Origin of the sequence: Rhizobium sp. BK661 (assembly GCF_024808825.1) — a bacterium.
Classification (GTDB): domain Bacteria; phylum Pseudomonadota; class Alphaproteobacteria; order Rhizobiales; family Rhizobiaceae; genus Rhizobium.
On sequence record NZ_JANTYT010000001.1, the window covers coordinates 899,639 to 1,012,753 of the forward strand.

The following is a 113,115-nucleotide window of genomic DNA, read 5'->3' on the forward strand; positions in this document are numbered from 1 at the left end:
TCCTCGACCGTTTTGTCGGCACGGCGCCTTGGGGATTGATTGTTCTTCTTCTTCTCGGATTTTGTGCCGGTGTATTGAACGTTCTGCGGGCTGCGGGGAAGGTTGCAAAGCCAGATCCGACCGGCCGCGAGAATGGTGGAAAATAGGGCAGGGCGCTCCGGCGTTCGATCCAGTGCAATAATCCCGTCTTGCGCGGGCTAAAGATAGAGAGAACAAGCGGTGTCTAACGATCCGACCCATCAGTTCCTGATCCAGAAGATTGTGCCGATCGAAGTCGGTGGAATTGATTTCTCGTTTACGAATGCATCGCTCTTCATGGTGGCCTCTGCTGCCGTCGCTGCTGGCTTTCTGTACTTCTCGACGTCGAATCGGGCGATCGTGCCGGGCCGTTCCCAGTCGGTGGCCGAGATGTCCTACGAGTTCATCGCCAACATGCTGAAGGAAGGCGCCGGGTCCAAGGGGATGAAGTTCTTCCCATTGGTTTTCTCGCTCTTCATGTTCGTGCTGACTGCAAACCTGCTCGGCATGTTCCCGTACTTCTTCACGATCACCAGCCAGATCATCGTGACCTTCGCGCTGGCGCTGCTCGTCATCGGTACGGTTCTGGTCTACGGTTTCTATAAGCACGGCTTCCACTTCCTGAATATCTTCGTGCCGCAGGGCGTTCCGGGCATTCTTCTGCCGCTGGTCGTGTCGATCGAAATCATCTCCTTCCTCTCCCGCCCGATTTCGCTCTCCGTTCGTCTTTTCGCCAACATGCTGGCTGGCCACATCACCCTGAAGGTGTTCGCAGGCTTCGTCGCCTCGCTTGGAGCGCTGGGTGCGCTCGGCGTTGGCGGTGCCATCCTTCCCCTCATCATGACGGTCGCCCTGACCGGTCTCGAGTTCCTCGTTGCCTTCCTCCAGGCTTACGTCTTTGCGGTGCTGACTTGCATGTACCTCAATGACGCGATCCATCCGGGCGGCCACTAAGGATACCGATGTTGACGTCCATGGGCGTCAGTCAATTCGCCGTAACAACCATTTCAAAGGAGTGAAAATATGGATCCCATCGCAGCAAAGTACATCGGCGCAGGTCTGGCTTGCCTCGGTATGGCCGGTACGGCTCTCGGCCTCGGCAACATCTTCGGCAGCTACCTGTCCGGCGCGCTGCGCAACCCGTCTGCCGCTGACAGCCAGTTCGGCCGTCTGGTTTTCGGCTTCGCCGTTACGGAAGCTCTGGGCATCTTCTCGCTGCTCGTCGCTCTCCTCCTGCTCTTCGCCGTTTAATACAGGCGCATTGAAGGATCACGGCCTGCAGCCCGCATGCCGTGATCCTTTGCATTTGCAGTACACCTGGAGGTGAGCATGTTTTTTGTGACCCCGGCTTACGCCGAAGAGGCCCCGGCGGGAACCGCAGAAACTGGTGCAGACGCGCATGCCGCCCCGGCTGCAGGCGATGTCCACACCGAGACCGGCGTACCAGCCGAGCATCATGGTGGCGGCGTATTCCCGCCTTTCGATGCGAAGACCTACCCCTCGCAGCTGCTGTGGCTGGCGATTACGTTTGTCGCCTTCTTCGTGCTCATGCAAAAGGTCATCGCACCGCGCATCGGCAATATTCTCGAGCAGCGCCACAGCCGCATCTCGCAGGATCTCGGTGAGGCAAGCCGCCTGAAGGCGGAGGCCGACGCCGACGTTGCCGCTTACGAAGCCGAGCTGGCCGCAGCCCGCGCCAAGTCAAATTCGATCGGTACCGCAGCCCGCGACGCTGCCAAGCTGAAGGCCGAAGCCGACCGCAAGGCCGTTGAAGCAAGCCTGGCTGAAAAGCTGAAGGCTGCCGAAGGCCGCATCGCCGACATCAAGGCGAAGGCGTTCGCGGACGTCGGTGCGATCGCTGAAGAAACCGCAACCGCCGTCGTAGAACAGCTGATCGGCACCTCCGCGAAGGCAGATGTTGCCGCTGCGGTTGCAGACATCAAGAAGGGGGCTTGATCGATGGAATTTGCACTCGACGCAACATTCTTCGCATTTGTCGGCCTCGTCCTGTTCCTGGCGCTGGTTGTCTACCTGAAGGTTCCGGGTATGATGGCAAAGTCGCTGGACGACCGTGCTGATCAGATCCGCAACGAACTGTCGGAAGCCAAGCGTCTGCGTGAAGAGGCCCAGCATCTGCTGGCCGAGTATCAGCGCAAGCGCAAGGAAGCTGAAGCCGAAGCCGCACACATCGTTGCTGCGGCCGAGCGCGAAGCCGAAATGCTGACGGCTGAAGCCAAGAAGAAAACGGAAGAATTCGTTGCCAACCGCACGGCCGTTTCCGAACAGAAGATCAAGCAGGCTGAAGCCGACGCGATGAAGGCTGTTCGTTCCGCTGCCGTCGATCTGGCTATTGCCGCTGCCGAGAACGTTCTGGCGAAGAAGGCAGACACGAAGGTTCAGTCCGAGCTCTTCAGCGACGCCATCGGTAACGTCAAGAGCCGCCTCAACTAAGGTGAGCATTACGCTTTCGAAAAGCCCCGCTTTGCGGGGCTTTTTTAGTTTGGGACCTTAGTTGTCGTCGGTAAGCGAGATCAGTCGATTCCGATATCGACATCGATATCGACGCCCTGCACCTTCTTCAGCGGGCTGAAGGTCATGCGATGCAGCGAGCACGGACCGTGCTTCTCGATGCCGGCGCGGTGTTGCGCGGTGCCATAGCCGACATGCGCAGCAAAGCCATAAGCGGGAAACGTACTGTCGGCACGCGCCATCATGCGGTCGCGCGTCACCTTGGCGACGATGGAGGCTGCGGCGATCGAGACGGAGCGCGCGTCTCCCTTGACGACAGCCTGGCCGGGGCAGAGAAGGCCAGGCGGCACATCGAGGCCGTCTGTCAGCACATAGCTAGCAGGGATCGACAAGCCACAGATGGCACGCCGCATGGCATCCAGGCTCGCCTTGCGGATATCCGTTTCATCGATGCGTGTAGAACTTGACGAGGCGATCGACACCGTTGCGGTCGCGAGGATCTGCGCAAAGAGCTCCTCGCGCTTCTGTGCCGAAAGCTGCTTCGAATCGTTCAAGCCATCGGGAATACGCTTGGGGTCGAGGATGACGGCGGCTGCGACCACTGGGCCAGCGAGAGGACCGCGTCCAGCTTCATCCGCGCCGGCGACCGGCCAGTGGCCAGCCTTGCGCGCCTTCAGCTCGAGCCGAAAATCCGGCACGAGGGGGACGTATTCGAAAAGCATAGGAGAATCGGGTGGCGTGCGACGTTTCATGCGGCTGACCCTCGCACGCCAACCCGATTTCCTGCAAGTCCCCGGATCAGGGCGGCGGGCCGGGGACTTGAGCGCGGAAGGGCAGGGCGACCATCCGCGAAGCTGGAAAAATCAAAGCAGCGAAAGCTGCACGCCGCTGCCATCGGGCGGAACGAAGAGATCATCCCGCAACGGCATGCTGCGGCGGGTCATGCCGAGCCGTTTCGTCGCCATTTCGAAACGGCGCGCAATCTGCCAAGCGTAAGGCCCAGCGCCCTTCATTCGCTTGCCGAACTCCGCGTCGTAATCCTTGCCGCCGCGCATCGAGCGGACGAGCGACATGACATGCCGGTAGCGGTCGGGATAATTCTGCAGCAGCCAGTCCCGAAATAGCGGCGAGACTTCGAGCGGCAGACGCAGGATGACATAGCCCGCCTCTGTAGCACCCGCCGCATGGGCTGACTCCAAGATACGCTCGAGTTCATGGTCGTTGAGCGCCGGAATCATCGGGGCAGCCATCACCGATGTCTGGATGCCTGCCTCTGAGAGGGCGCGGATGGCTTCCAGCCGACGCGTGGGGGTCGAGGCGCGGGGCTCCATCGTCCGCGCGAGCTTTCGGTCGAGCGTGGTGACCGACAGTGACACGCGGACGAGATTCCTCTCCGCCATCGCCGAGAGAATATCGAGGTCGCGCATGATCATCGCCGATTTGGTGACGATCGAAACCGGATGGTTCGCCTTCTCAAGCACCTCGAGAATCTGCCGCATGATGCGCCATTCCTTCTCGATCGGCTGGTAGGGATCGGTGTTGGTGCCGATCGCGATCACGCGCGGCTTATAGCCGGGCTTTGCCAGTTCACGTTCCAGCAGCTTGGCTGCATCCGGCTTCGCAAAGAGCTTGGCTTCAAAGTCGAGACCGGCGGAAAGCCCCATATAGGCGTGCGTTGGCCGCGCGAAGCAGTAGATGCAGCCGTGCTCGCAGCCGCGATAGGGATTGATCGAGCGGTCGAAGGGAATGTCCGGTGACTCGTTGCGGGTGATTGCCGTCCGAGGCTTCTCGATCTGAACCTCGGTCTTGAACGGCGGCAGGTCTTCAAGATTCTGCCAGCCATCATCGATGGCCTCCCGGCGCATAGGTTCGAAACGTCCGCTTGGATTCAATCCCGCCGCACGTCCGCGGCGACGGTCGACATCGATCCGCAAGCCGGCAGATACGATCATCGCATCGGCAATATCTGCCGTATTGGCAGGCGCGAATGCGGCCTGCCCTGCAAGGGACTGCTCGTTCATCGGATTCTCCGCTGGCGAAAGCTTTGCTTTCGTCCGTTTTGATGATTAAATTCCTATCGATAAAATGAGAACAATGCAAGAACAAAATGAGGAAAGTGCCGCTGGCAAAATTTTGTGCGGCGCTCTATGAATAGGCAATGTTGACAGTAGTACTGGAATGCCAGGATCAGGAACCTGAGCTGGCGCAGACGTTATCGGTGTTGGTTGCAGGCGCGGTGGAGGGGCTCGTCAGCGACGTGGTGGTGCTGGACCATGACTCGCGGGACGGGACGTCGCGGGTGGCCGACGCCGCCGGCTGCCGCTTTCATTCGCAATGGGATATCAAGGATATAGTGCACTCTGCGCGAGGCGAATGGTTGCTTTTCGTGGAGCCGGGGGCACGACCGCAGACCGGCTGGATCGATGAGATTGCTGAGTATATGGCCCTCAACAAGCTGCCGGCGCGGTTCACCGCGTCGCGTGGATACCGGCGGCCTTTCCTGCAGCGTATTAGCCGGGCCTCTTCGCCACTGGAACTTGGACTTCTCCTTCCCAAGAAGCAGGCGGTGGCAACCGCAAGAAGCGGCATGCGCCTTTCCGAATTCGCAAAGGGGCAGAAGCTGCGGAAGCTTTCCAGCGAGCTGATTCCATCCTGGGTCGCGCGCGCCGCCCGATAGCGGTTATCTCCATCTCCGCAATAATGGCGCCCGATACGATTTCGCGCTATAATTCGGTCATGGCGCCGCCCGAGCGCCGCGCTTCGTGACGGTCGACCATGGAATGCCGGCAGACGGCAGAACAGGTCAGCGGAAGTCTCCTCTTCTGCCGGTTATCCGGCAAAGGGAGGTGCGTCATGAAACGCAATATGATCCACGGCCTTGTATCGGCGGTCATATTGGCGACATTGATGATCGCGCATCCGCATTCGGCAGCATCGCAGATGATGCGCAGTTGCGCAGCCCGATCCGAGGTCGTCAATTTTCTCGACAAGAACTTTGCCGAAAGGCTGACGGCAGTCGGACTGGTCAATCAGAACGCCATGCTTGAGGTCTACGCTGCGCAGAGCGGCACGTGGACGCTGCTCATTACCGATACCAGAGGCATAAGCTGCCTTCTGCTGTCGGGCGATAGTTGGGAAACGATGCCCAACCTGCCGGGCATTGGGACATAGCACGACGGACTGTGTGGCCGGAGAAGATCCTTACTTGCCGGCGCCGCGCTTCAGATGCTCGTCGAGGCGCGGCATGATCTCCACGAAGTTGCAGGGCATGTGGCGATAGTCGAGCTGGGATTTCAGGATGCCGTCCCAGGCATCCTTGCAGGCGCCGGGGGAGCCCGGCAGGACGAAGATGAAGGTTGCGTTGGCAACGCCTGCCGTGGCTCTGGACTGAATGGTCGAGGTGCCGATCTTGTCGTAGGAGATGCGGTGGAAGACCGCCGAAAAGCCGTCCATCTTCTTCTCGAAAAGCGGCTCCAGAGCCTCCGGCGTAACGTCGCGGCCGGTAAAACCCGTTCCTCCCGTCGTGATCACGACGTCGATATCGTCTCGTTCCGTCCAGGCCTTGACGCGCGAGGCGATTGCCAGCCGATCATCGGGAACGATCGCACGATCGATCAGCCGGTGGCCCGCCTCCTTGATTCTGGCAGCCAGCGTATCGCCGGAGCGATCATCGGAAAGCGTCCGCGTATCCGAGACCGTCAGCACGGCAATGCCAACCGGAATGAAGGTTCGCGTCTCATCCAGCCCTGGCATCACGACCTCCAGCAATCGTTTCCGTTGCTTCGAAATACCAGTCCGGCCGGTCGTTGTGAAGCATCGCAGCCGCGCCTTGAGCCGCTGCAAGCGACGCAAAAATGCCGTAGCACGTGGCGCCGGAGCCTGACATACGAACGAGCGAGGCTCCCTGCGTCCTGAGCATCGCCGAGATTTCGGCGATCTCAGGCAGTATCTCACGCGCGACCGGCTCAAGGTCGTTGCGCATCGCGCCTATCGTCTCTACCCAGCTAGGGCGAGGTGCCATGTCGAGCGGCGGATTGGTCTTTGTTGTCAGCTTACGGAAGACTTCCGGCGTCGATACACCCTTCAGAGGGTTTGCCAGTACGATGGCAAAGATCGGCATGTCGTTGAGGAGGGTGATTTTCTCGCCGATGCCCCGGGCGACAAGCGGCTGACTGGCCAGGCACATCGGCACGTCGGCGCCAAGGCGAACGGCGATTGCCGCAACTGTCTCAGGCGGAAGCGACGCGTCCCACAGCTTCATCAGACCGCGAAGCGTCGCCGCGGCATCCGCCGAGCCGCCGCCGATCCCCGACGCGATCGGAAGGTTCTTCTGGAGCTGGATCCGGACGGAGGGAGTGCTGCCACCCTCGCGAGCGATCGCGTCGCGCAAAAAATCTCGGGCCTTAAGGACAAGATTGTCGTCACGGCTGTCGCCAAGCGCTTCGGCGAAGCGCCCGGAGATCTCGAATTCGTCCTGCTGGGCCGGCGTAAACTGCAACCGATCTCCATGCCGGGTGAAGGTCACCAACATATCGAGGAGATGGTATCCATCAGATCTCTGGCCCGTCACATGCAGGGCCAGATTGATCTTTGCCGGAGCGTCCTCGATGACGGTCACGTCATCGCGCAAACTCGCCGTTGGCATCGCCTATCAGGACTTCTTATCCGTGGGCTTCGGCTCGACGGGCGCCGGGTCCGGCTGCTTTTTGTCGGCGGCCCTTGAGCTGTCGGTATCCTGCGGCAAGCCGTTGGCGATCTTTTCCTTGATCTTCGGGATCTCGGCGGCCTCAGGCTCCGAGCTCAGCGCACGGTTCCATTGGTAGACGGCTTCGAGTTTGCGCCCGACACGCCAGTAGGCATCGCCCAGATGGTCGTTGATCGTGGCGTCGCCAGCCTTGATCTGAGCGGCCTTCTCCAACTCGTTAACCGCGTCATCGAAGCGGTTCAGTCGGAAGTAGGCCCAACCGAGCGAGTCGATGATGTAACCGTCGTCGGGCCTCAGATCGACGGCCTTCTTGATCATCGCCAGTCCCTCATCGAGGTTCCGGTTCATGTCGATCCAGGAGTAGCCGAGGTAGTTCAGCACTTGCGGCTGGTCCGGATTGAGCGCCAGCGCCTTGCGGAAATTCGGCTCGGCCTGGTCCCACTTCTTGAGGCGTTCATAGGCGATGCCGCGCTGGAAGAAGACTGTCCATGCGCTCCTGCCGGGTAGTGGACCAAGGACTTCGACCGCCTTGTCGTAATTGTCGGCCATCGCGGCATAATCCTTCGCATCCGACAGTACGCTGCCATAAGCGAGGTAGCTGCGAACGTCCTTCGGATCCGAGGCGATCAGGCTCTGCAGGTGCTTGCGTGCTTCTTCCACCTTGCCGCCTTGAGCCAGGGCAAGGCCGAGCTGAAGTTCGGAGATGCGGCGCATCGGCGAGGTCTCTGGCACCTGCTTGTAGAGAGCAATCGCGCGGTCCATCTGCTCCTGCTTCTCGGCAATGCCGCCAAGCATGACAAGCGTATCAGCACTGTCCGGATCAAGCGTCTTCGCGGTCTGCAGATAAAGCGAAACGATGTCTTCAGCCCCGTCGCGGTTCAGCGCGCCGCCGATGGAGAATAGGACGCCGGCCGCTCCCTGCTTGGCAGTCTGAACCTGCTGTTCCTGCTTTTCGCCCTTTTCGATGCTTTGGCGCAACGCGTTCAGCGGAGCGTAGTTGGGCAGCAGGTTGTCTCCGACGGAAATCGCGTCCAGCGCCTTCTGCTTGTTGCCCTGCGAGGCTTCCAGGCGGGCAAGCGCCATGACAGCGCGCATGAAGGTATCAGGCGCCGTCGCGCCGCCGTCCTTGTCGAGCACGGCATCGTTGAGGTTCTGACGGGCGGCCTTGACGTCGCCGTTCACGATCGCGATTGCCCCGGCATTATAAGACTTGAAGATACCGACCCAATCCGGTCCCTTCATCCTCTGCACCATCGACAGGGCATCCTTGCCACGGCCGGAGCCGACGCGAGCCCAGGCGGCAAGCAGATCGTTCATCATGCGGTCGAGATCGTTCGGCCCGGTATATTTCAGGAGCGATTCAGCCGTCTTGTATTCGCCGCGACGAATGGCATCCATGCTGCGCACGATCGTCGTGATGCGCTCGACCGTCGGGTCGCCCTTGAGATCGTTGGCGTATTTCACGCCGTCCTTGATGTCGCCGTTCAGAAGCAGCGAGATCATCAGGCGCTGGCGAATTTCCGGATTGCCAGGCTCGATCTGCAGCGCCTTCTTGTACAACTCGATCGCCGTCTCGTAATCGTGATCGACGTCGGCAGTCCGGGCAGCCAAAAATGCGCCGGAGAAGCTCGTGACGCTATCCGGATCGAAGATTACTGTGGCGGCATCGTCCTTCTTGGCCGTCTCTTCGGCATTCACGCCGCCGAGCGCTGCCAGCGAGATGACCGCTGCCATGGCTGCGCTCGAAAGAAGACGGATGGCAAGTTTTTGCCGCATTAGAAAACCTCTCTTGTCGGGCAGCCGGCCTCGTCCGGCTGCAAATCAGTTGAATTGACTGACTCACAACAGGATGGCTTTTTTGAAGCGGTCCTGCAATAAAATCAGTCCGCGATCAGTGACCGTCGATTAGTTGACGCGCTCGATGCAGAAGTCGATGACTTCCATCAGAGCCGATTTCCATGCCGTGTCCGGAAGCGGCGCGAGCGCATCGCGTGCGATCGTCCCGTAATGAACCGCGCGGGCAATGGTATCGTTCAGCGTGCCATACTTGGTAATCAGGCCAAGCGCCTTTTCGAGATGCTGATCGCTGCTCTCGCCGCCTTCAATGGCTTGTCGCCAGAAGGCCCGTTCTTCCTCGGTCCCGCGGCGATAGGCCAAGATAACCGGTAGCGTGATCTTGCCTTCGCGGAAGTCGTCGCCGACATTCTTGCCGAGATCGGCTGCCTTGCCGCCGTAGTCAAGCGCGTCGTCGACGAGCTGGAAGGCAAGGCCGAGGTTCATGCCGTAGGATTTCAGCGCGTTGCGCCCGGATTTGCCGGCATCGGCGACGATTGGGCCGACTTCGGCAGCCGCGGCGAACAATGCCGCCGTCTTGGCCCGGATAACGGCAAGGTAATCGTCTTCCGTCGTTTCCATGTTCTTGGCGACGGAGAGCTGCAGCACTTCGCCTTCGGCGATCACGCAAGCGGCCGCGGAGAGGACGTCCAGCGCATCGAGCGAGCCGACATCCACCATCATACGGAACGCCTGGCCGAGCAGGAAGTCGCCGACGAGCACGCTTGCCTGGTTGCCCCAGATCATGCGGGCCGTGGACTTGCCCCGACGAAGGTCGCTTTCATCGACGACATCATCATGCAGCAACGTCGCCGTGTGCATGAACTCGACGGATGTCGCGAGCTTGATGTGGTTCTCGCCCTTGTAGCCGAACAATGCGGCCGACGCCAAAGTCAGCATCGGACGCAGACGCTTGCCGCCGGACGAGATGAGATGGTTGGCCACCTCGGGAATCATCTGGACGTCGGAGCCGGCCTTGGAAAGGATAAGCTGGTTCACCCGCTCCATGTCCGCCTTGGTCAAATCGACCAGCGGCTTGACGGATGCCAGTTTGTTTTTGCTTTCTTCAAGCGGTATGACCACGCCCAACGACCCGGACTCCTGTTAAATTATTGAGTTCGACAATAGAAAGGGGCGATTGGCGCGGCAAGGGGTGAATTGTCGCGTCGCGCAAATTTGAAAGGGATTTTCCCGCAAATGCATGAACTTATTCGCGCCAACGATCCCGTGCTGCTCTCCTTCGCGGAAAGTCTGCTGAAGGATGCCGGTATTCACTGCTTCATCGCCGATCAGGGCATGAGCATTCTGGAAGGGTCGCTCGGCATGCTGCCGCGCCGACTCCTTGTCGATGACGAACAAGCCGATCGAGCGCGACGCATTCTGGTGGATGCCGGACTAGGCGGCGAACTGCGCGCTCCGAAGTGAGTCTATGATGACGGGGAATATTGCCGAAACCATAGACGCCTTCCATCGGGGGCTCTTCCATGTGCTGCAGCCGAAGGGCAGGGGGCACCGTTCCGGCATGGACGCGATGTTGCTTGCTGCGCTCGTCGCCGATGACCGTCCGGTCAAGGTTGCCGATCTTGGCGCCGGCGCCGGTGCTGCCGGCTTGGCCGTGGCGTCGCGTCTGCCGAGGGCCGAAGTCGTGCTTTTCGAACGCTCCGGCGAGATGGCTGACTATGCGCGCCGCAGCATCCTGCTGCCGGAAAATGCACATGTCGCGGACCGTGTCGCCGTAGTTGAAGCGGATGTGACCCTGAAGGCGAAGGCGCGCAATGAGGCCGGCCTTGTCGACGAGAGCTTCCATCACGTCATCATGAACCCGCCGTTCAACGATGCAGGTGATCGCCGCACCCCCGATGCCTTGAAGGCGGAGGCACACGCGATGACGGACGGACTGTTCGAAAGCTGGGTGCGGACGGCCGGGGCGATCATGATCCCCGGCGGGCAGCTATCACTCATCGCGCGACCGGAATCGATTGCCGAGATCATTGACGCCTGCGGGCGCCGCTTCGGCGGCATCGAAGTCACCGCGATCCATCCGCGCGAGGGCGAGAACGCCGTGCGCATCCTGGTCACGGCGATAAAAGGGTCGCGCGCGCGGCTTTCGCTGCGCGCGCCACTCATCATGCACGAGGAGGGGACGCATAAATTCTCCCCCTTCGTCGACGATCTCAACAATGGCCGGGCGGCCTATGCCAGGCGCTAACCGACGACGAAGTCGAATAGCAGCTTGACGTTCAGGCCGGCAATCAGGACCGCAATCACATAAGCGATTCCGCTCAGCCAGCGTGGAGCGACCAGCGCGCCCATCTTCGCCTTGCTGGCCGTAAACATTACCAGCGGGAAGACAGCGAAGGAAAGCTGCAGGCTGAGCACCACCTGTGTCAGGATCAGCAGTTCCGCCGTGCCCTTGTCTCCGTACCAAATGGTGACGAAGGCGGCCGGAATGATGGCGATCGCACGCGTGATCAGGCGGCGGACCCATGGCTGGAGTCTGATCTTCAGGAAGCCTTCCATGACGATCTGGCCCGCAAGCGTTGCGGTTACGGTCGAATTCAGGCCGCAGCAGAGCAGCGCGATGCCGAACAGTGTCGGCGCGATTGCAAGGCCGAGCAACGGCGCAAGCAGCGACGAGGCTTCGCCCAATTCCACGACATCCGTCTTGCCATTGGTATGGAAGGCAGCCGCCGCGAGGATCAGGATCGAAGCGTTGATCAGCAGCGCAAAGCACAACGCGATGGTCGAGTCGATCGTCGCATAGGTCAGCGCCTCGCGCTTCTCCGGTATCGTATGGCCGTATGCGCGCGTCTGGACGATACCGGAATGCAGATAAAGATTGTGCGGCATCACGGTGGCGCCGAGAATGCCGAGCGCGAGATAAAGCATCTCGGGATTGGAAACGATCTCGGTCGTTGGGAAGAAGCCCCGGATTACAGCGCCCCATTCCGGATCCGCCAGGAAGATCTGCACGCCGAAGCATACAGCGATGATGCCGAGCAGGGCAATCACGAAGGCTTCCACCCAGCGGAAGCCGATCTTCTGCAGATAGAGAATAAGGAAGACGTCGAGCGAGGTGATAAGCACGCCGAGTTCTAGTGGGATGCCGAAGAGCAGGTTGAGGCCGATGGCTGTGCCGATCACTTCGGCAATATCGGTTGCGATAATGGCGATTTCCGCAAAAGCCCACAGTGGCACCGAGACGTATTTCGGATAGGCGTCACGGCAGGCCTGGGCAAGGTCCCGGCCGGAGGCGATAGCAAGCCGAGCACAGAGCGATTGCAGAACGATCGCCATCAGGTTGGACAGCAACGCGACGGTCAACAGCGCATAGCCGAACTTCGAACCACCGGCGAGCGAAGTCGCCCAGTTGCCGGGATCCATATAGCCGACGGCGACCATGTAGCCGGGACCGAGGAACGCAGCGACGCGGCGCCAGCGCGAGCCCTGTTTGTGCGTCTGGACCGAACGGTAAACATCGGAAAGCGATGCCTCTTCGCGCTCGTGTCGCCAGCCGGTCTTCGCGTTCGGATTTACGATGTCCATGAGTGTCCGCCTATTTTCGATGCAACCAGTATGTCTGATTGGAATGATAATGCAAGTCATTCGCAACAAGAATTGTGGTTCGCAGATGTTTTCTGCGGCAGCCATTGCGTTTGTCGCTCCGTTGCATACATGGAAGACGTTCGCTGATCTTGTCGCAAAGGATGGAAAATGGCCGGATTTTTGAAGAGGTTGCTGCCGAAGCGTTTCCGTAGGGACGGCGTGGTAATCCCCGTCGTCCGGCTTCACGGCCCGATCATGAGCGGTGGAAGCCAATTCCGGCCGACGCTCAATCTGGCCTCCGCCGCGCAGGTCCTCGAAAAGGCCTTCAGCTTCAAGGATGCGCCGGCGGTTGCCATCTCGCTCAATTCTCCAGGCGGCTCTCCGGTTCAGTCGCGCCTCGTCTTCAGCCGCATCCGCGACCTTGCGCGTGAAAAGCAGAAGAAGGTTCTTGTCTTCGTCGAGGATGTTGCCGCATCCGGCGGCTACATGATCGCTCTTGCCGGCGACGAGATCATTGCGGACCCCACCTCCATCGTCGGCTCGATCGGCGTCGTCTCCGGCGGCTTCGGCTTTCCGGAGCTGCTAAAGAAGATCGGAGTAGAGCGCCGCGTCTATACGGCGGGTGAGAACAAGGTGATCCTCGATCCGTTCCAACCGGAGAAGGAAAAGGACATTGAATACCTGAAGACCCTTCAGCTGGAGATTCATCAGGTCTTCATCTCCATGGTTCGCGAACGGCGCGCTGGTAAGTTGAAGAACGACGATGTGGTCTTTTCTGGCCTTTTCTGGACCGGCACTCGCGGCCTCGAACTCGGCCTTATCGACGGACTGGGCGACATGCGTCAGGAATTGAAGCGTCGCTATGGGGCGAAAACCAAGCTCGAACTGGTGATGCCAGCGCGCGGTCTTTTCGGAAGGCGCATTCCGGGTATATCGTCAGCCAACCTGGAAGGCGCAGGCGCCGGTCTCGCAACCGGGCTCGTCGACGCCGCCGAGGAGAAAGCATTGTGGAGCCGCTACGGGCTCTGAGGGATTAAAGGCTGGCATCATGCCGCAACTGATAATCATCGTCGTTCTGCTGGTCGGCGCCTGGCTTCTCTATCGCCGCTTCGTCGCCGACGCGCAACGACTGGCCGCACGATCCCGTCGGGAAGAGAAGGAGCGCCAGACCGGCGCCATCGGCACGCTGGTCAAGGATCCGGTTACCGGCGAATACCACCTGAAAAAGGACGAGGACGAGTAGGGCCGTAAAAGCCTTGACCCGTCTGGCCGGGCGTGGCACCTGTCCGCGCACTTTTGTACGAATTCGGAAGCCGTTCCATGTCTGCAGCAATCCCCGACCATATGAACCCGAAGCGCTCGTTCCAGGCGCTGATCCTTACGCTCCATAACTATTGGGCGGACAAGGGTTGTGCGGTGCTGCAGCCTTACGACATGGAGGTTGGCGCCGGCACGTTCCATCCGGCAACGACGCTTCGTGCGCTCGGCCCGAAGCCATGGAAGGCTGCTTATGTGCAGCCGTCGCGCCGTCCCTCGGACGGCCGTTATGGCGAGAACCCGAACCGCCTGCAGCACTATTACCAGTATCAGGTCCTGCTGAAGCCAAACCCGCCGAACCTGCAGGAACTCTATCTCGGCTCGCTCGCCGCCATCGGCCTCGATCCGCTGCTGCATGACATCCGTTTCGTCGAAGACGACTGGGAAAGCCCGACGCTCGGCGCCTGGGGTCTCGGCTGGGAGTGCTGGTGCGACGGCATGGAAGTGTCGCAGTTTACTTATTTCCAGCAGGTCTGCGGTATCGAATGCTCGCCCGTCGCGGGCGAGTTGACCTATGGTCTCGAGCGTCTGGCGATGTATGTGCAGGGCGTCGACAACGTCTACGACCTGAACTTCAACGGCCGCGAAGGCGACGAGAAGATCAGCTACGGCGATGTCTTCCTACAGGCCGAACAGGAATATTCACGGCACAATTTCGAATACGCCAATACGGAAATGCTGCATCGCCACTTCATCGATGCCGAAAAGGAATGCCAGGCGCTTCTCGCCGCCGGCGCTCCTGGCGACAGCGATAATCAGAAGCTGCACAAGTGCGTCTTCCCGGCTTACGATCAGTGCATCAAGGCGTCACACGTTTTCAATCTGCTGGATGCGCGCGGCGTCATCTCGGTTACCGAACGTCAGAGCTATATCCTGCGTGTGCGGACGCTGGCGAAGGCCTGCGGTGAGGCCTTCCTGCAGACGGATGCGGGTGGGGTGAACTTGGCGAAAACCGCCGCTTGAAGAGCGGCAGTCAGCGGCGCTCGTCGCTTCTGATCTCGACGCGGCGTTCCACCGGACGAGCCTTGCTCTGGACGAAAAAGTACGTTGCGATGGCCAGTATGTTGAGCAGGAAAATAAACGCGCTCATGGTCTGAATGATCCTTGTCGCAGTTTGCGTATGCACGCCAGTTCAACGTGCAGAGTGAAAATAGGGCTTCGGCCGGTGCGACGGTATCGTGATTTTTCACTACCCCCGTCCGGTGATTGCCCCGAAAGAGGGCCGGAATGCGGGATGACAATCTGCGGTAACCCGCATAGTCTCCGGGCATACTTTCGGTCGTTGCGGGGGATTCGCGAATGTATGTAATTCTTGGCCTTATTGTTCTGGTCGCGCTCTATGCCGTCTTTGTCTACAACGGCCTTGTTCGCGCGCGGCAGATGGCCGAGGAAGCCTGGTCCGGCATCGATGTGCAGCTGAAGCGCCGCGCCGACCTGATCCCGAACCTGATCGAGACGGTCAAGGGCTATGCCGCCCACGAGAAGACGACACTCGAAGAGGTCGTTGCCCTGCGCAATAAGGCGCAATCGGTTCCGACGGGCGACGTCGCCGGCCGCGCCCAGGCGGAAGGTCTACTCGGCCAGGCGCTCGGCCGTGTGCTGGCCCTGGCCGAAGCCTATCCCGACCTGAAGGCGAACGAAAATTTCCGCGAGTTGCAGACCTCGCTGGAGACGATGGAAAGCGAAATCCAGATGGCCCGCCGTTACTACAATGGCGCCGCCCGTGATCTGAACGTCAAGGTCGAAAGCTTCCCCTCCAACCTTGTCGCTGGCCAGTTCGGCTTCCAGAAGCGGGACTATTTCGAGATCACCAACGAAGCGGATCGCGCCGTTCCGACGGTAAAGTTCTGATATCCGCCATTTGCCTTTGCGTAAAAACTGCTATGAGCAGGGCATGATCGTGGCCTGATATGGCCCTCGCGCAAAGACGGAAAAGACAGGCAATGAGTAAAGACAAGCTCACCATCATCCCGCCGGACAAGCCGCTGACAGGTCGCGCCGTCCCGCCCGGCTCGAAATCGATCACCAACCGCGCGCTGCTCCTGGCAGGTCTCGCCAAGGGCAGGAGCCGCCTGACCGGCGCTTTGAAGAGCGACGACACGCGCTATATGGCCGACGCTCTCCGCGCCATGGGTGTCATCATCGAAGAGCCGGATGACACGAGCTTTGTCGTCACGGGCAGCGGCAAGCTGCTGCCGCCGCAGGTGCCGCTTTTCCTCGGCAACGCCGGAACGGCGACGCGCTTCCTCACGGCCGCTGCCGCCCTGGTGGATGGCACCGTCGTCGTCGACGGCGACCAGCACATGCGCAAGCGCCCGATCGGTCCGCTGGTCGATGCACTGCGTTCGCTCGGCATCGACGCGTCGACCGAAACCGGCTGCCCGCCGGTCACCGTCAAGGGCACTGGCCGTTTTGAGGCGAGCCGCATCCAGATCGATGGCGGCCTGTCGAGCCAATATGTCTCGGCGCTGCTGATGATGGCTGCTGGCGGCGACAAGGCGGTGACGATCGAACTGCTAGGCGAGGACATCGGCGCGCTCGGCTACATCGATCTGACCACAGCGGCGATGCGCGCCTTCGGCGCCAAGGTCGAGAAGACGAGCGCGGTGACCTGGCGCGTCGAGCCGACCGGCTACACGGCAGCAGATTTCGTGATCGAGCCCGACGCCTCTGCCGCGACCTATCTCTGGGCGGCCGAAGTGCTGACATCGGGCAAGATCGACCTCGGTGTCGCGAATGGCGCGTTCACGCAGCCGGACGCGAAGGCCTATGATCTGATCGCCCAATTCCCGCATCTTCCAGCCGTTATCGACGGTTCGCAGATGCAGGATGCTGTTCCGACCTTGGCCGTTCTTGCGGCTTTCAACGAGACGCCGGTCCGCTTCGTCGGCATCGCCAATCTGCGCGTCAAGGAATGCGATCGTATCCGCGCCGTCTCGACCGGGCTCAACAACATCCGCCAGGGGCTCGCGGCCGAGGAAGGCGACGATCTGGTTGTCCAGTCCGATCCATCGCTGGTTGGACAACGCCTGCCTGCCAACATCGACACCTTCGCCGACCATCGCATTGCCATGAGCTTTGCGCTCGCCGGCCTGAAGATCGCGGGCATCACGATCCTCGATCCGGACTGCGTCGGCAAAACCTTCCCGGCCTATTGGCGCATGCTCGCAGGGCTTGGCGTGACCTATACCGACGAGGGCTGAGATTATCTGAAGCGGCCGCGCGCCGCAGGCGAGGGGTATGATGATCCGACGGCTTTCCGGCCTTTGCTTCGTTCTGTTTCTGATGCTTGCGGGGCGTGGCGCCATCGCTGCGGAGGTGATCGACGCCTTCACCTCTGACATCGCGCTTGAGAAGAGCGGTGCGATGACGGTGACGGAGACGATCTCCGTCAATGCCGAAGGCAATCGTATCCGGCGCGGTATCTTCCGCGATTTTCCGTTGACCTATCAGGATGCGGAAGGCCGTCTCCGCCGCGTCGATTTCGACGTCATATCGGTGAAGCGCGATGGCCGCGACGAGCCATGGCATACCGAGTCCATCAGCGGCGGTATCCGCATCTATGCCGGCTCGGAAGACGTCACCGTGAGCTACGGCCGCCACGACTACGTCTTCACCTACCGCACCAACCGCCAGATCCGCTACTTCGACGATCATGATGAACTCTATTGGAATGTCACCGGCAACGGCTGGATCTTCCCAATCCTGACGGCGACGGCCGCGGTAAATCTGCCTGGCGGTGTCAATGCGACCGACACGGCTTTCTTCACAGGGCCCCAAGGCGCGACCGACAGGAACGCGAAGGTGTCCGGCGGCGGGGCGCGACTGCTGTTTTCGACGACCCAGCCGCTCAATGCCGGGGAAGGACTGACGATCGCCGTCAAGATGCCGAAGGGCTCGATCAATCCGCCGAGTGCCGACGATGAACGTCGCTGGTGGCTGAGCGACAACCGCGACTACTTCCTCGGATTCGGCGGGCTCATTCTTGTCTTCCTCTACTACACGCGCTCCTGGCTGAAGGTCGGCCGTGACCCGGCGCGCGGCGTGCTGGTGCCGCGCTGGGATCCGCCCGACGGCATATCGCCGGCACTGGTGAACTATATCGACAATCGTGGCTTCTCCGGCCAGGGCTGGACGGCGCTGTCGGCCACTGCCCTCAATCTGGCGGTGCGCGGCTATGTCGTGCTGGACGACCTCAAGAATTCGATCATCATTCGTCGCACCGACAAGCCGGTTGGCAAAGAAAGGCTGGAAGCCGGAGAAGCCAGCCTGCTCAACGCAGTGGGAACCAAGGGCTCGCTGGCGATCGACGAGGCTAACGGAACGAAGGTGAAATCGGTGGGCGACAGCTTCCGCGCCGCCATCGAGCGCGAGCACCGCGGCAAGTACTACAACGCGAATACCGGCTACACGACGGGCGGCATCGCGCTCAGCGCCGCGTCACTGGTGGCCCTTTTCGTCTTCGGAACGCTGGAGCCCGATACCATCGCCTTGATGATCATTCCGATCGTCGTTGTCGTCTTCCTCTCGGTTTTCGTTGCCGGTTTCGCCAAGTCACTCCGTCCGGGCAGATCGCTTGGCGCCAAGATCATGTCCGTGATCGCGATCGCCTTTGCCGTCTTCATCGGCTTCAGCATCGTGTCGTCACTGGCACTGGCGCTGTTCTCCTCGCTGGTCGAACTCCACGAAACGCCGATGCTCTTTGCCATCGGCGGCATCATTCTCCTGAACCTGCTCTACGTCTTCATCATGGGAGCGCCGACCCCGCTCGGTGCCAAGCTGATGGACGGCATCGACGGTCTGCGCCAGTACATGACGCTGGCCGAGAAGGACCGCATGAACATGGCGGGCGCGCCTCAGATGTCGCCTCAGCATTTCGAGAAACTGCTGCCCTATGCCGTGGCGCTCGGCGTTGAAAAGCCCTGGTCGCGCGCCTTCGAGACATGGCTTGCCGCAGCAGCGGCAGGCGCCGCGGCCGCTTACGCCCCATCGTGGTATTCCGGCAATTTCGGCAGCGGCAACTTTTCCGATCGTATCGGCGGCTTCTCCTCGTCGATGGCCTCAACCATCGCGTCCACCATTCCGGCGCCGCCGTCCAGTTCATCCTCCGGCTTTTCCGGTGGCGGTTCCTCGGGCGGCTTCTCTGGTGGCGGCGGTGGCGGTGGCGGCGGTGGCGGCTGGTAGGACCCCGCGAAGCAATCCGGCTTGCCCAGCGGTAAGCATTCCTGCTTGACCCGGGCAAGCATTCTCGCTTGACCTTTCGGCGCTCTCCCCTTAACCGCCAGACGGAAACGTGAAAGGGACGGGCATGAAGGTTCTGTTGATCGGATCGGGCGGACGCGAACACGCATTGGCCTGGAAGCTGGCGCAATCGCCTCTCATGACGGAATTCTACGCCGCGCCCGGCAATCCCGGCATCGCCGAGCATGCGACCCTGATTGCCCTCAATGTCGACGACCATGATGCCGTCATCGCCTTCTGCAAGGACAAGGCGATCGACTTCGTCGTCGTCGGCCCGGAAGCGCCGCTCGTCGCCGGCATTGCCGACAAGCTGCGCGCCGAAGGCTACGCCGTCTTCGGCCCGTCGGCGGCGGCGGCCCAGCTCGAGGGCTCGAAGGGCTTCACCAAGGATATCTGCGCCCGCTACGACATTCCGACCGGCGCCTACCAGCGCTTCAACAACGCTCCGAAGGCCAAGGCCTATATCCGTGAGCAGGGCGCCCCGATCGTCGTCAAGGCCGATGGTCTTGCTGCCGGAAAGGGCGTGACCGTCGCCATGACCGTCGATGAGGCGCTCGCCGCCGTCGACGACTGCTTCGAGGGTGCCTTCGGTGCGGCTGGTGCCGAGGTTGTCATCGAAGCCTATCTCGACGGCGAGGAGGCGAGCTTCTTCTGCCTCTGCGACGGCAAGCATGTCCTGCCGCTCGCAACGGCCCAGGATCACAAGCGGGTGGGCGAGGGCGACACCGGCCCGAACACGGGCGGCATGGGCGCCTACTCCCCTGCGCCTGTGATGACATCAGAGATGGTCGAGCGCACGATGAAGGAAATCATCGAGCCGACCATGCGCGGCATGGCCGAGAGCGGCTATCCCTTTTCCGGCGTCTTCTTCGCCGGCCTGATGATAACAGCCAAGGGCCCCGAGCTTATCGAATACAATGTCCGCTTTGGCGATCCCGAGTGCCAGGTGCTGATGATGCGCCTGAAGAGCGATCTTCTACCGCTCCTCCATGCTACCGCCACCGGCACGCTCGATCAGGTGTCCGCCGAATGGACGGATGATCCGGCCCTCACGGTCGTCATGGCATCGAAGGGCTATCCGGGCCCCTACGACAAAAACACCTCCATCCGCCATATCCCGGAAGCAGGCGAGGGCGCCAAGGTGTTTCACGCCGGCACAGCCCTGAAGGATGGAGCACTGGTCGCAACCGGCGGCCGTGTCCTGAACGTTACCGCGACAGGCAAGACCGTTGGCGAGGCGCAGGTTCGTGCCTACACGCTGCTCGACAAGGTCGATTGGGACAACGGTTTCTGCCGCCGTGACATCGGCTGGCGCGCGATCGAACGCGAAAAGGCGTGAGCAAACCCGAAATCGGGTCAGTTCTCTAAATTTTTACCCTTTCCCCTGACGGGATGGAAACAAAGCCGCGCTAATCTCCTCTCAACGTGAGACGGAGTGTTCCATGCGTCAGGTTCTCTTGGGTGCGATAGCTGTGTTTGCGGCAGGTTCTGCCTGTGCCTCCTCGATCGAGGTGGTCGGCAAGGACGCGCATACCGATGGCGGGAGCATCAGCCAGGAAAGCTGCCAAACCTGCCCACCGCTTGAAACCGTCGAACGCAAGAAGGACTACACGGTCCCGACGCTCGCGCCCGGCTCGCTGCAATCCTCGGAAATTCGCGATGTCGATGGCCAGAAGAAGCTTTATCGCACCGAAGGCTGGATGGGTGGCTCGCCGGTCGTTTTCGTAACCAAGGCCCCAACCGAGTCCATGACAGCCGCCAAGCAGCCGGCCGACAACATTGACCGTGCCTCGACGACGGCGGCGGTTATCGGTGGCGACGTCAAGCCGATCGCGGCGGGCCTGGGAGCTGCGCCGAAGGAACAAATGACGCCGCTCGACGTTTCTAAGTTCGAGCTTCGGCCCTGATTTCCAGTTCCCTGCCCCAGCCTGACCAAGGTTTCGGTCGACCGGGGTCCACCCCCGCGGTGGATAAAATGCGTCCCTGAGAGAAGCAGGGGCGCATTTTTCGTTTCTAGTGCGCCTTGCCGAACGGGGGTGCTTCCGAAGGTCGGGACAAGCAGACGTGTAAGTGCCTGCCATCCGGTCGAAGCATTCAACCAGCGCAGATGCTGTTTGGTACCGTGCCTGACGGCCGCCACTCCTGCTTCGCTTTCGTCAGGGGCCAAGTCGGCACTGGGTTCCGGCTGAGGGGAATAAATGCGTCCCTGATCGAGGGAAAGGATGGTCAGTGTCGTAATCATTGCCGTCTCCCACTTGCGGTTTTGCAGTGGAAGCAGTCTCTGCTGGTTGCGGTGTTCCGGTCCTGAACCGCACGCGGAAAAGTTCCGAAACAATCCGAATCTATCGCTCCGAAACGCCCGCCAATCGCAACCCGTCGAGGACGCCGGCGATGCGATCCGGATATTTGCTGGCCTGGCCGGCGCGGATGCGCTCGATCGTGATGTCGGGCGTCAGTCGTCTCAACGCTGCAAGATGACGATGGGCTTCCTCCATGCGCCCGAGATGCGCGCTCGCAGCAATGAGGACCCATAAAGTAGCTTCGAAATTCGGATTGCTGGCAAGCGCCCTCGACGCCCACGCGACGGCCTGATCGTACTCTCCAAGGACGACATAGGCATGCGCGATACCGCAAAGCGAGAAATGTGCGCCCCGATCGCCGGGCGTTAGCCGATTGGCCCTGTGGAAGTGGCTGAGCGCATCGCTGATGTCGCCGCAATGAAGATGCCCGACGCCCGCCCTGACAACCGCCATCGGATTGTTGGGATTGGATTCGGCGGCCGCCTGCAAAACCGCGAGCCCCCAATCATAGTCCTTCACCGTCTGCATCAAGGCGACGCCGCAATGGGCCATGACCATGGCGTCACCCGCGCCATGCTCCAGCGCCTTCCGGGCCAGCGCGGCACATGCACGCACATCGTCGTCGGTGAGCGCCGGCCAGCCCATCGTGTAGCGATGCTCGAGTGCCCATGCAGCATGGGAAAGCAGCTGCGCGTTGTCCGGCTCGACCGCGAGCCCCTGCATGAGAAGGGCATAGGCGGCCGCGTTGTCGCTTTCAATTTCCGTCGAGATCTTCGCCAGTGCCTGCAGGTAGATGTCGTAGGTGGCGACGCTTCCCGGCCGCTCGCGCCGTGATCGCTCGATCTCGGCTGTCTGTATCAGCGGTTCGATCAGCGTCGCGACGCGTTCGGTGATGCGATCCTGAAAATCGAATATCTCGTCCAGGGTGCCATCGAAGGTCTGCGCCCACATATGTGTTCTGCCTTGACCTTCGACGAGTTCTGCCACGATACGGAGCCGATTGCTCGACTGGCGGATGCTCCCTTCAAGCACGTAGCGGACGCCGAGTTCGGCGGCAATCTTTCGCACATCCATTCCCCTATAGGCAAAGGAACAGTCCCGGGCGATCACGGCAAAGCTTCGGAACCGGCTCAAGGCCGCTATGATTTCGTCGACGATCCCGTCGGCAAAATAATCCTGCCTCGGATCGCCACTGAGATTGCTGAAGGGCAGGACTGCGAGTGCCGGCCGCAGCTCCTGGGTCGCAGCCGCTTTCGCCTCCACGGTTGTCGGCATGAAGCGGTAGCCGGTGCGCGGCACCGTCGCGATCCATTCCTGCCCATCGGGCGCCGGCCCAAGCGCCTTGCGCAGCGCGGCGACCTGGACGGTCAGGTTGCTCTCCTCGACGGCAATTCCGGGCCAGACGCGCTCCATCAACGCATCCTTGGAAACAACGCCGCCGCGGCCTTTAAGTAACGCTTCAAGAAGGGCAATGCCGCGTTGGCCAAGCGGGACCACCCGCCCGTTCCGCAGCAGGCCGCGGCCGGGATCGAGAACGAATTCACCGAAGGCATACGAAGGCTCAGCCATGTCAGAAATATAGCTCAACCATCGGCCTCGGAAAACCGTGCGGCGAGCCTTGCGAAAGCACTTCAACTTTCGGGCGCACGGATGAATCAAGCTCTCCGCGGACTGCAAGAATGCACTGATTACATTTGATAATCCTGCAGGCGTTCATCACTTGGCAATTGTTAATTCCTTCACTCTAATTCTAACGACCAGGCCGGAAGACGCATGTTGTCGTCGCCAAGCGCGGGTCAGCGCAGAGGTCGGGAGTTCACCGATCCGGAATTGCCGAACCCACCGTTTTCGCGAGACATTCATGAAAAAGCTTAAGATTGCTCATCAACTGTTCGCCCTTGTGGGCGTGCTCATGGCAGCCTTCGCCATCGCCACTTATTTCCAGATCAAAACGACCTCGCAGGCGATCTACGACGACCGCTTCGACCTTCTGCGTGCGCAGGTTCAGTCCGGGATCTCCATTCTCGACTCCTACTACCAGCGTGAAAAGTCAGGCGAGATGACGCATGAGGCCGCGCAGGCCGAAGCATTCAAGGTTCTCTCCAAGGTCAAGTTCGAACCGGCTGGCTACTTGTTCGGCTACGATTACGACGTCGTCCAACGCTTCCACCCGAAGCCGGACAATATCGGCAAGAACATGGGCGGGCAGGTGGACCAGAACGGCACTTATTTCAGCAAGGACATGGTCGCCAAGGGTCGGGCCGGCGGCGGTCGCACCATCTACTACTGGAGCAAACCCGGCCAGCCTGACGACAAGCTGTTCGAGAAGGGTTCCTACTCGGCCGCCTTCGAGCCTTGGCAGCTGGTCGTGTCCAGCGGCGTCTACCTCGACGACCTGCAGGCGCAGATCAATGAGGCGATCTGGAAGGCGCTCATTGCCTGCGCGATCATCGCGGTCGCCGGTATCGCTGCCGCCTTCTATTTCATCCGCGGCATCTCCAAGCCGCTGCAGGATGTGCATCAGGCGCTGGAAGCGGTTGCCGACGAGAACGTCGCGCTTGCAATCCCGCATGCCGACATGAACAACGAAGTCGGCATGATGGCAAAGGCGACGCAGTCGCTGCAGCAGAAGGTCAAGGAACGTCACGCTATGTCCGAGCGCGAGGCTGCCCAGCAGATGGCCCTCGACGGCGAACGCGAAAACAGTCAGCGCCTGCAGCGCGAGGAAACGGTCGCCCAGAACCACGTCGTCTCGACCATCGGCCAGGCATTGGAGCAGATCGCACGCGGCGACCTCACGGTGCGTTGCGCCGATCTCGGTCAGAAGTACGCAGCCCTCCGCGACAACTTCAACGACGCGCTATCGCACCTCGAAGCGGCGATGGCCAAGGTCAGCGCCAAGGGCGGCGACATCGCCGTCAGCAAGGAAGAGATCCGTCGCGCCTCCAACGATCTGTCGCAGCGCACCGAGCGTCAGGCCGCGAGCCTCGAGGAAACCTCGGCAGCGCTCGACGAGCTGACCGTTGCCGTTCGTCAGACCGCCGAAGGCGCCCATGAAGCGAGCAAGCGCGTCGAGGCCGTCAGCGGCGAGGCGAGCCGCAGCGATGCGGTTGTCTCCGAAGCGATCGAAGCAATGAGCGGTATCGAGAAGTCGTCGGCCGAGATCGGCAAGATTATCGGCGTCATCGACGACATCGCCTTCCAGACCAACCTGCTGGCGCTGAACGCCGGCGTCGAAGCCGCCCGCGCTGGCGAATCCGGCAAGGGCTTCGCGGTCGTTGCTCAGGAAGTCCGCGAACTGGCGCAGCGTTCGGCCGCCGCCGCCAAGGAGATCAAGGATCAGATCGCCCGCTCGTCAGGTCAGGTCGATCAGGGCGTTCGCCTGGTCGGCGAAGCCGGTGAGGCGCTCAAGCGCATCTCCGACCAGATCAAGGCCGCCAACGAGATCGTTGCCAAGATCGCCCACAGCGCCTCCGAGCAGGATACGACGCTGCGCTCTATCTCCTCGTCGATGAACCAGCTCGACGCCGCGACCCAGCAGAACGCCGCAATGGCGGAGGAAACCACTGCGTCGGCCGAGTCGCTGGCAACCGACACCGACGAGCTTCTCAACCTCATCCGCGGTTTCCGCGTCGGCAACAGCCAAGACTACAGCACGCAGGTTCGCCGCGCCGCCTGAGCGTAGGCAGCAATACAAATGAACGGCCGTCGGAGCGATCCGGCGGCCGTTTTTTACATGGAGGTCGCTAGGTAGTTTCAGGTGGCGCTGTTGGCCTCGTCGGCATCGAGCCGTGTGACCAGGGCCTCGATATCGCGGTCGGAGTAGACGGCAATGCCGGCCCTCCTCAGAAAAGCCGCTGTCACGCCGTTCCCCGTGTGCTTGTTTCCGGAGAACGTGCCGTCATAGACAAAACCCGAGCCGCATGAGGGGCTCCCATCGATCAGCAACGCATAGCGGCAGCCGGCCTCGGTGGCGAGGTCAAGCGCATTTTCGGCTGCCTGCTTGAACTCGTCGGTCACGTCGCCGCCGGTGATCTCGACGACGCGGGCGGTGCCATCAAGCACATCCTCGCCGGTGGCGCCGCCCTCGATTTCGGCCGGCGGACGCGGCACCGGCATTCCGGCGGACATCTCGGGACAGATGGTCACCAGCCGCCCTTCCTCGATCCAGCGCGCGATCGCCGGATGGGCGAGCGGCTTCGACTGGCCGTCATAGCGGACGGCATGTCCCATGAGGCAGGCGCTGACGAGAATCTTGTTCATGGCTTTGGCATAGCCCCAAGGACGTGATAGTTCCAGCCCGCTATCTGGCGCGATGAAGGGGAATTGGGTGCGGCGATGCATTGGCGCCAATAATTCATGACCGATCTTGCGGTCTATACCGGCCTTTTCCTGATGGCCTTTGCAGCAGCGACGATTTTCCCGATGCAATCGGAAGCCGGCCTTATCGCGCTTATCCTGGCAAACCAGCATCCGGTCTTCGCGCTGATTTTGGTGGCAACGATAGGCAACGTCCTTGGGTCGACCATCAACTGGCTGCTCGGGCTCGGAATCGAGCGGTTCCGCGACAAACGCTGGTTTCCCATCCGCCAGCCTGCGCTCGACAAGGCGCAGCGCTGGTATCGCCGCTATGGCAAATGGTCGCTGTTGCTGAGCTGGGTGCCCGTTATCGGCGATCCCATCACCATTGTAGCCGGCGTCCTGCGCGAACCGTTCCCGATGTTCCTGTTACTTGTGACCATCGCGAAGACCACCCGCTACGCGGTTCTCGCTGCCGTCACGCTCGGTATCGCGAACTGATGCCAGCGGAATTCCGTCCTTGAATCAAAATCTGAATAGGCGAAATTCTGCAGATGACGCCGGAGGTTAGGGCGCCATCCGCATGTCAAACCTGACGCGCGGATGCCTGGGGCTTAGCCGGAGATCTTCGAGAAGTCGGCGACAGTCCCGGTTGCTTCACGGATCAGGCGCAGCAGGGCAAGACGATTGGCGCGAATGGCGGCGTCTTCGTCGTTGACAAGCACGTCGTTGAAGAAGCTGTCGACCGGCGCGCGAAGCTTCGAGAGCGCCTCCATGGCCGAGCGGAAGTCTTCCTTCTCTACGGCAGCGGATGCCTCGGCGGAAGCCTTGGTGATTGCCGCGAACAGTTGCTTCTCGGCGTCGAGTCGGAACAGATTTTCCGAAACACCGTCAGCGACGACCGTGCCTTTCTTTTCTTCAGCAGCCAGGATCTGTGTGGCGCGCTTGGTGCCCACCAACAGGTTCTTGCCGTCCTCCGAGGTGATGAAAGCCGTCAGCGCTTCGACGCGGCGAGCCACCATCAGCAGGTCGTCCGTTTCAGGGGTCAGGACGGAATCGATAAGATCGTAGCGTGCGCCCTGATCGCGGAGGTAGACCTTCAGGCGATCGTGGAAGAAGGAGAGAAGGTCGAATTGGCGCGACAGGTCGTTGTCGTCAACGGCCTTGCCGATATCCGTATCGATGCGGCCCATGTGGCTCGTGATGCGCGGCAACAGCGTCAGGCGCACGCGGCGCTCCAGCAGGATGCGGATGACGCCAAGGGCTGCGCGGCGCAGTGCAAATGGATCCTTCGAGCCGGTCGGCTTCTCGTCTACAGCCCAGAAGCCGATCAGCGTGTCGAGCTTGTCGGCAAGCGCCACGGTGATCGCAACTTTGTCCTGCGGCAACTGGTCGGATGGTCCCTGCGGCTTGTAATGCTCCTCGATCGCAGTCGCGACAACTGCGTCCTCGCCCTGAAGAGCGGCATATTTGCGCCCCATGACACCCTGCAGTTCCGGAAACTCGCCGACAGCCTCGGTGCGCAGGTCGGCCTTGGCAAGCACGACGGCCCTGTCGACCAGCTTGTAATCGGCGCCGAGAGGGAATGCGACCTTTGCGGCCATGGCGCGGATGCGCTCCACCCGCTCGCCCTGCGTGCCGAGCTTGGCATGGAACGTCACACCGAGCGCATCGAGCTTCGCCATGCGCTGGTCGAGCGGCTTCTTGAGGTCGAGACCGAATTTCTTTGCTGAAGCCTCGAGCGTTTCGAGATCTGGAAGATCGCCCTGGTCGCGCTTCCAGAAGTGCAACGCGTCAGAGAGGCGCGCGCGCACGACCTTGCCGTTGCCGTGGATGATTTCCTTGCCGCCGTCGCTGGCCTCGATGTTCGAGACGAGGATGAACTTGTTCGACAGTGCGTCGCCGCCAACCGGCCGGGTCACGAAACACTTCTGGTTCGTCTTGATCGTCAGGCGGATGATCTCCGCCGGAATCGAGAGGTAGTCTTCCTCGAAGCTGCCCATCAGCACCTGGGGCCATTCGACGAGGCCTGACACCTCTTCGAGCAGCCCTTCGTCCTCGACCAGCTCCAGGCCGTTCGCAAAAGCGACGTCACGGGCATCGTGGAGGATGATGTCCTTGCGGCGTTCGCCATCGAGGATCACCTTGGCCTTTTCGAGGCTCGCGATGTAATCGCCGAAACGCTTGACGGTGATGGCGCCGGGCGCATGGAAACGATGGCCGTAAGTCACGTTGGAGGCGACGATGCCGTCGATCGAGAACGGAATGACGACAGTCTCTTCGTGTTCAGTGCCGAACGTGCAGACGATCGATTGCAACGGCCGGACCCAGCGCAGCGAGCCCGGCTGAGCGGAAGCCGCGCCCCAGCGCATCGGCTTCGGCCAGGGGAAATCGCGGATGATGCCCGGCATGACATCGCTGATGATCTCTTCGGCGGCGCGACCCGGCTTGGAGATGATAGCGATGTAGAAATCGCCCTTCTTCGGGTCGCTCTGGATCTGCGCCTCGGAAACGGAAGACAGGCCGGCGCCGCGCAGGAAGCCTTCGATCGCCTTTTCGTTGGCGTCGGTGCGGGGGCCCTTCTTCTCTTCGCGCACGTCGGCGGAGCGCGCCGTCAGACCGCGGATGTCGAGCGTCAGCCGGCGCGGCGTCCAGTATTCGCGCGCACCCTCGTAGGAAAGTCCTGCCTCGACCAGCGCATCGGTGACGAGCTTCTTCAAGTCGCCGGCAGCCTTGCGCTGCAGGCGGGCCGGGATCTCTTCGGAGCGGAGTTCTAGGAGCAGATCTGGCATGTCACTTTCCTTGCCTTCCCCAGGGAAGGCGCCACAAAGGCGGGGCTAAAAACGGTCGCCTCTGCTAGCAAAGAATGGCGCATCTGCACAACCGCAAAAACGGCCGCCATCCGTGCTATGTTGCTGTGGATAGCAACGTCGGGCATTGCCTTGCCGTTTTCCGTCGCTATTGTCCCGCGACTTTTGTGAAACGCAGGAACTCCCATGGCCGCTGATCTTCGTTCGCTCGCCGCTGTCATCTCTTCCGAAATCAACGCCCGGCCGGATCAGGCCAAGGCTGCGATCGAGCTGCTGGACGAGGGGGCGACCGTGCCCTTCATCGCCCGCTACCGCAAGGAAGTGACGGGTGGGCTGGACGATACCCAGCTGCGCAATCTGGCCGAGCGGCTGGTCTATCTGCGCGAACTGGAAGCCCGCCGCGACACGATTGTCGAGTCCATCAACGGCCAAGGCAAGATGACCGACGAGCTGATGGCGAAGATCGCCAAGGCGGGCACCAAGGCCGAGCTTGAGGATCTCTATCTCCCCTACAAGCCAAAGCGCCGCACCCGCGCCGAGATCGCCCGCGAACGTGGCCTTGGACCGTTGGCCGAAGCCATCCTCGCGGATCGCTCAAAGGAGCCCGCGACGCTGGCGGAAGGCTTTATCAGCGCCGATGTGCTTGATGTGAAGACGGCGCTTGAAGGCGCACGCGACATCGTCGCCGAAGGTATTTCGGAAAACGCCGACCTGCTTGGAAAGCTGCGCGCCCACATGCGCAGTGCTTCCTTGCTGAAGGCGAAGGTCGTCGACGGCAAGCAGGCTGCGGGCGAAAAATTCTCCGACTATTTCGATCATTCCGAGCGCTGGGCGACGGCGCCCGGCCATCGCGCGCTTGCCATGCTGCGCGGCTGGAACGAGGAAGTGCTGACGCTGACAATCGAGGCCGATGCCGAGACCGTATCGCCGAACAAGCCGGTCGAGCGCATGATCGCCGCCGCCTACGAGATCGGCAGCAGCCGTCCCGGCGATCGCTGGCTGATGGAGGTGGCGAGCTGGACCTGGCGCGTCAAACTCTCCATGTCGCTGTCGCTCGACCTGATGCGCGAGCTGCGTGAACGCGCCGAGGAAGAGGCGATTCATGTCTTCGCCCGCAACCTCAAAGACCTGTTGCTGGCCGCCCCTGCCGGTTCGCGCGCCACGATGGGCCTCGATCCGGGCATCCGCACAGGCGTCAAGGTTGCCGTCACCGACGCAACAGGCAAAGTCGTCGCAACTTCGACCGTCTATCCGTTCCAACCGAGAAACGACGTGCGCGGCGCCCAATTGGAGCTCGCCTCGCTGATCCGCAAGCACAATGTCGAACTGATCTCGATCGGCAACGGTACCGGCAGCCGCGAGACGGAAAAGCTCGTCGCCGACATGCTCTCCGATCTGCCCGCACCGAAGCCGACCAAGGTGATCGTCTCGGAAGCCGGCGCTTCGGTTTATTCCGCATCCGAAACAGCGGCGCTTGAGTTCCCGAACCTCGACGTGTCGTTGCGCGGTGCCGTCTCCATCGCCCGTCGTTTGCAGGATCCGCTGGCCGAGCTCGTCAAGATCGAACCGAAGTCGATCGGTGTCGGTCAGTATCAGCACGACGTCGATCAGCAGAAACTGTCGCGCTCGCTCGACGCCGTTGTCGAAGACGCGGTGAATGCCGTTGGTGTGGATCTCAACACCGCGTCCGCGCCGCTGCTGTCGCGCGTCTCCGGCCTGGGCGCCTCGATCGCCGAGGCGATCGTCAAACACCGTGACAGCGAAGGCCGCTTCGAGAGCCGCCGTGACCTGCTGAAGGTCGCCCGTCTTGGCCAGCGCACCTTCGAACAATGCGCTGGCTTCCTGCGCATTCGCGATGGCAAGGAGCCGCTTGACGCCTCCTCGGTTCACCCGGAAGCCTACGGTGTCGCCAAGAAGATCGTCGCTGCCTGTGGCCGCGACCTACGTTCGCTGATGGGCGACAGCGCTGCCCTTAAGGCCGTCGATCCGCGCCAGTTCATCGACGAGAAATTCGGCCTGCCGACGGTGAAGGACATTCTCGCCGAACTGGAAAAGCCTGGCCGCGACCCACGCCCGAGCTTCAAAACCGCGACCTTCGCAGAAGGCGTCCATGAGATTTCCGACCTGGTGCCTGGGATGATGCTGGAAGGTACGGTCACCAACGTCGCGGCCTTTGGCGCCTTCGTCGATATCGGCGTCCATCAGGATGGCTTGGTGCATGTCTCGCAGCTTGCCGATCGCTTCGTCAAAGATCCTCATGAAGTCGTGAAGGCGGGCGACGTGGTGAAGGTTCGCGTCGTCGAGGTCGATGCCAAGCGCAAGCGCATTGGCCTGTCGATGCGAAAGGATGACGGTTCGCAGGCTCCGGCGCCGCGTGGCGAGTCGCGCGGAAATCAGCCGTCCCGTGGTCAGAACGACCGCCGCTCGGCTCCGGCAAAGCCAGAGAGCCAGGGAGCTTTCGGCGCCGCGCTGGCCGAGGCGATGAAGCGAAAATAAGCGCTTAGCCATCGAATTTGCAAAAATGTCACACTTTGGCGACCATGTTGCCGAGGTGTGAAATACGGCGCTTGTAAGGCGGCAGAGAGGTACTAAGTTGATTGGACCATCCTGTCACAATGCGAGGCCTTGCTTATGGCGTCGGCTTTCTTATCGATCGTCCAAAAACTCATCCGTAAGGGTAATCTGAGACTGACTCTCGCCAGCGGCGAGACGCATATGGTTGGCGACGGCACCGGTGAACTGGTTGTCGTTCGCATGGCCGATGAAGAGGCGGAACAGCTGATCCGCCGCGACCCCACCCTGAAACTTGGGGAAATGTTCATGGAGGGCCGGTTCATCCTCGAACAGGGCAACATCTACGATTTCCTGGCGATGGTGAAACAGAATACCACCAACGAGATCTTCGATATCCCGATGGCGGCCCTACTGATCGGACGCATTGCCCTGCAGCAGCTGAAAAGCCGCATTCCGATCAACCGCAACAGACGTAACGTTGCCCACCATTACGATCTGTCCGAAAAGCTCTTCGAACTCTTTCTCGACGAGGATTGGCAATACTCCTGTGCCTACTACAACCCGCCCGGCATCAGCCTGGAGGAGGCGCAGGTCGCCAAGAAGCGGCACATCGCCGCGAAGCTTCTGCTCGAACCGAACCAGCGCGTTCTGGAGATCGGCTCCGGCTGGGGTGGCATGGGCATGTACCTGGTGGAATCCACGCCAGGGCTGGAGCTCACCGGCATCACGCTCAGCAAGGAGCAGCTGAAGATCTCGCGGGAGCGTGCGCAGAAGCGCGGCCTTGCCGATCGCGCGCGCTTCGAGCTGCAGGATTACCGCACGATGACCGGCAGGAAGTTCGACCGGATCGTATCGGTCGGCATGTTCGAGCATGTCGGCATCGGCAATTTCGGCAAGTTCTTCAAGAAGGTGCATGAATTTCTTGCCGATGACGGCGTCATGGTGCTGCACTCGATTGCGCGTCCGAAGCCGAGTTTCGCGACCAATGCCTTCATCGAGAAGTATATCTTCCCGCAGGGCTATATCCCGTCGATCGGCGAGACGCTGCCGTTCATCGAAAGTGCGGGGCTGCTGGTTCGCGATGTCGAAGTGCTACCGCTGCATTACGCCTACACATTGCGCCACTGGCGCGACCGCTTCGTCGCGCGAAAGGCCGACGCGGTCGCGCTCTACGACGAGCAATTCTTCCGTATGTGGGAGTTCTATCTCGCCGGATCCGAGATCGGCTTCCGCTGGGACGAACTATTCGTCATGCAGATCCAGATTTCCAAGAACCAGTATTCGACCCCCGACAATCGCGACTACATCGCGGCGAACGAGGCAAAGCTGAAGGAATTCGAGGCGACGCGTCCGCCGCTCGAAAAGGTCATTCTCTGACCCAGATCAAAGGGCGCGGCAAGGACCGCGCCCTTTCAATTTCGGAGCCTGATGGCAATGGCAAACACCCTTCCGGAAATCTATCTTGTCCGTCACGGCGAAACCGAATGGAGCCTGTCCGGACGACACACTGGCCGCAGTGATATCCCGCTCACCGAAAACGGCGAGGTGGCCGCGCGTCAGGTCGGTCCACGTCTTGCGGGCAAGAGCTTCGCGGCCGTCTGGTCGAGCCCGTCGCAACGCGCCCGCAACACCTGCGAACTTGCCGGTTTCGGAGTTGGCGCGATTGTCAAGGACGATCTGGCTGAATGGGACTATGGCGACTACGAGGGCGTCACCAGCAAGGAAATTCATGCGACCCGACCAGGCTGGCAGCTGTTTCGCGACGGCTGCCCGAACGGCGAGGCGGCGAACGACGTTGGTGCGCGGGCTGACCGGATCATCGTGGAACTGCGGCAGGCCAATGCCGCCATCCTGATCTTCTCCAGTTCGCACTTCCTGCGCGTCCTCGGGGCCCGCTGGCTCGGGTTGCCGCCGGCGGACGGGGCGCGGTTCATTCTGGACACGACGAGCATCAGCGTTCTCGGCTACGAGCACGACCTGACGGAGCCGGTCATCCGGCGCTGGAACGGCATCTAGGAATACGACTTTGACGAGCAGTCTCGACTCAGATTGAGTGCGTACCCAGAAGCACAAGGGGGAAGGCGGGATGCTACGCGAGACGTTCGGCATTATCGGCAGAAACTGGTCCATGTATCTGGTCGTCGTCATTGCTGTCGTGGCGATTGCGGTATTCGACGAAGTTTCGGGCAAGACGACGTCGAGTGGCGCGACGACGTTCATGTGGAGCTATCTCGCTATGTGCGTCCAGGGCGCGGTGATCTACTCCTGGTCATTCGCCGAGATCGGAAAGCGTGCAGGCTTCGGAAGGACGTTTCCCTATTTCCTCAAGACGCTGGCGCTGTTGATTGCTGCGCTCGGGATCTCCCTGCCGATCTTCATGTTCTTGCCGTCGGGATTGGACATATCGGCAAGCGTGCTGATTTACACCTTCGCTGCGCTGATCGCCTATGCACTGGTGCTGTCGTTGTTTGGAACCTGGCCGGTCTCAAGCATTACCGGTGTCGGCACATCGCTTTTGGATGCGCTCCGACGCGGCGTCTCGCGACTGGTGTCGACGTTAGGTCGTCTGATCGCCGCGATCGTTCTGCCAGCGGTTTTGTCGATCCTGCTTGTTGTGCTGGCGTCTCACCTTTCGATCTCGCCATTGCTGCTGATCGATGGAAAGCCGAACGTCGTTATGCTTGCAATCTCGGCGATTGCGGCATTCCTTCAGGCGCTCAGCGTCAGCTACGCTGCGGTTGCGCTTGCCCGCATCTACCTTTCCGGCGAGCAGGGGTCTGTAGAGTTTGGCGCTGCGGCCGCATGACGGCTTGACCCGCGCCTTGACCGATCGCTAGATGGCGTCATGCAACAGATCGGCGGAATAAACGGGCGCGTTGCGGATGCGCCTTCGAACAACTGGGTATACCGGATCTTGCCTCCGTGGCTCTGGCCTTATGCGCAGCTTGCGCGCTGGGATCGGCCGATCGGTTGGCAGCTCTTGATGTGGCCTTGCTTCTGGTCGGCGACAATGGCTGCCAATGCCGCAGCCACTCTCGGCCAGTTTTCTGGCGGCCAGCTGGTTTTCCATCTCCTTCTCTATTTCATCGGTTCAGTCGCGATGCGCGGGGCAGGGTGCACATACAACGATCTCGTCGACCACAAGATCGACATGGAAGTGGCGCGAACTCGTTCGCGGCCGCTGCCGTCGGGTCGGGTGACGCGCACCCAGGCCAAGGCGTTCATCGTCCTGCAGGCGCTGGTTGGGCTGCTGGTCGTGCTGCAGTTGAACTGGTTTGCCGTCATCCTCGGCGTCCTCTCGCTCGCCATTGTGGCACTTTATCCCTTTGCCAAGCGCTTTACGGATTGGCCGCAGTTCTTCCTTGGCCTTGCCTTCTCCTGGGGTGCCTTGATGGGCTGGGCCGCGATTTTCGGGAGCCTCTCGCTGGCGCCTATTTTCCTCTACGTCGCCTCGGTGGTCTGGACGATCGGTTACGACACCATCTACGCCCATCAGGACAAGGAGGACGACGAACTGATCGGCGTTCGTTCCACCGCGCGGCTGTTCGGCGACAAGACGAAACAGTGGCTCGTCGGCCTCTATGGTCTGACCCTCGTGCTCGCCTTCTGCGCCTTCCTGGCGGCAGGTGTCGGACTGTTCGCCTATCTCGGCCTGCTCATTGCCGCCGGTATGTTTGCGTGGCAAATCGTAACGCTGGATATCAACGACGGCGAGCAATGCCTGGCCCTGTTCAAATCCAACAATCGCGTCGGACTGATCATCTTTGCCGGCCTTTTCTTGTCGCTGCTCTTTGTCTTGCCTTAGGCCAAGATACGGAAGACCAAGACGAAAAACCCGGCACAATGGCCGGGTTTTCGGTTTTGGCAGATCGCCCCGCTCAGCTGCGGGCGATGATTTCCTTGCCTTCGATCTTCATGGCGACGCCGAGCTTGCCTGTCGTGCGACGCACGAGGAAGCGCGGGCGGCGGTTGGCGAAGTAGGAGTGGCGGCGGCGCGGCTTCAATGCGCTGGTCCGCAGGTCGCCGAGATGTTCTTCCAGTGGACGGGCAATGCCATCTGCCTCGACCATCAGCATCGGAATGCGGAAGGCTTCCGACCAGCTGCGCCAGTCGGCGGCAATATCCGCCAGGTCGTGAGCGACCAGAAGGGGTACGCAGAGCTCCGGATCTTCGTGGTGAAGCTCCAGGGTTACGGTGACCTCGCCGTTGCCATGGTCGATGGCGCGGGCGGCAACGCCCTTGAAGGCGCGCTTGGGAAGTGCGATCGAAAGCGGCAGGCCGCTCGAGGGGAGAACCTTGCGCAGGATAGCGCCACGTTCGTCGATCGTTATGCTGACGTCACTTGTGGAGTCGTGGATGGCGTAGCTGACCTGTTGGGGAAAGCGAGACGGATCGAGACGCAGTGTCGTTCCAGCCCATACGGGCTTCATAACGGTGTTGTTCATGTTCATTCTACCCTTGTCTTACCTGAGAGCCGGTTTCCGGTCTTCTCCTCGGGGCTTTTCGCCCTCTATGGCTCGACAATAGGCGCCGCCTGTTCGAGACAGCTTAAAAATCGCGGTTAAGAAAACTTTGCCTCCCTGGATGGTTATCAAAACCGAAGCCGGCAAGGTTTCCGGAGGGTGAACGCCGGCTGTCTCATATTGCAACGCAAGATGGGTAAGTCTCGGGTAAGCTTTTTATCGCAAAATGGCGCAGAACCACTCTGTCATACTTTGAAGACTTTGCCGGAAAAGGGCGTGTTATGATCTCTGCTTCGATGGCCTACAACATAGTGTCGGGGAACATGAAGCAGAGCCTCGATCGCGTTGCCTCCCAGGCCACGGTCAAGCGCGACGCCGACTACTACAAGGACAACATCAACAAGGTCAAAGACGTCGACGATTTCCTCGGCAACTACAGGCTCTACAGCTATGCGATGAAGGCCTATGGCCTCGACGACATGACCTACGCCAAGGCCTTCATGAAGAAAGTCCTGGAGAGTGATCTGACCGATGCCGGCAGCTTCGCCAACAAGCTGACCGATACGCGCTACAAGGAATTTGCCGCCGCGTTCAACTTCAATTCGCCGGCAGCGGATGCGCAAAGCGACGCGCAGGAAGACGATCTGATCGGCCTCTACACGCAGTCCTTTGCCGACGAGAGCAAGAATGCGGCGACGGAGACCGACTACTACGGCAATGCGATCGATGCAGCGCAGGATGTCTCGGATATCGTCGGTGACAGCCGTGTCCGTACCTATGTCCTCAAGGCCTACGGCATTGATCCTACATACGTCTCCAATGACTTCTTGACGCAGGTTCTAACCAGCGACGTCAACGATCCGAACAGCTTCGTGAACGTCAACGGCAACGAAAAATATCAGGCGCTTGCTGCGCAATTCAGTTTTAATGCCGATGGCACTGTCAATGGCGCGGCGCAGACCGCTGCCCAAAAGGACGCCGTCATGGAACAGTACAACTTGACTGTTCCGTCGATCGTCACCCCTGCCGCAGCGGACTACAACAAAGCCTACTACCTGTCCAAGATCGGAGCGATCACCAGCGTCGACGATCTTCTCGCTGACAGCCGCCTAACGTCCTACATCAAGACGGCCTTCGGCATGTCTCAGGATTTCAGCACCGCAGCGCTGAGACTCGTGCTGACCGATGCCAGCTACGCGACGTCTCTGGATCTCAGCGAAGCCAATCAGGCGTTCAACTTCAATTCCGACGGGACGATCAACGGCGCGGCGGCGTCCTACACGGCGCAGACGCCCGATCAGATAAAGACCATGGGCGACCTGGCCGCCTCGGCGACCAGCTACTACCAGTCCACGATCGTTAACATCACCAACGTCGACGATCTCGTCGCCGACGCAGGGCTGACGCGCTATATCAAGGATGCCTATGGCATACCGCAGACCTTCAGCGATGCCGATCTCAAGAGCGTTCTCACCGACGCAACCTATGCCGCCAGCCTTGGCTATGATGCGGTCCATTCGGCTTTCAACTTCCAGGCAGATGGCAGCGTACCGGATGACGTCAATGCGCAGACCTCCGCTCAGGCGCGCGTGACCAGTTCAGGCGCGCGCTCCAACCTCGATTACTTCCAGAGCACGATCGGCACGATTTCCAATGTCGACCAGTTGATCGCGGATACGAAGCTGACCAGCTTTATCAAGTCGGTCTACCAGATGCCGGCCAATATCAGTGATGCTGATCTCAAGAACATCTTGATTGATCCCAGCTTCGCTGCCGCTCAGGGCTTCAGCAATGTCAACGCAGGCTTCAGTTTTGCTGCCGATGGCTCGGCCGCGGCCGCCTCCGGTCCGCAAAGCGCCGAACAACTGATGAACACCACCGACAGCTATTCGGTCCGCTATGACGACGCACAACAAGAGGCCATGGACGCGGCCGTCGCCAATTACAAGGAGCGGATGAGCGACGACAACATCAAGAAAGTGGACGATTTCCTCCGCTCCAACGCGACGGCGGATCTCGACAACAGCAACGATGGCTTGCCGGATCCCTATCAGATGGCGCTGCGCGCCTACGGGCTGACGGAGCAGGACGTGCCGCGTTCGACACTGCGCAAGTTGCTGAAGAGCGACCCCTATGATCCGAACGGCTATGTCGCCTCGTTCAAGGACGAGCGCATCACCAATCTCGTCCGCGCCTTCAACTTCGGCAGCGACGGCAAGATCACGTCGGAAGTACAGGCACTGTCACCCGCCGTCATGGCCAAGTATGCGACGAACTACAAGTCGCGTGCCACCTTGGGAATGGACGACGGCTCGATCAAGGACAAGGCTTCGAAGGACGCGACGAAGGCCGTCGATGATTTCGCCAAAGGCATGGCCGAGGTGAAGTCGCTTGATGATTTCCTGAAGAACGACAAGCTGACCAGCTTCGTGCTGAAGGCGAACGGTCTCGATCCGAAAAAGTACGACGACGAAACCTTGCGGAAGATCTTCACGTCGGATCCGTCCGATTCCAAGAGCTATCTGAATACAAAGGCAGACTCCAAGTTCAAGGAAATCGTTGCCGACTTTAACTTCGATACCGCCGGAGACCTGACACGCGCCAAGATCGGCGCCGTTCAGAATGTCGGCGCCGAGGATCGGACCCAGACGAACTATCTTCAGCAGACTCTCGAAACGCAGCAGGGTGAAAGCAACGACGGCGTGCGTCTTGCTCTCTATTTCGCCCGCAAGGCTCCCGACATAACCTCGCTCTACAGCATCCTCGGGGACAAGGCGTTGTTCCAGGTCATCACAACCACCTTCAGCCTGCCGAGCGGTATTTCCAGCATGGATGTCGAGAAGCAGGTCGATCTTCTGAAGAAGTTCGTCAATCTCGACGACCTTCAGGATTCGAAGAAGGTCGACAAGCTGTTGAAGCGGTTCACCGCAATGTATGACCTGCAGAACAATTCCAACAACTCACCGGCGCTCAGCATTCTGACCGGCGGCACATCGGGCTGACCGCCTTAGCAGCGACCTCCTCTAGTCGACGTTGACGACCTTTCCGGGATTCATGATGCCGGCCGGGTCGAAGGAGCGCTTGATCCTGCGCATCAGTTCCATTTCGATCGCCGGACGGATCGATGCCAGCTCATCACGTTTCAGCTGGCCGATCCCATGCTCGGCGGAAATCGATCCGCCATGTGCCAGGACGAAACCATGGACGATATGGTTCATCTCGTGCCAGCGCTCAAGGAAAGCCTGCTTGTCCGCGCCGACGGGCTGGGAAATGTTGTAATGAATATTGCCGTCGCCCATGTGGCCGAACGCGCAGATGCGGGCGCCCGGCATCGCAGCCATGACGGCTTCGCCGGCCTCATGCATGAAGGCCGGGATTGCCGAAACCGGCACGGAAACATCATGCTTGATCGATCCGCCCTCCGGCTTCTGCGCCTCCGACATGCTTTCGCGCATATGCCAGAGCGCCTTCTGCTGAGCGACGGAAGAGGAGATCGCCGCGTCTTGAACCAACCCGGCCTCGAAGCCTTGTTCGAGCAGCGCCGTCATCATCCGCTCGGCCGTCTCGGCGGAGTCGGACGTGGAAATATCGACGAGCACGTACCAGGGATGCGCCGACTCTAACGGATCGCGTACGCCCTCGATATTGCGCGCGGTGATTTCGACGCCGAAACGCGGCATGAGCTCAAAACCGGTGAGCGAGGTGCCGCAGAGGCTGGACGCAAGGTTGAAGAACGCAAGCGCATCCTCGACCGAATTGAGCCCGGCGAATGCAACCTGCTTGCCGAGCGGTTGCGGAAAGAGCCTCAGCACCGCGCCGGTGATGATGCCGAGCGTGCCTTCGGCGCCGATGAAGAGGTCGCGCAAGTCGTAGCCGGTGTTGTCCTTCTTCAGGCGGCGCAGCCCATCCCAGATCTCGCCGGTCGGCAGCACCACCTCGAGGCCGAGGCAGAGGTGGCGCATGTTGCCGTAGGCAAGCACGGCCGTGCCGCCGGCATTGGTCGAGAGATTGCCGCCGATCCGGCACGACCCCTCGGACCCAAGCGATAGCGGAAACAACCTGCCATGCGCTTCTGCCGCCTTCTGCACCTCGGCAAGGATCGCGCCGCCATCGGCGACGAGAACGTTGGCAACCGGATCGACATCGCGAACCTTGTTCATGCGTTCGAGCGAGATGATGATATCGGACTTGCCTTCACGCGGGGTCTGGCCGCCGACGAGGCCGGTGTTGCCCGTCTGAGGCACCACCGCGGTGCCGGTTTCGCTCGCAAGCTTCAGGATTGCCGACACCTCTTCGACGGAGCCCGGCTTCAGCAGGAGAGGCGAGGAGCCATGGTAGAGGCCGCGGTTTTCGATGAGATGCGGCGCGAGATCCGCTTCGCTGCGGAGGGCATGTTTCTCGCCGACGATGGCGGTGAAACGGTCGAGAAGTTCGGGGGAAACGCTGCTCATCGAAACTCGGTCCTTCTTGTTATTCTCGTGGGGCGGCGGCCCGGCGCAGCCGGTCGTTGATGGCCTCGCCAAGTCCCTCGTCGGGAATGGTCGAGAAGGCGATCGTCACAGCGCCGCTGGCATCGGCTCTCTTCATATAGTCGAACAGGTTCGCCGCCGCTTCCGCAAGATCGCCGTCGTGGCTGAGGTTGAGAACGATCCTGGCATCATCGGCGCCGGCAACTGCGGTCTTGCCAAACGCAATCAACGCCTCGCCAGCATCGACGTGGGTTGCGTCCAGTCGGACAGTTGCACCCGGAGCGTAGTGGGACGCCAACATTCCTGGTGCCTCGATGGCTGCGGACGCTTTCCGGGATCGCAGAAGCTTTTGACCGGCCACGCGTTCGATCTCCGAGGCTGGCAAACCGCCTGGCCTGAGCAGCCTGACCTTGCCATCCTCGACCTTGACGATCGTCGACTCGACACCGACGGCGCTCGCACCGGCATCGAGGATCAGCCTGATGCGCTCGCCGAGATCGGCATCGACATGGTCGGCGCTGGTCGCGCTGATTTTGCCGGAGGTGTTGGCGCTGGGCGCTGCGAGCGGTCGCCCGAAGGCGCCGATCAGCTCGCCGGCAAAGCCCTTCGGAACGCGGATACCGACCGTTTCGAGACCTGCGGTCGCCAGGGAATGAATGGCGCTTCGGGGCTTCAGCGGCAGCACGAGCGTCAGCGGGCCGGGCCAGAAGGCTTCGGCCAGCGCGCGTGAAACCGGGTCGAACTCCGCATAGTCTTCGGCCATGGCAAGATCGGCCATATGGCAGATCAGTGGGTTGAAGCGCGGGCGGCCCTTGGTCTCGTAGATGTGGGCGATCGCCACCGGGTTTGTGGCATCGGCGGCGAGGCCGTACACCGTCTCCGTCGGGATCGCGATCGGAAACCCTTCGCTAAGCACCGCGCAACCGACCTTGATGGCCTCTTGCCTGTCCTTCGTGATGTCGATCGATCGTGCCATGCGCTGCCCGGATTGCTGTCCGGCAGTCCTTATGCTTTCCCGGCGACAGGATCAATATCAGAGCTGGCGGATGATCTCGCGCAGTTGTTCGTTGCGCGCGCCAAGTAGAAGTACGTTCTTGATGGCGACCTGCGGATCGTCGGTGCGGAAAAGTATGCCGTTGCCCCGCACCGAGCGGTCGATCGTCATCTTTTCCGGTGTGTGTTCGCCAGGCTTGATGGCGACCGCGAAGTACATGCGCGAATATTTGACATCGATCCTGTCAAAGAAATTGTCGTTGTCGCCGATGTCGGCGTAGAAATTCGCGATGTAGAAGGCCCAGCTGACCTCCTCGTAGCGGGCGAATTTCGTCCGCGACGCCGTTACGTGGCAGTAGCCGAGATGCGGGCTGTCCCGCAGCGTCCGATGGAACAGCATCTTCGGAAACTGGATCGAGCGGTGGAAGCCGTTGATATTCTGATGCGTCTTTTCGCCGGCATTCTCCAGCGTGCGGCCGGTCCTCTCGGCGACTTCGTCATGCGTGAGATAGCGCCGTTCTTCGGCGAGCCAGTGCGCCCGCGTCCGCGTGATCTTACCGGTACGCAGGAATTCCGAATGCGAAGCCGCCGGCGTCGCGTTGCGGGCATTGAGGCTATTACTGGCGTCGAAATAGCGAAGCTTCGCCATGGTAGGTATCCGCATGCGTGTCTGATGTGGCGAGGATAGGCAATCATGCTTAATGGTGTGTTAAACGCTGCCTCCATCGCGGATCGACAAGATCAGGGCCAGGTAGCTAGGTCGCAATTGCGACAGCGGTGGTAACACTACGTCGAAATCCCAAGTGTGAATTGGCTTGCGCTGATGTCGTAATTGACCTTTGTTGCCGGGAACGAGGCAAGCGGAAGCGGAATGATGCAGCCGATTCCGGGCTCCTTTGCTGCCTGTCGTCATTTTCGAAGCCGATGTCGCTTTACAACCAAGCGCAGCGGGCCGGCGGTGGTTAAATGCCCTTCAAGAAAATCTCCTGACGGAGAGGGAGCGAAGCTTCCGGCGGCTCTCGCCTTTGACCTAAGCGGCGGCCCAACTATACGAGGATGTGCAGATGGATATTCGCAACAACGTATTGCGGCAACTCAAGGCCCGCCGGGAAGGCTTCAGTCTCGAGCAGCCATTCTATATCGACGAGGATTATTTCAAGCTCGATATGGAAATGATCTATTACCGCGATTGGCTCTTCATGGGCCACGATTGCGAGCTGCCGAAAGCCGGGGCTTATTTCACGGTCCAGATCGGCCAGTATCCAGTCGTCATCGTGCGTGGACGAGACAACGTCATCCGTGCCTTCCACAACAGCTGTCGCCACCGTGGCTCGCGTGTCTGCACCAAGGAGCACGGCTCGTCCGTTCGTCTCGTGTGCCCGTATCACCAGTGGACCTACGATCTCGATGGCAAGCTCGCGTTTGCCCGTCACATGGGTGATGATTTCGACAAGACCGGTTATGGCCTGAAGCCCGTCCATTGCGAGAGCTTCGGCGGCTATATCTTCATCTGTCTCGCCGAGAACGCGCCGGACTTCCAGCCGATCCGCGACATGGTTGCGCCCTATATGCTGCCGCATCGCCTGAGCGAGGCGAAGGTCGCCTTCCAGAGCACGATCATCGAAAAGGGCAACTGGAAGCTTGTCTGGGAAAACAACCGCGAGTGCTATCACTGCGCGGCCAACCACCCCGAACTCTGCCGCACCTACCCGGAAGCGCCGAGCGTCACCGGCACGGATGGCGGCGCCGACGATCCGGAAATCGCTGGACATTGGGCACGCTGCGAGGCTGGAGGCCTGCCGAGCAAGTTCCAGATTTCTCCGGATGGCCAGTTCCGCGCGGCTCGCATGCCGTTGATCGAGGATGCCGAGAGCTACACTATGTCCGGCAAACGCGCCGTCAAGCTGCCCCTTTCGGAGGACGTGACGCTTGATCGCATCGGCACGATGCTGCTGTTTCATTATCCGACGACCTGGAACCACATTCTCGGCGACCACGCGATTTCGTTCCGGGTGCTGCCGCTCAGCGCCAACGAGACCGCGGTCACGACGAAGTGGCTTGTGCACAAGGATGCCGTCGAGGGTGTGGATTACGATCTGGCCGAACTTACCCACGTCTGGACCGAGACCAACGATCAGGATCGCCGTATCGTCGAGGAGAATGCGTTCGGCATCCACTCGCCGGCCTACGAGCCCGGCCCCTATTCGATGCTGCATGAGGGCGGCGTGATGCAGTTCCTCGAATGGTACTCGAACTTCATGGTCAATCGCCTGCAGGGCGATCAGGCGAAGCTCTCCGTCGTCGCCTGATCTGCTGAGAAAGCTACCTCCCGAGTGGCCTCGTCTCCCTGTGAGACGGGGTCTTTTTTTTGAGCGCGCGCCTCAGAAGTCGCGACGAGCTCGGACCACTTGGCTCTGTGGTATCGAAGAGCTGACGATGGGATCCGGGGCAAGAGCTGCGATGTCCATCGCCGGCCTTGCGCGCGGTTCCATCTCGATCTTGGCGAGAATGAGCGGCGGGTCGGGTTCGCGCGCCGGCAGAAGGTTGCCGCGCGCCCATATTTTTGCGAGTTCCGCCCGGCTCATCGGCGCGACGTTGACATCGATGTCGGTCAGCGTGCCCGGTACGCGATACGGACAGCGGCGCTTGCTGCAGTTCGTACCGGATGAGAACTGCCACATCAGATAGTTGTCCCAGTTGCCCATCGGGAACACACCCTTCACATCGGGCTTGTATCGCGCATACCAGATCGGCAGCCGCGCCAGCACGGGATAGTCGTTGCGGTAGGCTGCGATGTAACGGGCAGTGTTGTGGTTGGTATAGAGAACCGGGTAGCGTCCGGTTCGCGCCCTGATATGACCGGCGAATATCTGCGCGTCCTCCAACGACATGAATTTCTGAGGATCGATCCCCTCGAGGTCGAGAATCATCATCTCGTCGTCCTTGGGATCGGCGTATTCAAGGAAATGGTTGGCCTGGTCGACGGGATTTCCCGGTCGCGCAAGGTGATAGGAGCCCCAGAGAAGGCCCGCCGCCCGCGCCACAAGCCGCCGCGTCTGGAAGAGTTCGCGGCTCACCGCATATTTGCGCCACATGGTCCTGCAATGGGCCACGGTATCCCCGGCATGGTCGCCGGTGCAGGAGAAGCTCTCCGGAAGTCCGTCGGAGGCCTTCGAGATGAAGGCGGCGATGCGCTTGTCGGAGAGCAGAGAATTCCAGTCGATCGCGTTTAATTCATACGCGTCGACAACGAGCGCGTTGTTGGTGTTCTTCCAGGGAAGCGTGTCGGCAGAGGCGGCCTGCGTCGGTGCCCCCGCGGTAAGCGCTGGAACCACCAAGCGAAGCAGAAGATTTCTCCAGGATTGCCTCATGGAGTGAGCGTGATGAAAGGCGGTTAATGCCCGGTTAATCCGGGATCGCTTAAGAACGGAAAGTCGCGCCAACGTCATGAAAACCGGTCATTGGAACGTTTTCATAGCCTTCGCGTTATCGTGCGCGCGTATTCCAACCTGGAAATGGAGATTCCATGACTGGATTTTCTAAGAAGATAGCGATTGCCGTTATTTCCCTTGTCACGCTGGTAAGTGGCTATGCACCCTTGCAGGCGATGCAGATGCCAGCCTTGCCGCAGGTTGAAAAGTCCGGTGACATTCAGGACGTCCAGTATTGCCGAGGCCCGTACTGCCGCCCCGGCTATCGCCCCGGATACCGTCCGGGCTACTATCCCGGCTACCGCCCTGGCTACTATCCGGGGTACCGCCCAGCTTATCGCCCAGCCTATCGGCCTGGCTGGTACGGTGGCTACCGTGGGTATCCCTACTACCGAAACGGCTACCGTTACTACAACGGCTATTGGTTCCCGCTGGCGGCCTTCGGCGCCGGCGCTGTAATCGGTGGCGCGATCGCCTCGCAGCCGACCTATGTGGCGCCTCCGCCCGCCGCTCCACTCGCTTCGAGCCATGTCGCCTGGTGCGAAGCGCGCTATCGCTCTTATCGTGTCTACGACAATACCTTCCAGCCATACAACGGCCCGCGCCAGCAGTGCGTTTCTCCGTATTGAGTGAAGCTGGATACAACTCAAAAGCCCGGCAGCGATGCCGGGCTTTTTGCGTTCAGAGAATGCGGACGCGCTTCAGCAGCCACCATGCCAGCACGATCGAGGCGATGATCAGCGCCACTGCATATTCGGTGCCGCCGCTCCCTTCGGCAAAAGGCAGGTTGGTGGTGTTCATGCCAAAGAAACCCGTCACCAACGTCGGCGGCAGCAGGAAGGCTGTCATGATCGATAGAATGTAGAGGTGACGGTTCGTCTCGGACGACAGTTTCGAGTCGATTTCTTCATGCAGCAGGCGGGCGCGGTCTTGCAGGGCATAGATGTCGTGGTCGACCGTTTCGAGGCGGCTCGTCAACCGTCCGGCAACATCATCGAAGCCAAACGGCATTTCGTCGTCATGCGAAGCGGCGGCGCGGCGCATCAGGGCGAGCACCGTTCTCAGGTGCCGGTGTAACCGAACGACCGTGCGACGGACGGGCGCGAGCCGCAAGCGTTCGTCGCGCGGCGCTGCGTCATAGACGAAATCCTCGATGGCATTGAGCTCCTCGGTCATCTCCATCACGATCGAGATCAACGTACGCTGGAACTCGATCACCAGGGTTTCAAACAGATCGACAGGCCGTTCGAACTTCTTGGGGTTCTTCTCGACCATGACGCGAACGCGCTCGATGCTGCGCAGCGGCTGCAGCCGGGTCGTGATGATGAAGCAGTCGGAGATCGCAAAATGCAGCCAACCGAGATCGGCTGTTTCGCGATCGAACTCACGTTGGCAGTCGACGAGGGTGCCGTAGAGCATTTGTTCGTCCACGGTAATGGCCGCATGCGTATCGCGCGTGACCAACGCTGCCTTGGCATCGTCGCTTAAGCTCTCGATCGTATCGAGCAGACCGGGAACCCTGGCGTCGGCCAGGTTGAGATGCAGCCAGTAGAAGCCGCCGCCGTTCGTCAGTTCGGTCTGCGGCGCGCTGTTTGCGAGCCGCATTGCCTTGCCGCCGTCCGTCGGAAAGCGGTAGGCCCACACGAGTCCCGGGATGGTGACGGGCAAAGTATCCATTGGTGCGCCGGTCCTCTTGCGATGGCGGTATGTGTCCTTAGAGATTCTCTATGACGGCTGTTTGTGCAAGTGCGCAATACTGCCGATACCATACTCCCCGCCGGATTGTTGCCGGAAGTTTAAAATTGACGTTTACGTAAAAATCAATTAGCTCTGCCGATGGAGGTGCCGGAGGGCTTTGCGGCTCGAGGGCCTGCAATGCGAGGAGGTCAAGAATGTACAAAGCGCCTGTCGATGAGATTGCGTTCACGCTGAAGCACGTTGCCGGATTGGGGAACGCGCTCGACGCGGGTTTGCTCGGCGATCTTGGAGAGGATCTCGTCGATGCGATCCTTCATGAAGCGGGACGATTTGCCACAGATGAAGTGGCCCCGCTCGCGGAGATAGGCGACCGCCAGGGGTCGCGGCTGGTGGATGGAAAGGTCGTGACGCCGGATGGCTGGCGCGATCTCTATCGGAACTGGAGCGCCGGCGGCTGGAACGGACTGACGGCACCTGAAGAGTTTGGCGGGCAGGCGCTGCCGCACATGCTGAACGTCGCGGCGCTGGAGATGTGGAACTCCGGCTCCATGGCCTTCGCGCTCTGCCCGACGCTGACCATGGGGGCAATCGAGGCTATCAACAGCCATGGTTCCGACGAACTCAAGAATACCTATCTCGCAAAGCTTGTCTCCGGTGAATGGACCGGCACGATGAACCTGACGGAGCCGCACGCCGGCTCCGATCTCGGCGTGCTCAAGACCCGTGCCGAGCGCCGGGACGATGGTACCTACCGCATCTTCGGCCAGAAGATCTTCATCACCTGGGGCGAGCACGATGCGGCCGACAACATCGTTCATCTGGTCCTAGCCCGCCTGCCGGATGCACCAGCAGGGACGCGCGGTATCTCACTGTTCCTGGTGCCGAAGTTCCTTGTCAAACCGGACGGATCGCTTGGCGCCCGCAACGATCTCTTCGTGCACTCTTTGGAACACAAGCTCGGCATCCACGGCTCGCCGACCTGCACGATGATCTATGGCGATGGCAAGTTCGGCTCCGAGAAGGGCGCGATCGGCTGGCTGGTCGGCGAGGAGAATAAGGGCCTCGCCTGCATGTTCACGATGATGAACAACGCCCGCCTTGCCGTCGGCATGCAGGGCGTTGCCGTTGCCGAGGCAGCGACGCAGAAGGCGATCGGCTACGCCAAGGAGCGTACCCAGGGCAAGGCACCCGGGTGGACCGGTGGTGGCATGAGCCCGATCATCGAGCATCCCGATGTCGTCCGCATGCTGCTGACGATGAAGGCGCTGACCCAGGGCGCCCGGGCGATTTCCTACGCCTGTGCCCACGCCATCGACATGTCGCATCGCGCCTCCGACGGAAGGCCGCACTGGCAGGAGCGCGCTGCGCTGCTGACCCCGATCGCCAAGTCCTTCTCGACCGATGTCGGCGTCGACGTTGCCTCGCTCGGCATTCAGGTGCACGGCGGCATGGGCTTCATCGAGGAAACGGGCGCTGCGCGTTACCTGCGCGATGCCCGCATCGCGCCGATCTATGAGGGCACCAACGGCATTCAGGCAATCGATCTGGTCACCCGGAAACTGACACTCTCCAACGGCGATCAGGTCCGCGGTTTCATCGCCGAACTGAACGAGATTGCCGATCAGGTCCGCCATTCCAATCTCGAGGGCTTCGGCGCGACGGCAAACCAGCTCGATGCAGCGATAACCGACCTCGGCGAAGCGACGGACTGGCTGTTGGCGAAGGTTGGCGATGGCAAGACGACTGAGGCGTTAGCCGGCGCGACACCCTATCAGCGTCTCTTCGGCCTCGTCCTGACCGGCTGCTACCTTGCCAAGGGCGGGCTCGCACCGGCGCAGGATGGTGGCGCCGAGCGGCGGATCGCGCTCTGCCGCTTTGCTGCGGAAAATCTTCTTTCGGAAGTTACGGCGCTGAAGGACTGCGTCACCAACGGCGCCGCAAGTCTCGCAGCCGCCAAAATCATTCTTGCCTGAGGAACCATCATGACAGAGCACGTCATCGTCGAGCAGGATGCGGGGCATCCCGGCATCCAGATCATCCGTTTCAACCGGCCGGAAAAGAAGAATGCCATCACCCGGGCGATGTATCGAAAGATGGCGGATGCGCTGAGCGCAGCCAATGGCGACACAGGAATTCGCGCGACGGTCTTCCTTGGCACCGAAGGCTGCTTCTCCGCCGGCAACGATCTCGGTGATTTCCTGGCTGCTGCAATGGGTGGGGCCATGCCGCGGGAGATCGTCGAGTTTCTCTATGCCATGGTCCGCTCGGAAAAGCCGATCGTCTCCGGCGTGGACGGCCTGGCGATCGGGATCGGCACGACGATGCACATGCATTGCGACCTGACCGTCGCCTCTGCGCGCAGCCAATTTCGCACGCCGTTCGTCGATCTCGCTCTTGTCCCGGAAGCAGCGTCCGGCCTGCTTGCGCCGCGCATCATGGGACAGCAGCGTGCCTTTGCGCTTCTGGCTCTCGGCGAAGGCTTCTCCGGCGAGGAAGCGCGGGAAGCCGGACTCGTCTGGAGGCTCTGCGCGACCGATGAAGTCGAAACCACGACGCTGGCGACCGCTGCAAAGCTTGCAGCCAAGCCGCCCGAGGCACTGAAGATCGCCCGCGACCTGATCCGCGGCGACCTGGAGGAAATCATCGCCCGCATCGACGATGAGGCACGCCACTTCTTCGAACGCCTGCACAGCGCCGAAGCGAGGGCGGCCTTCGAAGCCTTCATGCGGCGTTGACGGGGAAAAATTCGAATTCCGTAGAATTTTAAGTCAGTTTTAAATGCCCCTCTAATATTAGGGGCTTGACGGCGCGCCGATGTCGCGGTCGTCCGGGCGCATGAGGCGCTTTGTTCAGCTTTGCCCATAGCCTGCGCATCGAGCAGCCCGCGTTCGTCAAACACGGCGCGGACCGCTCACGAAAGGAAAATCCTTGAAAAAGAAGACGAATCTGATGACGCGCATCCTCGTTGCCGCGTCTGCCGTTGTCCTCGTGGCGTTTGCCGCCTTTTCCTATTACATCAATTCCGTCGAGCAAAGCACCGCGACGGCGGCAATCGAAGCCAATATCAACTCTTCGGGCGAGCAGGCTGCGCACAGCCTGGCCAACTGGATGAACGGCCGCGTGACGCTGACCGCCATGGTGGCCAACGCCATCGGTCGCGCCGCCGATCAGGAGGGCGTCGAAACCGTGCTCCAGAACGATGTTCTGACCAGCCAGTTCGTCAGTACCTATTTCGGTGACGAGCAGGGCGTCTTCACCATGTGGCCGAAGCTGCCGATGCCGGACGGCTATGATCCGCGCAAGCGCCCCTGGTATCAGGATGCAGTCAAAGCCAACGCCAGCGTCATGACCGAACCCTACGTGGATGCCTCGAGCGGCGATCTCATCATCAGCTCGGCAGTTCCCGTCAGCCGCGGTGGCAAGCTGGCCGGCGTCGTCGGCAGCGACTTCTCGCTGAAGACCATGGTCGACATGATCAAGGAGATCGACCTTGGCGGCAAAGGCACCGCCTTCCTTGTCAACAAGAGCGGGCAGATCCTGATTCATCCGGATGCGAAGCTGGTGACGAAAACGCTCGCCGACGCGTTCCCGGCCGAGACCCCGGCGATCAAGTCGGGTCTTGTCCCGACCCAGTTCGCCGGCAAGGACGTGCTCGTCAGCTTCATGCCCGTTGCCGGTCTTCCGTCGGTCGAATGGTATCTCGGCTTCGTTGTCGACAGCGACGCTGCCTTCGCCTCGCTGAACGAGTTCCGCATTGCCGCAACCGTTGCCACTATCCTTGCCGTCGGTCTGATGATCGCAGCGATGGCCTGGTTGCTGCACGGCCTGGTGATCCGGCCAGTCACCGACATGACCGCCGCGATGCAGAAGCTTGCCGCAGGCGACCTGTCGGTTACGATTCCGGGCGAGCAGCGCCGCGACCAGATCGGCTCGATGGCCGAAGCTGTTGCGGTCTTCAAGAACAACGCGACCGACCGCGAACGTCTCGAAGGGGAGGCGGAAACCGGCCGCGCCCTCACCGAGCGTGAGCGTCTGGACCGCGAGCAGCAGAAGAACCGCGAGGCCACCGAAATCCGTCACGCCGTCGATGCGCTTGCAAGCGCTCTGGGGGCATTGTCGGAAGGCAATCTCGGCCATCGCATCGACACGCCGTTCGCGTCGCATCTCGACCGTCTTCGCACTGACTTCAACAGCGCCGTCACCAAGCTCCACGGTGCCCTGCATGCGGTCGGCAACAACGCTCATGCCATCGACGCCGGCGCAAGCGAGATCCGCATCGCAGCGGATGGTCTTGCCCGCCGTACCGAGCAGCAGGCAGCCTCGGTCGAGGAAACGGCCGCGGCGCTCGAGGAGATCACCACGACCGTCAAGGACACGGCGCGTCGCGCCGAGGAAGCCGGCAATCTCGTCTCGCGCACCCGCAACGGCGCCGAAGAGTCCGGCAACATCGTCCGCAAGGCCGTGTCGGCAATGACCGAAATCGAACAGTCGTCGCAGAAGATCGCCAACATCATCGGCGTCATCGACGATATCGCTTTCCAGACCAACCTGCTGGCGCTCAACGCCGGCGTCGAGGCGGCACGCGCCGGCGAAGCTGGCAAGGGCTTTGCCGTTGTTGCTCAGGAAGTGCGCGAGCTGGCACAGCGCTCGGCGCAGGCTGCGAAGGAAATCGAGAGCCTGATCACCGCCTCGAACTCGCAGGTTCGCTCGGGCGTCACCCTCGTCGGCGACACCGGCAAGGCGTTGGAAGCGATCGTCGGTCAGGTTCAGGAGATCAGTCGCCACGTCGATGCGATCGTGACTGCAACCCGCGAGCAGTCGACCGGGCTGGCCGAGATCAACACGGCCGTCAATACCATGGACCAGGGCACGCAGCAGAACGCCGCCATGGTCGAGGAGCAGACGGCGGCAAGTCACGGACTGGCGCAGGAGGCGGCAAAGCTGATGCAGCTTCTCAGCCAGTTCAATCTGCAGACTGCGTCTCAAGGCATGGCGTACAGCCGTCACGCCGCCTGATCGGCATCGAACAGCATCACGGAAACGCCCGCGCTCGTCGCGGGCGTTTTCGTTTGTGACGCACCGATCTCCAGTTGCTTAAAAAATAATACTTTTAATCAAATTTTACGGATGTTCGTCTTTAGTGACATGCAATGCATGACGCAGGCCGGACATCGTCCGGATACCCTCCGCAACAACCATCGGGACGAAAGCGCACCGGCGATCCATGCGATCGGCCGTGCCATGTCCTCCGTCGCATGAGATAGCCGCATGTCCAAACTGAAGATCAAAACGCTCCTTCCGCTTCTCTTTCTGTCTCTCGTTGTCATTGCGCTGGTGCAAGGTGCGATCGCGGCCTTCTCGCTGACCAATCTCGAAGCCAACACTCGGCAGATCGGCGCGCAGAACATTCCGAACACCGAGCGGCTCTATGCGATCGTCACGACGCTGAACGACGTTCGCCGCAGCTATGCCGACTATCTACTCGCGACAGGCAAGACGGACTTCCGCAACGCTGAGACGACACTCAAGACCCGTCGCCAGCGTCTCAACACCGCAATCGAAGCCTTCGACAAGCAGCCGAAGAGCGACTACATGAGCCAGAACTTTGGCCGTCTGCAGAAGGCGCTCGCCAACGACGCAGCACTTGCCGACAAGATCATTGCGCTCGCGCTCGACAACAAGCGCAGCCTGGCAAACAGCATCTATCGCGGCGAACTTTCGATGTCTGCCAACAACATCCAGACCCTCGTCGATGGAATGCTGGCCAAGGACCGGCAGTCGACCGATGCGGCGCTCTTAGCCGCATCAGGCAACTACAGTGCAGGCATCCTGTCGATCGTCGGCGGCCTGGCCGTCGCCCTGGCCGTCGCCGTCGCCGCCGCCTTCCTTGCATGGAAGCGTATCTCGCAGCCGATCTCGACGATCGCCGTTCGCATGGCCCGTCTCGCCGATGGCGAGCTCGACGCTGCCGTCCCCTACGCGGGTCGCAAGGATGAGATCGGCGACATGGCCGCGGCCGTCGCCGTCTTCCGCGACAACTCCTTCGCGCGTCTCGATCTCGAGCGCAATGCCGAGCACAACCGCGAACAGGCGCAGCAGGAGCGCTCGCGCAACGAAGCCTCGAAGGCCCGCGAAGCCGCCGAGATCCAGCAGGCCGTCGCAGCTCTTGCGGATGCATTGGGCGCTCTCTCGGAAGGTGATCTGACGCGAACGATCGAGACGCCGTTTGCGGATCACCTCGATCGACTGCGGAGCGACTTCAACGCCTCCGTCGCCAAACTGCGCGCCGTCCTGCAGGAAGTCGGCGATAACGCGCACGCGATCGACGCGGGCGCCGGAGAAATCCGCACCGCGGCCGATGGGCTCGCCCGCCGCACCGAGCAGCAGGCCGCCTCTATCGAGGAGACGGCAGCAGCGCTGGAAGAGATCACCACCACGGTCAAGGACACCGCGCGTCGCGCCGAGGAAGCCGGTACGCTGGTCAGCCGCACCCGCAACGGCGCCGAGGAATCCGGCAACATCGTTCGCAAGGCCGTTTCGGCAATGACGGAGATCGAGCAGTCTTCGCAGAAGATCGCAAACATCATCGGCGTGATCGATGACATCGCCTTCCAGACCAACCTGCTGGCGCTGAACGCCGGCGTCGAGGCCGCCCGCGCTGGCGAGGCCGGCAAGGGCTTTGCCGTCGTCGCTCAGGAAGTCCGTGAATTGGCGCAACGCTCGGCCCAGGCCGCAAAGGAGATCGAAAGCCTGATCACCGCCTCGAACAGCCAGGTCCGCTCCGGCGTCACCCTGGTCGGCGACACCGGCAAGGCGTTGGAGGCGATCGTCGGTCAGGTGCAGGAGATCAGCCGCCACGTCGATGCGATCGTGACAGCAACCCGCGAGCAGTCGACCGGGCTCGCCGAGATCAACACCGCCGTCAACACGATGGATCAGGGCACGCAGCAGAATGCTGCGATGGTCGAGGAGCAGACGGCAGCAAGTCACGGACTGGCGCAGGAAGCCGCCAAGCTGATGCAGCTTCTCAGCCAGTTCAATCTGCAGGCTGCATCCTACGGTACGGGATCATCAGGCCGTTACGCCGCCTGATCGAGGCGGATACGGTACAGTCGAGAACGCCCGCTGGTCGCGGGCGTTTTTTGTTGCGCTTACTTCTCCAGCGTCGCCACGACCTCGACATGCGGCGTCCACAGGAACTGGTCGATCGGCGTCACGCTGGTGATGCGATAGCCGCCTTCGACGAGCAAGGCGAGGTCGCGGGCAAGCGTCAGCGGATTGCAGCTGACAGCGACCACTTTCTTGACCGCCGAGCGCGCCAATTCCTTGCACTGGAACTCGGCGCCGGCGCGCGGCGGGTCGAACACCACCGCGTCGTACGCCTTCAGTTCGGATGTCATCAGCGGTCGACGGAAAAGGTCTCGCCTTTCGACGCTGACGGGCTTCAGGCCCTGCGTGTTGCGGGCGGCATGATCGAGTGCCGCCAGTGGCTTGTCCTCGCTTTCGACTGCATGCACGCGGCCGACACGGGCAAGGCGGAGCGAAAACGTGCCGGCGCCCGCAAAGAGATCAGCGATCCGTTTCGCCTTGCCGACATGCGCGATAACCAGCTCGGCCATCGCTTCTTCCGCCGGCTTGGTCGCCTGCGTGAAGCTGGCGGGCGGCGGCACGACGTTGACGCCGCCGAAATCGACAACCGGCTTCGTCGGCTCGACGAGGATTTCGCCATTCAGCGAAACGCGGGCGATGCCGCGCATGGAAAGCACGGTCTCGATCGCCTTGCGACGCTGCTGGTCGGAGAGTTTCCTGATGCCGTCGGCGGCAAGATCGAGGCCCGACAGGGTCTCCAATACGGTGATGCGGAATGCCTCGGCGCTATTGGCAAGTGCCGCCCCAATTGCCTTGATCGCCGGCAGCCTGGCCATGATGCCCGCCGACGAGATGGGACATTCCTCGATGGCGACGATGTGGTGGCTCTCGGCCTGATTGAAGCCGATGAGCATGTCCTTCTCTGTCCGCCGTGCGGCAAACACAACGCGCCGCCGTTCGCCTGGATGAGCGGCAATGAGGTCACCGACCTCAGGCGCCAGCCCCTTCGATTTCAACGCATCGACGACCAGCTGGCGCTTGAAGCTGCGGTAGGCCGCATCGTTCATGTGCTGCAGGCTGCAGCCGCCGCAGGTGCCGTTGACGCCATCCGGTCCGAAATGCCGGCAGAGAGGATCCTGGCGTTCCGGGGATGGCGTGGTGATCGAGATCAGCGTGCCCTGGCTCTTGACCCGCGCGATGGCGACGGTCTCGCCCGGCAGGGTGAATGGCACATAGACCGGGCCGCCATCCGCGTGCACGATGCCGTCGCCTTGGGCGCCGAGCTTTTCAATCGTAACTGTTTGCGTGCTCAAGGTTTCGTTCCTGCGAGTAGATATTCCTGGTTTCCGTCGCCGCCAGCGATCGGGGAGGGGATGAGGCCGAGGCTCGTCCAGCCCATGTCCTCGACGAACCAGCGCTCCAGTTCAGCCGCGACATCGGGCGCGGACGACGGATCCTTGAGAAGGCCGCCCTTGCCGATCGCGTCGCGGCCGGCTTCGAACTGCGGCTTGACGAGGAGAACGGCAACCGCTCCCGTCCCGGCAAGATCAAGCGCCGGCGCGAGCGCCAGCTTCAGCGAGATGAAGGAGACGTCTGACACAATGAAGGTGATCGGGTGTCCGATGTCCTCTTCCGTCAGATTGCGTGCATTCAGGCCCTCGATGTTGGTCACGCGAGGATCGCCGGAGATACGCGGATGCATCTGCCCGTGGCCGACATCGATCGCCGTGACATCTGTTGCGCCGTTCTGCAGCAGGACCTCGGTAAAGCCACCCGTCGACGCGCCGACATCGAGACAACGGTGCCCCGAAGGATCGAGCTTGAAGTGGTCGAGTGCCGCGGCAAGCTTCAGGGCCGCGCGCGAGACATAGTCCTGCGCCGGGTCATCGATCTCGATGACGGCATCATCGGCGAATAGCGCACCGGCTTTCGTCACCACCTTGCCGTCGATTTTCACGGTACCGCGTTGCACCGCATCCCGTGCACGGGAGCGGCTGGCGAAAAGGCCGAGGCTGACCAGCAACTGGTCCAGGCGTTGTGTATCTTGATCGGGCATGGCGCAGTCCATGACCGGCAAAGCCATCCGTTGCAAGCCTTTTGTTGAGATCGCCGACACCGCTGGATGAACCGGCGCCGCTCCGCGACGTGCTGCGCCGCACAAATTTTTAAATAAATCGAAAGTCTTGCCGCCTATGGTTCGGCTGATTGCAGCGGCTCCTGGCCGCTTTTGCCATGATGGCCCTCAATCCGATCTGCCGATCATGTTCGCCGAATTACCAAGGTATGCCCTCCGCATGCCCTGACTTTGCCATGCCTGTGCGCTTCAAGAGAGATTGATTGATGTTGGCCAAGAACATGTCCCTGAACGGTAAGCTCGCCGCGACTTTCGCCGCGCTGATCCTTATCTTTCTGTCCGTTTCCAGCTTTGTTTACTTCAAGGCGGATGTCGTTGCCGAAGCTGCTGTACAGCAGAAGAAGTCGGAGCTGCTCGTCAACCAGATCGACGACGCGCTTCAGGCGATGCTTGAGCAGGCCGTCAATCTCCGCGGATTCCTGCTGTTTCGCAGCGACAGCACCTATGGCGATATTTTCGCGAACCGCGAGCGCATGCTGAAGGCGATTGATGCGGCAAGGACGACGGCTGCCGGTAACAGCGATTTCGTCGCGCAGATCGACGCCATGCAGAAGGCCGCAGATCTCTATTTCCATCAGCTTGCCGAGCCGCAGTCGAAGGCTCGCAAGGAAACCGATATGCCCATCGACCAGATCGTCAAGATCGGCGTCAACGAAACCAAGGGTCAGCTCGACGGCTTCCGTCAGGCCTCCGCCAAGATCAAGGCGGCCGCACGCGACGAATCGAATGCGCTTGCCGAAAGCAAGGCGCAGGCGAGCCGGGCGCTGAACATCAGCCTGTTCACCGGCGGCATCGCCGCTGCCGCTGCCGCCGTCCTGCTTGCCTGGATGCTGTCGCGTAGCATCGTTCGCCCGATCGTCGGCATGACCTCCGCCATGGGCCGTCTGGCGGGTGGCCAGCACGACATCGACGTCCCGGCGCTCGACCGCCAGGACGAAGTCGGCCGCATGGCCCAGTCGGTTCTTGTCTTCAAGGATGCGGCGATCGAGAAGTTGCGCCTTTCGGGCGAAACCGATCGCATGCGCAGCGATGCCGAGCGCCAGCGCCAGATGAGCGACGAGCAGAAGGCACGCGAGGAAGCGGAACTCCGCTTCGCCATCGAAGGCCTCGCAGGCGGTCTGTCCGACCTCGCCAACGGCAATGTCGCCGTCCGCATCACGACGCCCTTCGCATCGCAGTTCGATCGTCTCCGCAACGACTTCAACAACGCCGTCGAGAAGCTGCAGGCTGCCCTTCAGTCGGTTGGCCGCAATGCGTCCGCCATCAATGCCGGCGCCGGTGAAATCCGCTCCGCTGCCGATGATCTCGCCCGCCGCACCGAGCAGCAGGCCGCGGCCGTCGAGGAAACGGCGGCGGCGCTCGAGGAAGTCACCACCACCGTTCGCGACTCCGCCAAGCGCGCCGAGGATGTCGGTCAGCTGGTCGAGCGCACGCGCCTCGGTGCCGAAAAGTCCGGCGATGTCGTCCGCAAGGCCGTTGCCGCCATGCAGGAGATCGAGAAGTCGTCTGACGCGATCAGCAACATCATCGGCGTGATCGACGATATCGCTTTCCAGACCAACCTGCTCGCCTTGAACGCTGGCGTCGAAGCCGCGCGTGCGGGCGAAGCAGGCAAGGGCTTTGCCGTCGTCGCGCAGGAAGTGCGCGAGCTCGCGCAGCGCTCGGCAAATGCCGCCAAGGAGATCAAGTCGCTGATCAACACCTCGGGCACGCAGGTCAATTCAGGCGTTTCGCTCGTCGATGAAACCGGCAAGGCGCTCGCCGAAATCGTCGGTGCCGTGCAGGAGATCAACAAGCACGTCAGCGCCATCGTCACCGCAACGCGCGAACAGTCGGTCGGCCTGCAGGAGATCAACACCGCCGTCAACAACATGGACCAGGGCACGCAGCAGAATGCGGCCATGGTCGAGGAACAGACGGCGGCCAGCCACTCGTTGGCGCAGGAAGCAGCTGCTCTCGACGATCTGCTCGGCCAGTTCAATCTCGGTCATGCCCGTGCCGAGGCACCAAGGGCAACCGTCGCCAGCCCCGCGTCGCATCCCGTAGCCTCTCCGGCGCGCGCGCTGACCCGTACGGTTGCCAAGGCGTTCGGCGGCAAGGCTGCAACGGCTGCTGCGGTTCAGGAAGACTGGACGGAGTTCTGAGCCTGAAGAAAAGGAAGAGCTCCGTTTCCGGATAGCCACTTACTGGAATGTGGAAATCGGTACCGGGGAGAAAAGTGAAACGCTCGCAGCAAGCCACTGCGAGCGTTTTTCGTTTCCGAAGATATTTCGTAGGTTTAAGCGGAGGCTTGTTCTACGGTGCGACGAGCAATGCCCGGCCATAGGAGATTGCGAATACATGCTTCATCACATCTCTTTCGGCGTCTCAAACATCGAGCGTTCAGCCGCCTTCTATGACGCTGCTCTTGCTCCCCTCGGTTATACGCGCGTTTGGGAAGATCTGAGGCCCGGAGAAGCAGATCAGGCGGTCGGCTACGGAATTGCGGGCGGCGGCGATAAGTTTGCGATCAAATTATACCCGGAGGGACAGAGCTCCCCTGGTCGCGGCTTTCATTTGGCCTTCGCCTCCACGAGCAGACGAGCCGTCGCCAAGTTTCATGAGGCCGCGATCGCGCACGGAGGCATCGATAACGGGCCGCCTGGTCTTCGTGCCCACTATGGACCGCACTATTTCGCGGCCTTCGTGGTCGACCCGGACGGTCACCATATCGAAGCCGTTTTCAATTCTCCCGACTAGTCGCGAGAAAAGTCAAAGGGCTGTGGGAGCTCGCGCTTCTCCGCCGGACTAGCCGGCGGCGCCGACGCCGAAGGCTGCAGGGCGCCCAAGCACCCGGAAGACCGTCGAGACGATCCCGGCGCGGTCAAGACCTGCATGGGCGTTCATCACCTCGGGCTTTGCCTGCTCCATCCAGAGATCGGGCATGACAAGCGAGCGGATCTTCAATCCGTTGTCCAGCAGGCCGTCCGTAGACAGGAACTGCATGACCTGGCTGCCGAAGCCGCCGACGGACCCTTCCTCGACCGTGATCAGGATTTCGTGGTGGCGGGCAAGCTGACGGATCAGGTCGTGATCCAGCGGCTTGGCGAAACGTGCATCGGCAACTGTCGTCGAAAGACCGGCTGCATCCAGATCCTCGGCGGCAAGCAAACAGTCAGCCAGCCGCGTGCCGAACGAAAGCAAAGCGACCTTAGCGCCTTCCTTGACGACACGGCCCTTGCCGATCTGCAGGATCTCGCCGCGGACAGGCATTTCGATACCGACGCCTTCGCCGCGCGGGTAACGGAACGAGATCGGACCGGCATCGTAGGCGGCGGCGGTCCGCACCATATGCTTCAGTTCGGCCTCATCGGACGCTGCCATGACGACGAAGCCGGGCAGGGTGGCGAGGAATGCCGTATCGAAGGAGCCCGCATGCGTCGGGCCATCGGCGCCGACAAAACCGGCGCGATCGATCGGGAAGCGAACCGGCAGGCCCTGGATCGCCACGTCGTGGACAACCTGGTCATAGGCGCGCTGCAGGAAGGTCGAGTAGAGCGCGGCAAACGGCTTGAAGCCTTCGGTGGCAAGGCCGGCCGCGAACGTCACAGCATGCTGCTCGGCGATGCCGACATCGAAGCACCGCGACGGGAAGACGCTTGCGAGCTTGTCGAGGCCGGTGCCATTCGGCATGGCGGCGGTAACGCCGACGATCTTGTCGTCGAGCTCGGCCTCCTGCACCAGCGCCTCGGCGAAAACGCTCGTGTAGCTCGGCGCATTCGGCTTCACCTTCGCCTGCGCGCCGGTGATGACGTCGAACTTGTTGACGCCGTGATACTTGTCGGCGGCCGCTTCGGCAGGCGCGTAGCCCTTGCCCTTCTGCGTCACGACATGGATCAGCACCGGGCCGTTGGCGTGGTCGCGCACATTGCGCAGCACCGGCAGCAGGTGTTCGAAGGAGTGTCCGTCGATCGGGCCGATGTGGTAGAAACCCATCTCCTCGAACATTGTCCCGCCGGTCACATAGCCCCGCGCGTGCTCGACGGCGCGGGTGATGGCGCGGTCGACATTCTTGCCGAGATAGGCCGTCAGCTTCTTGCCGAAATCGCGGAAGCCCATGTAGGTGCGCCCGGATGCAAGGCGCGCGAGATAGGCACTCATCGCACCCGTCGGCGGCGCGATCGACATGTCGTTGTCGTTGAGGATGACGATCAGCCGGGCATCGAGCGCGCCGGCATTGTTCAGGGCTTCATAGGCCATGCCGGCCGACATCGCGCCGTCGCCGATGACGGCGATGACACGGCGGTCCGTCTTGTCGAGGTCGGAGGCAACCGCCATGCCGAGGCCGGCGGAGATCGACGTCGAGGAGTGGGCGGCGCCAAAGGGGTCGTATTCGCTTTCGGCGCGACGCGTGAAGCCGGAAAGGCCGTTCTCCTGGCGCAGCGTGCGGATCCGGTCACGACGACCGGTAAGGATCTTGTGCGGATAGCACTGATGCCCGACGTCGAAGATCAGCCGATCTTCGGGCGTGTTGAAGACGTTGTGGATGGCGATCGTCAGTTCGACAACACCGAGGCCGGCGCCCAGATGCCCGCCGGTCTTCGATACCGCATCGATCATCTCGTCGCGAACCTCGCGCGCAAGCTGCGGCAGGTCGCGATCCTCCAGCTTTCGGAGGTCGGCCGGATAGGTAACCTTGTCCAGCAGCGGCGTCTTCGGCGGTTGTGTCACGGGTGGGCGCTCTTTCTTGTCTTTCTTGGGCGGGATGCCTTTAAGCCATAAATTGCGGTGAAAAAAGTCGATTTCAAGAACGGCTGTACCTCCTTTCTAGAGGAGATCAGCCTTCGGGCAAAGGTATGAATTCTTCTTCGTCCCCCGGAACGATGTCGAACTTGCCGGTCCGCCACTCTTCCTTTGCCTTTTCGATGCGCTCTTTCGAGGAGGAAACGAAGTTCCACCAGATGTAGCGTTTCGAGTTCAGCGCCGCTCCACCAAACAGCATGAGATGACAGCCCTGGTTGCCCGCTTCGAGCGTGATCTGGTCGCCTGGACGGAAGACGAGCAGCTGGTCGGCAGAAAACCTGTCGCCCGATATCACCACTTCGCCTGAGAGCACGTAAGCCGCGCGCTCCTCATGATCAGCCGCAAAGGGAAATTTCACGCCGGGTTCGAGGCTGATGTCGACATAGAGCGTGTCCGAGAAGACCTTCACCGGCGAGGACAAGCCCCCGAACGACCCGATGACGACGCGTCCGCGCATGCCACGCTCGTCGATGATAGGCATGTCGGTCTTTTCGGTGTGCGTAAAGGAAGGATCGATCTCCTCCTTGTCATCGGGCAGCGCCAGCCATGTCTGCAGGCCCGACATCAGCAGCGGATGGCCGCGCAGATTGTCAGGCGTGCGCTCCGAATGGACGATGCCGCGTCCAGCGGTCATCAGGTTGATGTCGCCGGGCCGGATGACCTTCTCGGTGCCGAGGCTATCCAGGTGCCGGATCTCGCCGTCGAACAGGTAGGTGACCGTCGAAAGCCCGATGTGCGGATGCGGCCGCACATCCAGCGCCTCGTTCGGCTTCAGGATCGCCGGTCCCATGCGGTCGAAGAAGATGAATGGTCCGACCAGACGGCGCTCGCGCGTGGGCAGCGCCCGCCGCACCTGAAACCCACCAAGGTCGCTGGTGCGGGGAATGATAAGGTTTTCGATCGCGTCGCAGGCGAAGGCATCGCCGGGCAGGGGGTCTTTACCGGGGAAGAAGGACATCGCAGGTCTCCGATGAGCGTTCGTTCTACGCTAGCCCCATTGACGATCGCGGACTAGGAAAACTTGTCGCCCGAAAGGCGACGCTCCGTTCAGAATGATGACGATTTCAGTTGCGTCTGCTTACGCTCCGTCCAGCGGCTCTACGCCCTGCGGTTTGCCAGCGCGATCGAGGCGGATCTTCTCGATACGGTTTTCAGCGGCCGACAGCAGCGTTTCGCAATGCTTCTTCAGCGCTTCGCCACGCTCGTAGATCTCGATGGATTCGTCCAGCGCCACGTCGCCGCGTTCCAGCCGGGCAACGATGCTTTCGAGTTCGGCAACGGCCTTCTCGAAGGAAAGACCGGAAACTTCCGGCTTGGCGCTGTCAGTCATACTCAACCCTTCATCATTCTGAGAATATGCAGGCCGGCCGATTCGGCGAGGCCTTCGAGATCATAGCCACCTTCGAGCAGACTGACGACCCGGTTGCCGGCACTTTTGTCCGCGACCTCGAGCAAGCGCCCGGTTGCCCAGTCGAAATCCTCGCCAACGAGGTTGATCTGCGCCAAGGGATCGCGGTGATGCGCATCGAAGCCGGCGGAGATGATGATCAGATCCGGCCGGAAATCGAACAGCGCCGGCAGCACCCGCGACTTGAACGCTTCGCGAAAATGGTCGCTGCCGACATTGGGCGACAACGGCGCGTTGACGATCGTCCCGTGCTTGCCGCTTTCGTCCTTCGCTCCGGTGCCGGGGTAGAGCGGCATCTGATGCGTCGAGCAGAAGAGCACGGAAGGGTCGTCCCAAAAGATGTCCTGCGTACCGTTGCCGTGATGAACGTCCCAGTCGACGATCGCCACACGCTCGGCGCCATGTGTTTTTTGCGCATGGCGGGCAGCGATCGCGGCATTGTTGAAGAAACAAAAGCCCATCGCCGTTGACTTTTCGGCATGGTGGCCGGGCGGGCGCGCTGCAACGAAGACGTTGTCGGCCTTGCCAGTGAAGACGTCATCGACCGCAGCCATGGCGCCGCCGATCCCCGTAAGCGCCGCCTCAAAGCTCTTTCTGCTGGCGTAGGTATCGGCTTCAAGCTGATTGATCTCGCCATCCTCCTCCGGCACCTGGCGCAGCACCGATAGCAGGTGTTCTTCGGGATGAGCGAGCAGCACGGCTTCTTCTGCCGCCTGTGGTGCGCGCTTGCGGTCAAGCCCCGCGAAGTTCGGATGTTCAAGAGCCACGTTGATCGCCCGCAAACGGTCGGACCGCTCGGGGTGGCCGGCGGGCGTCACGTGTTCCAGGAAGATCGGGTGCTCGTAAAGGCGGGTGGTCATGGGATCACTCTATCTATCCGTCCCGTCATGATCCACAGCAGATGGGGCTCGAGCCGGCGATTTCAACAAGCGCATAAGAGGATCGTTACGCGCACCTCCGTTTACTTCAACCGGTCCCGGGGCTAGTGTTCGATGAGGGGAAATTTGGCAGAAAGATCAATGAACGACGTTGTGCGCTCTGTGCAAATGAATGTGCCGTTTCGTGATGTGGACATGAACGGCCAGATGTTTCTGGGTTCCTATATTTCTCACGCGGAATCGGTGCTGGCGACCTTCTGGTTGCTGCGGCCGTCGCTGCAGGACGAACCACTCTACATTGCCAGCAAGGTGACCTGCATCCTGCACCGGCCGCTGCACTATGACGAGAGGGTCGTGTTCACCGCCTCGGTCGACAAGATCGGTGTTCGTTCGGTCGGCTTCATTATCGCAGCCGACGCGCTCGGCGAGCGCGCCGCCGAGGTCGAAATCATCTGGCAGGCGCGCTCACGCGAAGATCGTTCGCCAGTCCCGCTTCCCGAAGTGACGCGCGACTGGCTTTATGGCTTCGTCGATTAGCTGCGTACTGGTAGCAAGGGATAGCCGACCATGACGGCACGGCCGACAAGCGCCGCAACAAACGCCTTGACCACGTCACCGGGGATGAACGCCATCGAGCCGAGGAAGGCCTTGGAGAGACCAAGCTGGGCGGCGAACGCCAGGTAGACGATGCCGCAGGCGTAGAGAACGACTATGCCGCCGATCATGGCGGCGAGGAAGAAACCGACCGTCTGCACGAGCGCCGATTGCTCCGACTTTACCAGTCGCTCGCTGAGATAACCGGTAACGAAAGCTGCCAGCACCCAGCCGATCAGGAAGCCGGTGGTTGGGGCTGCAAAGGCCGCAAGCCCGCCACGACCGCCGGAAAGCACCGGCAGACCGATGGCGACAAGCACGAGAACGATGAGAACGGCGATCGTGCCACGGCGCGCGCCGAGCACGACACCGGCCATCATGACGCCGAGCGACTGCGCCGTAATCGGCACTGGAATGAAGCCGAGCGTGATCGGCGGCAGAATGCCGAGCGCGACGATGATAGCCGCGAAGAGGGCGGAGAGAACGAGGTCGCGAGTGCTCATGCAGGGCTCCTGTTAGCGAGTTCTCAATTGACATGCCGCCGAACGCCGCGCGCGTCAATTGCCGCAGCAATGTTATCCGCATCCCTCAGCGTCAGAATGACCAGTGGCACGAGCACGGTTGTTGGCCGCACCTTGATGCCACGCGCCGCGTGCGCCTCGCGGATGGCACGATAACGATCGATAATCTCGGGAACAAAGCGCACAACGAGCCCGACAGCAAGGCCGACATCGCCGGCCCGGAGAAGTCCGAGGCGCTCGAGCGGCCGGGCAAGCAGGGTAATTTCGTCGATGAATTGTGCAATCGTCGTCGTTGCCGTCACGGCAGCGGCAAACAGCATCAACGCCGTCAGGCGCAGCAGGGCAACAATCGCGACATGCCAAGGATTGAAGGCAAGGCTGAACAAGGCAACGATGAGGATCGTCAGGAAAATGGGCTTCAGCCGCGCAAGCGCGGATCGGGCCGGCAGGCCGATGCTGAAGGCGACCACCGCCGTCGCAAGCACGCCCAAGCCAAGCAACATCAAGTTCGTCGTAAGGAAGAGCACGACGCCGAGGGCCGCAAGCACCAGCAGCTTGGCGCGGGCCGAAACCCGATGCATCACGCTGTTGCCTTCGACGAAAAGCGACTTCATCGGCTAGCGATCTCCCTGTAACGGCGGATCGCCTCTCCGGCAGGTGCGTCGGCAATAAGGTTGCCTTCATGGAAAACCAAAACGCGCTCGTAGTCGGCGACCAATTCCAGGTCGTGGCTGATGACGATTGCGCTCTCGGGAAGGCCATCCACCAACCCCTGTACGAGACCGCGATTCTTTAGGTCCAACTGGTTGGTCGGCTCGTCCAGAATGAGAATGTCTGGACCTGTCGCGAGCACAGAGCACAGAGCTGCGAGTTGGAGCTCCCCGCCCGAAAGCTCGTGCGCCCGGCGCTCGGCGAGATGGCCCGCGCTGAAGCGCTGCAGGACCGCCTCCACCTTCGCCGCGATCTCCGCCGGCTTGTAGCCGCGGCTCTTCAGACCGAAGGCGATATCGTCGCGTACGACGGGCAGGATGATCTGGTTTTGCGGGGACTGGAAGATGAAGCCGACATCGGTCAGGACGGCATTGGCGTCGGTTGTATCGCGGCCGTTGACGATCACCCGCCCGACGCTCGGCTTTGTCAGCCCGTTGATGAGGCGCGCAAAGGTCGTCTTGCCCGAGCCGTTGAGGCCGATAATGCCAATGCGCTTTTCTGTGAGCTGCAGCGTCACGGGCGCCAGCGCGACGCGCGCACCATAGCTGACCCCTGCGCCTTCGAAACGGATATCCACCTGGTCCCTCGTGAATTGAGAGGCCGTTCTATAACGAATTTCGCGCTTTGAAAGCTCAAAATCTCGCAATGAATGCCGGCCGCTCCTACCTGATGATCGTGCCGACTTACCGGTAGCTAGGAACATTTTCCGTTCTATGATGTCCGCATGATGAATCTCATTTCGAATTCCGATGCCCGCCGCATATTCCTCGCCAAGCAGGGCCTGAGCGCGCCGCCGAACAAGGCGCTGACGAAGGCTGGCCTGCTGGAGCTCATCAACGAACTCGGCTTCGTGCAGGTGGACAGCATCCAGACGGTGGAGCGGGCTCATCACCAGATCCTGTTTTCCCGCAACCAGACCTACAAGCGCGAGCACTTGAAGGCGCTTCTGGAGAAGGAAGGCTCGCTCTTCGAGCATTGGACGCATGACGCCTCGATCCTGCCCAGTGCCTTCTTCCGATATTGGAAGCACAAGTTTCGCCATGAGGAAGAAGTGATCGGCGAGCGCTGGCGCAAATGGCAAGGGGAGGGGTTTGAACATGCCTTCGACGAGACATTTGAACGCGTCACGCGCGATGGCGCCATCATGGCACGCGAGATCAAGGCGGACGGGCACGTTTCCGGCGGCTGGTGGAACTGGCACCCCAACAAGACGGCGCTGGAATATTTCTGGCGCACCGGCAAGTTCGCCATCGCCGGACGATCCAACTTCCAGAAGATCTACGATCTCGTCGAACGCGTCATTCCCGCCGAGTTTCACGAGCCGGAGGTAAGCTATGAGGAGTTCGTCGACTGGGCCTGCCGCAGCGCGCTGACGCGATTAGGCTTTGCCACGCATGGCGAGATCGCCGCCTTCTGGGATCTGTTGTCGCCGGACGAAGCCAAGGCCTGGGTCAACGAGCATCGCGACGAGTTGACCGAGGCCCTGATCGAGCCGGCGCTTGGAGGCAAGCCGCGGCCTTCCTGGGCCTTCCCGGATCTGCTCACCAGCCTTCAGGACTATCCCGACGCGCCGCCGCGTGTGCGCGTGCTCAGTCCCTTCGATCCGATGATCCGCGACCGCAACCGCACCGAACGGCTGTTTGGCTTCTTCTACCGTATCGAGGTCTTCGTGCCCGAGCCGAAGCGAGAATACGGCTATTATGTCTTCCCGCTGCTCGAAGGCGACAAGTTGATCGGCCGCATTGACATGAAGGCGGACCGCAAGAACGGCCGTCTCGACGTCAAGCGTCTGTGGCTGGAGCCGGGGGTACGCGCGTCCGCCGGGCGTATCGAAAAGCTGCTCGCCGAACTTGACCGACTGGCCAAATTCACCGGCGTTGGACAGGTCGTTCTAATGGATGGTTGGCAAGGCTGAACGGCGCTCGTCGATACCAGGTATTTTATGAAATTTCGTCGCAATTACAAAGAATTAATGTTGATGCGCGCTTTACCATGCTTGTCTTGAACTCCTTAAGAGCCGCCTGCGTAGGTTGGCTGCATGAAAACACGAGCCATCAAATTCGCCGCATTGGCGGCACTGAACAGCCTTCGCCGTGAAGTGAGGGCCCTGCTGCGCAAACGGCGCGATGCGCGCGCCGCCACCATCGTCACACGGGCCGGACGACTGGCGAAGATGGAGCCGTTGGCGGTGAATTCGACGCTGATCGATGCGGTCTACTTCAGCCAGGAGGATGGCCGGCTTCGCGTCTGCCTGAGCAATGGCGAAGAGCGGCAGTTCGAGGGTGTGGCGGAATCAGAGGTGATCGCCATGGTCACCTCCCAATCGCCGGGAAAATATTATATCGAAAACGTCAGGGGCCGCTTCAAGCGCATCGCTGCTTGAGCGTGAAGCAGGCGGCGGCGACCGGCTCGACGCCGAGCTGTAACGCCTTGCGCGGCTCTCCGGCGTCGAGAAAGTCTGACGGATGGCGGGCTTAGTAGATCTCGGTCTTCGAAATCTTGATGCCGAAGCCTTCGAGGCCGACGTAATGGCGCTCGCGGCTCGTCAGCAACCGGATCGATGAAACGCCGAGATCCTTGAGGATTTGCGCGCCGAGACCGATTTCCAGCCATTCATTGTCGCGGACCTGGGCCTCCGCATGTGCCTCTCGGCCCTGGCTGCGAGCCTTGCGACCGCTGTCATGGTGACCGACTCCGACGGAGCCTTCGCGCAGGTAGACGATGATACCTCGGCCTTCCTCGGTAATCTTCTTCATGTATTGGTCGACAGGCCGGCGTTTGCCGAACAGGTCGTCGGCGACATTCTCCGGATGCAGGCGAACCGGAATGTCGATACCGTCGCGGATGTCGCCGAAAACGACGGCGAGGTGCTGCATCGTATCCCAAGGGAGCGAATAGGTGTGTGCCTTGGCCTTGCCGAAGGGCGTTTCGATGTCGAAGCTCTGACCGAGTTCGATTAGCGTCTCCTTGCGTTGGCGGTAGGCGATCAGGTCGGCCACCGACACCAGCTTGAGGCCATGCGTTTCCGCGAATTCGACCACCTGCTGTCCACGGGTGACGGTACCGTCATCGTTTACCAACTCGCTGATCACGCCAATTAGCGGAAGGCCCGCGAGCTTGCATAGGTCGACCGCAGCTTCCGTGTGGCCAGAACGCATGAGCACGCCGCCCTCGCGTGAAACCAGCGGGAAGATGTGACCCGGCCGCACGAAGTCGGTCGCCCCGACATTCGGGTTGGCGAGGTTGCGAACGGTCAGTGTCCGATCATCGGCAGAAATGCCCGTTGTCGTACCGTGCTTGAAATCGACGGAAACAGTGAAGGCGGTCGTGTGGGCCGAGTCGTTTTCGGCAACCATCGCATTGAGGTTGAGCCGCCGGGCCTCCTCTTTCGGCATTGGCGCGCAGACGATACCGGAGGTGTGACGCACGATGAATGCCATCTTTTCCGAGGTACAGTGAACAGCCGCAACGATGAGGTCGCCTTCGTTCTCACGGTCGTTGTCATCCATCACCACGACGATTTCGCCGGCCTCGAAGGCCCTGATAGCATCGACGACGCGCTTCTGATCGTAAGCCATGTGTGTATTCCTATTTCAGCCGGCCGGTCTGGCCGCGGTCACGGAGATAGTGGTCGGCGATGGCGCAGGCGACCATCGCCTCGCCGATCGGCACGGCGCGAATGCCGACGCACGGATCATGCCGTCCCTTGGTGCGGATATCGACATTGTTGCCGTCGGCATCGATCGACTGGCGCTCGGTCAGGATCGATGAGGTCGGCTTGATGGCGAAGCGGGCGATAACCGGCTGGCCGGTCGAGATGCCGCCTAAGATGCCGCCGGCCTTGTTCGACAGGAACAGTGGCTTGCCGTCATTGCCCATGCGCATTTCGTCGGCGTTTTCCTCGCCGGTGATCTCGGCTGCTTCGAAGCCGTTGCCGATCTCGACGCCTTTGACTGCATTGATCGACATCAGCAGCGAGGCGATGTCCTGGTCGAGCTTGCCATAGATCGGGGCGCCGAGACCTGCCGGCACGCCTTCGGCGACGACCTCAACAACCGCGCCGATCGAGGAGCCATTCTTGCGGATGCCGTCGAGGTAATCCTCCCAGACCGGAACGATCGCGGCATCAGGTGCAAAGAACGGATTCTGGTCGACTTGATCCCAATCCCAGTTCTGGCGGTTGATCTTGTGCTTGCCGATCTGCACCAAGGCCCCGCGCACCTTGACCTCAGGCACAACAAGACGGGCGATGCCGCCAGCCGCGACGCGTGCAGCTGTTTCGCGGGCCGACGAACGGCCACCGCCGCGGTAGTCGCGGATCCCGTATTTGACATCGTAGGTGTAGTCGGCATGGCCTGGCCGATACTGCCGCGCGATCTCGCCGTAATCCTTGGAGCGCTGGTCGGTGTTCTCGATCATCATCGAGATCGGGGTGCCGGTCGAAATCATCGTCTCGCCGTCCGCGTCCAGCATCACGCCGGAGAGCACCTTGACCAGATCGGCCTCGCGGCGCTGCGTCACAAAGCGCGATTGGCCGGGCTTTCGCTTGTCCAGCCAGACCTGAATATCCTCGAGCTTGAAGCGAAGACCGGGGGGGCAGCCGTCGACGACGCAGCCGAGCGCCGGCCCGTGGCTTTCGCCCCAGGTGGTTACGCGGAAGAGATGACCGAATGTATTGTGCGACATATGTCCCGACCGGATCACGCCAACGGGTCGTCACCGGCGGCGTCCTTCATCTGAAAATGCGCGACACTCATAGGCCAAAAAAACGCGGCGGCAAAAGCCTTTCTTTGCTCCAAACCGCCAACGAAAGGAAATGGTGTTTCCGCGGATTATAAACGATGGCCTCAGGAGGCGATGCGCCAGGAGCTTTCGATCGCCATCTGCGTGAAATCCTCGAAGGACAGCGGGCGGGAGAAGGCATAGCCCTGCAGGAGGTCACAGCCGAGTTCGTCAAGGAGGGTGGCATGCGCTGCCGTTTCGACGCCCTCGGCCACCGTTTCGACGCCGAGCGAGCGGGCGATGTCGATGATCGAGCTGACCAGCGCGCGCTCCTGCGGCGAATTCATGATCGGCTGAACCAGCTGCCGGTCGATCTTCAGCCGCTTCGGCTTCAGCCTGAGGAGGCTGACAATCGACGTGTGACCCGTTCCGAAATCATCGATCTCGATGTCGATCCCAAGCGCCTTGATCCGCTCGAGGTTATGGGCGGCCACGTCCTCGCTTTCATCGAGGAAGATCGACTCGACCAGTTCGAATGACAGTTCGCCGGGGCGCATCTGCAGGCCGCTCAGCGATTGCGCAAGCATTTCGTCATGCAGCCGTCGTGCCGAAACGTTGACCGAAATCTTCGGAATGGTGACGCCCCGTGCTGCCCAGCGCATCTTGTCCCTCAGAGCAGTGTCGAGAACGATCCGGTCGAGCGTCTGGACGACGTTGATCTCGTCGGCGATCTTCAGGAACTTTTCCGGCGTCAACAGCCCGCGAGACGGATGCTGCCAGCGAACCAGAGCCTCGACGCCGGTGAGCTGCATGGTACGCGCGGAAAACTGCGGCTGGTACCAGGCCGTGAACTCGCCGTTCTCGATGCCGGCGAGAATCTCGTCTGCCAAGCGCTTGTTATTGATGATGTCGGCCTGCAGATTGTGGGTGAAGAACTCGTGGCGGTTCCGTCCCTGGCTCTTGGCGCGATAGAGGGCGATGTCGGCGTTGATCAGCACTTTGCGGGCATCGACGTGCACGCCATTGGCGAGCGCGATGCCGATGGAGACGCCGCAACGGCAGGCAAACCCTTCGAAGTCGATCGGCTGGCGCATTTGTTCGATGATGCGGCCGGCGAGCGCCGACATATCGGCGTCATTGGCGTTCAGTGCGAGGATGACGAATTCGTCACCACCGATACGCGCCACGAGGTCGTCGCTGCGCAGATTGCTCGAGAGCACCCTTGATGCGTGGATCAGCATCGCGTCGCCGGCGGCATGCCCGAGCGTGTCGTTGATTTCCTTGAACCTGTCGAGGTCGATATGAAGGATGGCGAACTTCTGCCGTTCCTTGCGTCCATCCATCGTCAATGTTTCGAGTGCGATATCCAGCTTGCGGCGGTTGGCGAGCGCGGTCAGCGGATCGTGCAATGCGTTGTGTTCGATACGATTCTTGGCAATCTCGAGCTCGATGTTCTTGGCGATCGCCTCGTCCTTGGCGGCCTTGAGCTGCGCTGTCATCAGCGCATCCTCGGTCATGTCGAAGGCAACGCCGATAATCTTCAATTTGCCGCTCGGCGTTTGATGGACCTTGCCGGTTGAACGCACATAGCGCATCGAGCCGTCCTCGACAGGGACACGGCAGATCAAGGTATGCGTGTCGCCGAGCTGCTTGAAATGGCGCGCGCTCTCGACGGCCAGGTCCCTGTCTTCCGGCAGAATGCAGGAGAGCCAAACCGGTTCGGTCATGAATCCGGCTCTTGGCTTCAACCCATAGAGCTCGTGCATCCGCTCGTCCCAGATCGAGCCTTCGTCCCCGAGCGTGGCTTCCCAGATGCCGCACTGATAGGAGTCGAGCGCCAGGTCCAGCTTGCCCGAGAGTTCCGAAAGCTCTGCCTCGCGCCGTGACAGTTCGTCCAGCGCCATTTCGAGCTCGGCATTCTTGATGTCGCTGACATCCTTCGCTTTACGCAGGGTTTCCGCTGTCTCGGCGTCGGCAGTGACGTCCCAGACGATGCCGATGGTTTTGTCGTCGCCTGCCGCGTCGGTGTAGAAGGAGCCAATCGAGCGCAGATGTCGGATCACTCCGTTCTCAGCGACAACACGGTATTGCGTCTCATATGCGGAGCCGGCGACGTTGTAGTGGAAGAAGTGTACTTCCGCGATGTGTCGATCCTCGGGGAGGATCGCGGCAAGCCAGTCTTCCAGCGAATGGCTGCCGTCTTGAGCTGGCTTGCCGTGCAGCGCAGCGGCGCGGGCGTCCCAGAACAGGGTATGCCCGTGATCATGCAGTTCCCATATGCCGATATTCGACGATTCCAGCGCAAGGTTGAGGCGTTGCGATAACTTCAGCAAGGTCGCCTCACGCACCTTGAGCTGCTCGATATTGCGGTTGCGCTCGCCGAGCAGCAGGGTCGCGAAGAAGACCGGGATGATCGTGATGCAGGCTGCTGCCGCGATGATCAGCCGAAGCTCTGACTGGTTTTCCGGGATCGCGTTCCAGCCTGTCTTCGGAACGGCAGCGATCTCCCAGCGTCCGCCGGCAAAGGCGATCTTGCGTGTCACCGGCTGCTTGTCGCGCAGATCCGGCGAGCCGAAGAAGGGCGTCGTCGCGCCGTCCGCCAGACCAAGGTCGCGCACTGCTATCGAGAGGTGATCGAGATGCGGATATTTCTCCTGGTTTTCGCTGTTTCGCGCGGGCTTCAATCCGGTGTTCTGGTAGAACAAGTCGGCGTCGACCATCACCTCGACGGCGCCCCAGATGCGGCGTTGCCCATTCTCCTTCACAAAGACTGGAAAGAAGACTGCGAAGGCCGCCTTGCCGTCGGTCGTGGTGATCGGGCCATAGAAGCGCGCTTGCTGGGCGCCTGTCGTGCGCGTCACCGATTGATGGGCGGAGAGACCATCGCGGACGTCACTACCCACCCGTTCGTCCGCGGCCTGCGGCGGATAGACGGCGCCGACGATGAAATTCGGCGCTATGGCGACATTCAGGAAGTGCGGGTTCTGGATGAGCAGCCAGTTGATCTGACGCTCCATCTCCTCGGCATTTACGCTCGAGTTGACCGCGACCATGTTCGCCAGGTCGCGTACGACCGTGATGTCCATGTTGATCTGCGCAGTCATCCGCGCCCGAATCAAACTGATCTCATTATCGGTTCGGATAGTTACTTCGCGCAGATGAGTGGCAGTATTGGCGCGGTCGAGCCCGAAGCCGACGATGACGACAACAATAGCGACGAGGCCGGAAACTAGGAGGGCGATACGGGTATGCCTGAAGACGCGCAGCAGCGTGTTGCTGTCTTTAAGGCCAAATAGCAAAACCCAGTCTCCCATGTTCGGGGCGACTTTAAATAGAAGCCGTTAATTTACGATTTCCCGCAAATCCTCTTTGCCGAACGCAGAAACCTACTGGAAATGCAATTAACGAAACGATGGCGTTGTTGTTAAAATACTCTTCACCAATTTGGCGCAGCACGTCATTCTTCAGGGCAAATTTCGCCATATTCGGGAGGTTATCTGTGCGCAGTTGGATTATCGAGTCGCGTTTTCGAGGGAATGCAGCCATGCGCTTCGTAGTAGCTACGCTTTTGGCCACAGCCAGTTTCTTGTCGCCGATCAGCGGATTTGCCGAGAGCGCGGACGTCGAGGCGACGATCAAGAAGGTCGATATGACCAACCTTAGCCTGACCCTCGATGACGGTAAAACCTATCAGGCACCGGAAGAGTTCAATTTCGAGGGGCTGAAGGCGGGTGTGAAGGTTATCGTCTTCTACACCGAGGTAGACGGCAAGCGCGTCATCAACGATCTCGACGTCGTTCAGTAGTTCGACCTAGATCCAGCCAATCAATCCCTTGTCGCGATCGATCTTCAGGATGCGGTCTTGTGGGATCTCACCTTCGGCAGCCTCGTCCTTTGGCAAGCCGGCAATCGTCCTGAAAAGACTGCGTATGACGCCGCCGTGTGTCACGCAAACCGTTGGTTTGTCGACGGAACTCAACCAGGATGCAACGCGCCACGACATGATTTCGTAGCTTTCCGCATCATCTCCCGGCGGAATGAAATCCCATTTGTTGAGATTGCGCTCGGTGACGCGGTCCCGGGCCGTCGCTTTCAATTCCTTGATCGTGAAGCCTTCCCAATCGCCAAAGGAAACCTCGACCAGTCGCTCGTCGGTCCGATAGGATTTCGATGGAAGACCCATTGCCTCACGCATGATCTCCATCGTGGCGCGGGTGCGTGCGAGCGGGCTTGCGACGAAATCGAAGGGGATTGCCTCGACCTTGAGGATTTCTGCGAGGTCAATGCCGTTCTGCCAGGCCTGCGCCCTGCCGATCGCATTGAGCGGAATATCCTTCTGCCCTTGCAGGCGACGCTCGGCGTTCCAGTCTGTCTGGCCGTGTCTGACGACGTAGATAAGCAAAGATCGGCTCCGTTGGGCGCGCAACCCCTCAACCGCTGTCGCGAAGAAGGGGTCGCGAGCACGACGCAGCAAAGGAGTGCGATCAGTCCTTTATGACGGAAATGTCGGGCGCGTCTACCGCCTTCATGCCGATGACGTGGTATCCGCTGTCGGCGTGATGGACTTCGCCGGTAACTGAACGCGAGAGGTCGGAGAGCAGGTACAGGCCGACATCACCAACTTCTTCGATCGTTACTGTACGACGCAGCGGTGCATTGTATTCGTTCCACTTCAGGATGTAGCGGAAGTCACCAATGCCAGAGGCGGCAAGTGTCTTGATCGGTCCGGCAGAAACGGCGTTGACGCGAATGTTCTTCGGTCCGAGATCAACCGCCAGGTACTTCACGCTCGCTTCCAATGCCGCCTTGGCAACGCCCATGACGTTGTAGTTCGGCATGACCTTTTCGGCGCCATAGTAGGTCAGCGTCAGCATCGAGCCGCCGTCCGTCATCAGCTTCTCGGCGCGACGCGCGACCGAGGTGAAGGAATAGACGGAGATCTGCATTGTCTTGTTGAAGTTGTCAGCCGAGGTGTCGACATAACGGCCGGTCAGCTCGTCCTTGTCCGAAAAGCCGATCGCGTGAACGATGAAGTCGATCTTGCCCCACAGCTTTTCCACGTGGTCGAAGACAGCGTCGATGGTTGACTCGTCGCTGACATCGCAATGTCCGGCAAGAACGCCATTTACTTCGGCAACCAATGGTTCAACGCGCTTCTTCAGTGCGTCGCCCTGGTAAGTAAAGGCAATTTCGCCGCCCTGTGCATGAATAGCCTTGGCAATACCCCACGCAATCGAACGATTGTTGGCAACGCCCATGATGACGCCGCGCTTGCCTGACATGAGGCCTGTTGCCTGAGCCATATTTCGCCCCCTAAGGAATTCTGATCGGTCCTGCCTATGGCATAGGCTGCTAATCGGTTCAAGATTGGCAGCAATCATCAACTGTTAGGGATCGTAACAAAGGGTGCGCGTGTCACCAAAATTTCACAAAAACAGCCCGTTCTTCATGCTGCGCATCAAATCGGTGACTTTGTCGTCAGGTTTTTCCCACAACATAATGCGCAGCTCGACCACGAGATCAGCCCTGCCGCCGTCGGCGTTCGCGAGGCCTTGACCAGGGATTCGGATCGTCCTGTCAGAGCCCGACCACGCGGGAACCGTGACGTTGATGGGGCCATTGGGCCCCTCGATCCGCGCCTCGGTTCCGAGCACGGCATTTTCGATCGTCACCGGCAGTACTGTGTGCAGGTCGAAGCCATTGACCGTGAAGTTGTCGTCGGGGGCAATGTGGATGTTGATGACAGCATCGCCGCGCTGCATCCCGGCGAGCTTGTGGCCCTGACCTTTCAGGCGCACCTGATGGCCTTCCGTCGTCCCGGCGGTCAGCGCAAATCCGCCATCGCGGCCTTCACCGAGGTCGACGGTCACCCAGCTCCCTTTGATAACCTCATCGACTGTGACGGTCTTCGTTACGAACTGGTCCGGCGCCTTTTCGGGCGCAACTGTGCCGCCGCCGGTAAAGCGGCGAACGAGCGACGTCAGCAAGCTCAGCGGCTGCATGGAGACAGAGGCCTGAGCGGCGGCCTCATCGGCAGCTTGCTGTTCAGCCTCGGCCCTGCCGGCATCCGTATGTTTGTCTGCGGTTGCAGCCTCCGGTTCAGGCCGCCTTGGAGCGCCGGTGGAAAAACCTTGGGCTCGGCCGCCACCGGACGCAGCGCGTGCCTGCGTGCCGAAGATGCGCTCGATCACTTCTTCCGGCGGCTCCGCCGTGCCTGTCTTTTGCTGCTTGGAAGCGTCCGCGGCAGCCTTCTGCGCCGCGGCGCGCGCAAGTTCTTCCATCACGCGCTCGGCATTGGCCTGGGCCGCCTTGGCGCGAACGGCGGCTTCGCGAGCCGCCTGCCGTTGCTGCATGATCGTGCCTTCCTTGGCTTTGGCCTCGGCCATGCGGGCGGCATTGTCAAAGAGGCTCCGTTTCTTTGGATCCTTCAATGTCTCATAGGCGCGGCCGATTTCCGCGAAGCGAGCGCTCGCCGTCGGGTCGCCCTGATTGTGATCAGGGTGAACCGCCTTGGCCATATTGCGCCAGGCTGCTTTGATTTCGTCCTGCCCCGCGTCGCGCTTGACGCCCAAAATCTTATAAGGATCGCGCATGTCCCAAACCGCCGGTGTTCCGATGCGGTGTGCCTGCCCTTGCCCTGGCACCCCGAAGCCTCTCGTTCGGCGCCCGAGCTCATCCTGAGGATAAACCTGGCGCACATGAGGAACGATTGTCAGGAAAAGATGCTAATCAGTTCTTATCCGACGTGGCGGGTATCTCGCTTTTGCGCCGAATGGTTAGCCTTTTGCTAAACATCAAAAGAGGCGAAAGCATGCGTCACCTGGTACTCAGCTTTCCGGCTGGAAACTCAGGAGCTGCCAGTTGCCGCCGCCGACCAAGCAGGTCTTGCCATAGAATTTTGCAATTCCGACATAGGAGTGGCGCGTCGTACGGAACTGGCGGCAAACGTGGCCGGAATCGGTATTCTCGACGATTGTGTCGATCACGCCGGCGCTGCCGGTCGAAGCGTTCGCCCAGGGAAGGGGACGTCCCTCTAGTCTCTGGATGTCGGCCGATGTCACGGCGTTGCCGACCGTCATCTCGTCGGAAATCGAGTCACTCGTCGGCGCGGGCTGCGGCACGGTGCCCGTCGCAACCGAACGATCGACCTTCGAGCTGCTGAAGAGATCAAGGCCGCTGGACACGCAACCGGAAAGGGAGAGCACCGCCGTGCCGACAACGCAGAAGGCCGCACTGCGACGCAGCAGACCCTTTGTATGACGATCTGACTTTGCTATGACTTCCACCCTGCGTCCTGTCCGGTAGCTAAAAGCTGGGCAAACTTCGAATAAACCCGGGGCATTTGAGCTAATATGTCGGCAAATGAGTTAATAAGCGGTGACTTCACCGAGCGAAACGAACCGTTCGATCTTTTTGCCGAGTGGCTGAAGGAAGCGGAGGCTTCCGAGATCAATGACCCGAATGCGGTAGCACTTGCGACGGTCGATGAGGACGGCCTTCCCAATGTCCGCATGGTTCTCCTTAAGGGATTCGATCACGAGGGCTTTGTCTTCTACACGAATTTCGAGAGCCAGAAAGGCCAGGAAATCCTCGGGCAGAAAAAAGCGGCCATGTGCTTCCACTGGAAAACGCTGCGCCGGCAGGTTCGCTTGCGGGGGCCCGTGGAAATCGTGAGCGATGAAGAAGCAGATGCTTACTTCAAGACGCGGGCTCGCGGCAGCCGGATCGGTGCCTGGGCATCGAAGCAGTCACGGCCGTTGGAAAGCCGATTCGCGCTCGAGAAAGCTGTGGCGGAATATACCGCCCGCTACGCGATCGGCGAGATTCCGCGTCCGGCGCATTGGTCCGGCTTCCGGATTCGGCCGGTGTCGATCGAGTTCTGGAAGGACCAGAAGTTCCGCCTCCACGATCGCATCGAGTTTCGCCGGGCCTCGCCGGAAGAGAACTGGACGAAGGTTCGGATGTATCCCTGATCAACAGGATGTTCACACCTTGCTTGATGCAAACCGCAAAGGGATGCCGGAAGCAAGGCCGGAAACATGGCGTACGTTCTGATAGAGGCCGTTGACCGATAGCCTCGGCAGATGGGTGATGTGGCCGATCGAGCGCGGGGTGACGACGCCGGGCTGTGTCGTCACGGCAATATCGAAGCCCACCTCGCGTGCGATCGCCGCCTGCCTCTGTGTGACCGCCTGGCGCGTGCCATAGGGATAGGCGAAGCAGCCCGGTCGGGCGCCTGCGATCGCAGCCACATAGTCGCGCGAGGTTTCCATCTCGTCGCGAACCTCCTGGTCGGAAAGGCGGGACATCGCCCTGTGGCTGATCGTATGCGCGCCAAGGGAAGCGAGGGGACTGGCTTCCAGCAAATTGAGCTCCGCCGGGGTCATGACGAGATCGTCAACGATCTCGTGCGGATCGATCTCGTGCATCCGCGCCATGGCATCGATGGCTGCCACCACGGCGCTTTCGTCATGGCGATGAAGATGGCTCGCGAAACGCGCAAACGCATGCTCCTTCGAGGCAACCGTCGCGATATCAAATATCTCGTGGCCGTTGCCGAAATCGAAGCCGAACCTTTCCTCCTTGCGCAAAAGCGCCGCAAGTGTCTCCCACCAGATCGTATGGGTGCGTTCGGAAAGCCCTTTGGCGACGAAGATAGTGAAGGGCGCGTTGTGTCTCTCGAAGATAGGCAAGGCATAGACAAGATTGTTGCGGTAACCGTCATCGAGCGTGAAGGCCGCGAAAGGTTGGCTTGACGCGGACTGCGACAGCAACGCGGGAACTTCGTCAAGCGCCACGAACCGATAGCCGTCGCGCTTGAGGCGATCGAGGACCAGATCGAGGAATTCGGGTGTGATCTCCAGATGCGCATTGGGAGCGAACGCGGTGGCTTCCTGGGGGCGGACATGGTGGAGCGTGAAGATCGCGCCGCGCCCGCGGGCGCTTCGCATCACGCCGGCCGCACGCAGGAGGTTGGCAGCCTCAAGCGCACCGGTGATGGCAATTCGCCTTGCAAGCTTTTTCGCGCTGCCCGTCATCTCACTGGCTGCTGACCCGTTTCTGGAACGGCAAAACTAGCAAGCCCGGGGTTAAGTCTTGCTGAATGAAGATTTTTGAGTGTCCTCTTTACGGGATTTTCACTATGAAGGATAAAACTTGACAAAAATGGTACCAGTTGTCGCAAAGTCGCTCCAGATTGGCTGCTTCTGTAGCGGAACGGGACAAATCCGAATGGCGCCGGCTATTCGTTCATCAAGGGGAAATGCATGAATAAGCTGTTGGCCGCGATTATAGCCGCGACGCTCGTCGTTGCGGCGCCGTTGACGGCGATGGCAGGCAGTGCCTCCCTCATCCTGGATGCCCGAACCGGCAAGGTGCTCAGCGCCGAGAATGCCGACGTACTGAACCATCCCGCGTCGCTGACGAAGATGATGACCATCTATATGGCCTTCGAGGCGATCAAGCGCGGCAAGATCAGCTGGAACACGCCGCTTGTCATGTCGAAATACGCCGCCTCGCGGCCGCCGACAAAGCTCGGTGTTCGGCCCGGCGATTCCATTACCGTCCAAGAAGCAATCCTTGGCATGATCACCAAGTCTGCCAACGATGCTGCCGCGGCCATGGCCGAGAAGCTTGGCGGTTCCGAAAGCAACTTTGCCGCCATGATGACGCAGAAGGCACGGCAGCTCGGCATGACCCGCACGGCTTTCTACAATGCGTCTGGCCTTCCGGATGGCCGCCAGGTTACGACGGCGCGAGACATGTCCACGCTTGCCGTGGCCCTCATGCGGAATTTCCCCGGCGAGTATCGTCTGTTCTCGACGGCCAGCTTTACCTTCCGCGGACGCACGATCCGCGGCCACAACAACCTGATGTACCGCTATCAGGGCATGGACGGCATCAAGACCGGTTACACCAACGCGTCTGGTTTCAATCTGGTCAGCGCTGTCAGGGACGGAGACCGCCGCGTCGTCGGCGTCGTGCTCGGCGGCCGCACGGCCCGCAGCCGCGACGCCAAGATGGCCGGCCTGCTCGACAAGTATCTCGGTCGGTCGCCGGGCGGCGCGAATATGGTCGCAACCACCAACTCGCGCCAGCCAGTGGAAGTTGCCTCCGCGGCAGATGACGGCGGTATGCCGACCCCAGGCACCGCACCGCGCAAGAGTGAACTCTCGCCGAAGGCGCTCGGATTTCTCAGCGATGCGACGGTTCCAATGGAGCGTCCGTTTGACGCCGCCGATCCCAGCAAAGCTGGCAAGCCTGCCGCGAAGTCTGCCGCTGCGCCGACGGCAGCCGGCGACTGGCAGATCCAGATCTCGGCTGCATCGAGTGACGATGCGGCGCGCGCCCTGCTTGCCCAGGCCAAGGCCGAGGGCGGCGCTGCCTTGAAAATGGCCTCGCCCTATACCGAGGCTGTCGGCAATGGCGCGAACAAGATCTATCGTGCTCGCTTCGTCGGCTTCCATAGCCGCGAGGCGGCTACTTCAGCCTGCGATGCCCTGAAGCAGCGCTCCTACGACTGCATGCTGCTGCCCGATCACGGCTGAGGCTTCTGGACTTTCCAGCAGAATCAAGGTTCTCCTTTGTAAACAAAAGGAGAACATCATGCTGAATGATCTCGCCGAAAAATTCGAGCGTTCCTCTCGGGCCTACGCCGACGCAAACCACATCGAGCGGGATGCCGACTGGTTTCTGCTGAAGCTGCAGGAGGAAATGGGGGAACTCACCCAGGCCTGGAACCGCGTCAGCGGCAGAGGACGCCGGAAGGGGAGGTCAGACGAGGAATTGGCCCGCGATCTTGCCGATGAGGCGGCGGATGTGCTCGGCCACATTCTTCTTTTTGCACACAGGAACAGGCTGGATCTCTCTGCCGCGATCAAGCGCAAGTGGCTTTTCCAGGCTGAATAGACTTCAAACCGCGCCGATCTTGCGCCGATAGAATTTCGTGTCCAGGCCCATCAGCGGAAACGATCGCGGAAGCTCGCCTTTCGAAATCTCGATGAAACCGTTCTTTTCATAAAAGCGGTGCGCGGCGAGGAACTTGTCCGTCGTGCCAAGGAAGATATCCTTGACCTGCTGAGCCTCGGCATGTGCTATCAGTTCCGCAAGGAGCCGGGCCGCGACGCCATGCTCACGGCCGCGCACGCCAGCCGAAACGAACATCTTGCGCAGCGCCGCCTGACTGTTACCGATGTCCTTCAGCCCAATCGTGCCGACAATCTTGCCGCTGCGAGCTGCGACCCAGAACTGTCCCTTTCCCGACTGATAGAAATCGGAAATCACAGCCAGATCCGGTTGGTCGTCAGCTGTGATGGAGAAGCCGAATTCCTCGCGCTGAATCGGCAGGATTACCGAGAAAACGCCATCGATGTCGCCAGCAGCGAAGGGTCTGATCTCGATTTCGCTCATTGCGGTTCCCGTTCTCGGCTAGGCCTTCGTGCCGCCGACGGTGATCTGATCCATCCTAAGATGCGGTTGGCCGACGCCGACCGGAACCCACTGGCCGCCCTTGCCGCAATTGCCGATGCCGGTGTCGAGCTTCATGTCGTTGCCGACCATCGAAACACGCTTCATCGCGTCGGGTCCGTTGCCGATCAGCATCGCGCCCTTGATCGGTGCGCCGATCTTGCCGTTGTCGATCAGATAGGCCTCCGTGCAGCCGAACACGAACTTGCCTGAGGTTATGTCGACCTGGCCGCCGCCGAACGAGACCGCATAGATGCCCTTTTTGACCGACGAGATGATTTCCTCCGGCGTCTTGTCGCCGCCGAGCATGTAGGTGTTGGTCATCCGAGGCATCGGAACATGCGCATAGCCCTGCCGGCGTCCGTTGCCCGTCGGTGCCATGCCCATCAGGCGGGCATTCTGCCGGTCCTGCATGTAGCCGACGAGCTTGCCGTTTTCGATCAGCACGTTGTAGGCGGACGGCGTGCCCTCGTCGTCGATCGTGATCGAGCCGCGCCGGTTGTCGATCGTGCCGTCGTCGACGACAGTCACGCCGGGTGCCGCGACCATCTGGCCGAGAAGACCGGCAAAGGCTGACGTCTTCTTTCGGTTGAAATCGCCTTCGAGCCCATGACCGACCGCTTCGTGTAGCATGACGCCCGGCCAGCCGGAGCCGAGCACGACGTCCATGGTGCCCGCCGGCGCCTCGATCGCCTCCAAATTCACCAGTGCTTGCCGTAAGGCCTCGTCGGCGCCGTAGTGCCAGTTGTCTTCGGCAATGAAGTCGCCAAAGCCGATGCGGCCACCGGTGCCGTAGGAACCGCTTTCCTGACGATCGCCTTCGCCCGCAATGACCGAGATGTTGATGCGCGTCATCGGCCGTATGTCGCGAACGCGGTGACCGTCGGCCCGCAGGATGTCGACGACCTGCCAGCTGGCAGCGATCGATGCGGTGACCTGACGCACCTTGGGGTCCTTGCCGCGCAGATAGGCGTCGATGTCCTGCAGCACCTTGACCTTCTCCTCGAAGCTCGGCGTGCCGATTGGGTTGTCGTCGGAGTAGAGTTTCTTGTTGGTCCGCTGCGGAGCCGCCGCATAGCTCCCGGAATGACCGCGTGTGACTGCGCCGACAGCATCGGCCGCGCGCTTCAGGGCTGCCACCGAAAGGTCGCCCGCATGCGCGTACCCGACGGCTTCGCCGGCAACCGCGCGCAGGCCAAAACCCTGCTCGGTGTTGAAGCTGCCGCCTTTCAAGCGCCCGTTATCGAACATCAGCGACTCTGCCTGAGCATGTTCGATGTAGAGCTCCCCGTCGTCCGCGCCAGAAAGCGCTTCGGCAACGAGCGAACGCATCTTCGCTTCGTCGGCATCGAAAAGCGTTAGGAGATCCGTATTCATGTCTTTTGCTCCGCTGAAGCAGGAATGCTTTCAGCCGATGTAGGTCCGGGGGACGGTTCGAGCAAGCCCGAAAATCAAGACGATCAGGGGAGGGCGTCGTAGCCTTCGGCAAAGCCCTTGAGATCAACGGGGATGCCGATCCCTTCCTCGGGCGTCTGGAAGACGATGAACGTGGCGCTCGCGCCGCTGCGGAAGGTCTTCAGCAGTTCGTCTTCAAGAACAACCTCTGCATAGCAGCCATCTGCAAAGCAGCGGACGAAATAGGCGCGGCCGATATCCTTGCCGTCGACATTGAGGCCAAGGCCGTTCGGCAGCAGGACGCCGAGAGGCGCCAGAACGCGCAGTATCTTCGACTTGCGGTCAGCGGTCTTCAGCACAACAACGGAAAGACCGACTTCCGGCCGGTCTTCGGCGATCACGTTCTGCATCAGCGCGCACTGCTCAGCCGAGGCGCCGGCGGGCTTGTCGCACACGACAGACCATGCGCCGTGGTTCGACTTCACGGTGCCGGGCGCCTGCGGCTGTGTCTGCCCAGGCTGTGCCTGCGACGTCGGCGGCGTTGGCGCTGGCTGCCCCGGCGCGGGTTGCTGCTGGGCGAAGGCGGGAGCAGTCGCTGCGGCCGCAATGCACGCTGTCAGCACGAAGGGCCGTGCGAGGGAACGGAAACCCATGAAAACCTCTGCAATTCGAATCAGTGCCGCTAAGTTGGGGCGCGCCACCAAAAATGAAAAGCCCCACCCGCTGAAAAGCCGGGGACTACGGCGGAAATGGGACGTTTATCCGAGAATGTTTGTGCGACGGCACGGGCAACAACCGATATTTCACTGATTGCAACGAAAAAGATGGAATGTTTCGTTATGCTTGGGGCAATCTGTTTGAAAGCGAAAATGCCGCACGAACAAACGCTTTGGGCTGTTGCGATCAATGGCAAACTGTGGTTTGAAGCGCTGAGATGGCAAGGATTCTGTGCGTGATTTTGCGCAGATCAGCGCTCGAGGGAGATTTTAAGGTGATTAAGAAGGCTTATGCAGCTCTGACCGCGCTGGTCTGTCTGCTTTTTGCTTCCGGCAGTTATGCCGACCAACCGATGCCGTGGCAGGCGACATTGCAGCCGGCAGCCACGCCGATCATGCGGGACATTCATTGGTTCGAACAATATACCCTGTGGTTTATCGTTCCGATCACGCTCTTCGTTCTGGTCCTTCTTATCGTCGTCTGTCTCAAGTTCCGCGCCGGCGCAAATCCGGTGCCGTCCAAGACGAGCCACAATACGATGATTGAAGTTGCCTGGACCGTGGGACCGGTCCTCGTGCTTCTCTTCCTCGCTGTGCCTTCGTTCAACCTCTTGACCGCCCAGCTGACCCTGCCGGAAAATCCTGACGTCACCATCAAGGCGACCGCGACGCAGTGGCAGTGGAACTACGAATATGAAGGCTCGGGCGAAAACCCGCTCGCTTTCGATTCCTTCCTGCTTAAGGATGCCGACCGCGCAGCCGCCGGCAAGGAAGACAAGGCGATCTATCCGCGCCTGCTGACTGTCGACAACGAGCTTGTTCTGCCCGTCAACAAGACCGTCCGCGTTCTCGTGACCGCTGCCCCGACCGACGTTATTCACGCATTCGCCATGCCGTCCTTCGGCGTCAAGATCGACGCCGTTCCGGGTCGCCTGAACGAAACCTGGTTCCGCGCCGAGCGTGAAGGCCTGTTCTACGGTCAGTGCTCCGAACTCTGCGGCAAGGATCATGCGTTCATGCCGATCGCCATCCGCGTTGTTTCCGAGGACAAGTACAAGCAGTGGCTCGCCGGTGCCGCGACCGACTTGCCGGGCGCGTACAAGACACTCATGGCCGCAACCGATGGTGCCGCAAGCACCGTCAACGTTGCCGAAAACGTGGCTAAGTAAGGAAGAGGGAACGGGACATGGCTGGACCTTCCGCACACGACGATCATCACTCGCATGATCACTCTCATGGCGCGCACGCCCATGACGACCACCACGATCACTCGCACAAGCCGAGCTTCGTCAATCGCTGGTTCTTTTCGACGAACCACAAGGACATCGGCACGCTTTACCTGATCTTCGCGATCATTGCCGGCATCATCGGCGGCGCGCTCTCCGTTGCCATGCGCATGGAGTTGCAGGAGCCTGGCATCCAGATCTTCCACGGTCTGGCATCGATGGTCTACGGCTATGAAGGCGACGCCGCCATCGACGGCGCCAAGCAGATGTTCAACATGTTCACCACCGCTCACGCGCTGATCATGATCTTCTTCATGGTCATGCCGGCGATGATCGGCGGTTTTGCCAACTGGATGGTGCCGATCATGATCGGTGCGCCTGACATGGCGTTCCCGCGTCTGAACAACATCTCCTTCTGGCTGATCGTTCCGGCCTTCCTTCTGCTGATCCTGTCGATGTTCGTTGAAGGTCCTGCCGGTGCTTATGGCGCAGGCGGCGGCTGGACGATGTACCCGCCGCTCTCGAGCTCGGGTACGCCGGGTCCTGCCGTCGACCTTGCGATCTTTGCGCTCCACATTGCCGGTGCGTCCTCGATCCTCGGTGCGATCAACTTCATCACCACAATCCTGAACATGCGCGCTCCGGGCATGACGCTGCACAAGATGCCGCTGTTTGCCTGGTCGGTCCTGATCACCGCCTTCCTGCTTCTGCTGTCGCTCCCGGTTCTCGCCGGCGCCATCACCATGATGCTGACCGACCGCAACTTCGGCACCTCCTTCTTCGTGCCTGAGGGCGGCGGCGACCCGATCCTTTACCAGCATCTGTTCTGGTTCTTCGGTCACCCAGAAGTCTACATCCTGATCCTGCCCGGCTTCGGCATCGTCAGCCACATCATCTCGACCTTCTCGCGGAAGCCTGTTTTCGGCTACCTCGGCATGGCCTACGCCATGGTTGCGATCGGTGCCGTCGGCTTCGTCGTCTGGGCGCACCACATGTACACGGTCGGCCTGTCGCTCGACGCGCAGCGCTACTTCGTGTTCGCCACGATGGTCATCGCCGTTCCGACGGGCGTGAAGATCTTCTCCTGGATCGCGACGATGTGGGGTGGCTCGATCAGCTTCCGCACGCCGATGGTCTGGGCGATCGGCTTCATCTTCCTGTTCACCGTCGGTGGCGTCACGGGCGTCCAGCTCGCCAACGCCGGCCTCGACCGCTCGCTGCATGACACCTACTACGTTGTGGCTCACTTCCACTACGTTCTATCGCTCGGCGCCGTGTTCGCCATCTTCGCTGCCTGGTACTACTGGTTCCCGAAGATGACCGGCTACATGTACAACGAGTTCCTCGGCACGCTGCACTTCTGGGTCATGTTCATCGGAGTTAACCTGGTGTTCTTCCCGCAGCACTTCCTTGGCCTCGCGGGCATGCCGCGCCGCTACATCGACTACCCGGATGCATTCGCCGGCTGGAACTACGTTTCCTCGGTCGGCTCCTACATCTCCGCCGTCGGTGTGTTGATCTTCCTGGTTGGCGTCTTCGAAGCCTTCGCAAAGAAGCGCGTTGCCGGTGACAATCCGTGGGGTGAGGGTGCAACGACGCTCGAATGGCAGTTGTCTTCGCCGCCTCCGTATCACCAGTGGGAACAGCTCCCGCGCATCAAGTAAGATGCGAGAAATTGCGACCGCCGCGTGTTACAGTGCGGCGGTCGGCTTACAAGTTTGCAGGACAAGAGAATGACAGTAATCGGCAATCGCAAGGCTCTGGCGCACGACGGCGAGTTCCGCCTGTCGGAAGCGAGTGCGCGCGATTATTTCGAGCTTTTGAAACCGCGCGTCATGTCGCTCGTGGTCTTCACGGCATTTGCCGGTCTGGTTCTGGCTCCGGGGCACATCAATCCGGTCCTCGGCCTCATCGCCATCCTTTGCATAGCCATCGGCGCCGGCGCTTCCGGCGCGCTGAATATGTGGTACGACGCCGATATCGATGCGATCATGACCCGCACCGCCAAGCGTCCGATCCCGGCCGGCCGGATCGCGCCACGGGAAGCGTTGGCATTCGGTCTGGTGCTCTCCTGTTTTTCGGTGATTATCCTCGGGCTCGCCGTCAATTGGCTCGCAGCCTCGATCCTCGCCTTCACGATTTTCTTCTACGCCGTGATCTATACGATGTGGCTGAAGCGCTCGACGCCGCAGAACATTGTCATCGGCGGTGCCGCCGGCGCCTTTCCGCCGATGATCGGCTGGGCCTGCGTGACCGGTACCGTCACGATTGAAAGCTTTGTTCTGTTCATGATCATCTTCCTCTGGACGCCGGCCCACTTCTGGGCGTTGGCGCTGTTCAAGATGAAGGACTATGAGGCGGTCGGCGTCCCGATGCTGCCCAATGTCTCGGGCGAGCGCACGACCAAGCATCAGATTGTTGCCTATGCGGTGCTGACGGCGGTGTGCGGCGTGTTGCCGACGGCGCTCGGCTTTGCGAGCCTCGGCTACGGCGTGGTCGCCGCAGCCCTCGGCGCAATCTTTATCTACTGTTCCATCGCCGTCTGGCGGATGCCGGACGGCGATGAGAAGATGATCCCGGCGAAGAAGCTCTTCGGCTTCTCGATCCTGTATCTTTTCGCGATTTTCTCCGCCCTGATGTTCGACCGGCTCGCCGCCGTGCTCGTTTCTCACATGGGAGGTATTCTCTAATGGACGTCGTCAAGCTTACAGAGGCGCAGCGCAAGTCGCGCCGCAACCGCAACGTTGCGCTCGGTCTGGTTTTGGCCGGCCTCGTCGTGCTTTTTTACGCGATTACGATCGTTAAGTTTACGGGGCACGCGTGAGATGAGCGGGATGCCGAGCACGCCGCGAAAGCCACGCAACAACGGCGCTGTCGTTTTCATGTGCCTTGCCTTCGTCTTCGGCATGGGCGCTGCGAGCTATGCGGCGGTTCCGCTCTACCGGATGTTCTGCCAGCTGACTGGCTATAACGGCACGACGCAACGCGTCGAGCAGGCTTCCAGCGTGATCCTCGACCGCAAGATGCGCGTGACCTTCGACGCCAATGTGGCGCCGGGTCTTGACTGGGAGTTCAAGCCGGTCGAGCGCGAGGTCAACCCGCGCATCGGCGAAACCATTCAGGTGAATTTCACCGCGGTGAACAAGTCGAACGAGCCGCAGCGCGGTCAGGCTGTATTCAACGTGACACCTGGCGAGGCGGGCGTCTATTTCAACAAGGTGCAGTGCTTCTGCTTCAACGAGACCGTTCTGAAACCGGGCGAAAAGCTCGAGATGCCTGTCGTTTTCTATATCGATCCTGATATTACCAAGGCTGTGGAATCGAAGGATATCCACACCGTTACCTTGTCCTATACGTTCTATCCGAAAGAGGGTCCGAAGCCGGTGGCTTCGAATGAGGGTGGAACGGTAAAGCTTGAAAAGAAACTTTGATTGAGGTCCGTTTCCGGCTATGCCGGAGCGGAGAGGAAGAGATCCGGGGATAGCTTACATGGCTGATGCTCATCAGAAACATCACGACTACCACATCATTGACCCGAGCCCGTGGCCGATCCTGGCTTCGATCGGCGCGTTCATCATCACGTTCGGCGGCGTCGGCTTCATGCGCTACCTCAACGGCGGGTCGCTGCATCTCCTCGGCATCGAATGGGCTCATCCGTGGCTGTTCTTCATCGGCCTTGCGATCATTCTCTACGTCATGTTCGGCTGGTGGTCTGACACCGTGAAGGAAGCACACGAGGGCGCCCATACCCGCGTCGTCTCGCTGCACCTTCGCTACGGCATGATCATGTTCATCGCTTCCGAAGTGATGTTCTTCGTCGCCTGGTTTTGGGCTTACTTCGACGCAAGCCTCTTCCCGAATGAAGCAATCCAGGCTTCGCGCGTGGCCTTCACCGGTGGCCAGTGGCCGCCGAAGGGCATCGAAGTCCTCGACCCCTGGCACCTGCCGATCTATAACACTGTGATCCTGCTATTGTCCGGCACGGCCGTTACTTGGGCGCATCACGCGCTGCTGCACAACGACCGCAGAGGCCTGATCCAGGGCCTGACGCTCACCGTTCTGCTCGGTATCTTGTTCTCCTCGGTGCAGGCGTTTGAATACGTACATGCGCCGTTTGCCTTCAAGAACTCGATCTACGGGGCGACCTTCTTCATGGCGACCGGCTTCCACGGCTTCCACGTTCTGGTCGGCACGATCTTCCTGTTGGTCTGCCTGTTGCGTGCGATCCGCGGCGATTTCACGCCGAAGCAGCATTTCGGCTTCGAAGCGGCGGCCTGGTACTGGCACTTCGTCGACGTCGTCTGGCTCTTCCTGTTCTTCTGCATCTACGTCTGGGGCGGCTGGGGCGCTCCGCTGGCTGCTGGCTGAGCCGAGGCCATGAATTGAAAAAGGGCGGGTGCCACGGCACCCGCCCTTTTTGTTTTACTGATCACCGCATGGCGGCGATGCGCTCGAATGCTGAGGGTTCGGGAATGCCGAGATCCAGGCGGTGCCGGATCGCTTCGGCACATTCCAGCGGCGTCAGCACCGACGTGTCCACTTCAAGATCGTAGATGCCGGGGATATGAACCTGTTCCTGCCAGAGCTGGACCGGATGGGGGACGGCCTCATCGTCGGTTGCGGTGACGTACAGAGAGTGACGACCTGGCACTGGGATGTTCCGCCTTTTCATGATGACCTTGATCGGACACCTCACCCCGACGAAAAGCACTGGCAATCCCTCAAGCCGGCGCGCGCAATCGGCGAGAATACCGAGCGGCTGAGAGTAGCTGTCGTGATGGCCGAGGTCGGCCACGACATTGAGGCCGAGCCCAGCATGGATCGCGATCGACTCGTAGAGTGCCGCATAGAAAAACGGAATCATCTCCTCGAGGTCCGGGCGTTCTCCGCCCGGGCGCAGTCCGATTCCCGGCAGGTAGCGTTCCGCGGTCATCGAGTTGTAGGTGTCGACGCCAAAGTTCATCCAGGGGCCGTCGAAATGCTCCTGGATCGCGTTGGCGATCGACGATTTTCCACTGCGCGGGGCGCCGTTCAGAATGACGATCTGTCCGGCCGAGCTGTCGTATGTCATCAGTTTTCTTCTTCTGTTTGGCGCGAATCGCTGAGGCGAAAGAGCGCAGGTATTTCCCTTCCCTCTGTGATTACTTTATGGGTGAGTTATGGCGGAGCGAGCGGTTGGCCATAGGCCATTGGAAGGATGCATGAACGAAGACAGCGCACATTTTCCCCCGGTCGATCCTGTGAAGACAGGCATCAGGGGATGCTGCCCACGCTGCGGCCAGGGAAAGCTCTTCAACGGCCTGCTGGCGCTGCAACCGCGCTGCTCGGCCTGTGGCCTCGACTACGCCTTTGCCGATGCCGGCGACGGCCCTGCGGTATTCGTCATTTTGATCGTCGGCTTCATTATCATCGGCTCGGTGCTGTGGCTTGAGGTCAATTACGCGCCACCGATCTGGCTGCACATTCTGCTGTTCGGTCCTCTCACCATTGTTCTCTCCCTGCTGGCTCTGCGCTGGTGCAAGGGAATCCTGATCGCGATGCAGTATCGCCATAACGCCAGTGAAGGGCGCATTTCCCGTGACTGAATTTTATGTTTCGGCGCCAAGCCGAAAGCGGTCGGTACTCACCGGCATCGCTCTGCTTGTCGCGCTTGCCATCCTCCTGTCGCTCGGCACCTGGCAGGTCGAACGGCTGCACTGGAAGGAAAAGTTACTCGCCGATATCACCGAGCGCCGGCAGGCGCCGCCGGCATCGCTTGCCGATATCGAAGGCATCGCTGCAAAGGGCGACGATATCGATTATCGCCACATGACGGCCAGCGGCGAATACGTCAACAGCAAGGAGCGGCACTTCTTTGCCACCTGGCATGGCCAGACGGGCTTCTACGTCTACACCCCCCTGCAGCTTGCCGATGGCCGCTATCTCTTCGTCAACAGAGGCTTCGTTCCTTATGACAACAAGGAGCCGGAAATGCGCATGCAGGGCCAGCTCACCGATCAGCAAACGGTGACCGGCCTTGCTCGTGCAAAACTTCCGGGCAAGCCGTCCTGGGTGGTGCCTGATAATGATGTCGCCAAGAATATCTTCTACTGGAAGGACCTCGACGTGATGGCGTCGAGCGTCGGGCTCGACAAGGCCGAGGTGGTTCCGTTCTTCCTGGATGCGGACGATACCCCCAATCCGAAGGGGCTGCCGATCGGCGGGGTCACCGATGTCGATCTGCCCAACAACCACCTGCAGTATGCCTTCACCTGGTATGGGCTTGCGGCAACGCTTGTCATCATCGCCGTGATCGCCCGTTTCCGTAAGCGGGGTCCGGCGCAATAGTATCGCTTCAATTCCTGCCTATATTGGGCTAGACAGCGCTATCCCTACGAACCGGAACAGACATGAATATTGCGGCGAAACCTCCCTTGACGATCAGGCTCTGCGGACCGCGCGGCTTTTGCGCCGGCGTCGACCGCGCCATCCAGATCGTCGTCCTGGCGCTGAAATCCTACGGTGCGCCGGTCTATGTCCGCCATGAAATCGTTCACAACAGGTATGTGGTCGAAGGCCTGGAAGCCAAGGGCGCTGTCTTCGTCGAAGAGCTCGACGAGATCCCGAAAGAGCATCGCGCCCAGCCGGTTGTCTTCTCGGCGCACGGCGTGCCGAAGTCCGTGCCTGAGGATGCGAGCGCCCGCAATCTCTTCTATCTCGATGCAACATGCCCGCTGGTCTCCAAGGTGCACAAGCAGGCGATGCGCCACAACAAGCTCGGTCGCCATGTCGTCCTGATCGGCCACGCGGGCCACCCCGAAGTGATCGGCACGATGGGCCAGCTGCCGGAGGGCTCGGTATCCCTGATCGAGACGGTCGAGGATGCCGACGTCTATCAGCCGGCCGATCCTGACAATCTCGGCTACGTGACGCAGACGACGCTCTCGGTGGACGACACGGCGGGCGTGATCACGCGCCTGCACGAGCGCTTTCCCAATCTGACGGCACCTGCCGCCGACTCGATCTGCTACGCCACGACGAACCGCCAGGAAGTGGTGAAGCAGGCAGCCCCCGGCTGTGATCTCTTCATCATCGTCGGCGCTCCGAACTCGTCGAACTCCAAGCGGCTGGTCGAGGTCGCGCTGCGGGCAGGGGCGAAGAAGTCGCTCCTGGTGCAACGCGCCTCGGAGCTCGATTGGGATGACATCGGCACGATCTCGACGCTTGGCCTGTCAGCCGGCGCGTCGGCGCCCGAAGTCATCGTCAACGAGATCATCGAGGCCTTCCGTGCGCGCTTCGACGCCAAGGTCGAGCTTGCCGAGACGGTTCAGGAAAACGAGCATTTCCTCGTCAACCGCGAACTGCGCAACATCGAGTTGACGCATGAGGATATGGCGTGGGTGAATGGGTAAGGCGCCTCCCGTGATGCGGGAGTAATCGTCGAGGGGACGATTACAGCGCCAGTCACCGCCCGGTCCGGGCGGTGGTCTAACTGATCAAACATTTTCGCGGGACGTAAATTGGCAGTCTATACCGATATTTCCGAAGACGATTTGAAGTGGTTCCTGACGGAGTACGATGCCGGTACGCTGCTGTCCTACAAGGGCATCGCTGAAGGTGTCGAGAACTCGAACTTCCTGCTGCACACCACCAAGGATCCGTTGATCCTCACGCTATACGAGAAGCGCGTCGAAAAGAACGACCTGCCGTTCTTCCTGGGGCTGATGCAGCATCTGGCGGCCCGCGGTCTCTCCTGCCCGCTTCCCCTGCCGCGAAAGGACGGGGCCTTGCTCGGCACGCTGTCCGATCGCCCGGCAGCGCTGATCTCGTTCCTGGAAGGCATGTGGCTGCGTAAGCCGGAGGCCAAGCATTGCCGCGAGGTCGGCAAGGCCCTTGCCAAGATGCATGTCGCCGGCGAAGGCTTCGAGCTGAAGCGTCCCAATGCGCTGTCCGTCGATGGCTGGAAAGTGCTCTGGGAGAAGTCCGAGGCGCGCGCGGACGAGGTGGAGAAGGGACTTCAGAACGAGATCCGCACCGAGCTCGACTTCCTCTCCGCCCATTGGCCGAAGGACCTGCCGGACGGTGTCATCCACGCCGACCTCTTCCCCGATAACGTCTTCTTCCTTGGCGACGACCTGTCGGGCCTGATCGACTTCTATTTCGCCTGCAACGACCTGCTTGCCTATGACGTCTCGATCATCCTCAATGCCTGGTGCTTCGAGAAGGACGGCGCCTACAACATTACCAAGGGTATGGCGATGCTGGAGGGCTACCAGAGTGTGCGGCCGCTGAGCGATGCCGAACTGGCAGCACTTCCGATCCTCTCGCGGGGTTCGGCGCTGCGCTTCTTCCTGACGCGCCTCTACGACTGGCTGACGACGCCCGAGGGCGCGCTGGTCACCAAGAAGGATCCGCTCGAATATCTGCGCAAGCTGCGCTTCCACCGGCAGATCGGCTCAGCCGCCGAATATGGGCTCGTGGCATGAAGCACGTCGATATCTTCACGGACGGCGCCTGTTCCGGCAATCCCGGCCCCGGCGGCTGGGGCGCGGTGCTGCGCTACGGCGAGGTGGAAAAGGAACTGTCTGGCGGCGAGGCAGACACCACCAACAATCGCATGGAACTGCTGGCGGCGATTTCGGCGCTGACGGCACTGAAAAGCCCGTGCGAAGTCGATCTCCATACCGACAGCAAATATGTCATGGACGGAATCTCGAAATGGATCTTCGGTTGGAAGAAAAACGGCTGGAAGACCGCTGACAAGAAGCCGGTGAAGAACGGCGAGCTCTGGCAGGCGCTCGATGCCGCGAACCAGCGCCACAAGGTCAAGTGGCACTGGGTCAAGGGCCACGCCGGCCATCCGGAAAACGAGCGAGCCGACGAGCTTGCGCGCAAGGGCATGGAGCCGTTCAAGAAGCGGTAGCGGTCCACCCAAACCGCGTAAAAACAGCCACAAGAAACGCTTGCCTGAATCAATGCAGCAAGCGCTTGAATCACAGCATGAGGAGAGTTGTGGTGCGTGTGATCTCGCTGAACGCCTGGGGCGGCAAGCTCTATGAGCCGCTGATCCGGTATCTTCGCGATGCCGATCCTGATGTTCTCTGCCTGCAGGAAGTGACCCGCTCGGTCGGCGTCACCTCGGACTGGCTGGAGTACCGCGACGGCAGCCACATCCTGCCGCAGCGCGCCAACCTCTTCGACGAGATCAAGGCGATCCTTCCCCACCACGACGCCTTCTTCGCGCCGACGGCGCGCGGTACGCTCTTCGATGGCGAACAACAGCTCTCGTCCGAATTCGGCCTCGCCACGTTCGTGCGCAACAGCTATCCAGTCGTCGGTCATGCGATGGATTTCGTGCACGGCGATTTTTCCGGCGACGGCTACGGCGAACATCCGCGCCCACGCAACGCCCATTGCATCAGGCTCTTCGACTATAGCGCCAATCGACCTATCACCATCGTCCAGCTGCACGGCTTGCGCGACCTTGCCGGCAAGGGCGACACGGCGGCGCGTGGCGGGCAGGCGGACGCGTTGGTTGCTCTCATCCACCGCATCTGGCGCGAGGGCGAGCCACTGGTCGTGTGCGGTGATTTCAACGTGGTCCCCGGAAGCGTCATGTTCGCAGCGCTCGCCGAATTGGGCTTGACCGACCTCGTGACCTCGCGCGGCCACACGGATACGCGAACCTCGCACTACGCCAAGGAAGGCCGCTATGCCGACTACTTGCTGGTCACCGCAAACATAGACGTCGTGGCGTTCGACGTCGTTGAGCAGCCCGAGGTCTCCGACCATCGGGCGCTGTTGCTGGAGATCGCATGAGAGTTACGGATGGCGCAGCGGTGCAAGATGCACCCGCTGCGCCGAGCCTAGGGAGGCCTTTACCTAAGCCGCCTTGGCGACTTCGCCATGCGGGTCGAGGACAAACTTCGTCGCCGCGCCATGGTCGAAGCTCTCGTAGCCTTGTACCGCCTCTTCGAGCGGAATGACCTTGGCGTTGACGATATCGGCGATCGGCAGGCGGTCATGGAGGATCGCCTGCATGAGCTGGCGGTTGTACTTCAGAACTGGTGTCTGGCCCGTATGGAACGACTGCGCCTTCGCCCAGCCCAGGCCGAAGCGCAGCGCCAGGTTGCCATGCTTGGCAGCATTGTCGACGGCTCCTGGGTCCTCGGTCACGTAGAGGCCCGGAATGCCGATCGAGCCCGCCGCGCGGGTGATTTCCATCATCTGGTTCAGAACGATCGCCGGCTGCTCGCCGCCTGAATGGCCGCGTGCCTCGAAGCCGACGGCGTCGATGGCGCTGTCCACTTCGTTGCTGCCGGTCACCTGAGCGATCATCTCGCCGAGCCGGTCGCTCTTCGACAGGTCGATCGGCTCGAAGCCGACCTTGGCGGCATGGGCAAGGCGATCCTTGTTGAAGTCGCCGATCATCACGACCGCAGCGCCGAGGATGCGGGCGGATGCAGCCGCGGCAAGCCCGACCGGACCGGCACCGGCGACATAGACCGTCGACCCGACACCGACGCCGGCGCGCACCGCACCGTGGAAGCCTGTCGGCAGGATGTCGGAAAGCATGGTCAGATCGCGGATCTTTTCCATGGCGCGATCGCGGTCCGGGAATTTCAGGAGGTTGAAATCGGCATAGGGAATGGTCACGTAGCGGGCCTGCCCACCGATCCAGCCGCCCATGTCGACATAGCCGTAGGCGCCGCCGGCGCGCGACGGGTTGACCGTCAGGCAGACGCCTGTGTCCTGCGACTTGCAGCAGCGGCAGCGGCCGCAGGCGACGTTGAACGGCACGGAGACGAGGTCGCCAATCTGCAGCATCTCGACGTCAACGCCCTTCTCGATCACCTCGCCGGTGATTTCGTGGCCGAGAACGAGGCCGGGCATGGCGGTGGTGCGGCCGCGAACCATATGCTGGTCCGATCCGCAGATATTGGTGGAGATCACTTTCAGGATGACGCCGTGCTCGATCTTGCGGCCATCGGGTGCTTCAAGCTTCGGATCGTCGATATCGTGGATTTCGACCTTGCCGGGCCGCATGTAGACGACGCCTCGGTTCTTGCTCATTTCCATCTCCTCCGTTGAAAATGCTGCCTCGTGCAGGGCTCCTCTCCCCACGCGCAGGATACCGACAGATTAGACGAGAATGTAGGACGCGCCGTTCCGTTTACGACGGTTTACGGCGTCGAATTGGTCGCGTCTCGCATACCGGCCCTTACCGAAGCCATTCAGATGGGGATGTCTACAGAACGGCACGTCCTTGTCACTTGCCCCTGCGACGTTTCTCCTTATGCTCGCCTGAAAATGGAATCCGGGAGGTCAACACATGATCCTGCACTGCGTGCTGATGCGGCTGAAGGCAGCCATGACAGGGGAAGAAAAGCAGTCCTTGTTTGACGCGATCGTCGCATTGAAGCAGGTGATTCCCGGCATCATCGACATCAAGTACGGCCCGAATGTCTCGCCGGAGGGGCTTCATGCGGGCTACGTCGATGGCTTTGCTGTCACCTTCGAAAGCGCGGAAGCACGCGATGGATACCTTGTGCATCCCGAGCACGTTGGCGTCGGCGAGCGTATTGTCTCCTCAACGGATGGCGGCTTGGGTGGCCTGATCGTCTTCGATCTCAATTATTGAGGCCGAGCCGCGCCGTTGCGCGGCCCAGCCGTTGTCGTCAGCTCGCTTTCCCCATCGCCGCCACGAGCTGGTCGACGTTGTAGCGGAACATCTTCTCGTAGCTCGAGGCCGGCCCCTTGGTGTCGGAAAGAGCCTCGACATAGAGCTCGCCGCCGGGTTCTGCCCCTGTCGCCTCTGCGATCTGCCTGACGAGGCGAGGATCGTTGGAGTTCTCGAAGAAATAGGTCTTCACGTGCTCGGCCTTGATCTGTTCGATCAGCTTGGCGACCTCCGCGGCGGAAGCTTCGCTCTCTGTCGAGACGCCGATCGGGGCTAGGAACTTCACGCCATACTCACGACCGAAGTAGCCGAATGCGTCGTGGCTCGTCAGCACCTTGCGATGGTCCTCGGGGATTTTGGCAAGCTCCGAGAGCGCGTAAGCATCGAGCCCGTCAAGCGTCTTGATGTACCTCTCGGCATTGGTCTTGAACGCCGCAGCATCGGCCGGCGCGACCTTCGCAAGCGCCTCTTCGATGTTGGCGACCCAGATCTTGACGTTGACGGGGCTGTTCCAGACATGCGGATCGGTGACCGTCTGCCCGTCCTCGTCCATGGTCCGGAACGTTATCCCTTCCGAGACGACGACCGGCTTGCCCTTGTAGCCTGAGGCGCTAATGAGGCGGTCCATCCAACCCTCGAGCCCTTCACCGCTGACGAAGGCGACCTGCGCCGCATTGAGGTTCCTTGCGTCGCTTGGCGACGGTTCGAACTCATGGGGATCGCCGTTCGGGCCGACAAGGCTCGTGACCGTTACGCGATCACCGCCGACCTGGCGGACGACGTCGGCAAGCACGGTGAAGGAGGCCACCACCTTGAGGGTCGCGGCAGAGGCCGAGCTCGTCGAAAGCGCCACCAGCGCCGGGATCATCACTGAGAAAAGCAGTCTGCGGGAAATCATCGGAAGGCTCCGGTTGTCAGCCCTTAAGATGCGGGCGAGGGAAATACCGCCGGGCGAGACCCGACGGGGCGAGAAAGATCGAGAAGCCGTAGAGCAGCGCCGCCGTCATGATGATCGTCGGTCCGGAGGCGAGCTCGAGATGGTAGGAGGCGACGAGCCCGAGATATCCGGAGGCAGTGGCGCTCGTGGCCGCGATCGCCATCATCGATGGGAGGCTGCGAGACCATAGCTGTGCAATGGCCGCCGGCAGCATCATCAGACCGACCGCCATCAACGTGCCCAAGGCCTGGAAACTGGCGACCAGATTGAGCACCACCAACAGCAAAAAGATGAAGTGATAGATCGGTCCGCGCCCGCCGATGGCCCTGAGGAAGCCGGGATCGAAACATTCCGCCACGAGCGGCCGGTAGATGATCGCGAGCGTCGCCAGCGTTGCTGTGCTGATCGCGCCGATCTCATAAAGGGCCCGAGCATCGATCGCGAGGATGGTGCCGAAGAGAACGTGCAACAGGTCGATATTGGAACCGCGCAACGAAACGATGAGCACGCCGAGCGCCAACGAGGAGAGATAGAAGCTGGCGAAGCTCGCATCCTCCTGCAGCGAGGTCGCGCGGCTGACGATGCCGGAGAGGAGCGCCACCGACAGCCCGGCAATCAGCCCCCCGAGGCCCATCGCCGTCAACGACAGCGAACCGGCGATCAGGTATCCGATGGCGGCGCCGGGCAGGACGGCGTGGCTCATCGCATCGCCGACGAGGCTCATCCGCCGCAGCATCAGGAAGACGCCGATCGGCCCGGAACCAAGACCGAGGCACAGGCAGGCGACAAGGGCGCGGCGCATGAAGCCGTAGTCGGCAAACGGCGCAAGAAGAAAATCGTAGGCGGTCATCTGGCAGGCTCGCAAACGCCGGCGCTCTCGTCCCAGCGTTCGGCCATCACCCGCGCCGTCGTCAGGTTTGCCGTGGTCATGACATCAGCGGTTGCCCCCCAGCCAATGACTTCGCGCGCAAGCAGAAGTGTTTGCGGAAAGTGGGCGCGGACCTGCTCGAAATCATGGAGGACAGCAAGCACCGTTCGCCCTTCGCTATGCCAGCCGGCGACGATATCCAGAAGTTCCCGCGTCGTGCGGCCATCGATGGCCGTGAACGGCTCGTCGAGGAGTATGACGCTCGCGTCCTGCAGTAGCAGCCGGGCAAAGAGCACGCGTTGAAATTGACCGGCTGAGAGGGAGCCGATACCGCGCCGATCAAAGCCTTCCATCCCCACCACGGCCAGCGCGTCGCGCGCTCTCTGCCGCTCAGGCGATGCGATCTGTGCGAAGGCTCCAGCCTGCCGCCAGGATCCGAGAAGAACCGTGTCGAGCACGGAGATCGGAAAGCGGCGGTTGATATCGGCTGCCTGTGGCAGGTAGCCGAAATCCGTCCGCTTCAGTCGGTGCCTTATCGTGCCGGAGGAGGGGCGGAGTTCGCCGATGACCGCTTTCAGCAGGCTGGATTTTCCGGCGCCGTTTGGACCGGTGATCGCCGTCAGGCTGCCGGCCGCAATGGTTCCTGAAAGATGATGGACCGCGGGATGCCGCTCATAGGCGACCGTCAGATCGTCAAGCTCGATCGCAACGTCGCTCATGGCAGCAACGTCGCCCAGCGGATTGCTGCCCAGAGTGGGATTCCAATTAAGGCGACATAAAAGACGCGCCGGCCGCCGGAGAGCGCCATCAGGCCCAGAGAATCTTGAAACTTCGAGAAATGCATACCGCACCAAATGTAATAACATTACCGTTATGTTATAACAAATGAGGCAAAAAAATGGCACGTCGCGAGGTTTTATAAGGAAACAAAAAAGCGGCCGCATGGGCCGCTCTTAGAAGGTCGGTGTTGGGGGAGCCTTACAGTTGCTCCAGCATGGTCGCAGCGCCGGAAACGGTGGCCTGCCCCGGATTCTCTTCGACGTTCAGCGATCTCACGACGCCGTCTTCGACGAGCATCGAATAACGCTTCGAGCGGACGCCGAGACCGCCGGCCGAAAGGTCGGCGTCGAGGCCGAGCGCTTTGGTGAAGCCGGCATCCCAGTCCGCAAGGAAGTGAATCTTGCCCATGCCGCCGGAGGATTGTGCCCAGGCGCCCATCACGTGCCAATCGTTGACGGCGATGACGGCGATGTCATCGACGCCCTTAGCAAGGATCGAGTCGCGGTTCTCTAGATAGCCCGGCAGGTGGTTCAGCGAGCAGGTAGGCGTGAAGGCGCCGGGGACTGCAAAGAGAACGACGCGCTTGCCCTTGAAGAGCTGCTCTGTCGAAATTTCGACCGGACCGTCAGACGTCTTTTCCTTGAAGGTGGCTGCTGGAAGCTTATCGCCGATTGCGATGGTCATGGCCATCTCTCCTTGTCATGTATGGCGGCGCAAATACCGCGATTTGCGCGCGACTATAGAACTCGACTACTCAAAGGCAAGCGGTGTCTCGATGGCACGCGAACCGTCGATGACAAGCGCGCTCCATGTCTTTCCGTGAATGTCGTATGCCTTGGGAAGCTTGCCCACGGAAAGCGTCGTCGTGAAGCTTTGGCCGTCGCGGTGAGTTGCCGTCTGCTTGGTAAAGACGTGCCCGCTCGGGCCTGCGACGATCACCTCAGGGGCGGTCTCGCCGCTCTCCGGCAGTGTCACGGTGAGGGAAAGCTCCTTCATGTCGGGCGACAGCCTATGGTCGCTCACGTTGAATTCGGAGGAGGCGGCTTCCGGCAAGGCGGCCTCGGCATCCCGAAGGATTTTTTCCTCTTCGGGGCGTGAACGGGCCGATGGTTCGAAGGTTAGCGACAGCTCCGCCTGAAACGGGATGCATATTTCCTTGCAGATGCCGATGAAGGCGGTTGCCTTGAGTTCATGGAGTGCCGGGTCTTTCGCCGTCAGCTGCAACGGGAAGGTGACCGAGGTGTCGTAGGCGACCTCATCGACCTTGTCGTCGACGATATGCTTGGGAGTCGGAAAGCTCATCTTGTCGAGCGAAATGCCTTCAGAAGAAAAACCGACTTGAGGCGGGATGCCGCTATTGCCGGGTTCTCGCCAATACGTGATCCAGCCGGGCTTCGGTTCGATCTGCAGTCCGGCGCGAATGCTTCCGTGTGCATCGGGGGGAAGCGCGATCAGCCGCATCCGCCCACCCTCATTGTCGGCCCAGGCGCTCATCTCCGCCCGGGCGGGCTGAGAAAGTTGCAGCATCACGACGAGCAGACCGAAAGCGGAACAGAATTGGCAAGTGGCGCGTGAAATAGTTTGCATGCATCAATGATCTATTGAAATTCGCCATGCTCGGCTAGAACTCGCCATCATTTAAGTTTTCATTTTCAGTTGATTGATCTGTGACATTGGCTCATGCTCGTGATGTCGGGCCTCGTGCGGTCTGGCAGAGGAGGAACGATGTCGTTGGCGACCCTCAAAAACAAAAGAGAACGTGGCTTCTTCGATGGCCAGTTTCTCATTGCCATGCCGGGCATGGAGGATCGCAACTTCGCCCGCACGGTAATCTATATCTGCGCGCATTCCGATGCCGGCGCGATGGGGTTCGTCATCAACCGTCCGCAGAACCTGACCTTTACCGATGTTCTCCTGCACCTGGAAATGATCAAGGATGAGGATGCCATCGTTCTCCCCGCACACGCCCGCGATTGCCCGATCCAGACGGGCGGGCCGGTGGAAAGCGGACGCGGCTTCGTCCTGCACTCCGACGACTATCTCTGCGATTCCAGCATTCCCGTCAGCGACGATATCTGCATGACGGCGACGCTCGACATCATCCGCGCGATTTCCAAGGGCAAGGGACCGAAGCGGGCGACCATGCTGCTCGGTTACGCCGGTTGGGGAGCGGGTCAACTGGAAGCCGAAGTCGGCAACAATGGTTGGCTCACATGTGCGGCCAACGAGGAATTGATCTTCGACCGCAGCCTCGACGACAAGTACGAGCGGGCGCTGGCTTCGATGGGCATTAATGCCGCCATGCTTTCGGCCGAGGCCGGGCACGCCTAGTTGGCGGAACGATCCGTAAAGAAGCGCGTTCTCTGCTGGCGCGGGCCATAAAGCCCAGTCAGGGGAAGTTTGATGGAAACCACGGCCGGAAACTATCCGCCGTCCACTTTGCACTTCGGTTTTTCGACCCCTGATCTCGAGGGAGGCACCCGTTGAGGCTGTTTGTATGTGACAACTGCGACCAGGTTGTTCATTTCGACAATCGCCAGTGCGTTCGGTGCGGTCACCGCCTTGGCTTCCAGCCGAATGGCCTGCGCATGCACGCTGTTCAGCAGCAGGACAGCGATCTCTGGCAATACGTGGCTCAGCCGGACCTGGTGCGTTTCTGCGCCAATGCCGGCCTCGACATCTGTAACTGGCTTGTAGAGGATGGCGACGCGGGTGACTATTGTGTCGCCTGCCGGCATAACCGGCTGGTGCCCAATTCAGCGACGCAGGATGGCGTGGACCGGTGGCGTCGGATCAGCCAGGCACAACGACATCTGTTCTACTCGCTCTTGCGCTGGCGGCTGCCGCATCCGGACCGCACGCAGGACCCCGTCGGCGGCCTTGTGTTCGACTTCCTCGAAGACACCATCACGGATGACGGCAGCGTTGTTCCGGCGATGACGGGACACGAGGAGGGCTTGATTGCAATTCGGGCGGCAGAGGCTGACGACCTGACCCGTGAACAGGCGCGTACCTCGATGGATGAGCCTTACCGGACGCTGCTCGGCCACTTTCGCCATGAGACGGGTCATTTCATGTGGAATCGCCTCGTGCGAGACAGGAACAACTTCGATGGATTCCGGGCGGTGTTCGGCGATGAGCGCGAGGACTACAGCGAGGCCCTTGCACAACACTACGCAAATGGCGCTCCGCCCGGCTGGCAGGAAAGCTTCGTCAGCGCCTATGCCAGCGCCCATCCCTGGGAAGACTTCGCCGAATGCTTTGCTCACTATCTCCACATCGTCGACACCTTGGAGACCGCGCGCGCCTTCGGCATCGCAATTGATCCCCGCGGTCACGAAGAGATGGCGGCGGAGGTGGATTTCGACCCCTACAGGGCAGCCAGTGCCGATCAGCTTGTCGACGAATGGGTGCCGCTCAGCGTTGCGATCAACTCGATACAGCGCAGCATGGGGCAGCGCGATTCCTACCCGTTCGTGCTGTCAGCGCCGGTGGTCGCCAAGCTTGAATATATGCACCAGCTGATAGCGGGCGCCGCTGCGCCGCAACATTGAGCGGTCGGTTAAGCGCGCTTCGTCAACGGGAACCGTTCCTTCAGCAGCCGCAGGACTGACTCCGCTGCCATCGGCGGCCCGAACAGGTAGCTCTGCCCGAAAGTGCAGCCCATCTTTGCGAGCTCAATCGCATCTTCGTTCGACTCGATCCCTTCGGCGACCACCTTCATATCAAGTTCACGCGCCATTGATATCACCGAGCGAAGCACGGTTGCCTTCTTGTCACTGCCATCGCGCACCATCACCTTGTCAAGCTTGATCGTGTCGAACGGGAAGCGCGTCAGATAGGCGAGGGACGAATAGCCGGTTCCGAAATCATCCAGCGCGAGGCCAAGCCCCATCTCCCGCAGCTTCTCAAGCACGAGGCGCGCTTGCTCCGGATTCTCCATGACCATGGATTCCGTGAGCTCCAGCTTCAGGCGCGACGGGTCGCAATGGGTTTTCGCCAGCACCGAACGGACATCGTCATAAAGCTCGTTGTTCAGCAGCTGTGCGCTGGAGAGGTTGATCGAGACGAAGATCGGCAGCTCGCCGGTCTGGTTCTCCCAACCCATCAGGTCGTTGGTCGCCTGCTCAAGGGCAAAGAGACCGAGCATCTCGATAAGGTCGGATGTCTCGGCGATCGGAATGAATTCCGAAGGAGGGATGGTGCCGCGCTTCGGATGCTCCCACCGCATCAGCGCCTCAAAGCCGGCAATCTCCACGTCCTCCAGTCCGGCGATCGGCTGGTAGACCATCGACAGTTCCTTGCGCTCGATGGCACGGCGCAGGTCGGATTCGAGCTGCAGCCTGTCGGCGCCGAAATCGCGGAAGGCTGGCTGGAACGGCTCGACGCGATTGCCGCCGGCGCGTTTGGCTCGGTACATCGCAAGCTCCGCATCGCTGAGCATGCCGGCGGCGCTTTCCTGCTGGTCGACGAACGAGGCAAGCCCGATCGACGCCGTCAGGATGATTTCGCGATTGGCGAAGTTGATCGGCACCATGATCGCCTTGCTGATCGCATCAGCGAAGTCGGCCACCTTCGTCGGGTCGCGCTCTGACGTCAGGATCAAACCGAACTGGTCGCCGGAAAGGCGTGCGAGCGTGTCCTGCGGCTTGAGCAGACGGCGCAGGCGTCGCGTCAGCGCGATCAGGATATTGTCGCCGGCGGCGATCCCGAGCGTATCGTTCACCAGCTTGTAGCGGTCGATATCGATCACCATGACCGTCGGGCGCAGCGTCTCGCCACCGGGCGCCAGTGCAAGCACCGCCTGCAGGCGATCGAGGAAAAGCTGCCGGTTCGGCAAGCCGGTCAGGTTGTCGTGCAGCGCATCGTGCAGCAGCCGCTCGACGGAATTCTTTTGTTCGGTGACGTCGACGATCGTGCCGACGCAGCGGATGATTTCGCCGTTCGAACCGAGGACCGGGCGGGCGCGGATGAGAAGCCAATGGAAATGGCCGTCTTCCGCGCGGATGCGGAATTCATGATTGAGCCGCCCGCGGCGATGCTCAAGCAGCACGTCGAGCGTCGCCCGGAAGCGATCGCGATCGTCGGGGTGAAGCCGTGGCAGCCAGTTGCGGGCCGCGCCGTGCATCGTGCCGAGCGGGAGGCCGAGCTTGGCCGACACGTCAGGAATGGTGACGACACGATCGCGCGCCACGTCCCAATCCCACACCATGTCGCCCGAGCCGGTTAGAGCCAGCGATTGCCGCTCCAGATCGGAGAACAGGCCCTGCTGAAATGCACCGCCGGCAAAGGCGTGCTGCATGACGGTAAAGCCGATCAGCAGGACGATGAGAACGAGGCCGCCGCCGAGCGCCGGCTGGATGATGTCGTTGTCGAGCTGACCGGTGATCGTCAGCCATGCCCCGAAGATCCACACGAGGATCAGGGCCCAGGCGGGCACCAGCAGAATGGCGCGATCGTAGCGGTTGAGGCCGAGATAGATGATCAGGAAGAGGCCCATCGTCGCGGTCAGCGCAAACGACAGACGCGCGATGCCAGCAGCGATTGCCGGATCGTAAATCGCGACGCCGAAGAGCAGCGCCAGGCCCAGCACCCAGGCGAGCGTCAGGTAGCCGAGATGCGTGTGCCAGCGGTTGAGGTTGAGGTAAGTGAACAGGAAGATGACGAAACTGGAGGCGAGCGCGACTTCCGCACAGGCGCGCCATATTCGCTGGTCGGTCGACGCGATGCTGATCAGCTTGCCGAGAAAGCCGAAGTCGACGCAGATATAGCCGAGCACGGCCCAGGCGAGTGCTGCGGTCGCGGGCAGCATCGAGGTGCCCTTGACTACGAACAGGATGGTCAGGAACACGGCCAGCAGGCCGGCAATGCCGAGCACGATGCCGCGATAGAGCGTGAACGCGTTGATCGTGTCCTTGTAGGCGTCCGGTTCCCAGAGATAGATCTGCGGCAGCTCCGGCGTCGTCAGCTCAGCAACAAAGGTAATGACGGCGCCGGGGTTGAGTGTAATGCGGAAGACATCCGCTTCGTCACTCGGTTGCCGGTCGAGCGCGAAACCTTCGCTCGGCGTGATCGCGATGATGCGCTGCGAGCCGAGGTCAGGCCAGAACAGCTTGGAGTTTACCAGGCGGAAGTGCGGGGCCACGATCACGCGCTCAAGCTGCTCGTCGGAGACGTTGGCAAGCGCGAAGACGGCCCAGTCGCCCTGGTGGTTTTCCGAGCTGGCACGTACCTCAATACGGCGGCGGATGCCATCGGCACCGGCAGCGGTTGAGACCTGGAAGGCTTCGCCCTGATTGGCGTAGATTTCCGTCGTGGCAGTCAGATCGAGCGCGGTATCGTCGCGGGAGATCTTCACCGGCTCGGCTGCCTGGACATTGCCTGCCGCTAGCATGAAGGCCGACAGCAAGAGAGCTGCGATCACCGCGATCAATCGTCCGGCCGGTGATGGGAGCAGCATGCGGTTGTTGGTCATCGGCTGTCGGTTATCCTGCCTTTATCCGTGTCGGTGGCGAGCAATGAGAACATCACATGGTCGTGCCACTGACCGTTGATTTTCAAGTATCCGCGCAGATAGCCTTCCCGCTGAAACCCGGCTTTTTCAAGCAGGCGGATGCTCCGAGCATTGTCTGGAATACAGGCTGCTTCGATACGGTGCAACTCAAGCACCGTGAAGATGTAGGGTATAACCAATTGAAGTGCGGCGAACATATGGCCTTGGCCGGCGTAAGCCTCACCCATCCAATATCCGATCATGCAGCTTTGTGCCGCCCCGCGCCTGATATAGCCGATCGTAATGCCGCCAAGCAGCGTCATCCTATCCTTGTGGAACAGGAATAGCGGGATCGCCTGGCCGGACGCATATTCCTGTTTGCCGCGGATGACGCGGGCGCGGTAGGCGCCCTCGGTCAATTCATCCCGCCGCCATGTCGGCTCCCAGGGTTCCAGGAATTGCCGGCTGGCCGCCCGCAGCTTGTGCCACTGGTTGAAATCCTGGTATCGCGGCAGGCGCAGCACATAGTTCTCGTTTTCGAGTTCCACTGAATCCGGCTGTCGCGACAGGAACCGAAAAACCGATTTTGGCATCGATCACTCCCGGCAGGATGGATGTGAAATCAAACGAGCGCTTGTTGGCTGTGCGGTGCGGCGGGCGAGGAGAGAGAGGCGGCGATATCTTCCATAGGAGCCAAGTGTTCCAGAGGACCGATCGCCGATAGCGTCGGAACGGTGTCGAAGAACAGGCGCCCTGCAAGATCCGTCAGGCGCTCGACGGTGATCCCCTCGAGCCGTTCCATCATCTCCTGATTGGAGATCGGGCGGCCGTAGAGCATCATCTGTCTTGCGATCTGGCCGGCGCGGGCCGCCGGGCTTTCCTGGCCCATCAGCAGCTGGGCGCGGATCTGGGCGCGGGCGCGTTCGATTTCCTTTTGCTCGATCGTCGCTGCAGACTTGTGCAGTTCGTCGATAATGACGGGCACCAGCTCCGGCAGGTTCTCGCCACCGGTGGCGGCGTGGATACCGAAGATGCCGGTGTCGGAAAAGCCCCAGTGAAAGGCATAGATCGAATAGCAGAGACCACGGATTTCACGCACTTCCTGGAACAGACGGGAGGACATCCCGCCGCCGAGAATATTGGCGAGGATCTGCGAACAGTAGAAGTCGCGGGCGTGATAGGCCTTGCCCTCGAAACCAAGCAGGATCTGCGCGTCCATCAGGTCGCGCGTTTCACGGATATTGCCGCCGATGTACTTCGCGGCTTCCATGACCGGCGTCGCCGATGGAGAAGTCGGAAGGCTCGCGAAGCGCTCCTCGACCATGCGAACGAACTCGTCGTGCTGCACGGCGCCCGTTGCAACGATAAACATCCGGTCGGTGGTGTAATTGCGGCTGAGATAGCCGCGGATCTGCGGCGGCGTGAACGACACCACAGTTTGCGGTGTGCCGAGGATTGCCCGGCCGAGTGTCTGATCGCGGTAGGCGGTTTCGGAAAACTTGTCGAAAACGACGTCGTCCGGCGTATCGTTCGCAGCGTTGATTTCCTGCAGGATGACCTGCTTCTCGCGCTCGAGTTCTTCTTCCTCGAACGCGGACTCTGTCAGGATATCGGCAAGAATATCGACGGCGAGCGGAACGTGATCCTTGAGGACGCGGGCATAGTAGGAGGTCGTTTCCGTGGATGTCGCGGCGTTGACCTCGCCGCCGACATCCTCGATCTCCTCGGCGATTTCGCGCGCGCTGCGGCGCGCCGTGCCTTTGAAGGCCATATGTTCGAGCAGGTGGGCGATGCCGTGCTCGTCTGTCGTCTCGTTGCGCGATCCTGATTTGATCCAAACTCCCAGCGCAACGCTTTCCAGATGCGGCATGGTCTGTGTGACTACTGTCAGCCCGGATTTGAGCCGGGTGCACTCAACTGTCATTGGCTATCTTTCTGCGCCTGCGTTACTTAGGCCCGAGCGTGCTCGCCGATGAAGGTCTCGATGGCTTTGAGCTCAGGCTTCACAATCTGAAAGCGCTCCTCCTTGTGCATCAGATCAGCAAGCCACGTCGGAAGCGCGGGGTCAATACCGGAGGCGGATTTTACGGCGGCGGGGAATTTCGCCGGGTGTGCGGTGGCAAGCGTCACCATCGGCGTGTTCGGCTTTTCGTGCTTGCCCGCAACGAAGACGCCGATCGCCGAGTGCGGATCGAGAAGATAGCCGGTTTCGGCGTGGGTTTTCTTGATCGTCTGGGCGACCTGTTTCTCGCTGGCGCGGCCAGTGCGGAAGTCCTTCTTGATGAAGGCCAGGGCCTCCTTCGCAATCTCGAAGCCATTGGATTGGTTGAGACTGTTCATTGCCGCGCGAACTTTGGATGCGTCGCGATCATAGGCTTCGAACAGCAGTCGTTCGAAGTTCGAGGAGATCTGGATGTCCATCGAAGGTGAGGTCGTTGCCTTTACCGCTTTCATCTCGTAACGCCCGCTCTTCAGCGTGCGGTCGAGGATATCGTTCTCGTTGGTCGCGACCACCAGTTTGCCGATCGGCAGGCCCATCCGCTTTGCGCAGTAACCGGCAAAAATATCCCCGAAATTGCCCGTCGGCACGGTAAACGAAATCTTACGGTCCGGTCCGCCAAGCGCGATTGCCGTCGTGAAATAGTAGACGATCTGGGCCATGATGCGGGCCCAGTTGATCGAGTTGACGCCGGAGAGCCTGACGCGATCGCGGAACGGTCCGTCGTTGAACATCGCCTTGACGAGGTTCTGGCAGTCATCGAAATTGCCTTCGACGGCAAGCGCGTGAACGTTGGAGGCAGTGGAGGTCGTCATCTGGCGCTGCTGCACCGGCGACACCTTGCCATGCGGGAAAAGAATGAAGATGTCGGTGCGTTCGCGCCCGGCAAAGGCGTCGATCGCCGCGCCGCCGGTATCGCCGGAGGTAGCGCCGACGATGGTCGCGCGCTCGCCGCGCTTTTCGAGCGCATAGTCCATCAACCGGGCGAGCAGTTGCATCGCGACATCCTTGAACGCCAGCGTCGTACCATGGAAGAGCTCAATGACGAAGCTGTTCGGCCCTGTCTGCACGAGCGGGGCGATCGCAGGGTGGCGGAAAGTGCCGTACGCCTCATCGATCATGGACCGGAAAGTCTCGTCGGCAATCTCGCCGTTGGTGAAGGGCGACAGAATGGTGAAGGCAATATCCTGATAGCTTTTTCCTCGAAGCGCGCGGATTTCCTTTTTCGAGAAATGCGGCCACTTGCGCGGCACATAGAGGCCACCATCGCGCGCCAGGCCCGTCAGCAATGCATCGCAGAAACCGAGGGAAGGGGCTTCGCCGCGGGTCGAAATATAATCCACTGTCGTCATCCTTGATGTGCCGGTCGGAGAAAGGCTGAGGGAAAGTAAACCCCGCGCTGCATCTCGCTTGCGCTGTCGGCTATGCTCGCCTGCGATCCCGAAATGTGCATCAAAACGGTTCTTACCCAATCGATTTTTGTTTGCGCCGCTGATATAGACCATCGCAAACTGTCACGAAAGGCCTGCCATCAAGTGATTGGGCCTGCCAAAAAACTTTGTGGAGAGGGTGGAATAATCGTGCTTGGCAAGGTCTCGCGTCTTATCGTTTCGGCTTCCCTTGCGGCAATGCTTGCCGGTTGTAATTCGCTCGGCGTCGGTGGTGGCTCAGACAGCGCAACGGCACCGACCCAGCCGAACGGCAATGGCCAGATCATGCCGTTGGCGCCATCCAACCCGTCCTCCAGCGACGCATCGATCGGCTCCGCCAAGACGGCCGCTGGCGCAACGGCGCCCGTCGTTCAAGGCGCCTGCCCGCAGATGTTCATGAAGGACAGCGACGCGATCTTCCGGACTTATGCCGGCGGAGCGAAGACCGGCGATGCGGAGAAGCTGGCCTACCAGGCGTCGATCGGCAACTACACGCGCCAATGCACTCTCAACGATACGAACCTGACGATGACCGTCGTGGCGCAGCTTCGCGTCATTGCCGGGCCGAACGGGTCGTCCGGCAAGGTCACGCTCCCGGTTCGCATCACAGTCTACGACGGCCAGGAAGCGCTCTATTCGGAAGTGACGAATTTCCCGGTTGATGTCGGACAGAACGCTACACAGGCCCTGTTCCGCAAGGACGGCATCAAGCTGCCGGTCGGCTCCGGCGCACTGGTTCGCGTCAATATCGGTTTCGATCAAGGACCCGTGTCGACGAAAAAGAAGAAGGCCTGAAGAACGCCCCTGTTTCCGCTTCGCCAGGCTGGTGAGGCGGGGAGAAGATATCGCTTGAAAATCGGCATCGTATTGAATCCGGCGTCGGGCCGGCGCGGAAAGAAATTGTTCTGGTCGGCGCTGCGGCGCGCCATCGAGGCGAGATTTGCCGATCTCAGCCTGCGCGAAACCAAAGGCTTCGGCGATGCCGAGCGGTTCGGGCGCGAACTGGCGAATGATGGGGCCGATCTGGTGATCGCCGTCGGCGGCGACGGAACGATCGGCGAGGTGGCTGGCGGCATCCTCAAATCGCATCGGCCGGGTACAGCGTTTTCTTTCATCCCAACCGGCACCGGCTGTGATTTTGCCCGCAACTTTCCGATGTCGCGCGATCCCACCACGATCGCCAACGGCCTGAACTCTCCGTCCGTGCGGCAGATCGATGCCGGCCTGCTCACTTGCGACGACGAGGACGGTGACACCGTCACCCGTCACTTCGCCAACATCGCAAGCTTTGGCGTTTCCGGCCATATCGTGCGCGCCGTCAACGAGGCACGCAAGGGCAGGCGCCTGCCGGGGCCGATGGTTTTCTTCTTCCATAGCCTGCTTCAGATCCTGCGCTACGAGCCGCGCACAATTCGCCTCAGACTCGATGGAGAGGACATCTACGAGGGCCCGATCACGGCGGTTGCCGTCGCAAACGGCGCTTGGTTCGGCGGCGGTATGAAGGTGGCCCCCGATGCGGATATCAGCGATGGCCTGTTCGACGTGGTCATCATTCGAGGCGCCGGCCGCTTGAAAGTGCTGTCGTTGATGAACAGCATCTATAGCGGCGGCCACCTCAAGAGTCCGCTCGTCAGCATCCATCGCGCCACGCTCGTCGAGGCATGGCCGATAGGCAAGGAGGCGGTGCCGATCGACAGCGACGGCGAGGGACCTGGTCAGCTCCCGGCCCGGTTCGAGATGCTGGCTCGCGCGATCAACCTGAAAATCTAGTAATTTCAGACGAGTATTCATACCGAAGGGAACCAGCGGAGTCGCACGACGAACGCCGTGTCGTCGTTCAGCCGTCCAAGCGCGCCTGAATTGTCGCGGCGAGATTGGTGTCGTGGAACCCTTCGTAGAAGGCCACCACCTCCGTCGCCATGTCGGCCGGAATGGCGACGAAATCCTGAAGTCGGAACCCAACCGCCTTGTTGAGCCCGGGACTCAACAGGTCGCTCTCGCTCAAGTTCTCGACACGGCGGGCCAACTCTTTGAAATATTGCAAGTTGTCGTCCACCGTCGCGGGAGAGAGCGTTCTGCCGTGCGCAGGAATCACAAACCTCGCGTTAAGGTCGCGTATTCGTTCGAGGGATGAGGAGAGGAGCCGGAGATCATGCGCGCTCCTGCTCCACGCCTCGGGGATCGGATACTCGACCGCGTCGACGGCCAGGCATACGCGGATTTCAGGAATCCACACCGAGACATGGTCGGGCGTATGACCTGGCGTGTGAAACAATTCGAGCGTGAGATCGCCACCGTGAAGGGTCATAGAGCCTGAGAAGGTGATGTCTGGCGCTACGAGTTCAACGTTTCGAAATCGCTGATCTTCGCGCACCTTATCTTTCAGGACTTGAAGTGAGGACGGATCACGCAAGCGCTCAAGCGTTGCGGCATGGGCAATGATCGGCGCCTTTCCTGCAATCGCGGCGTTTCCCCAAAAGTGATCCCAGTCCATGTGCGAGTTCACGACCAGCAGCGGACGTGCATGCACGTCCTCGCCAAGCAGGTCCAGCGCCGTCCGGCACAGCTCGGGCGTTCCGAGAGTGTCGACCAGGACGTTGAATCTCCTGGTGCGGACGAAGATGCCATCAACTTCGTCTCCGGCCCTGACAACGGTGATCCGGTCGTCGAGTTCGGGCGGAGAGCACAATTCCACGGAAACGTTCATACGAGCAGCCCCATCAGACGGCGATTACCACTCCGGTATCCGAATGGGTTCGCTCTGTCGCGCCAAGAACGCGCGTTCTACAGGGCGCCTTCCCATTCGGCGAGCGCGGCAACGATGCCGGGCAAATCGCTCATCCGGGAAATGACGGTTTCAGCACCGGCATCGGTCAGCCTGTCGGCATGTGCCGGATAGGTATGGGAGGCGCCGGTAAACCCGATGACGCGCATGCCGGCAGCCCGCGCTGCGTGAACGCCATGGACGGAGTCCTCGACGACCACGACGCGGTCTGTGGAAACGCCCATCTGCTTTGCGCCATGCAGGAAGATATCCGGCTTCGGCTTCACGCGATCGGCACCGAGATCCTTGGCTGAGAAGATATGCGGCGCAAAGAGCGGCTTCAGGCCCACTTTGCCGAGCATCATGTCGAGCCGCGCACTGCTGGAGTTCGAGCAGATGCAGCGCTTCAGCTTCAGTCGCGAGAGAGCGGCTTCGACGCCGGCAATTGCCTGCACATCCTGGGACAGACGCAGATCGAGCAGCTTTTCGGACTTGTCGAGCAGCGATGCGGAAATCGGAATGCTGGCCTCGCGCTCGACCTGCAGCAGGATATTCTGCCAGGTCATGCCGGCGAAGCGCTCGCCCATTTCCTCGATGCTGATCGGGTAGCCCGCTTCGGTCAGAAGCTTGGATTCGACATCCGCAGCAATAATTTCCGAGTCGACCAGAACGCCGTCGCAGTCGAAGATGATGAGGTCGAAGCCGTCCATATACTTGCGCCTTATTTGGGATGATGCCCCTTTACACGATGCCTCGGCGAAGCTCAACCGACAGCAGGGCATGGCTGGATTGCGTGCCACGGGCGGCTTCGATCTTACGATCGCTTTCGCGGCTATTTGGCGGCAGGAAACAAGGCAAGAAATTGCCGTTCGCCTTCTGGTGAGAAGATGACGGAGCGGCTTTCGGCAGTGCGACGCGCCCAGCCTTTGTCGAGGAAATTCGAAAGTAGCGCCTTTCCGAGACTGCCGGCGAGGTGGGCCCGTCGCTCGCTCCAATCCAGGCAGGAGCGGCAGAGTGGACGACGCAACGATCTCAGGGCGTGGACGTCGATGCCGATACTCTTGAGCGCGGTTTCGCCGCTTTCCGTCACGGCAAGGCCATCACCGAATGCATCGATCGCGCCACGAGCAATCAAGCTGTCCAGCATGCGTACGCCGTAGTCGCCGGCGAGATGATCGTAGCAGATGCGCGCCTTGCGCAAGGCCGGTTCCTTCGGTCCCGGCTTGTGGCGCAAATGACCGCGCCCGGCCGCAAATCCCATGATGCTCTCCAGGAACTTGCCGACACTGTCATCCGCCAGCGTGAAGTAGCGATGGCGGCCCTGCTTGCGCTGGGCGAGCAGATTGCCGGCTTCCAGCTTGGCAAGGTGCGTGCTCGCTGTCTGCACGGTAATGCCGCCGGCGGCGGCAAGCTCCGTTGCCGTTAGCGCCTTGCCGCCCATCAACGCCGTCAGCATGTTGGCGCGCGCTGGATCGCCGATCAGCGCGCCGATCTGGGCTATGTCGGGTCCTTCCTTCATACTTCGATCCTAACCGAAGCATTGTCGTCAGACAATGTGCGAAAACCGCTTCCAGACAACAAGGAGACGACGATGATTACCTGCTTCATCCGCTATGAAATCGATCCGTTCAAGAGGGACGCCTTCGCCGAATACGCTCGCAACTGGGGGCAGGCAATTCCGCGCAACGGTGCGGACCTGATCGGCTATTTCGCGCCGCATGAGGGCTCGGCGACGACGGCTTACGGCGTCTACAACATTGAAAACCTCGCCGCCTACGAAGCTTATCGCGCCCGCCTTGCCGCCGATCCGCTCGGCAGGCAAAACTACGAATTCGCCAAACGCGAACGTTTCATCCTCAAAGAAGATCGTATCTTCCTCAAGAACGCTTCCCTTCCTCATTCAAAGCTGGTGATGCCATGATCGCTGTTATCTTCGAAGTCCTGCCCTTCATGGGCGAACGCCACACCTATCTCGATCTCGCCGGCGAACTTCGCGGTGAACTCGAAAAGATCGACGGCTTCATTTCAATCGAACGCTTTGAAAGCCTCACCAATCGCGGCAAGCTGCTGTCGCTGTCCTTCTGGCGCGACGAGGAGGCGGTCAAGGCTTGGCGAAACGTGGAGGCACACCGAGCTGCCCAGCACGCCGGCCGCAACGGCGTCTTCGCGGACTATCGGCTGCGCATCGGCCACATCGTTCGCGACTACGGCATGAACGAGCGCGCCGAAGCTCCGGCCGATAGCCGCAAGGTGCATGACGCGGCGGCGTAATAACACAGCCGGAAGGGCGTGCGGCCGCTGCCCCGCTCCTTCGGCGCCGACGCCTGTCGCGACTTATTTTCCCGAAATCGCTCATCCCTTCAGGCTTTGGTAACCAAACTGAGTAACCATAACAGACAGTAAAAAGCGTAATTGTGTATGAGCGAGTTTCCAGATG

At 61.0% G+C, this 113,115-nt stretch carries 109 protein-coding genes and 1 pseudogene (2 of these 110 only partly in view); 60 read left to right on the top strand and 50 right to left on the bottom strand.

All coding sequences use genetic code 11. The features are described 5' to 3' along the window. From FHX16_RS04390 to FHX16_RS04410, 5 genes are all read left to right on the top strand, one after another. Positions 1–146, top strand: partial view of an AtpZ/AtpI family protein gene (locus tag FHX16_RS04390; protein WP_183752378.1) — the end only. 199 nt of this gene lie to the left of the window's left edge; the window shows 146 of its 345 coding nt (coding positions 200–345); its start codon lies off the left edge, out of view; it ends in the stop codon at positions 144–146. A 73-nt stretch (positions 147–219) separates the two neighbouring features. Then, positions 220–972, top strand: a complete 753-nt coding sequence (locus FHX16_RS04395) for a F0F1 ATP synthase subunit A (RefSeq protein ID WP_016552933.1) — start codon at positions 220–222, stop codon at positions 970–972. Between the two features lie 69 nt (positions 973–1,041). Then, positions 1,042–1,269, top strand: a complete 228-nt coding sequence (locus FHX16_RS04400) for a F0F1 ATP synthase subunit C (RefSeq protein ID WP_016552934.1) — start codon at positions 1,042–1,044, stop codon at positions 1,267–1,269. Between the two features lie 78 nt (positions 1,270–1,347). Beyond that, a complete protein-coding gene (locus tag FHX16_RS04405) occupies positions 1,348–1,974 on the top strand; it encodes a F0F1 ATP synthase subunit B (protein WP_183752376.1) in 627 nt (208 codons plus the stop codon). A 3-nt stretch (positions 1,975–1,977) separates the two neighbouring features. After that, positions 1,978–2,469: a F0F1 ATP synthase subunit B gene (locus FHX16_RS04410; RefSeq protein WP_114711695.1), complete on the top strand. Its 492-nt coding sequence runs from the start codon at positions 1,978–1,980 to the stop codon at positions 2,467–2,469. Positions 2,470–2,549: 80 nt separating this feature from the next. Here the strand turns inward: FHX16_RS04410 and FHX16_RS04415 are convergent, their stop codons facing one another. After that, on the bottom strand, positions 2,550–3,239 hold the full coding sequence (locus tag FHX16_RS04415; protein WP_259126626.1) for a ribonuclease HII: 690 nt from the start codon (positions 3,237–3,239) through the stop codon (positions 2,550–2,552). Between the two features lie 111 nt (positions 3,240–3,350). Further along, positions 3,351–4,508: a PA0069 family radical SAM protein gene (locus tag FHX16_RS04420; RefSeq protein WP_183859991.1), complete on the bottom strand. Its 1,158-nt coding sequence runs from the start codon at positions 4,506–4,508 to the stop codon at positions 3,351–3,353. 137 nt (positions 4,509–4,645) lie between these two features. On the opposite strand from FHX16_RS04420, the gene FHX16_RS04425 reads away from it, so the two are divergent. Together FHX16_RS04425 and FHX16_RS04430 are read left to right on the top strand one after the other, a co-directional pair. Further along, the gene (locus FHX16_RS04425) at positions 4,646–5,164 is read left to right on the top strand and encodes a glycosyl transferase (protein WP_183859989.1); all 519 of its coding nucleotides are present in this window, start codon (positions 4,646–4,648) and stop codon (positions 5,162–5,164) included. Positions 5,165–5,340: 176 nt separating this feature from the next. Continuing rightward, complete coding sequence (locus tag FHX16_RS04430) at positions 5,341–5,658, top strand: hypothetical protein (protein ID WP_183752362.1); 318 nt, start codon at positions 5,341–5,343, stop codon at positions 5,656–5,658. Positions 5,659–5,688: 30 nt separating this feature from the next. Here the strand turns inward: FHX16_RS04430 and moaB are convergent, their stop codons facing one another. The 4 genes from moaB to FHX16_RS04450 all read right to left on the bottom strand — a co-directional run bounded on the left by moaB (position 5,689) and on the right by FHX16_RS04450 (position 10,114). Beyond that, complete coding sequence (gene moaB / locus FHX16_RS04435) at positions 5,689–6,240, bottom strand: molybdenum cofactor biosynthesis protein B (protein ID WP_183859987.1); 552 nt, start codon at positions 6,238–6,240, stop codon at positions 5,689–5,691. Next, positions 6,224–7,132: a 4-(cytidine 5'-diphospho)-2-C-methyl-D-erythritol kinase gene (locus FHX16_RS04440; RefSeq protein ID WP_183859985.1), complete on the bottom strand. Its 909-nt coding sequence runs from the start codon at positions 7,130–7,132 to the stop codon at positions 6,224–6,226. Before FHX16_RS04440 ends, moaB begins: the two co-directional genes overlap by 17 nt. Before the next feature lie 6 nt (positions 7,133–7,138). After that, positions 7,139–8,968 (bottom strand): tetratricopeptide repeat protein, encoded by a 1,830-nt coding sequence (locus FHX16_RS04445; RefSeq protein ID WP_183752357.1) that lies wholly within the window; start codon positions 8,966–8,968, stop codon positions 7,139–7,141. Positions 8,969–9,097: 129 nt separating this feature from the next. Then, positions 9,098–10,114, bottom strand: coding sequence for a polyprenyl synthetase family protein (locus FHX16_RS04450; protein ID WP_016552944.1), 1,017 nt, complete (start codon positions 10,112–10,114; stop codon positions 9,098–9,100). A gap of 108 nt (positions 10,115–10,222) precedes the next feature. On the opposite strand from FHX16_RS04450, the gene FHX16_RS04455 reads away from it, so the two are divergent. Beyond that, positions 10,223–10,450 carry a DUF2007 domain-containing protein gene (locus FHX16_RS04455; RefSeq protein ID WP_016552945.1) on the top strand — a complete coding sequence of 76 codons (228 nt, stop codon included), beginning with the start codon at positions 10,223–10,225 and terminating at the stop codon, positions 10,448–10,450. A 7-nt stretch (positions 10,451–10,457) separates the two neighbouring features. Then, positions 10,458–11,234 carry a tRNA1(Val) (adenine(37)-N6)-methyltransferase gene (locus FHX16_RS04460; RefSeq protein ID WP_183860742.1) on the top strand — a complete coding sequence of 259 codons (777 nt, stop codon included), beginning with the start codon at positions 10,458–10,460 and terminating at the stop codon, positions 11,232–11,234. Here FHX16_RS04460 and FHX16_RS04465 read toward each other — a convergent pair. After that, positions 11,231–12,571 carry an Nramp family divalent metal transporter gene (locus FHX16_RS04465; RefSeq protein WP_183859983.1) on the bottom strand — a complete coding sequence of 447 codons (1,341 nt, stop codon included), beginning with the start codon at positions 12,569–12,571 and terminating at the stop codon, positions 11,231–11,233. The genes FHX16_RS04460 and FHX16_RS04465 overlap by 4 nt on opposite strands. A 168-nt stretch (positions 12,572–12,739) precedes the next feature. Between FHX16_RS04465 and FHX16_RS04470 the strand changes: the two genes are divergently transcribed. The 8 genes from FHX16_RS04470 (at position 12,740) to FHX16_RS04505 (ending at position 21,036) form a co-directional block, all read left to right on the top strand. Next, on the top strand, positions 12,740–13,600 hold the full coding sequence (locus FHX16_RS04470; protein ID WP_183752353.1) for a S49 family peptidase: 861 nt from the start codon (positions 12,740–12,742) through the stop codon (positions 13,598–13,600). Positions 13,601–13,619: 19 nt separating this feature from the next. Then, on the top strand, positions 13,620–13,814 hold the full coding sequence (locus FHX16_RS04475) for a hypothetical protein (protein ID WP_016552949.1): 195 nt from the start codon (positions 13,620–13,622) through the stop codon (positions 13,812–13,814). A gap of 77 nt (positions 13,815–13,891) precedes the next feature. Then, complete coding sequence (locus FHX16_RS04480; protein WP_183752351.1) at positions 13,892–14,851, top strand: glycine--tRNA ligase subunit alpha; 960 nt, start codon at positions 13,892–13,894, stop codon at positions 14,849–14,851. A gap of 336 nt (positions 14,852–15,187) precedes the next feature. After that, positions 15,188–15,739, top strand: coding sequence for a LemA family protein (locus FHX16_RS04485; RefSeq protein ID WP_114711716.1), 552 nt, complete (start codon positions 15,188–15,190; stop codon positions 15,737–15,739). Positions 15,740–15,831: 92 nt separating this feature from the next. Continuing rightward, positions 15,832–17,091, top strand: a complete 1,260-nt coding sequence (aroA, locus tag FHX16_RS04490) for a 3-phosphoshikimate 1-carboxyvinyltransferase (RefSeq protein WP_183859981.1) — start codon at positions 15,832–15,834, stop codon at positions 17,089–17,091. Positions 17,092–17,131: 40 nt separating this feature from the next. Further along, the gene (locus FHX16_RS04495; protein WP_183860740.1) at positions 17,132–19,072 is read left to right on the top strand and encodes a DUF2207 domain-containing protein; all 1,941 of its coding nucleotides are present in this window, start codon (positions 17,132–17,134) and stop codon (positions 19,070–19,072) included. A 124-nt stretch (positions 19,073–19,196) separates the two neighbouring features. Next, positions 19,197–20,468, top strand: a complete 1,272-nt coding sequence (gene purD, locus FHX16_RS04500) for a phosphoribosylamine--glycine ligase (protein WP_183859979.1) — start codon at positions 19,197–19,199, stop codon at positions 20,466–20,468. A 103-nt stretch (positions 20,469–20,571) separates the two neighbouring features. Then, positions 20,572–21,036: a plant virulence effector HPE1-like domain-containing protein gene (locus FHX16_RS04505; RefSeq protein WP_183859977.1), complete on the top strand. Its 465-nt coding sequence runs from the start codon at positions 20,572–20,574 to the stop codon at positions 21,034–21,036. A gap of 435 nt (positions 21,037–21,471) precedes the next feature. Here FHX16_RS04505 and FHX16_RS04510 read toward each other — a convergent pair whose 3' ends face one another. Beyond that, positions 21,472–22,998, bottom strand: a complete 1,527-nt coding sequence (locus tag FHX16_RS04510; RefSeq protein WP_183859975.1) for a winged helix-turn-helix domain-containing protein — start codon at positions 22,996–22,998, stop codon at positions 21,472–21,474. A gap of 292 nt (positions 22,999–23,290) precedes the next feature. Here FHX16_RS04510 and FHX16_RS04515 point away from each other — a divergent pair, with 292 nt between their 5' ends. After that, a complete protein-coding gene (locus FHX16_RS04515; protein WP_183859973.1) occupies positions 23,291–25,108 on the top strand; it encodes a methyl-accepting chemotaxis protein in 1,818 nt (605 codons plus the stop codon). Between the two features lie 77 nt (positions 25,109–25,185). Here FHX16_RS04515 and FHX16_RS04520 read toward each other — a convergent pair whose 3' ends face one another. Then, a complete protein-coding gene (locus FHX16_RS04520; protein WP_183859971.1) occupies positions 25,186–25,692 on the bottom strand; it encodes a DUF523 domain-containing protein in 507 nt (168 codons plus the stop codon). A 96-nt stretch (positions 25,693–25,788) separates the two neighbouring features. Here FHX16_RS04520 and FHX16_RS04525 point away from each other — a divergent pair, with 96 nt between their 5' ends. Next, the gene (locus FHX16_RS04525) at positions 25,789–26,229 is read left to right on the top strand and encodes a YqaA family protein (protein ID WP_183859969.1); all 441 of its coding nucleotides are present in this window, start codon (positions 25,789–25,791) and stop codon (positions 26,227–26,229) included. Positions 26,230–26,342: 113 nt separating this feature from the next. Here the strand turns inward: FHX16_RS04525 and glyS are convergent, their stop codons facing one another. Further along, a complete protein-coding gene (gene glyS, locus FHX16_RS04530) occupies positions 26,343–28,520 on the bottom strand; it encodes a glycine--tRNA ligase subunit beta (RefSeq protein WP_183859967.1) in 2,178 nt (725 codons plus the stop codon). Between the two features lie 204 nt (positions 28,521–28,724). Here glyS and FHX16_RS04535 point away from each other — a divergent pair, with 204 nt between their 5' ends. The 5 genes from FHX16_RS04535 to ubiA all read left to right on the top strand — a co-directional run bounded on the left by FHX16_RS04535 (position 28,725) and on the right by ubiA (position 34,857). Then, positions 28,725–31,034 (top strand): Tex family protein, encoded by a 2,310-nt coding sequence (locus tag FHX16_RS04535; protein ID WP_259126633.1) that lies wholly within the window; start codon positions 28,725–28,727, stop codon positions 31,032–31,034. A 135-nt stretch (positions 31,035–31,169) separates the two neighbouring features. Next, positions 31,170–32,429 (top strand): cyclopropane-fatty-acyl-phospholipid synthase family protein, encoded by a 1,260-nt coding sequence (locus tag FHX16_RS04540; RefSeq protein ID WP_183859963.1) that lies wholly within the window; start codon positions 31,170–31,172, stop codon positions 32,427–32,429. A 57-nt stretch (positions 32,430–32,486) separates the two neighbouring features. After that, positions 32,487–33,068, top strand: a complete 582-nt coding sequence (locus FHX16_RS04545) for a histidine phosphatase family protein (protein ID WP_183859961.1) — start codon at positions 32,487–32,489, stop codon at positions 33,066–33,068. A gap of 70 nt (positions 33,069–33,138) precedes the next feature. Continuing rightward, positions 33,139–33,858 carry a hypothetical protein gene (locus FHX16_RS04550; RefSeq protein WP_183859959.1) on the top strand — a complete coding sequence of 240 codons (720 nt, stop codon included), beginning with the start codon at positions 33,139–33,141 and terminating at the stop codon, positions 33,856–33,858. A gap of 39 nt (positions 33,859–33,897) precedes the next feature. Further along, the gene (gene ubiA, locus FHX16_RS04555; RefSeq protein ID WP_183859957.1) at positions 33,898–34,857 is read left to right on the top strand and encodes a 4-hydroxybenzoate octaprenyltransferase; all 960 of its coding nucleotides are present in this window, start codon (positions 33,898–33,900) and stop codon (positions 34,855–34,857) included. A 73-nt stretch (positions 34,858–34,930) separates the two neighbouring features. Here the strand turns inward: ubiA and FHX16_RS04560 are convergent, their stop codons facing one another. Further along, positions 34,931–35,497, bottom strand: a complete 567-nt coding sequence (locus FHX16_RS04560) for a DUF6101 family protein (RefSeq protein WP_016552966.1) — start codon at positions 35,495–35,497, stop codon at positions 34,931–34,933. A 299-nt stretch (positions 35,498–35,796) separates the two neighbouring features. On the opposite strand from FHX16_RS04560, the gene FHX16_RS04565 reads away from it, so the two are divergent. Further along, positions 35,797–38,517: a DUF1217 domain-containing protein gene (locus FHX16_RS04565; protein WP_183859955.1), complete on the top strand. Its 2,721-nt coding sequence runs from the start codon at positions 35,797–35,799 to the stop codon at positions 38,515–38,517. 21 nt (positions 38,518–38,538) lie between these two features. Here the strand turns inward: FHX16_RS04565 and FHX16_RS04570 are convergent, their stop codons facing one another. The 3 genes from FHX16_RS04570 to FHX16_RS04580 are packed head-to-tail and all read right to left on the bottom strand — an operon-like array spanning position 38,539 to position 41,626. Then, positions 38,539–39,966, bottom strand: a complete 1,428-nt coding sequence (locus tag FHX16_RS04570; protein WP_259126636.1) for an FAD-binding oxidoreductase — start codon at positions 39,964–39,966, stop codon at positions 38,539–38,541. A 19-nt stretch (positions 39,967–39,985) separates the two neighbouring features. Further along, entirely contained in the window at positions 39,986–40,960 is a 975-nt protein-coding gene (locus FHX16_RS04575; protein ID WP_259126637.1) for an L-threonylcarbamoyladenylate synthase, read from the bottom strand. Positions 40,961–41,017: 57 nt separating this feature from the next. Then, positions 41,018–41,626, bottom strand: coding sequence for a DUF6656 family protein (locus FHX16_RS04580; protein WP_183859950.1), 609 nt, complete (start codon positions 41,624–41,626; stop codon positions 41,018–41,020). A 415-nt stretch (positions 41,627–42,041) separates the two neighbouring features. On the opposite strand from FHX16_RS04580, the gene FHX16_RS04585 reads away from it, so the two are divergent. Beyond that, a complete protein-coding gene (locus FHX16_RS04585; protein WP_259126640.1) occupies positions 42,042–43,286 on the top strand; it encodes an aromatic ring-hydroxylating dioxygenase subunit alpha in 1,245 nt (414 codons plus the stop codon). A 72-nt stretch (positions 43,287–43,358) separates the two neighbouring features. Here FHX16_RS04585 and FHX16_RS04590 read toward each other — a convergent pair whose 3' ends face one another. Then, a complete protein-coding gene (locus FHX16_RS04590) occupies positions 43,359–44,348 on the bottom strand; it encodes a glycoside hydrolase family 25 protein (protein ID WP_259126642.1) in 990 nt (329 codons plus the stop codon). 155 nt (positions 44,349–44,503) lie between these two features. Here FHX16_RS04590 and FHX16_RS04595 point away from each other — a divergent pair, with 155 nt between their 5' ends. After that, positions 44,504–45,037: a BA14K family protein gene (locus FHX16_RS04595; RefSeq protein WP_259126643.1), complete on the top strand. Its 534-nt coding sequence runs from the start codon at positions 44,504–44,506 to the stop codon at positions 45,035–45,037. A gap of 52 nt (positions 45,038–45,089) precedes the next feature. On the opposite strand, the gene FHX16_RS04600 is transcribed toward FHX16_RS04595, so the two are convergent. Continuing rightward, entirely contained in the window at positions 45,090–46,085 is a 996-nt protein-coding gene (locus FHX16_RS04600) for a transporter (RefSeq protein WP_183752309.1), read from the bottom strand. 215 nt (positions 46,086–46,300) lie between these two features. Here FHX16_RS04600 and FHX16_RS04605 point away from each other — a divergent pair, with 215 nt between their 5' ends. The 4 genes from FHX16_RS04605 to FHX16_RS04620 all read left to right on the top strand — a co-directional run bounded on the left by FHX16_RS04605 (position 46,301) and on the right by FHX16_RS04620 (position 53,198). Then, positions 46,301–48,079: an acyl-CoA dehydrogenase gene (locus FHX16_RS04605; protein ID WP_259126645.1), complete on the top strand. Its 1,779-nt coding sequence runs from the start codon at positions 46,301–46,303 to the stop codon at positions 48,077–48,079. 9 nt (positions 48,080–48,088) lie between these two features. After that, positions 48,089–48,841, top strand: coding sequence for a crotonase/enoyl-CoA hydratase family protein (locus tag FHX16_RS04610; protein WP_259126646.1), 753 nt, complete (start codon positions 48,089–48,091; stop codon positions 48,839–48,841). Positions 48,842–49,034: 193 nt separating this feature from the next. Continuing rightward, positions 49,035–51,122 (top strand): methyl-accepting chemotaxis protein, encoded by a 2,088-nt coding sequence (locus tag FHX16_RS04615; protein ID WP_183859938.1) that lies wholly within the window; start codon positions 49,035–49,037, stop codon positions 51,120–51,122. 252 nt (positions 51,123–51,374) lie between these two features. Beyond that, the gene (locus FHX16_RS04620; RefSeq protein WP_183859936.1) at positions 51,375–53,198 is read left to right on the top strand and encodes a HAMP domain-containing methyl-accepting chemotaxis protein; all 1,824 of its coding nucleotides are present in this window, start codon (positions 51,375–51,377) and stop codon (positions 53,196–53,198) included. A gap of 59 nt (positions 53,199–53,257) precedes the next feature. Here FHX16_RS04620 and FHX16_RS04625 read toward each other — a convergent pair whose 3' ends face one another. After that, positions 53,258–54,508 (bottom strand): class I SAM-dependent RNA methyltransferase, encoded by a 1,251-nt coding sequence (locus tag FHX16_RS04625; protein ID WP_259126649.1) that lies wholly within the window; start codon positions 54,506–54,508, stop codon positions 53,258–53,260. Further along, complete coding sequence (locus FHX16_RS04630) at positions 54,505–55,251, bottom strand: TlyA family RNA methyltransferase (protein WP_259126652.1); 747 nt, start codon at positions 55,249–55,251, stop codon at positions 54,505–54,507. Before FHX16_RS04630 ends, FHX16_RS04625 begins: the two co-directional genes overlap by 4 nt. 284 nt (positions 55,252–55,535) lie before the next feature. Here FHX16_RS04630 and FHX16_RS04635 point away from each other — a divergent pair, with 284 nt between their 5' ends. Then, the gene (locus FHX16_RS04635) at positions 55,536–57,473 is read left to right on the top strand and encodes a methyl-accepting chemotaxis protein (RefSeq protein WP_259126653.1); all 1,938 of its coding nucleotides are present in this window, start codon (positions 55,536–55,538) and stop codon (positions 57,471–57,473) included. 196 nt (positions 57,474–57,669) lie between these two features. Then, positions 57,670–58,068 carry a VOC family protein gene (locus FHX16_RS04640; RefSeq protein WP_259126655.1) on the top strand — a complete coding sequence of 133 codons (399 nt, stop codon included), beginning with the start codon at positions 57,670–57,672 and terminating at the stop codon, positions 58,066–58,068. A gap of 48 nt (positions 58,069–58,116) precedes the next feature. Here the strand turns inward: FHX16_RS04640 and dxs are convergent, their stop codons facing one another. The 4 genes from dxs to FHX16_RS04660 all read right to left on the bottom strand — a co-directional run bounded on the left by dxs (position 58,117) and on the right by FHX16_RS04660 (position 62,379). Then, positions 58,117–60,039, bottom strand: coding sequence for a 1-deoxy-D-xylulose-5-phosphate synthase (gene dxs / locus FHX16_RS04645; RefSeq protein ID WP_259126656.1), 1,923 nt, complete (start codon positions 60,037–60,039; stop codon positions 58,117–58,119). Positions 60,040–60,145: 106 nt separating this feature from the next. Continuing rightward, a complete protein-coding gene (locus FHX16_RS04650; RefSeq protein ID WP_259126658.1) occupies positions 60,146–61,069 on the bottom strand; it encodes a pirin family protein in 924 nt (307 codons plus the stop codon). Between the two features lie 120 nt (positions 61,070–61,189). Further along, entirely contained in the window at positions 61,190–61,441 is a 252-nt protein-coding gene (locus FHX16_RS04655; protein WP_003545921.1) for an exodeoxyribonuclease VII small subunit, read from the bottom strand. A 2-nt stretch (positions 61,442–61,443) separates the two neighbouring features. Beyond that, positions 61,444–62,379 carry a histone deacetylase family protein gene (locus FHX16_RS04660; RefSeq protein ID WP_183859924.1) on the bottom strand — a complete coding sequence of 312 codons (936 nt, stop codon included), beginning with the start codon at positions 62,377–62,379 and terminating at the stop codon, positions 61,444–61,446. 159 nt (positions 62,380–62,538) lie between these two features. On the opposite strand from FHX16_RS04660, the gene FHX16_RS04665 reads away from it, so the two are divergent. Then, complete coding sequence (locus tag FHX16_RS04665; RefSeq protein ID WP_183859922.1) at positions 62,539–62,934, top strand: thioesterase family protein; 396 nt, start codon at positions 62,539–62,541, stop codon at positions 62,932–62,934. Here the strand turns inward: FHX16_RS04665 and FHX16_RS04670 are convergent. The 3 genes from FHX16_RS04670 to FHX16_RS04680 are packed head-to-tail and all read right to left on the bottom strand — an operon-like array spanning position 62,931 to position 64,800. Then, positions 62,931–63,494, bottom strand: a complete 564-nt coding sequence (locus FHX16_RS04670; protein ID WP_016552984.1) for a biotin transporter BioY — start codon at positions 63,492–63,494, stop codon at positions 62,931–62,933. The genes FHX16_RS04665 and FHX16_RS04670 overlap by 4 nt on opposite strands. Before the next feature lie 23 nt (positions 63,495–63,517). Beyond that, a complete protein-coding gene (locus FHX16_RS04675; protein ID WP_183859920.1) occupies positions 63,518–64,126 on the bottom strand; it encodes an energy-coupling factor transporter transmembrane protein EcfT in 609 nt (202 codons plus the stop codon). Further along, positions 64,123–64,800 (bottom strand): energy-coupling factor ABC transporter ATP-binding protein, encoded by a 678-nt coding sequence (locus FHX16_RS04680; RefSeq protein ID WP_183859918.1) that lies wholly within the window; start codon positions 64,798–64,800, stop codon positions 64,123–64,125. The genes FHX16_RS04675 and FHX16_RS04680 overlap by 4 nt, the downstream gene beginning before the upstream one ends. Positions 64,801–64,947: 147 nt before the next feature. Here FHX16_RS04680 and FHX16_RS04685 point away from each other — a divergent pair, with 147 nt between their 5' ends. Together FHX16_RS04685 and FHX16_RS31525 are read left to right on the top strand one after the other, a co-directional pair. Beyond that, on the top strand, positions 64,948–66,138 hold the full coding sequence (locus FHX16_RS04685) for a winged helix-turn-helix domain-containing protein (RefSeq protein WP_183859916.1): 1,191 nt from the start codon (positions 64,948–64,950) through the stop codon (positions 66,136–66,138). 123 nt (positions 66,139–66,261) lie between these two features. Next, the gene (locus tag FHX16_RS31525) at positions 66,262–66,606 is read left to right on the top strand and encodes a KTSC domain-containing protein (protein WP_246712549.1); all 345 of its coding nucleotides are present in this window, start codon (positions 66,262–66,264) and stop codon (positions 66,604–66,606) included. 91 nt (positions 66,607–66,697) lie between these two features. Here the strand turns inward: FHX16_RS31525 and ribB are convergent, their stop codons facing one another. From ribB to FHX16_RS04705, 3 genes are all read right to left on the bottom strand, one after another. Continuing rightward, positions 66,698–67,801, bottom strand: a complete 1,104-nt coding sequence (ribB, locus tag FHX16_RS04695; RefSeq protein WP_183752277.1) for a 3,4-dihydroxy-2-butanone-4-phosphate synthase — start codon at positions 67,799–67,801, stop codon at positions 66,698–66,700. Positions 67,802–67,811: 10 nt separating this feature from the next. Beyond that, positions 67,812–68,909, bottom strand: a complete 1,098-nt coding sequence (aroC, locus tag FHX16_RS04700; protein WP_183859914.1) for a chorismate synthase — start codon at positions 68,907–68,909, stop codon at positions 67,812–67,814. 161 nt (positions 68,910–69,070) lie between these two features. Beyond that, positions 69,071–72,244 (bottom strand): EAL domain-containing protein, encoded by a 3,174-nt coding sequence (locus FHX16_RS04705; RefSeq protein ID WP_183859912.1) that lies wholly within the window; start codon positions 72,242–72,244, stop codon positions 69,071–69,073. Positions 72,245–72,489: 245 nt separating this feature from the next. On the opposite strand from FHX16_RS04705, the gene FHX16_RS04710 reads away from it, so the two are divergent. Continuing rightward, entirely contained in the window at positions 72,490–72,750 is a 261-nt protein-coding gene (locus FHX16_RS04710; RefSeq protein ID WP_016552992.1) for a DUF1344 domain-containing protein, read from the top strand. 6 nt (positions 72,751–72,756) lie between these two features. Here the strand turns inward: FHX16_RS04710 and FHX16_RS04715 are convergent, their stop codons facing one another. The 4 genes from FHX16_RS04715 to FHX16_RS04730 all read right to left on the bottom strand — a co-directional run bounded on the left by FHX16_RS04715 (position 72,757) and on the right by FHX16_RS04730 (position 76,231). Further along, entirely contained in the window at positions 72,757–73,347 is a 591-nt protein-coding gene (locus FHX16_RS04715) for a histidine phosphatase family protein (protein ID WP_183859910.1), read from the bottom strand. Positions 73,348–73,429: 82 nt separating this feature from the next. Next, positions 73,430–74,248, bottom strand: coding sequence for an enoyl-ACP reductase FabI (gene fabI / locus FHX16_RS04720; protein WP_016552994.1), 819 nt, complete (start codon positions 74,246–74,248; stop codon positions 73,430–73,432). A 123-nt stretch (positions 74,249–74,371) separates the two neighbouring features. Next, positions 74,372–75,538: a DnaJ C-terminal domain-containing protein gene (locus FHX16_RS04725; protein WP_183859908.1), complete on the bottom strand. Its 1,167-nt coding sequence runs from the start codon at positions 75,536–75,538 to the stop codon at positions 74,372–74,374. A gap of 234 nt (positions 75,539–75,772) precedes the next feature. Then, on the bottom strand, positions 75,773–76,231 hold the full coding sequence (locus tag FHX16_RS04730; RefSeq protein WP_016552996.1) for an RT0821/Lpp0805 family surface protein: 459 nt from the start codon (positions 76,229–76,231) through the stop codon (positions 75,773–75,775). Positions 76,232–76,297: 66 nt separating this feature from the next. On the opposite strand from FHX16_RS04730, the gene pdxH reads away from it, so the two are divergent. Beyond that, complete coding sequence (gene pdxH, locus FHX16_RS04735) at positions 76,298–76,918, top strand: pyridoxamine 5'-phosphate oxidase (protein ID WP_183859906.1); 621 nt, start codon at positions 76,298–76,300, stop codon at positions 76,916–76,918. 12 nt (positions 76,919–76,930) lie between these two features. Here pdxH and FHX16_RS04740 read toward each other — a convergent pair whose 3' ends face one another. Further along, positions 76,931–77,983 carry a polysaccharide deacetylase family protein gene (locus FHX16_RS04740; RefSeq protein ID WP_183859904.1) on the bottom strand — a complete coding sequence of 351 codons (1,053 nt, stop codon included), beginning with the start codon at positions 77,981–77,983 and terminating at the stop codon, positions 76,931–76,933. 228 nt (positions 77,984–78,211) lie between these two features. Between FHX16_RS04740 and FHX16_RS04745 the strand changes: the two genes are divergently transcribed. Further along, on the top strand, positions 78,212–79,492 hold the full coding sequence (locus FHX16_RS04745) for a D-alanyl-D-alanine carboxypeptidase family protein (RefSeq protein ID WP_183859902.1): 1,281 nt from the start codon (positions 78,212–78,214) through the stop codon (positions 79,490–79,492). A gap of 58 nt (positions 79,493–79,550) precedes the next feature. Further along, complete coding sequence (locus FHX16_RS04750; protein ID WP_183859900.1) at positions 79,551–79,853, top strand: pyrophosphatase; 303 nt, start codon at positions 79,551–79,553, stop codon at positions 79,851–79,853. A gap of 3 nt (positions 79,854–79,856) precedes the next feature. Here the strand turns inward: FHX16_RS04750 and FHX16_RS04755 are convergent, their stop codons facing one another. The 3 genes from FHX16_RS04755 to FHX16_RS04765 all read right to left on the bottom strand — a co-directional run bounded on the left by FHX16_RS04755 (position 79,857) and on the right by FHX16_RS04765 (position 82,459). After that, on the bottom strand, positions 79,857–80,354 hold the full coding sequence (locus FHX16_RS04755; protein WP_183859898.1) for a GNAT family N-acetyltransferase: 498 nt from the start codon (positions 80,352–80,354) through the stop codon (positions 79,857–79,859). 18 nt (positions 80,355–80,372) lie between these two features. Continuing rightward, entirely contained in the window at positions 80,373–81,788 is a 1,416-nt protein-coding gene (tldD, locus tag FHX16_RS04760; protein ID WP_183859896.1) for a metalloprotease TldD, read from the bottom strand. A gap of 83 nt (positions 81,789–81,871) precedes the next feature. Further along, complete coding sequence (locus tag FHX16_RS04765; protein WP_016553003.1) at positions 81,872–82,459, bottom strand: invasion associated locus B family protein; 588 nt, start codon at positions 82,457–82,459, stop codon at positions 81,872–81,874. 338 nt (positions 82,460–82,797) lie between these two features. Between FHX16_RS04765 and coxB the strand changes: the two genes are divergently transcribed. The 6 genes from coxB (at position 82,798) to FHX16_RS04795 (ending at position 88,116) form a co-directional block, all read left to right on the top strand. After that, positions 82,798–83,691 carry a cytochrome c oxidase subunit II gene (gene coxB / locus FHX16_RS04770; RefSeq protein ID WP_183859894.1) on the top strand — a complete coding sequence of 298 codons (894 nt, stop codon included), beginning with the start codon at positions 82,798–82,800 and terminating at the stop codon, positions 83,689–83,691. A 17-nt stretch (positions 83,692–83,708) separates the two neighbouring features. Further along, positions 83,709–85,412: a cytochrome c oxidase subunit I gene (gene ctaD / locus FHX16_RS04775; protein ID WP_016553005.1), complete on the top strand. Its 1,704-nt coding sequence runs from the start codon at positions 83,709–83,711 to the stop codon at positions 85,410–85,412. Between the two features lie 69 nt (positions 85,413–85,481). Next, positions 85,482–86,438, top strand: coding sequence for a heme o synthase (locus tag FHX16_RS04780; RefSeq protein ID WP_183752256.1), 957 nt, complete (start codon positions 85,482–85,484; stop codon positions 86,436–86,438). Then, the gene (locus tag FHX16_RS04785; RefSeq protein WP_259126687.1) at positions 86,438–86,572 is read left to right on the top strand and encodes a hypothetical protein; all 135 of its coding nucleotides are present in this window, start codon (positions 86,438–86,440) and stop codon (positions 86,570–86,572) included. Before FHX16_RS04780 ends, FHX16_RS04785 begins: the two co-directional genes overlap by 1 nt. Before the next feature lies 1 nt (position 86,573). Continuing rightward, positions 86,574–87,179 (top strand): cytochrome c oxidase assembly protein, encoded by a 606-nt coding sequence (locus FHX16_RS04790; RefSeq protein ID WP_040673970.1) that lies wholly within the window; start codon positions 86,574–86,576, stop codon positions 87,177–87,179. 58 nt (positions 87,180–87,237) lie between these two features. Then, positions 87,238–88,116, top strand: a complete 879-nt coding sequence (locus FHX16_RS04795; RefSeq protein ID WP_114711812.1) for a cytochrome c oxidase subunit 3 — start codon at positions 87,238–87,240, stop codon at positions 88,114–88,116. Between the two features lie 61 nt (positions 88,117–88,177). Here the strand turns inward: FHX16_RS04795 and FHX16_RS04800 are convergent, their stop codons facing one another. Next, positions 88,178–88,819 carry a chloramphenicol phosphotransferase CPT family protein gene (locus tag FHX16_RS04800; protein ID WP_183752254.1) on the bottom strand — a complete coding sequence of 214 codons (642 nt, stop codon included), beginning with the start codon at positions 88,817–88,819 and terminating at the stop codon, positions 88,178–88,180. Positions 88,820–88,949: 130 nt separating this feature from the next. On the opposite strand from FHX16_RS04800, the gene FHX16_RS04805 reads away from it, so the two are divergent. From FHX16_RS04805 to FHX16_RS04830, 6 genes are all read left to right on the top strand, one after another. Then, positions 88,950–89,333 (top strand): DUF983 domain-containing protein, encoded by a 384-nt coding sequence (locus FHX16_RS04805; RefSeq protein ID WP_183752252.1) that lies wholly within the window; start codon positions 88,950–88,952, stop codon positions 89,331–89,333. Further along, positions 89,326–90,075 (top strand): SURF1 family protein, encoded by a 750-nt coding sequence (locus FHX16_RS04810; RefSeq protein WP_183859892.1) that lies wholly within the window; start codon positions 89,326–89,328, stop codon positions 90,073–90,075. The genes FHX16_RS04805 and FHX16_RS04810 overlap by 8 nt, the downstream gene beginning before the upstream one ends. A gap of 62 nt (positions 90,076–90,137) precedes the next feature. Beyond that, positions 90,138–91,139, top strand: coding sequence for a 4-hydroxy-3-methylbut-2-enyl diphosphate reductase (gene ispH, locus FHX16_RS04815; protein WP_183859890.1), 1,002 nt, complete (start codon positions 90,138–90,140; stop codon positions 91,137–91,139). Positions 91,140–91,247: 108 nt separating this feature from the next. Further along, positions 91,248–92,213, top strand: a complete 966-nt coding sequence (locus tag FHX16_RS04820; RefSeq protein WP_183859888.1) for a homoserine kinase — start codon at positions 91,248–91,250, stop codon at positions 92,211–92,213. Continuing rightward, positions 92,210–92,650 (top strand): ribonuclease HI, encoded by a 441-nt coding sequence (gene rnhA / locus FHX16_RS04825; protein ID WP_183859886.1) that lies wholly within the window; start codon positions 92,210–92,212, stop codon positions 92,648–92,650. Before FHX16_RS04820 ends, rnhA begins: the two co-directional genes overlap by 4 nt. Positions 92,651–92,742: 92 nt before the next feature. Beyond that, positions 92,743–93,546, top strand: coding sequence for an endonuclease/exonuclease/phosphatase family protein (locus tag FHX16_RS04830; RefSeq protein WP_183859884.1), 804 nt, complete (start codon positions 92,743–92,745; stop codon positions 93,544–93,546). 63 nt (positions 93,547–93,609) lie between these two features. Here the strand turns inward: FHX16_RS04830 and fdhA are convergent, their stop codons facing one another. Beyond that, a complete protein-coding gene (gene fdhA / locus FHX16_RS04835) occupies positions 93,610–94,800 on the bottom strand; it encodes a formaldehyde dehydrogenase, glutathione-independent (RefSeq protein WP_183859882.1) in 1,191 nt (396 codons plus the stop codon). A 259-nt stretch (positions 94,801–95,059) separates the two neighbouring features. On the opposite strand from fdhA, the gene FHX16_RS04840 reads away from it, so the two are divergent. Further along, on the top strand, positions 95,060–95,368 hold the full coding sequence (locus FHX16_RS04840) for a Dabb family protein (RefSeq protein ID WP_183752238.1): 309 nt from the start codon (positions 95,060–95,062) through the stop codon (positions 95,366–95,368). A gap of 37 nt (positions 95,369–95,405) precedes the next feature. On the opposite strand, the gene FHX16_RS04845 is transcribed toward FHX16_RS04840, so the two are convergent. From FHX16_RS04845 to FHX16_RS04865, 5 genes are all read right to left on the bottom strand, one after another. Then, complete coding sequence (locus FHX16_RS04845; protein ID WP_183859880.1) at positions 95,406–96,305, bottom strand: metal ABC transporter solute-binding protein, Zn/Mn family; 900 nt, start codon at positions 96,303–96,305, stop codon at positions 95,406–95,408. Positions 96,306–96,321: 16 nt separating this feature from the next. Next, the gene (locus FHX16_RS04850; protein ID WP_183859878.1) at positions 96,322–97,194 is read right to left on the bottom strand and encodes a metal ABC transporter permease; all 873 of its coding nucleotides are present in this window, start codon (positions 97,192–97,194) and stop codon (positions 96,322–96,324) included. After that, positions 97,191–97,931 (bottom strand): metal ABC transporter ATP-binding protein, encoded by a 741-nt coding sequence (locus FHX16_RS04855; protein WP_183859876.1) that lies wholly within the window; start codon positions 97,929–97,931, stop codon positions 97,191–97,193. The genes FHX16_RS04850 and FHX16_RS04855 overlap by 4 nt, the downstream gene beginning before the upstream one ends. Before the next feature lie 259 nt (positions 97,932–98,190). Beyond that, positions 98,191–98,676, bottom strand: coding sequence for a peroxiredoxin (locus FHX16_RS04860; RefSeq protein WP_183859874.1), 486 nt, complete (start codon positions 98,674–98,676; stop codon positions 98,191–98,193). A gap of 66 nt (positions 98,677–98,742) precedes the next feature. Then, the gene (locus FHX16_RS04865) at positions 98,743–99,579 is read right to left on the bottom strand and encodes a protein-disulfide reductase DsbD domain-containing protein (protein ID WP_246712548.1); all 837 of its coding nucleotides are present in this window, start codon (positions 99,577–99,579) and stop codon (positions 98,743–98,745) included. 138 nt (positions 99,580–99,717) lie between these two features. Between FHX16_RS04865 and FHX16_RS04870 the strand changes: the two genes are divergently transcribed. Continuing rightward, positions 99,718–100,323, top strand: a complete 606-nt coding sequence (locus tag FHX16_RS04870; protein WP_183752228.1) for a YqgE/AlgH family protein — start codon at positions 99,718–99,720, stop codon at positions 100,321–100,323. A gap of 152 nt (positions 100,324–100,475) precedes the next feature. Further along, positions 100,476–101,546, top strand: coding sequence for a putative zinc-binding metallopeptidase (locus FHX16_RS04875; RefSeq protein WP_183859872.1), 1,071 nt, complete (start codon positions 100,476–100,478; stop codon positions 101,544–101,546). A gap of 8 nt (positions 101,547–101,554) precedes the next feature. On the opposite strand, the gene FHX16_RS04880 is transcribed toward FHX16_RS04875, so the two are convergent. From FHX16_RS04880 to thrC, 4 genes and pseudogenes are all read right to left on the bottom strand, one after another. Continuing rightward, entirely contained in the window at positions 101,555–104,467 is a 2,913-nt protein-coding gene (locus FHX16_RS04880; protein WP_259126688.1) for a sensor domain-containing phosphodiesterase, read from the bottom strand. Next, positions 104,464–105,078, bottom strand: coding sequence for a GNAT family N-acetyltransferase (locus tag FHX16_RS04885; protein WP_114711839.1), 615 nt, complete (start codon positions 105,076–105,078; stop codon positions 104,464–104,466). The genes FHX16_RS04880 and FHX16_RS04885 overlap by 4 nt, the downstream gene beginning before the upstream one ends. Positions 105,079–105,107: 29 nt before the next feature. Beyond that, entirely contained in the window at positions 105,108–106,409 is a 1,302-nt protein-coding gene (locus FHX16_RS04890) for a pitrilysin family protein (RefSeq protein WP_183752222.1), read from the bottom strand. A 3-nt stretch (positions 106,410–106,412) separates the two neighbouring features. After that, positions 106,413–107,836, bottom strand: a pseudogene (gene thrC / locus FHX16_RS04895) (threonine synthase). A 225-nt stretch (positions 107,837–108,061) separates the two neighbouring features. Here thrC and FHX16_RS04900 point away from each other — a divergent pair. Beyond that, a complete protein-coding gene (locus FHX16_RS04900) occupies positions 108,062–108,709 on the top strand; it encodes a hypothetical protein (RefSeq protein WP_183860737.1) in 648 nt (215 codons plus the stop codon). Between the two features lie 54 nt (positions 108,710–108,763). Then, complete coding sequence (locus FHX16_RS04905) at positions 108,764–109,684, top strand: diacylglycerol kinase family protein (RefSeq protein ID WP_183859866.1); 921 nt, start codon at positions 108,764–108,766, stop codon at positions 109,682–109,684. 67 nt (positions 109,685–109,751) lie between these two features. Here FHX16_RS04905 and FHX16_RS04910 read toward each other — a convergent pair whose 3' ends face one another. From FHX16_RS04910 to FHX16_RS04920, 3 genes are all read right to left on the bottom strand, one after another. Then, positions 109,752–110,621 carry an MBL fold metallo-hydrolase gene (locus tag FHX16_RS04910; protein ID WP_183859864.1) on the bottom strand — a complete coding sequence of 290 codons (870 nt, stop codon included), beginning with the start codon at positions 110,619–110,621 and terminating at the stop codon, positions 109,752–109,754. A 77-nt stretch (positions 110,622–110,698) separates the two neighbouring features. Next, positions 110,699–111,388, bottom strand: coding sequence for an HAD family hydrolase (locus tag FHX16_RS04915; RefSeq protein ID WP_183752215.1), 690 nt, complete (start codon positions 111,386–111,388; stop codon positions 110,699–110,701). Between the two features lie 122 nt (positions 111,389–111,510). After that, the gene (locus tag FHX16_RS04920; RefSeq protein ID WP_183859862.1) at positions 111,511–112,197 is read right to left on the bottom strand and encodes a helix-turn-helix transcriptional regulator; all 687 of its coding nucleotides are present in this window, start codon (positions 112,195–112,197) and stop codon (positions 111,511–111,513) included. Positions 112,198–112,269: 72 nt separating this feature from the next. On the opposite strand from FHX16_RS04920, the gene FHX16_RS04925 reads away from it, so the two are divergent. From FHX16_RS04925 to FHX16_RS04935, 3 genes are all read left to right on the top strand, one after another. Beyond that, positions 112,270–112,599, top strand: a complete 330-nt coding sequence (locus FHX16_RS04925) for an NIPSNAP family protein (RefSeq protein WP_183752211.1) — start codon at positions 112,270–112,272, stop codon at positions 112,597–112,599. Then, positions 112,596–112,949 carry an antibiotic biosynthesis monooxygenase gene (locus FHX16_RS04930; RefSeq protein WP_112656607.1) on the top strand — a complete coding sequence of 118 codons (354 nt, stop codon included), beginning with the start codon at positions 112,596–112,598 and terminating at the stop codon, positions 112,947–112,949. The genes FHX16_RS04925 and FHX16_RS04930 overlap by 4 nt, the downstream gene beginning before the upstream one ends. 163 nt (positions 112,950–113,112) lie before the next feature. Further along, positions 113,113–113,115, top strand: the 5' end (the start) of a protein-coding gene (locus FHX16_RS04935) for a site-specific DNA-methyltransferase (RefSeq protein WP_183859860.1). 1,128 nt of this gene lie beyond the right edge of the window; only the first 3 of its 1,131 coding nucleotides appear in the window; the start codon lies at positions 113,113–113,115; its stop codon lies off the right edge, out of view.

Bases quoted from the DNA above. Each gene is read 5' to 3' on its own strand.
- FHX16_RS04400 (WP_016552934.1), top strand. From the start codon at position 1,042: ATGGATCCCATCGCAGCAAAGTACATCGGCGCAGGTCTGGCTTGCCTC.
- FHX16_RS04405 (WP_183752376.1), top strand. From the start codon at position 1,348: ATGTTTTTTGTGACCCCGGCTTACGCCGAAGAGGCCCCGGCGGGAACC.
- FHX16_RS04410 (WP_114711695.1), top strand. From the start codon at position 1,978: ATGGAATTTGCACTCGACGCAACATTCTTCGCATTTGTCGGCCTCGTC.
- FHX16_RS04415 (WP_259126626.1), bottom strand. From the start codon at position 3,239: ATGAAACGTCGCACGCCACCCGATTCTCCTATGCTTTTCGAATACGTC.
- FHX16_RS04420 (WP_183859991.1), bottom strand. From the start codon at position 4,508: ATGAACGAGCAGTCCCTTGCAGGGCAGGCCGCATTCGCGCCTGCCAAT.
- FHX16_RS04425 (WP_183859989.1), top strand. From the start codon at position 4,646: ATGTTGACAGTAGTACTGGAATGCCAGGATCAGGAACCTGAGCTGGCG.
- FHX16_RS04430 (WP_183752362.1), top strand. From the start codon at position 5,341: ATGAAACGCAATATGATCCACGGCCTTGTATCGGCGGTCATATTGGCG.
- moaB (WP_183859987.1), bottom strand. From the start codon at position 6,240: ATGCCAGGGCTGGATGAGACGCGAACCTTCATTCCGGTTGGCATTGCC.
- FHX16_RS04440 (WP_183859985.1), bottom strand. From the start codon at position 7,132: ATGCCAACGGCGAGTTTGCGCGATGACGTGACCGTCATCGAGGACGCT.
- FHX16_RS04445 (WP_183752357.1), bottom strand. From the start codon at position 8,968: ATGCGGCAAAAACTTGCCATCCGTCTTCTTTCGAGCGCAGCCATGGCA.
- FHX16_RS04455 (WP_016552945.1), top strand. From the start codon at position 10,223: ATGCATGAACTTATTCGCGCCAACGATCCCGTGCTGCTCTCCTTCGCG.
- FHX16_RS04460 (WP_183860742.1), top strand. From the start codon at position 10,458: ATGACGGGGAATATTGCCGAAACCATAGACGCCTTCCATCGGGGGCTC.
- FHX16_RS04465 (WP_183859983.1), bottom strand. From the start codon at position 12,571: ATGGACATCGTAAATCCGAACGCGAAGACCGGCTGGCGACACGAGCGC.
- FHX16_RS04470 (WP_183752353.1), top strand. From the start codon at position 12,740: ATGGCCGGATTTTTGAAGAGGTTGCTGCCGAAGCGTTTCCGTAGGGAC.
- FHX16_RS04475 (WP_016552949.1), top strand. From the start codon at position 13,620: ATGCCGCAACTGATAATCATCGTCGTTCTGCTGGTCGGCGCCTGGCTT.
- FHX16_RS04480 (WP_183752351.1), top strand. From the start codon at position 13,892: ATGTCTGCAGCAATCCCCGACCATATGAACCCGAAGCGCTCGTTCCAG.
- FHX16_RS04485 (WP_114711716.1), top strand. From the start codon at position 15,188: ATGTATGTAATTCTTGGCCTTATTGTTCTGGTCGCGCTCTATGCCGTC.
- aroA (WP_183859981.1), top strand. From the start codon at position 15,832: ATGAGTAAAGACAAGCTCACCATCATCCCGCCGGACAAGCCGCTGACA.
- FHX16_RS04495 (WP_183860740.1), top strand. From the start codon at position 17,132: ATGATCCGACGGCTTTCCGGCCTTTGCTTCGTTCTGTTTCTGATGCTT.
- purD (WP_183859979.1), top strand. From the start codon at position 19,197: ATGAAGGTTCTGTTGATCGGATCGGGCGGACGCGAACACGCATTGGCC.
- FHX16_RS04505 (WP_183859977.1), top strand. From the start codon at position 20,572: ATGCGTCAGGTTCTCTTGGGTGCGATAGCTGTGTTTGCGGCAGGTTCT.
- FHX16_RS04510 (WP_183859975.1), bottom strand. From the start codon at position 22,998: ATGGCTGAGCCTTCGTATGCCTTCGGTGAATTCGTTCTCGATCCCGGC.
- FHX16_RS04515 (WP_183859973.1), top strand. From the start codon at position 23,291: ATGAAAAAGCTTAAGATTGCTCATCAACTGTTCGCCCTTGTGGGCGTG.
- FHX16_RS04520 (WP_183859971.1), bottom strand. From the start codon at position 25,692: ATGAACAAGATTCTCGTCAGCGCCTGCCTCATGGGACATGCCGTCCGC.
- FHX16_RS04525 (WP_183859969.1), top strand. From the start codon at position 25,789: ATGACCGATCTTGCGGTCTATACCGGCCTTTTCCTGATGGCCTTTGCA.
- glyS (WP_183859967.1), bottom strand. From the start codon at position 28,520: ATGCCAGATCTGCTCCTAGAACTCCGCTCCGAAGAGATCCCGGCCCGC.
- FHX16_RS04535 (WP_259126633.1), top strand. From the start codon at position 28,725: ATGGCCGCTGATCTTCGTTCGCTCGCCGCTGTCATCTCTTCCGAAATC.
- FHX16_RS04540 (WP_183859963.1), top strand. From the start codon at position 31,170: ATGGCGTCGGCTTTCTTATCGATCGTCCAAAAACTCATCCGTAAGGGT.
- FHX16_RS04545 (WP_183859961.1), top strand. From the start codon at position 32,487: ATGGCAAACACCCTTCCGGAAATCTATCTTGTCCGTCACGGCGAAACC.
- FHX16_RS04550 (WP_183859959.1), top strand. From the start codon at position 33,139: ATGCTACGCGAGACGTTCGGCATTATCGGCAGAAACTGGTCCATGTAT.
- ubiA (WP_183859957.1), top strand. From the start codon at position 33,898: ATGCAACAGATCGGCGGAATAAACGGGCGCGTTGCGGATGCGCCTTCG.
- FHX16_RS04560 (WP_016552966.1), bottom strand. From the start codon at position 35,497: ATGAACAACACCGTTATGAAGCCCGTATGGGCTGGAACGACACTGCGT.
- FHX16_RS04565 (WP_183859955.1), top strand. From the start codon at position 35,797: ATGATCTCTGCTTCGATGGCCTACAACATAGTGTCGGGGAACATGAAG.
- FHX16_RS04570 (WP_259126636.1), bottom strand. From the start codon at position 39,966: ATGAGCAGCGTTTCCCCCGAACTTCTCGACCGTTTCACCGCCATCGTC.
- FHX16_RS04575 (WP_259126637.1), bottom strand. From the start codon at position 40,960: ATGGCACGATCGATCGACATCACGAAGGACAGGCAAGAGGCCATCAAG.
- FHX16_RS04580 (WP_183859950.1), bottom strand. From the start codon at position 41,626: ATGGCGAAGCTTCGCTATTTCGACGCCAGTAATAGCCTCAATGCCCGC.
- FHX16_RS04585 (WP_259126640.1), top strand. From the start codon at position 42,042: ATGGATATTCGCAACAACGTATTGCGGCAACTCAAGGCCCGCCGGGAA.
- FHX16_RS04590 (WP_259126642.1), bottom strand. From the start codon at position 44,348: ATGAGGCAATCCTGGAGAAATCTTCTGCTTCGCTTGGTGGTTCCAGCG.
- FHX16_RS04595 (WP_259126643.1), top strand. From the start codon at position 44,504: ATGACTGGATTTTCTAAGAAGATAGCGATTGCCGTTATTTCCCTTGTC.
- FHX16_RS04600 (WP_183752309.1), bottom strand. From the start codon at position 46,085: ATGGATACTTTGCCCGTCACCATCCCGGGACTCGTGTGGGCCTACCGC.
- FHX16_RS04605 (WP_259126645.1), top strand. From the start codon at position 46,301: ATGTACAAAGCGCCTGTCGATGAGATTGCGTTCACGCTGAAGCACGTT.
- FHX16_RS04610 (WP_259126646.1), top strand. From the start codon at position 48,089: ATGACAGAGCACGTCATCGTCGAGCAGGATGCGGGGCATCCCGGCATC.
- FHX16_RS04620 (WP_183859936.1), top strand. From the start codon at position 51,375: ATGTCCAAACTGAAGATCAAAACGCTCCTTCCGCTTCTCTTTCTGTCT.
- FHX16_RS04630 (WP_259126652.1), bottom strand. From the start codon at position 55,251: ATGCCCGATCAAGATACACAACGCCTGGACCAGTTGCTGGTCAGCCTC.
- FHX16_RS04635 (WP_259126653.1), top strand. From the start codon at position 55,536: ATGTTGGCCAAGAACATGTCCCTGAACGGTAAGCTCGCCGCGACTTTC.
- FHX16_RS04640 (WP_259126655.1), top strand. From the start codon at position 57,670: ATGCTTCATCACATCTCTTTCGGCGTCTCAAACATCGAGCGTTCAGCC.
- FHX16_RS04650 (WP_259126658.1), bottom strand. From the start codon at position 61,069: ATGTCCTTCTTCCCCGGTAAAGACCCCCTGCCCGGCGATGCCTTCGCC.
- FHX16_RS04655 (WP_003545921.1), bottom strand. From the start codon at position 61,441: ATGACTGACAGCGCCAAGCCGGAAGTTTCCGGTCTTTCCTTCGAGAAG.
- FHX16_RS04660 (WP_183859924.1), bottom strand. From the start codon at position 62,379: ATGACCACCCGCCTTTACGAGCACCCGATCTTCCTGGAACACGTGACG.
- FHX16_RS04665 (WP_183859922.1), top strand. From the start codon at position 62,539: ATGAACGACGTTGTGCGCTCTGTGCAAATGAATGTGCCGTTTCGTGAT.
- FHX16_RS04670 (WP_016552984.1), bottom strand. From the start codon at position 63,494: ATGAGCACTCGCGACCTCGTTCTCTCCGCCCTCTTCGCGGCTATCATC.
- FHX16_RS04675 (WP_183859920.1), bottom strand. From the start codon at position 64,126: ATGAAGTCGCTTTTCGTCGAAGGCAACAGCGTGATGCATCGGGTTTCG.
- FHX16_RS04685 (WP_183859916.1), top strand. From the start codon at position 64,948: ATGATGAATCTCATTTCGAATTCCGATGCCCGCCGCATATTCCTCGCC.
- FHX16_RS31525 (WP_246712549.1), top strand. From the start codon at position 66,262: ATGAAAACACGAGCCATCAAATTCGCCGCATTGGCGGCACTGAACAGC.
- ribB (WP_183752277.1), bottom strand. From the start codon at position 67,801: ATGGCTTACGATCAGAAGCGCGTCGTCGATGCTATCAGGGCCTTCGAG.
- aroC (WP_183859914.1), bottom strand. From the start codon at position 68,909: ATGTCGCACAATACATTCGGTCATCTCTTCCGCGTAACCACCTGGGGC.
- FHX16_RS04710 (WP_016552992.1), top strand. From the start codon at position 72,490: ATGCGCTTCGTAGTAGCTACGCTTTTGGCCACAGCCAGTTTCTTGTCG.
- fabI (WP_016552994.1), bottom strand. From the start codon at position 74,248: ATGGCTCAGGCAACAGGCCTCATGTCAGGCAAGCGCGGCGTCATCATG.
- FHX16_RS04725 (WP_183859908.1), bottom strand. From the start codon at position 75,538: ATGCGCGATCCTTATAAGATTTTGGGCGTCAAGCGCGACGCGGGGCAG.
- pdxH (WP_183859906.1), top strand. From the start codon at position 76,298: ATGTCGGCAAATGAGTTAATAAGCGGTGACTTCACCGAGCGAAACGAA.
- FHX16_RS04740 (WP_183859904.1), bottom strand. From the start codon at position 77,983: ATGACGGGCAGCGCGAAAAAGCTTGCAAGGCGAATTGCCATCACCGGT.
- FHX16_RS04745 (WP_183859902.1), top strand. From the start codon at position 78,212: ATGAATAAGCTGTTGGCCGCGATTATAGCCGCGACGCTCGTCGTTGCG.
- FHX16_RS04750 (WP_183859900.1), top strand. From the start codon at position 79,551: ATGCTGAATGATCTCGCCGAAAAATTCGAGCGTTCCTCTCGGGCCTAC.
- FHX16_RS04755 (WP_183859898.1), bottom strand. From the start codon at position 80,354: ATGAGCGAAATCGAGATCAGACCCTTCGCTGCTGGCGACATCGATGGC.
- tldD (WP_183859896.1), bottom strand. From the start codon at position 81,788: ATGAATACGGATCTCCTAACGCTTTTCGATGCCGACGAAGCGAAGATG.
- FHX16_RS04765 (WP_016553003.1), bottom strand. From the start codon at position 82,459: ATGGGTTTCCGTTCCCTCGCACGGCCCTTCGTGCTGACAGCGTGCATT.
- ctaD (WP_016553005.1), top strand. From the start codon at position 83,709: ATGGCTGGACCTTCCGCACACGACGATCATCACTCGCATGATCACTCT.
- FHX16_RS04780 (WP_183752256.1), top strand. From the start codon at position 85,482: ATGACAGTAATCGGCAATCGCAAGGCTCTGGCGCACGACGGCGAGTTC.
- FHX16_RS04785 (WP_259126687.1), top strand. From the start codon at position 86,438: ATGGACGTCGTCAAGCTTACAGAGGCGCAGCGCAAGTCGCGCCGCAAC.
- FHX16_RS04790 (WP_040673970.1), top strand. From the start codon at position 86,574: ATGAGCGGGATGCCGAGCACGCCGCGAAAGCCACGCAACAACGGCGCT.
- FHX16_RS04795 (WP_114711812.1), top strand. From the start codon at position 87,238: ATGGCTGATGCTCATCAGAAACATCACGACTACCACATCATTGACCCG.
- FHX16_RS04800 (WP_183752254.1), bottom strand. From the start codon at position 88,819: ATGACATACGACAGCTCGGCCGGACAGATCGTCATTCTGAACGGCGCC.
- FHX16_RS04805 (WP_183752252.1), top strand. From the start codon at position 88,950: ATGAACGAAGACAGCGCACATTTTCCCCCGGTCGATCCTGTGAAGACA.
- ispH (WP_183859890.1), top strand. From the start codon at position 90,138: ATGAATATTGCGGCGAAACCTCCCTTGACGATCAGGCTCTGCGGACCG.
- rnhA (WP_183859886.1), top strand. From the start codon at position 92,210: ATGAAGCACGTCGATATCTTCACGGACGGCGCCTGTTCCGGCAATCCC.
- fdhA (WP_183859882.1), bottom strand. From the start codon at position 94,800: ATGAGCAAGAACCGAGGCGTCGTCTACATGCGGCCCGGCAAGGTCGAA.
- FHX16_RS04840 (WP_183752238.1), top strand. From the start codon at position 95,060: ATGATCCTGCACTGCGTGCTGATGCGGCTGAAGGCAGCCATGACAGGG.
- FHX16_RS04845 (WP_183859880.1), bottom strand. From the start codon at position 96,305: ATGATTTCCCGCAGACTGCTTTTCTCAGTGATGATCCCGGCGCTGGTG.
- FHX16_RS04850 (WP_183859878.1), bottom strand. From the start codon at position 97,194: ATGACCGCCTACGATTTTCTTCTTGCGCCGTTTGCCGACTACGGCTTC.
- FHX16_RS04855 (WP_183859876.1), bottom strand. From the start codon at position 97,931: ATGAGCGACGTTGCGATCGAGCTTGACGATCTGACGGTCGCCTATGAG.
- FHX16_RS04860 (WP_183859874.1), bottom strand. From the start codon at position 98,676: ATGACCATCGCAATCGGCGATAAGCTTCCAGCAGCCACCTTCAAGGAA.
- FHX16_RS04865 (WP_246712548.1), bottom strand. From the start codon at position 99,579: ATGCAAACTATTTCACGCGCCACTTGCCAATTCTGTTCCGCTTTCGGT.
- FHX16_RS04870 (WP_183752228.1), top strand. From the start codon at position 99,718: ATGTCGTTGGCGACCCTCAAAAACAAAAGAGAACGTGGCTTCTTCGAT.
- FHX16_RS04880 (WP_259126688.1), bottom strand. From the start codon at position 104,467: ATGACCAACAACCGCATGCTGCTCCCATCACCGGCCGGACGATTGATC.
- FHX16_RS04885 (WP_114711839.1), bottom strand. From the start codon at position 105,078: ATGCCAAAATCGGTTTTTCGGTTCCTGTCGCGACAGCCGGATTCAGTG.
- FHX16_RS04890 (WP_183752222.1), bottom strand. From the start codon at position 106,409: ATGACAGTTGAGTGCACCCGGCTCAAATCCGGGCTGACAGTAGTCACA.
- FHX16_RS04910 (WP_183859864.1), bottom strand. From the start codon at position 110,621: ATGAACGTTTCCGTGGAATTGTGCTCTCCGCCCGAACTCGACGACCGG.
- FHX16_RS04915 (WP_183752215.1), bottom strand. From the start codon at position 111,388: ATGGACGGCTTCGACCTCATCATCTTCGACTGCGACGGCGTTCTGGTC.
- FHX16_RS04920 (WP_183859862.1), bottom strand. From the start codon at position 112,197: ATGAAGGAAGGACCCGACATAGCCCAGATCGGCGCGCTGATCGGCGAT.
- FHX16_RS04925 (WP_183752211.1), top strand. From the start codon at position 112,270: ATGATTACCTGCTTCATCCGCTATGAAATCGATCCGTTCAAGAGGGAC.
- FHX16_RS04930 (WP_112656607.1), top strand. From the start codon at position 112,596: ATGATCGCTGTTATCTTCGAAGTCCTGCCCTTCATGGGCGAACGCCAC.